Origin of the sequence: Lysinibacillus sp. FSL P4-0201, from assembly GCF_038593425.1 — a bacterium.
GTDB classification, from domain to species: Bacteria; Bacillota; Bacilli; order Bacillales_A; family Planococcaceae; genus Lysinibacillus; species Lysinibacillus capsici.
On sequence record NZ_CP151995.1, the window covers coordinates 1,728,700 to 1,844,042 of the forward strand.

The following is a 115,343-nucleotide window of genomic DNA, read 5'->3' on the forward strand; positions in this document are numbered from 1 at the left end:
ACTTGTCAGGTGCAGGCTTACTAGGGGTTGTCTTTATTATTTATCTATTACGACTTGCAAAGATGAAACCGAAAAAAATAGTGAATATATAGTAAAACAGTTGGGCCTGTCCCAACTGTTTTTATGATTATAGGCAATCATGTAGCGTGGCCGTTTTAGACCAAAATATGGTATAATAAGAGAGTAACTAGATAGAGGTTTCATGGGCGGTTGGCACAATATTAACCTATCTCATTCAACTTATGGAAGAGAAAGGAGTTGATGCCTTTGACTATTTTTGAAGCAATAATGGTTGCGATAAGTCTTTCAACACTTATTGTTTCTGTACTTGCATTGTCATTTACTTTTACACAAAAAAAGTAAACCGCCCCTGCCTCGCCAGCATGTGAGATGGTTTACTTTCATCTTTGCAAATCGCCTTTGAAGCGATTCATCTTGTTACTAGGACCATTGGTGTTCCAGCACCAATGGTCTTATTTACTTATATACATCTTCACTAAGAATTATAACATGGATAAATGGTTTTTTTCAAATAATGTAAATTTAATTGTCATTGACTACAATGATTTTTGGGAAACAAAATATATGGAACCTAAATGGCTTGAGTGGGAAAAACAGCCACAATCAATTGCACAGGCAGGACTAACTTATTCGAAGGTTATTTATGACTTGGAAAGGGTTTGAATCATTAAGAGAAATAAGCGTTGACATTATAGCACACCATACAGATATCGATAAGACAGTTATACGTGATTATTTGCTAATGAGACGGGTTATGCGACCCCCAAAATAGATATTCGGGCGGTGGTTTTTAGGGACAATAAAATATTAATGGTTAAAGAAAAAATGGATGGTGATTGGTCATTACCAGGTGGCTGGGGCGACATCGGCTTTACACCTAGTGAAGTAGCCATCAAAGAAACGAAAGAAGAATCGGGATTTGATGTAAAAGCAATCAAACTCATAAGTGTATTTGATAAGAAGTGCCACCCTCAGCCACCATCTCTCTACCATGTCTATAAAATGTTTATCCAATGTGAAATCATTGGAGGACGTGCAGAAGAAGGCATGGAAACTAACGCTGTTGCGTTCTTAGCTGAAAATGAACGCCCTCTCTATCAATGGCTAGAAATACCGAATCACAAGTAAAATTAGCTTTTCGTCATTTAAATAATCTACATTTACCTACCTATTTTGATTGAAATCTCAAGCTGAATAATATGAATTGTATATTTGACGAATAAAGGAGAGCCGCTCAAACCAGCTCTCCATTTTTTATTGTATTCGTCGATTTTTCCGAATTTGTATTTGTCATGAAGTGTGCATAAAGGAAAACACTAAGAAAATCTTAAGAATTGATGTCTGAGTTTGTTAAGATTTAATTAGTATTATATCCTTATACGAATCCTATAGGGGTGATTGACATGAACCTAAAGCGGTGGAGGAGTGAATGTAGTTGAACATTTTGATTTGTGATGATGATAAAGAAATTGTTAGGGCGATTAGCATTTATTTAGAAAATGAGGGCTATCAAGTATTCAAAGCTTACAATGGGATAGAGGCAATCGATCTTATTCGAGATCACATTATTCATCTTATTATTATGGATATTATGATGCCCAAAATGGATGGGATTACTGCGACGATGAAGATTCGGCAAGATAATATGATTCCGTTAATTATGCTTTCTGCTAAATCAGAGGATTATGATAAAATACTGGGATTAAATATCGGAGCAGATGATTATATGGCCAAGCCGTTTAATCCATTAGAACTTGTGGCTAGAGTGAAATCGCAGCTCAGAAGGTATACGACCTTTGGAAGTCTTGAGAGGAGTAGTGCTGTATTTCAAACGGGTGGTCTTGTGATTGATGATGAACAGAAAATCATTACTGTTGATAAACAAGAGGTTCATTTGACACCAGTGCAATATAAAATCTTAAAGCTTCTCACAGCCAATGCTGGAAGAGTATTCACGATTGAAGAAATTTATGAAAAGGTATGGAATGTCAGGGCTATTAATCCTGAAAATACGGTTTCGGTTCATATTCGAAAGATTCGAGAAAAAATTGAAATTAATCCAAAAGAGCCGAAGTATTTAAAAGTTGTATGGGGAGTTGGGTATAAGGTTGAGAAAGTTGAGAAGTATTAGTCATGCACTTATTACGAAAGTAGTTGTGTTTCTAATTGCTGTCGCTTGTTTAACTGGTATAGCGAGAGTAATGATTAACATGGAATTTAATGAGATTCATCTTAGTAGTATAAATCAAGATAACTATTTTGAAAGTCGAGCATTCGCAGATGAAAGTTACAGCATTATTGCTCCTTTAGCGCAATTAATCGGAAAATACAAAAGTGAAGAATATATTTTAAGTGGGAAGACACTGACAGAAGAGGATAATAGAAGAATCGAAGAGGAATTATATTATGATTTTCGCAATTCTTACAGATATAATCCTAATTTGAGTGAAGAGGAAAATAAGCACATCTATCAGGAAAAATATGCAAAAGACATTGCTAGAACAAAAGAAGAAAGTATGAAAGAACAGGTAAGAAATTTTTATCAATTACGTAGTACGCTTGAAGCCTATGAAGGAATTGTGTTTTATGCGAGTGACGGTGAACATAAGTTCTCCAATAGTGATCTCACAAAGAAAGAGCAATTTGAATCCTTTGATGCCTATATGTTATTTGAAGATTATCAACAAAAGCTTTACCCAAATGAAGTGAAAGAAAGTCAATACTTGGATTACTTTACACACGAAGTTAACATGTTGAACCCACAAACAGATGTTATTTATGTGGCCTTTAAAGATTCTTACCTACAGCAAAAAATATCGGAATGGGAAAAAGATAAAGCGGCTGTCCAAGGTTTTCGAAATGAATGGATGGTACTTCTAGCAGGGTTTATTTTATGTTTTGTGTATTTAATCATAGTTATTGGAAGAACGCCATTTGATAAAGAAGAAATTCATTTCCATGTCATAGATAAACTTTATAATGATCTTAATATTGTGCTTATCGGTTGCTTAACAGCGATGTGGATCGCCATGATTGTTGAGGTCTTCCCTGATATGTACATGTTCTTCACCGTGCCTATTTTTATCATTGGCTTACTATTGATTTTATCACTCGTAAAGCATATTAAAAATAGAACGTTATTTCAGCATACACTCCTCTATCAACTTTTCAAAAAGCTATTTATTATGGTGAAACATGTTTTTGACAGTGGCAGTACAGGCGTCAAAATTGTGCTGCTAATTATTGGCTATCCATTAGTAGTGGCGGCTACGTTTTTCATGTTTCCTATTACGATGGGGGTTGCTGCTTGGTTGGCAATGAGAAAGGTGAAGTCGTTTAACCGCATTAAAGAGGGCGTAGAGCAAATTAAAAATGGAGATCTTCATCATCGAATTGAAGTTGACGGAAAAGGGGAGTTTAATCAACTTGCAGAAAATATTAACCGTATTACAGATGGGTTAAAAAAGGCAGTGGATAGTGAAATCAAGAGTGAGCGTTTAAAAACAGAACTTATTACGAATGTTTCGCATGATATTAGAACACCTTTAACGTCAATTATTACGTATGTTGATTTATTAAAATTAGAAAACGATCCTAAAATGATTGAAGAATATGTAGATGTGTTAGATCAAAAATCGAAAAGACTCAAGCTTTTAACGGATGATTTATTTGAAGCGGCTAAAGCATCAAGTGGTAGTATACCTGTTCAGTTAGAACGGATTGATATCGTCTCATTACTAACGCAAGGAATTGGAGAAATGGATGAAAAAATTGAAGCCTCGTCATTAGATTTTAAGTTAGCCCATCCAACAGAAAAAGTGTATGTGAAGGCTGATGGTAAACTCCTATGGCGTTCCATCGAAAACTTATTCTCGAATATTTTTAAATACGCACTGCCTACATCAAGGGTATATATTGGTGTTGAAGATGTAGGGAATGAAATACTTGTGACTTTTAAAAATATTTCAGCATATGAATTAAATATTTCAGTTGATGAGTTAATGGAACGCTTTAAACGGGGCGACGAATCAAGATCAAGTCAAGGTAGCGGATTAGGGTTGTCGATTGCTGAAAGCCTTATTCACATCCAGAATGGTAAATTCTTAGTTCAAGTGGATGGTGATTTATTTAAGGTCATGATTTATCTACCGAGATTTCCAAATGAATAATGTAATAAAGGAATAGGATACATGCGAGTCCTATTCCTTTTGTGTACGTAAAGAAGATAAAAAAAGAGAGCGGCATAAGCCATCTCTCCCTTAACTTAGTTAAAATTCTTTTGTAAAAACGCCTTTGTACGGTCGTTTTGAGGGTTTGTAAAGAAGTTGTCTGGATGTTCAGATTCGATAATTTGACCACCATCCATAAAGACGACCTTGTTTGCTACCTCTCGTGCAAAGCCCATTTCGTGTGTTACCACAATCATCGTCATCTGATCCTCTGCTAGGCTTTTCATAACCTTTAATACTTCGCCTGTCAGCTCAGGATCTAAGGCAGAGGTAGGCTCATCAAATAATAAAATTTGAGGATTCATCATAAGGGCACGTGCAATTGCTACCCGCTGTTTTTGGCCGCCAGAAAGATTAGCTGGATAAGCCTTGGCCTTGTCGGCAAGACCAATTTTTTGTAGTAGATCTTGACAGCGTTTTGTAATGGCTTCTGTCGTTTCTGTTTTTAATAAGCTTGGTGCCATTTCAAGGTTTTGCTGAACGGTTAAGTGGGGGAACAGGTTAAAGTGTTGAAAGACCATTCCCATTTTAGCTGTGATTGCTTTGATGTCTTGTGGCTTTGTATATCGACCATCTTGCACTAAATAATCGCCATCTACTACAATACTGCCTCCATCGATTTCTTCTAAATGTATTAAGCTTCGAAGCATTGTACTTTTCCCAGATCCAGAGGGACCGATAACTGCAATGACATCATTCTTCTCTACTGAAAATGTAATTTGTTTCAGAACGTCTACCTGATCGAAAGATTTCTTCAAATTTGTTACTTCCATTAATGCCATATGTGTCACCTCTATTCGAATTTAAAGCGTTTTTCTAGCCATTTAAAGAACACGGTCAATACAAGGGTCATGACTAAGTAAATTGCTCCAGCAATAAAGAACGGTGTAATTGTGAAGTCACGATTGACAGCTGTTTGCGCAAAATGTAGTAATTCTGGAACAGCAACTGCATAAAGTAGGGCTGTATCCTTAATTAGTGTAACGGATTCATTTGATAATGCAGGTAAGGCGACACGAAACATTTGTGGCAAAATAACACGTGTCGTCGTTTGCCATTTGGATAAACCGAGTACCTGGGCTGCCTCATATTGTCCTTTATCGATGGCAAGAAGACCACCACGGAATATTTCTGCAAAGTAGGCAGCATAATTTAAAATAAAGCCAAGACAAGCGGCCACAAAACGATCGAGTACTAAATATTCACCGATTACTGGCAGCATAGGTAAACCAAAGCAAATTAATAATAATTGTAGTAATAGTGGTGTACCACGCATGATATAAATATACGTATGTGCAAGCCAAGCAAGTGGTTTTATCCGACTTTTTACGGCGAGTGTTAGTAAAAAGCCAAATGGAATCGATACCAGAATGGCAATGAAGAACAGTAAAACTGTCATTTTTGCCCCTTCTAGCATCGGTAATATCATAGTTTGCCAGTAATCCGCCATAACGATGTCCCTCCAAAAAGAGTAAGAGTTCCGCTAAGGAAACTCTTACAGTTGATGTATCCTGTCATTATTTTAATACTTTATCTTCACCGAACCATTTTGTTGAAATGTCAGCCGCAGTACCGTCTTCATTCATTTTGTCTAACGCGGCTTGTAGTTTTTCTAATAAGGCTTCATTTCCTGGTTTCACACCAATACCGTATTGCTCAGGTGCGAGTGATTCCTCTAATAATTTGAATGTGTCAGGCTCTTGTGTCATGTAATATTCTGCAACTACAGCATCAATTACTACAGCATCAACACGGCCTGTTTTTAAGTCTGATAATGCTAAAACATTATCCGCAAATTCTGTAATTTTTTTCACTTCTTTGTGAATTGGATTACCGTTTAATGCATCGGCTGCAGAAGAAAGGGATTGAATACCTACTTCTTGTCCAGCTAAATCACTTAGCTTCGTAATCTTTGAATCTGCCTTTGTTATTACAACTTGAGAGTTTTCAAGATAAGGCTTTGTAAATAAAACCTTTTCCTTACGTTCATCTGTAATGGTATAACCGTTCCAAATTAAATCAATACGTCCACTTAATAATTCAGCCTCTTTTGTTTTCCAATCGATTGGCTGGAATTCTGCTTCAACGCCCATATGCTCTGCTGCAGCGCGAGCTAAATCAATATCGAATCCAACGATGTCATTTTTATCATCGCGGAAGCCCATTGGTGCAAATTTATCGTCAATTCCAATAATAATTTTTTCTTGATCTGCTGCTGTTTCGTCTTTTTCTGCTGTCTTTTCTTTTGAAGTACCGCATGCTGCTAAAACGATGACAGCTGTCAGCATCATAAATAAAGTCAATACACGTTTCATTTTAGTTTCCCCCTCTAATCTAACGCTTTCGTTTGCTAAACTACTAATGTGTTAAAGGATAACATCGTACTCTAACAATGTCAATATCGTTTTGGATTAATCAGAAAATGAGTGGCGTTTTCTAGCTATTTTTTGAATATCATAAAATAATGAAATTGGGGGAAAGTAAGTAACTGAAGAATAGGGAAAAGAAAAAGGGACTGCTCCAATAGAACAGTCCTGTGAAATGAGCTAGCCATTTTTGCTTTGGATTGCTTTTCGTGCCAAGGCATCAGCCGCTTTATTTTGTGAGTCGGGCACCCATTTGATAAAGAATAAATCAAAGCTAGTAGCAAGCGCTAAAGCTTTTTCTAAATAAGGTTTAAATTCCTCATTTTTCACATATTCTTTTTCCATAGAAGCAACAACGATTTTGGAATCTGAACGCACCGAGACAAGAGGGGAGCCTAGCTTTTGTGCTTCTTCAAGACCACGAACCAATGCTGAAAACTCAGCAATATGGTTGTTTGTTTCCCCAATATACTCGCTGATTTGGATCTGGTGACCTTCACCTTTAATAAATATTCCTATACCACTTGGCCCGGGATTTCCTGCACTGGCAGCATCTATATAAACCTCTAACATATCATCCCTACTTTGCGTTTTGACTTCTCTATAATTGTACAACAAGGCTATGGGCAAAGCATCCTTGTGGGGCAATTCGTGTTTGAAAAAAATACGTTGGAAGTAAACAAAATAGTTGCTTGTTGAAATTGAACGCTTCATAATAGTAGGAAGTGAATTTTGGACGTGAAAGGAGCGAGAGTTCAACATGGATAAAGTGACGGTTATGAAGGATATTGATGAACTGCATGATACGTATTGTTCGGATTGCTTAGTGATTAAGCAATTACGTAAAGAACGTGGTAAACCAGGGGCTCATCGTTTCTGCATTGAAGCCTGTTCAGTTGGAGAAAAGCTACAGTTCCTAGGGGAAGAACTTTTAAAAGTTTATAGCAAATAAACACATGAGAAAAAGCTACATGTATTAGCAAAACGCTAGTACATGTAGCTTCTTTAATTGTCAAGATTATTTCGTTTCAGCATAGCTGCTTAGATCTTGGTAATACTTTGTAAGAGAGGAAGCCGAAATATCGAATGTCGCAGCGATTTCTTTTACCGTCATAGAAAGGGACTCAAACAGCTCCTTTTCCTGACCGTAACGAATCGCACCAGCTGCAATGGCCGCTTCTTTACGCGCAGTCGGTTGACCTTCAATTAAATAGTCTTCTAAAAGCTCAAGCATCGGTGCTGTTTCACGCTCATTTTGCTCTAGGAAGTCTTTTACTTGTGTCAGGACATTGCTCTCAAAGTTTGAAAATTCCTCACCTTTATAGCCATTTGATACTAATAACTCCCAAAATGCTAGGTGCTCTTCTTTTAAGAAGGAGCCAACCTTCTTCTCTGAAGCCTCAAAGCGCTTCTTGAATTCTTCAAAGACCTTCGCATGATCCTCTGGGAAGAAAATCAGTGTAGACACAGCTAAATAATGAGCCGATTTCTTCGTTCCATCTGGTAAAATGAAGGCAAATACATGCATACCTTCAGGAATCGGTTTGTTATTTTCACGTCGAATATAAAGCTCATCATTTGTAAGTATATGATTAGCCTTGAAATATTTTTCCTCAACAACAGACACCGTACCAATAAATAAAGTAGGCTGAGACCAATCTTCAAGTACTTTGACTGTAGAAGGTCTTACCGCTTTTTTCTTCGTTTTCTTCAAATAATTTTTCCAAATAGATGGCTCTTGATGGAAGAAAAAGTCGTCTAAAGTGATGGCTTCAATAAGCTCTCGCTGTAAAACGCTCTCTAATTTAGGCTGCCATGTGCCCACATGCTCAATATAGGCACGAACATCTTTACGTTCTGGATATTCTAAGTAAAATGTTTGTAGCACACGCTCTAATTCTTCGATTTGTACTGCTTCCACTGTTACTTGTTGTTTGCCTTCACAACATTTTTTATATTTTTTGCCGCTACCGCATGGGCATGGATCATTACGTTTTACCATAATTAGAACACTTCCTTTAATCATTGTTAATCGTATATTGCTAAATAATTTGCGTACTCTTAATAATAACGGTACTTTTGTATGAAGAAAAATGATTGTCTATTTTGAAATATCTAAAAAATATAGAGGGACGCCCTGATTCTAGTATATGTACGTATTTTTCTACTTAGAACTAAAAAAAGAAAACGATCTATACCTTGAATAGGCAGGATCGTTTTCTAGTTAAATTATTGCTGAACCGCTTCGATTTCCACTGTTAGACGTTCAAGCTCATCAATTAAATGGCCAATGTAGGCAATTGTATCACGAAGTGGTTGGTCAGTCGTAATATCAACACCAGCCATTTGCGCTAACTCCACTGGTGATTTTGTACCGCCAGCCCGAAGAACTGCTAGCCAATCTTCAACAGCTGGATCGCCCTCTTTTAAAATACGTTGAGACACTTGTGTGGAGATGGTTAACCCTGCACTATATGTGTATGGATAAAGGCCCATATAATAGTGCGGCTGACGCATCCATGTGAGTTCAGCACCTTCAGAAATAGCGACTGTATCGCCCCAGAAATCTTCCAACACGGAACGTTTTAATTGATTGAGGATGGTTGCATTAACTGCTTCTCCAGCATCAATTAATTCATATACTTTGCGTTGATAGGCAGCTTCTAGTAAATGTGTAACAAAGTTATGATAATATGTTTTCGCTACAATATTGGAAATTACCCAACGTTTAAAGCGTAGATCTTCATTATGTGTTAGTAAATAATTCGCTAACAGCATTTCATTCATTGTCGATGGCGCTTCAATAAAGTATAGAGATGGACGACTATTAAGATAAGATTGATGTTCATACGTATTTGCAAAATGCCCAGCATGACCAAGCTCATGAATAAGTGTAAAGACTTCATTCATTTGTTCATTCCAAGACATTAAAATATAAGGATGGCTACCATACGGACTTGAACAAAATGCCCCTGTAGATTTTCCTTTGTTTGGCGCATAGTCAATCCAACGTTCATTAAAGGCTCTCTCCATTAATTGATTATAGTCATTACCCATAACGGCTAAAGCCTTTTCAACATATTCTTTTGCCTCAGCCATCGATAATCTTGGATCATAATCAGGGTCAAGTGCAATTTTTAAATCTGCAAATGTCATTTGGTCGATTCCGTTCGCTTTTTGAATTAACGTTGCATAGCGACGCATATGCGGGGCAAGCTCTTTTGTAATTAAATCAATTTGACGATTATAGAGTGAACGATCGACATCCTGATCAAATAGTAAATAGTCAATGACAGAATTAAAGCCTCTTAGGTCAGCCATTGTTTTTTCTTGTTGAATATGTGTGTTATATACTTGTGCCGTTGTATGCTGGTAATCGCGTAGCTTGCTTGAAAAAGCTTGAAAGGCAGCACGGCGTACATCTGTATTTGCTTCAAACTCCCAGTCATTTTCGTACAGCACAAAGCTAAGAGGATGCTTTTCGCCATTGGCTTCAAATTCGCCAAAATCCATGTCCACTAATTTCGTCGTATTGTACGTTTTATATGGCGCGTCAAATGTGGCACTGAAGGCTGCCAGCGCTTTTTCCACTTCAGGATGGAGCTGGTGTGGTTTTTGTTTTAATAATTCCTCTAGATATCGTTTGTAAAGAGGGCTTAATGTCGCTGCTTCTTGTAAAACAGCTTCATCCAATGCTAGTAACTCGCTGCGCACGAAGGATAGTGCACTGCTGACTTTTCCGATAGCTGTACCAAACTTTGCAGCACGCATTTGTGCTACATCATTTGTGCGATCTGTCTCAAGATTCAAGCTTGCATATGTGCCAATCGGAACAAACTTTTTTTGTAGCTCTTCAAAGGCTGTTAACACGTCGATTACTTTTTGTGCATTTGTAATCGTACCTTTGTATTGTTGCTCGAAGCTAAGTGCATCTTCCACTAATTGTGCTAAGGTAGGTTCAAAATCAGCCTCATTGCTCAATAAATCTGTTAAATCCCAAGTTTCCTCTACTGCAACATCTTTTCGTAATGGTAAAACTTTCATTTATGGACACCCCTTTACATATAAGTGATTTCATTATAACGAAACTATTTCGGAAAGTGAAATAATTTCATAGAATAGTTGAAATATTCTTACTCTAAATCGTTTCTCATGAAGGATGTTTGAAATATTGTCGGTCGGGAACAATGAGTGTATAGCCAACATCTTTTATTACTCATACTAATGGCTAGAACAAGACATATTGGAGGAGAAATTGATTATGACACAAAACTTAAACAAACAATTAAATAAGCTAGTGGCGACATGGTCTGTGCTTTATACAAAGCTACACAATTATCATTGGTATGTCACAGGTCCAGCCTTCTTTACACTGCATGCAAAATTTGAAGAGCTATATAATGAAACAACATTGAATTTAGATGAAATAGCAGAGCGTATCTTATCAAAGGATGGCAAGCCAGTGGCAACATTAAAAGAGCATCTAGAGCTATCCTATGTAGATGAAGCAACAGGTGAAGAAACGACAGAGGACATGGTTGCAACGACAATCTCAGATTTCCAAAAGCTGATGAAAGCTTTAAATTCTACAATGGAGCTAGCCGCAGAAGAAGGAGACGACCGTACAGAGGATTTACTCAATGCCATGTATCAGTCTCTTGAAAAGCATACATGGATGTTAAAGGCCTTTCTTGACAAGTAAAAATTGACAATTTGCATGCTGAAGAAGAAATTCTCTCCAGCATGCTTTTTTTCTGCCCTGAACTTATTATGTCAAATCAGCAACGTAGTTTAAGGCAATTTAACAATTATTACAGTTTAGTAAAATGGGTTTGTTTGTGTGTAGTGCGGGTAATTACCTAGTAAGCCATACAACATAGGAGGAATTGAACATGATGAATGAACAAAATCCAAAAATTGAGGTGGCCCATACAAGGGATGAAATGCTTCACATTTTAGAGAATATGCGAATGGAAGGTTATCACCAAGACGATATTCATATTATTGCGAGAGATCCCCAACAGTTTGAGGATGTAAAATGGGATGCCGATGTGCAAACGCATGAGGCTGGAAATTGGGTAGATCAATTTAAATCTTGGTTTACAGGCGACTCAGCTGTTACAGAGGGTTTAAAACGATTTAATCTGTCAGAGGGACAAATCGCTTACTATGCGCATCTTGTAGAACAAGGAAGTATTGTCTTATATGCAGAACATGAGGATGATGTCGATACACTCCAAACATATCCAGAGACTGCTGAAGAGCAAGAGGAGCGTTTAAGAAATCAACAGCGTATGGCAGAAGCAGAGCAATATAGAAGATTTTTATAATGAATCAAACTAACGAGATATGACTATTCCTCGCTAGTTTGAATATAGACAAAGTCGATTGTTTCGACTTTGTCTATTATTTTATCTAGCATTTCTTGAAAAGAAGGGCTATTTTTTAAATGCCATCTTTATATTTAGAAATGTTATTTTTCGCATTTAGTATTGAGAGAATAGGATCACTTGTTTTCTTTTTAAAAGGTTGCGAAAGCAGGTCTTGTAAATTAGTAGATTCTCTCATATCAAGGCTTTGTTTGGTTTCCATGAGGAGAACCCTTTGTCCTGTTGGTTTGACAAGGTATTGACGTACATAGCCATTTTCGTATCTGACCTCAATTTTCGATTTGTTCTTTTTTTCGTCTTCCTCTTCACGGCCACCGACATGTCTCATTAAATCCAGTAGGTTTTGTGTTTGAGTTGGTTGATTATCCTTGGTTGGTAAATAATATGACGTATGTAAGGTTTGAATTTGCATGTATGAATCTCCTTTATTTTCGTCCCTGTAAAAATTATACTATTTTACATGTAATCGTGCTATAAATTCAATACATAGTAGAAAAGGAAGCTTGAGAAGTAACTCTCAGCTTCCTTTTTTATTCATATGCACTATATTATTGTATGACTTTTTCCTGTGCATCCTTTTTCATAAAACGTAATACATGGAAATGCTCTAATTGTGCTACTAAATTCCCTATAAGAATGAAGCTGCCACCAATCATTAATTTCATTGTTATGCCTTCTCCGATAAACATCATGGCAAACATAGCGGCAAAAATTGGTTCTAAGGAGAATATAAGACCTGTATGTGTAGCAGAAGTATACTGTTGTGCAACAGTTTGACCCACAAAGCAAAACGCACTACAGATGATGCCAAGCCCTAAAATTGCAATCCAGGATATTGCTGAATTTGGCATTGTCGGTGTTTCGAATAGAAAGGTTAACACAAGTGCATAAATACCAGCAAATCCAAGCTGATAAATTCCGTATGAAATGGACTCTACATTTCGTGTGAATGAGCTATTTAAAAGTAAATAAATTGAATAACATAACGCAGCAATTGCTACTAATAAATCACCTTTATGGAATGTGAATGAGCCGTGTGCTGTTAAGACGGTAATACCAATCATGGTACAAATGATTGCAAAGCTAACTGCTCGAGAAGGTAATTTTTTTTCAATAAAGCTGCTGAAAATCGGCACTAACACGACCGTTAGGCTTAAGATGAAGCCAGCATTTGAAACAGAAGTAGATTGTAAACCAAATAAACTTAACGCGAACACAATGAATAATAAAAATCCTTGAATAGCCGCATATTTTAATGTTTTACCATTTACTTTGATCATCCGTTTGTAAAAAATAAGTCCTGCTACGAAAAATGCGATGATACAACGTAATGCCACCACATTATAAACTGCCAACGTTTCTAGCCCCATGACCATAAAGGTATAAGAGAGCCCCCAAAACATTGTGACAATAACCATCAATACATTTGCTTTTCCTTGGATACTCATTATGTTCACCTACCATCTGTGTACTAAAACAGTTTTATACTAAAAATTACTATATATCTTGTGTTGTGATTAGTAAAACGAATGTTTATAATGAATAGGATTAAAAAAATTCATGTATATAGAGGGATTGCGGATGAGCTTAGTGAAATATGAGATTTTAACAAAGGTGGCAGAGGTGGCAAGCTTTACAAAAGCAGCTGATGCGCTAGGGTTAACACAATCTGCTGTGAGTCATGCCGTGTCGAGTTTAGAAAAAGAGTTTGGCTTTGCGCTCATTCATCGAAGTCGTGTGGGTGTGACATTAACGAGTGAGGGACAAACAATGCTAAGGGCAATGCGTCAGGTTTTGGATGCTCAGGAATTATTGCAACAGGAAGCAGCTCACATTCATGGCGTGACACGAGGTAAGGTTCGAATTGGTGTGATATCGAGTATTTCTTCAAATTGGATGCCAGAAATTGTTCGGATTATGGATAATCAATTTCCAGGGATACAGGTGGAGTTACGAGAGGGAGATTACTATGAAATTGAACAATGGCTTTTAAGTGGTGAAGTAGAAGCAGGATTTTTGAATGGTCAAAAGTCAGAGCAATATCAGTTCACTGAGCTCCAACAAGACCCATTATTATGTATTGTTTCGGATAAAAGTCCATTGTTTGATAAGACAGAAATTGATATCGTAGATTTAGAGGATATGCCATTTATTATGACTTCCTATAAAGGGACAAATGATGTCAAGGTGCTATTAGAGCAATATCATGTTAAGCCGAATATCCGCTTTGAGCTTTCCGAGGAGGTAGGGATTCTTTCCATGATTTCTCATCATTTAGGGATCAGTATTTTACCTCAGTTGGTTATTCAAAATTTACCGCCAACATTGAGGGCGATTCCATTAAAGCAAGGTGGCTACCGAACGATTGGTATTGCCATGAAACACCATGCTTCTCCCGTCACAAAGAAATTTGCAGAGATATTAAGTGCTTGGCTAAAAGAACAAAACAGCTCTCTAAAATAGTGGCTATTGAAGCCTATCCTTACATTACGTTAAAATAGTATTTGTATATATTTCAGAAAATAGGTGAGTGTATGGGGACATTACAGGGCAAAACCGTACTCATTACAAGTGGGGGAACACTTGAAAAATGGGATCGTGTACGAGGTCATACGAATTTATCAAAAGGCACAATGGGGTGTTATTTAGCAGAGGCGGCGCTGGCTGCTGGCGCTAACGTAGTATACATGCATGGTTACTTTGCACAGCTTCCAGAAAACCAAAATGATATGACATTGATACAATTTGAAGGCATAGAGGATTTAGGACAAAAGGTGCGTCATGCAGTTCAACAACAACATGTCGATATCGTCATTATGGCGGCTGCGGGCTCTGATTGGGTCATTGACAAAGTATATGATCAATCAGGTAATTTAATGGAGGAAACGGGGAAAATGCCTTCTGACGAACCACCTATTATTCATTTTAAAAAAGCACCAAAAGTATTAGGTCAAATTAAGGGATGGCAACCGAATGTAACGTTAGTAGGCTTTAAACTCGAAGCAACGAATGATGAGGAATTCTTGTTAGCTCGTGCCAGACTGCGTATGGAAACAGCCAATGCACAATTTATGGTAGCAAATAGCTCTCAGTCTTTATATGGGGGGGATGAACCTCATTGGATTGTACCTGCTGATGGACAGCCTCTTAAAGTAATGGGTAAGCAAAAAACAGCAGAAGCTTTAATGATGTATTTACAAAATCAATAAATGTGAACTGTGTAGAGAAATATTTCTACACAGTTTTTTCTTGTCTAAAAGGTTAGCATCCTATAATATTTACTTAACGGTCGGTAAAAAAGGAGGGTAATAATGGGAAATAAAGAACAAACTTTTCACAAAATTATAGAAATTGCTTATGGGATGTTTGCGGAAAATGGATTTGAAAAAACAAGCTTAGCAATGATTGCTACAGAGGTCGGTATTTCAAAACCAGCCATTTACTATTATTTTCAATCAAAAGATCAATTAATCGCTTTCATATTTGATGAATTGTACAAAGAAATTCAACATGATGTCGCTGTGGATTATAAAGAGCTTTCTTCTGCTAATTTTAAGGAGGAATTACTTAAGCTAGGCTATAAATCTATTGAGGCACAGGACAAGGACCCTTATTTTAATAAAATATTTAATCAATATGTACTATTAGCGGCCCGCGATGAAAACTATAAAAGACAATTAGTAGAGCTAGAAACCAGCTTTTTAACGAGCTTTGTTGCTATCCTACGATATGGCGTACAGCTAGGCGTGCTAGAGGATACTCCACATATAGAAGCGAAGGCACAGATGCTAGCCCTCGTCTATGATAATATCGGTAATTTCATGTTAACAGGCAACCAATTGAACTATAGGGCTATTTGGAAGGAGGCTGTACATAGCGCTATCCAAGGGGGCAAAGATGACAAAAAGAAATGATGATCGGCGCATTGAAGGTCTTGATTTTGCAAGAGCTCTCGCCATGCTTGGCATGTTCATTGTCAATTTTGGCGTCATAACAGGTTCTACAACGAATGGTTCAACATGGTTAATTGCCTTCCAACATCTTTTCGAGGGACGTGCTTCGGCCGTATTTGTCATGCTAGCAGGAATAGGGACAGCTTTAATGACTCGTCACGCTAGAGAGACTAAGGACCCAATGCTTCTTCGCGAGAATCGACTTACTTTGTGGAAGAGGTCATTTTTGTTATTCGTGATAGGGATAGTACTATATGCGGTCGGTTGGACAGGAGATATATTACATTATTATGGCGTGTATATGTTTGTTGCCGCATGTTTGATTGCCCAATCTCAGAAAAGGATGATGTTCATAATCGGTGTCATCCTCATCCTTTCACAATGGCTTCAAATTCAATTTAGTTACCTTGCTGGTTGGCATCCAACATATGTGCTACTAGAGTATCTTGATTTTTGGACACCAGCAGGATTTATAAGAAATTTGATGTTTAATGGCTATCATCCACTATTCCCCTGGATTTGCTTCTTTCTGATAGGTATGGTAGTGGGCACATTAGATTTAACAAATCATACATTAAGAAAAAACTTACTGGTGATAGGTTTATTGTTAGTCATCATGACTGAGACTTGTTCAACGTTATTCATTAAGATGACAACCATTCATTTATTAGATGTAGAGAGTGCATTGTATTTATTTGATACAGGACCGATTCCACCGAATATGATGTATGTCCTATCTAATTCGGCTTCGGCTATTGTCATCATTGTTGGCTCCATCTATCTTGTAGAGACATGTAAAAATAAAGTTATTCAATCTTTCATATTAACAGGACAAATGTCTTTAACGCATTATGTTGGCCATGTTTTTATAGGCATTGGAATACTAATTGTTTGCCAAAAGCTGGAGAACCAAACACTTGCTTTTTCCATGCTGTATGCCTGCTGTTACTTTTTAGGATGTGTCTTTGTTTCTGTATGGTGGAGGGCTAAACATCATCGAGGCCCACTTGAATTCATAATGAGGAAATGGAGCTCGTAATAAATTAATGGATTGCCATCTATTTCTCACTGACTAGGCATAAAATACTTTAGGTTTAGGGAGTCTTTTAATCTAAACGACATATTGCATAGTATTCAACTAGGTTTTCTAATATTTTGTATTGACATTCCTATAGCGGAATTATAGAATTATTTTCAAGAAACGCAGTACTCTTATCAAGAGAGGTGGAGGGACTTGGCCCAATGAAGCCTCGGCAACCGAAAAACAGGTGCCAAATCCAACAGATGGTGTCTGAGAGATAGGAGGGGCTATCAATCAGTTTGATGCGTTGGCCTCTTTATGAACAATAAGGAATAAGAAAGAAGGGGTGTTTCGTATGGCTCAGTCAGTAAAAGTAGATGATAAGAAACTAGAGGCAATTGCGAAGGCGATTCAAAATCTTGAATTTGGTGAAGTGCATATTACGATTCAAGATGGTGTGATTGTGCAAATTAATAGGCTTGAAAAGCAGAGATTTCCGCAGAAAAAATAACAATGATTTCAGTAGAACTTATGTCAAACGGCCACCTATAAGCATGAAGGATTTCCTGTGCTTACAAGTGGCCCTTTTTTTGTGTAAAGGCTAGCTATAAAAGCTTTTTGGTATGGGACCGATATGACGGCGATGATAAAGCAAAGGCTCTTTTTGAGCATTTGTAATGTCTACGACCTGCCCAATAAAAATGGTATGGTCGCCAGCATCGATTTGCTGAAATGTTTTACATTGTAAATTAGCTGCTGTATCATGTAAAATCGGTAGTCCTAAAGAGGAAGTTGACCATTTTGCTTGTGCAAAGCGATCAGGGATTTTACTGGCAAATAGTGTACATAAATGCTCTTGATCACTCGCTAAAATATTGACCGCAAAATTTGGCGCAGTCGTGAAATAAGGATGGAGCTGAGATTTTTTATCGAGTGACCATAAAATAAGGAGCGGGTCGATTGAAACAGATGCAAAGGAATTGACGGTTAAGCCAATCGGTTTTGTGTCATGACATGTCGTGACAACTGTTACACCTGTAGGATAATTACCTAATGCCAATTTAAAAGCAGCTACTAAATCTGTCATTCAAATCACCTCTTTATGAAATTAGTGAACGGAGTTTGTAGGTAAACGAAACTTTTTTTCATATCCTACTAGTAACTCCTTTTCTTGAGTAAATTTTAAACTAATCAAACATACAGGTAAAGGTAATGGGGAAAGAAAGGGGAATGGCCATGACTTTATATTTTGATCATTTGGTTCATCAAGTGGAATCACCAGAAAATATAAAGGTTTTCTTCAATAAACGAAATGTCCATACAGTGAATGGTGGGCAGCACACGATGTGGGGGACTTATAATACGTTAAGCTACTTTGGCTTAAGCTATATTGAACAAATTGCTATCTATGATCGTGATTTATTTGAGCAAGCGGCACAATACCCATATTCCCTACATTATACGTTTAAACGTGATCAAGAGCGCCAGGGATTTTCTCGAATTGCTCTGCGCACAAAAAATATTGAGGAAGAGGGTCGACGCTTGCGAGCATTGGGCTATGAAGTATATGGACCAGATGCATGTAGCAGAACAAGACCAGATGGCACTGTGGTAGAATGGAAGCTACTGCATTTTGGTAAGCCAGATCTGCCAATTGATTTTCCATTTTTGATTGAATGGGCGGAGGAAGATGAAGAGCGTTTGGTTCAATTAAAGGCAAGTGGTGCCATTGATGTCAAACAGGCTATAACGATGGAATCCGTCCAATTCTACGTCAAGGACATGCAGGCAACAGTTAAGCTGTGGCAAGAGGTGTTACAGCTACCAGTGCCTACGCAACATGAGCAGTATTTGTCACTACAGCTACCGAATATGCGCTTAGATTTCTATGAGGAAGAGAGCGCGATGACAATGACACTTGGTCATGTCAAAGAGGGACCATTTGGTGTGACATTAAAGGATCCTAAACGAACAAAGGAAACTTTAGTTTGCCCTGGTGCTTTTTATTGGATAAATCGATAATGAGAAAAGGCTGGGCCATAACTAACTGGGACCTTCATAAAGCTGAATAATCTTTAAATTAACAAACATGATAAAAAAACCGAACTATTCCAAAACACTTCGTAAGCGTTTTAGTGGATAGCTCGGTATTTTTATGGGCTGAAACACTGTTGCTCCAGCCTCTTTACATAAGTATTGAAAAACCATCAATAGAATTTCTGATGCTGGCTACTTGCTTTCCTGTGGATTTAGCGTTACAGAGGAGACCCTGGAGCGAAATCACCCCAACCTTGCTAAAAAAAGTTTTAGCTAGTGACATGATCTTTAATTCAACAATATGGAAAAATCCACTTCATCAGAGAAGTGGATTTTCGTTGCCAATTATTATTCAATTGTCATTTTTCTCGGTGTTTCTGTACCTGTATACCAATCAAATTCAATTTCAAATGAATGCTTGTCGCCCTTTTTTGTATAGGAGTATTCGATTTTGAGCTGTTCACTTGGGCTGACAACTGTTGGCTCTGTGTCTTGAACAAAAGTGAATTCACCATTTTCTTTAAGCTTTTTTGCAATCGTTTCCAGTGTTGCTGCAAATTCTGCTACACTTTGTCGTTCTTTATGCTTCAAAATAACTTCAGTCATGGGTTTATTTTGTTTTTGCATCGAAATCCCTCCTTACGTATTGTTACTTCTATTATAACATGGAGGGGGCATTCAGCTTATAAAACAATACAAAAAGCGGATGAAGGAAACGATGCATTTCCTAATCCGCTGCTAATCTGGAACTACACGGATAGTCCCATTACGCTTATAGTTTTACAACATTTGATGCTTGGGGTCCACGATTGCCTTCCACAACATCAAATGAAACCTTTTGACCTTCTTCAAGTGTACGGAAGCCTTCCTCCTGGATGCCCGTAAAATGAACAAATACATCTTCGCCATCATCACATTCAATAAAGCCATAACCTTTTTCATTATTGAACCACTTTACGATCCCCTGTTGCATAAGCATTCGCCTCCAATGCGCTTGAATGTAAAATAAAGTTAAATAAATGGTGCACTCATTGAGAAAATGTGAAAAAATTGCATTTTCTCTTAGAACATACAGGAATTGAACAAATAAGTCAATTGATTGACGAAATGCTTGCATATCTGGCTTTCTTTTTTTTCACAATTAAGACTATAATGGAAATGAACAACATAGAAAGTAGGATGCCAAATGACAACGAAAAATCAACCATTATCAGATTTAGAAATCGCTAGTCAAGCAGTGATCAAACCTATTACGGAAATTGCCAATGCTGCGGGTATTCCAGAGGATGCTCTTGAGCAGTATGGACGCTACAAAGCAAAGATCGACCCATTAAAAATTACTGCTCAGGGCGAGGATGCAAAGGTAGTATTAGTATCAGCTATTAGTCCAACCCCAGCTGGTGAAGGAAAGTCGACTGTGACTGTTGGACTAGCAGATGCCCTTCATCAATTAGATAAGAAGGTGATGGTCGCATTACGTGAACCATCATTAGGTCCAGTCATGGGCGTAAAAGGTGGCGCAACTGGCGGAGGTTACGCACAAGTTATACCAATGGAGGATATTAATTTACATTTTACTGGCGACCTTCATGCGATTACAACAGCTAACAATGCTTTATCCGCATTTATTGATAATCATATCCACCAAGGAAATACACTTAACATTGATCCACGACGCATTATTTGGAAGCGTGTCATGGACTTAAATGATCGTGCCCTTCGTAAGGTAGTGGTGGGATTAGGTGGTCCTGTTCAAGGCATGCCGCGCGAGGACGGCTTTGATATAACGGTTGCCTCTGAAATTATGGCGGTATTCTGTTTAGCAACAAGCATTGAGGATTTACGTGAGCGCATCGCTAGTATCGTGATTGGCTATACTTTCGAGCGTGAGCCTGTCTTTGTACGTGATTTACAGGTAGAGGGTGCCTTAACACTATTATTAAAAGATGCCTTTAAGCCAAACCTAGTTCAAACATTAGAGGGAACACCTGCTATTATCCATGGTGGTCCATTTGCGAATATTGCCCACGGCTGTAATTCCATTATGGCGACACAAACCGCTCGTAAGCTAGCTGATATTGTGGTGACAGAAGCGGGCTTCGGCTCTGATTTAGGTGCTGAAAAATTCATGAACATTAAAGCGCGTAAGGGAGGCTTTAAACCAAGCGCAGTTGTCATTGTAGCGACAATTCGTGCCTTAAAAATGCATGGTGGTGTACCGAAAACAGCGCTTGTAGGCGAAAATGTGGAAGCACTTCTACAAGGGATTGAGAATTTAGCTAAACATGTAGATACAGTTCGTACATTTGGCGTTGAACCAATTATTGCCTTAAATCGTTTTATCACGGACACAGAGGCTGAGCTAGAAGCCGTTCTGAACTGGTGTCAAGAAAATCATGTTCGCATTGCCCGTACGAATGTCTGGGAAGAGGGCGGTAAAGGTGGTCTAGCCTTAGCTGAGCAAGTACTAGCTGTGCTAGAGGAAGAAAACAACTTCTCTCCTTTATATGATGTAACAGAGTCAATTGAAGAAAAGGTACGTACGATTGTGCAAAAGGTATATGGCGGGAAAGATGTGCAATTTACAGACCAAGCCAAAAAACAAATTGCCCAAATCGAAAAATTTGGTTGGGACTCCCTTCCAATTTGTATGGCGAAAACCCAGTATTCTTTATCAGACCAACCAAGTTTACTTGGTCGTCCAGAAGGCTTTACCATCACAATTCGCGAAGTTATTCCAAAGCTTGGTGCAGGCTTCTTAGTTTGTCTAACTGGCGATATTATGACAATGCCAGGACTTCCAAAAGCACCAGCTGCGCTACGTATGAATGTCGATAACGAAGGACATGCGGTAGGATTGTTTTAACAGAATATTAAAAGCTGCCTACTTAAATGGGCAGCTTTTTTATTGATAATGGGTAAACATGGTTCGTAAGAAGTGACCCAATTCATCGTCTATCTACAATGCAAATATGGTATAAAAGTAAAATTTCGGATGATTCCTTCATCCACCTCTTGAGTAAAAATTCACAAAAATTAATTTTTTTTAAACGATTTTAAGATTCTAGTGAAAACTAGGATCTTTTTTATGTTGCACAAAAATCACGAGAACTTTCCTTATATAAATGTGTTTGGTATTTTTTATCAATAGTTCTCTGATATTGGAAAGATAGAGCGGGTTTTTACAACGAAGGACAATTGTCAAATGAATTTTTATTTAAAAAATACATTGAATTTTCTTTTTCTTTTAAATATAATTTATTTAATTCTAATTCGGAACACTGTACCGATAATAGGAACACGGAGGGATGAAGTCTTGAAAATCGCAACAGATATTGGCGGTACTTTTACTGACCTAGTTTTCACAGATGAAAAAGGAAATCTTCATTTTGATAAGGGACATACGACACCTGGTCACTTTGAGGATGGCATATTAAATGTATTAGGACGACATGTAACGGAAGATTCTTTCATTGAATCATTTATTCACGGATCGACGGTTATCATCAATACATTAACGGAAAGAAAAGGGGGTGTAGTTGGGTTAATTACAACAAAGGGTTTCCGTGATGTTATAGAAATTGCTCGTGGAAATCGACCAGACTTATATAACTTTAAATATAAAAAGCCAGAACCATTTGTAGAGCGTTATTTACGTCAAGAAATTGATGAGCGAATTGATTTTAAAGGAAATATTATGAAAGCGCTTAATACCGAGGAAGTTGACGAGATCGTTTATAAATTCAAGGAATTAGGTGTTGAGGCGATTGCCATTTCCTTAATACACGGCTATAAAAATCCAATTCATGAACAACAGTTAAAAGAAGCCATTTTAAAAATTTGGCCGGAAGTATATATTACACTTTCAAGTGAAACGATTAAAGAATACCGTGAGTATGAAAGAACAAACACGACAGTCCTAAATTCTTATGTAAAGCCAATTGCACATGCCTACTTAAAAAGCCTAAAAGAGAAATTAAGCACAATTGGGATTACAGACCATTTAAAAATTATGCAATCGAATGGCGGGACTACAAGCTTTGATAAAGCAATGGAGCTACCAATCAACCTCGTTGAATCTGGACCTGTAGCAGGGATGTTTGGGGCAGCTAAATTAGGCCAACTTTTAAATGAATCGAATATCATAGCTTTTGATGTTGGTGGGACGACAGCAAAATGTTCGCTTATTACAGATGGCAAAGTCAATGTCACAACAGATTACTATATTGAAAGAAATGAAAAATTTGCGGGCTATCCAATTAAAACACCTGTAGTAGATATTGTCGAAATCGGAAATGGTGGTGGCTCTATCGCACGTGTAGATCAGTTTGGCTCATTAAAGGTTGGACCAGATTCTGCTGGGGCAAAGCCAGGGCCTGTAGCATATGGCTTAGGGAATACACAGCCAACAATTACAGATGCCAATGTTTATTTAGGAAGATTATCCTTAGCAAACTTTGACAACCCAGTATCCATTGACAAAGTGGAGGAGGCTCTTGTTGAAGCAATTGCGAAACCATTTAATGTGTCAGCAGAAGAAGCAGCACAGGGTATTTTAGATATTGCAAACTCCAATATGTTAAATGCACTGAAGCTGATCTCTATTCGTAAAGGCTATGATCCTGAAGACTTTACAATGGTGGCATTTGGTGGCGGTGGTCCACTACATGCGATTAATTTAGCAGAAGAGCTTGGTATGAAAAAAGTCATTATTCCTTATGGCTCATCCGTCTTTTCAGCATTAGGAATGATGATGACCGAATATCGACAAGATTACATTCAAACAAGTTTAATGAACTTTGACAAAGACCATCTTGCGGCTATTCAAGAAAATATTGATCAAGTCATTGCTAATGCCTATGCAGATGCACCATTATCAAAGGATCATTATTATTTTGAAATTAATTATGATTTACGCTACAAAGGTCAAGAGCATGCCGTTAAATTAAATGCATCAGCTATTACGCTTGATGAAGAGGGGCTACTTGCATTAGCAGAAGCCTTCCATATCAAACATAAACAAGAGTTTTCTTTTGATTTACCAGCTACACCAATTGAGTTAGTCAACTTACATCTTACAATCTACGGGAAAGATGAGGCGGTTCAATTTAAAGAGCTAGACTTCTCTCATATCGACAATTCCACATGTATCAAGGCACAACGCAATTTATATGTGAAGGGAACAGGTTGGGTAGAGGTCAATGTCTATGACCAACAAAAATTAGTACCTGGCTATGTCATTACAGGTCCTGCAATAGTGGAAAATCCAACATCTACGGTCGTAATCAATAATAATCAATCAATTGAAATTGATAAATACGGCAATTTGATAGTAGAGATGGAGGGGAAATAAAACATGAAAAAAGATGTTTTTGCAGTAGAAATTATTCAAGATTCATTGCTAGCTATAGGCGATGAGATGTTTATAGCTTTAGCACGCTCTTCTATGAGTCCAGTAATCTATGAAGTATTAGACTATGCTTGTGGTTTAACAGATGCCAAGGGTAATTTAATTAGTCAAGGAAATGGTGTAACGAGCTTTATTGGGATGTTAAGTCCAATGGTACAGCGTGTAATAGAGAAGTTTGATAATGGGAAAAAACTACATGAAGGTGATGTCATTATTATCAATGACCCTTATGTTGGAGGTGGCTCGCATTTATCGGATGTGGGCTTAGTTCTCCCAATTTTCTACAACGGTGAAATTATTGCGTACTCTGCCAATAAAGCACACTGGACAGAGGTAGGGGGCATGGACCCTGGTTCGTTTACAAGTAATTCTAATGAAATCTATCAGGAAGGTTTACAGCTACCAGGTGTCAAACTTTATCATCAAGGTGAGTTGAACGATGCAGTCTATGAAATCATTTCTACGAATGTTCGTTTACCAGAGCTTTCAATCGGTGATATGTTTGCACAAGTAGCCGCCTTAAAAACAGGTGAAAAACGAATCGCAGAGCTTTGTCAGAAGTTTGGTGCGGAATCGGTGAAATTGTCCATTCAAAAATTATTGGACAAGGGTGAGAAAATTGTAGAGTATGAGCTTCAACACCTACCTAAAGGTGAATTTTATGCGGAGGACTTTATTGAAGGGGACCCATTAAAGGGTGGACCTTATCCAATAAAAGTGAAAGTCACAATTAGTGATGAGGCGTTTATTTGTGACTTCAGAGGCTCACATCCTGCAGTCAATGTGCCAATGAACTGTTCTCAGTTTGGTTTAATGGCAAGTGTGCGCGTTATGTTCCTAGCATTACTGGGCGATATTGACGTAATTAACGAAGGTGTCTTTAAACGCTTAACGATTATCACAGATGACAATTCCATTGTTTCAGCCAAACGTCCACATCCTGTGTCTATGAACTTTGAGGCACGTATTGGAGCAGCAGATCTCATTTGGAAAGCTCTTGCCCCACATTTACCAGAACGCTTATCAGCAGGGCATCTACAATCTGTTTGTACGTTTATTCTCACTGGGAAAAATCCTGAAAATGATGAGTCATTCCTAATTGTTGAGCCATCTGTTGGTGGCTGGGGAGCAGCGAATGATGAGGATGGGCAAAGCGGGCAATACTGTATGGGAGATGGTGAAACTTATAATCTTCCAGTTGAAATTGCAGAAACAAAATATGGTATTCAAATTGATGAATATAGCTTAAATTGTGACGGTGCTGGTGCTGGTCAATTTAGAGGTGGCTTAGGTGTTCGTCGCGTTTATACAGTCAATCATGATGGTCAAAAGGTTTCTGTGAACTTAGGTAGACATCAATTCGCGCCATTCGGTTTAAATGGTGGTGGAGAAGGCTCTCACAACTATTTAATCATTCATAAAAAGGATGGAACGAAAATTGGACCTGTTGGTGTACTTGCCAATTATGAATTGCAAAAAGGCGACCGTATTGAGCTTGTTACAGCAACTGGCGGTGGGTATGGTCATCCACATGAACGAAGCACAGAGGCCATTGAACGTGATCTATTAAATGAATATATTTCTGTAGATGTAGCGAAAGAGCGATACGGTTATCAAAACGCTTAAAGGGAGAAATAGATGACTGTCAAGACATTAAAAAACTCATTGGATATACTAGAATGCTTTGCAACGAAAGAAAATGCATTAGGTGTTCGTGAAATTTCACGCATGATGAAACTGTCGACAAGTGTCGTGCAAAGAACCATTAATACATTTACAGAAGCGGGTTACTTAATACAGGATGAACACACGAAAAAATATAAATTAGGTTATAAAATGTATCTTTTTTATGATGTGTTATCGAATTCCAAAGACCCTCACTCGACCATTTATGAATTGATGCAAAATCTTGCCAGTGAAATCAATGAATCAGTATTTCTTACTTATATGGACAATGAATATGGTGTCACAACGAAAATAGCCGAAAGCAATAAAAATGTAAAGTATGCGGTGTCTTTAGGAACAAAGACACCCCTTTACATCGGTGCTTCCTGTAAGGTAATGTTTGCTTATTTAGATGAGGACAGGCAGTTGGAATTAATCGCCTTCTTTCATGAGGAACAATCGAAGGAAGAGCAAATTTCTTTCCTCGCATCATTTAAGGAAGAGCTGCAACAAATTCGCCAAAACAATTGGTGTGTTACCGTCGGGGAGTATAATGAACATGCATTTGGCATCAGTGTACCATTATTTAACTATAAAAAGGAAATCACTGCGTCTCTTACAATTTCTGGGTTAGTATATGATTTAGATGATCAAAGGGAGAAAAATATGCTTGAACAGTTAGTGAAAGTAGCTCAGCAAATACAATCACACATTTCAAAATTATAACAACAATAGGGGAGCTGACACTATGAATAATAAAGTATTACATCCAAGGGCTTTAGAGCCTGTAACTCTACTAATGATCGTCTTAACATCTGTTGTGGGGGCAATTATTGGGATACAGCTAATTACGACTTTAGGGATTTCTGCCAATACATCAATCGTAGGGGCAATATTTGCGATGATTCTTGGAAGAATACCGATTGGCAAGCTAATTGCCTTTAAATCTGTACACAGACAAAATATTATTCAAACGGCGATTTCTTCTGCTACATTTAGTGCAGCAAGTAGTTTAATGTTGCCAATTGGTATTCCATATGTATTAGGCTATGAAAATTTAGTATTACCATTGTTTATCGGTGTTATTTTAGCGATGTTTGTTGATGCTTTATTATTATATAAATTTTTCGATACAAAGATTTTCCCAGCAGCAGGTACTTGGCCACCGGGAATTGCAACAGCTGAAGCCATTAAGGCGGGCGATAAAGGCGGTAAGAATGCAAAGGTATTAATTGGTGGCGTGTTAATTGGTATCGTGGGATCTGTTTTGAAAATTCCAATGTCAGCTTTTGGGGTAGCGTTCATCGGTAATATTTGGGCACTGACGATGTTTGGGATTGGGCTTTTATTAAGAGGCTATTCTGTTCAATTATTTAATGTTGACTTAAATGCTTACTATATTCCACATGGCGTTATGATTGGTGCTGGGATTGTAGCACTTTTCCAAGTAGCTTTTGCCTTATTGAATAAAAAGTCGGCTAAAAAGTCAGAAGAGTTAAGCTATTCAAAAGATGCAAAAGAAATTCGACAAGCATTTGGTGTTGGGTTTATAGCTTATTTAGCCATCGCTCTATTAATCGCTATTTTAGGCGGTATTATTTCACACATGTCTTTCGGTATGTTAATAGGATTCATCATCTTTGCAACGATTGCTGCATTTGTCCATGAGCTAATTGTAGGTATCGCAGCGATGCATGCGGGTTGGTTCCCTGCATTTGCAGTGGCATTTATTACACTGATTGTTGGTATTTTAATTGGTTTCCCAGCTCCAGCACTTGCATTACTAGCAGGGTATAGTGCTGCTACAGGGGTAGCATTTGCGGATATGGGCTATGACTTAAAAACTGGTTTCATTTTACGTGGTAATGGTAGTGATGTTGCATTAGAAAAAGAAGGTCGCAAGCAACAATTGATTGCTGGTATGCTAGCTTTTGCAATTTCCGCAGTTGTAGTATTGCTATCCTATAAATCTTATTTTGCACAGGATTTAGTAGCACCTGTTAACCATGTGTATGCAGCAACAATTCAATCAGGCGTTACAGGCGATGTAGCGAAACAATTAATGATTTGGGCGATTCCAGGTGCATTAATTCAGCTAATTGGTGGTTCAAAACGTCAAATGGGTATCTTATTTGCAACAGGTTTATTACTTGTCAATCCAATTGCTGGCTGGGCTGTCCTAGTGGGTATCATACTTCGTGTTATTTTCACATATGTGACGAAAGGTAAGAGAGAATCTGAAATGACGGTCTTTGCAGCAGGTGTCATCGCTGGAGATGCGCTATATAGCTTCTTCTCTTCCATTCTAAAAATAGGGAAATAGAAAGGAGTCATGCTGAATGGCGAAAGGATTATCGTATGAGGATGGGATTGCTGCCGTTTATGGAGGAGCAATCCTTGGCGGAGGCGGCGGTGGTCTCCTAGAGGAAGGACTCAAGCTAGTGGAGGAAATCTTTGCAGCAGGCGAACCTCAAATGGTGGATATTACCGAATTAGACCAAGAAGATTTAGTTGCCTGTGTGGCAATGGTAGGTGCGCCATCAGCGGCCGATCAATATATTTCAAATGAACAGCTTTGTTGGAGCTATCGTAGTATGAACAACTATATCAATCAACGTCTAAAGGGCATCATTACCAATGAAAATGGTGCCATCACGACGATCAATGGCTGGTTGCAGTCAGTCTTATTACATGTACCTGTTGTGGATGCCCCCTGTAATGGACGAGCACATCCAACGGGAATCATGGGTTCTTTAAATCTCCATGAACAACAAGAATATCAATCCGTACAATTTTATGCAGGAGGAAAAGATGACTTCGCCGTCCAAGGCTTTGTGGAAGGGAATTTACACAGCACTGCAAAGACAGCACGCCAAGCTTCTATTTTAGCAGGCGGGCTAGTCGGGGTCACTCGAAATCCTGTGACGATAGACTATTTACAAAAACATGGCGCACCAAATGCGATTACTATGGCCATAGAGCTTGGCTATTGCTTCTTAAATGGGCAAACCTTTGAAGAAAAGCTAGCCCATGTGTTGCAGTATTTGAATGGCGTGCACATCGTATCAGGCGCTGTCACAAATTATTCGTTAACAAAGGAAAATGGCTTCGATGTAGGGGAATTATCAGTGGGTGATTACCATCTGACGTTCTGGAATGAATATATGACATTATCGAAGGAAGGGCAGGTACAATCCAAATTTCCAGACCTCATCATGACGTTCGATACAGAGAAAATGATGCCAGTTCCAAGTGCAAGTATTGAAGAAGGAATGCATGTTGCAGTGATTCATGTAGACCAATCTAACTTAAAATTAAGTACAACCATGCAAAACGAAGCACTATTGCGGGAAATTGATGAAGTGATCAAAGGCGTTCTATAAAGTAAGAAAATAAAACAGTAAAAGCTGCCATCATCTACTTGAATGTAAGATGGGCAGCTTTTATTTGTCCTTCAGCGGGATGGTAATACATTTTATCACAATCGTTCCTACTTCCTTTTTCACTTCATACATTGATGGCTTAAATGAATTTCTTACTGATTTGCACAACTCATCGAACGTGGTATTCACAAGCTGTAAGCAATTATCGTGTACGATTTTCATTAAAGGGAGGAGCTACGTTCATACATAATCAAGGTATTGACTAGAAGAAGGTAACAACCAGTAATGAAAAAACAATGCACTTCTGCTACAACTGGCGAAATCCTTTTGGTCATGCAACAAACTAACTTGTTGTTCACATTTTCGGCATGTACATTTGGCTATGCGGGTTAAACAAAGAATTTCTAAGGGAAAGTGTTCACTTTTATTTGTTTAGATGATAGGTTTTCAATACGCACGTCATCTTTTAAACAGGTTATTCAATTGTAAGCCCGCTGAAGTTAATGTTAAATCTGTTAAACACACAGCTGTTGTACATTGCTGAAAAATATGAGGTACAGAACAAATAGCTGTTCTGTACGTTTATCATACAATATTCTGAAAAATTAGTCAATTGAAATGGATTTGATTTTTAATTTTTCTAGATTACCTCTTATGTAATAAAATACAGTATAATTTTGTAGGAAAGGAATGAGTAGACTATGAATCATTTAATGAATAAAGTACGTGAAATATATGAGCAATTTGATGCTAGTCATGATTTTCAACATATTGAACGTGTCTATCAAAATGCATTAGCTATCCTACATAGCGAGCCAACAGCAGATGAAGAAGTTGTGAAAATAGCGGTACTTTTACATGATGTCAGTGACAAAAAGTATACCGATAGCAAGGAAAAGGAAGAACAGCTTATTGCGGAATTACCTGTTAGTGAGGGTAAAAAGCAGCATATTCGAGATTGCATTGCTCAAGTGTCATTTAATGGTGGGAATGAGCTAGAAGCAACATCATTGGAAGCAAAAATCGTCCGAGATGCAGATCGTTTAGATGCGATTGGTGCTATTGGCATTGCCAGAACATTTGCTTATGGTGGCGCAAAAGGTCGCAAGCTTTATGATAAGGAAGAAGAAGCACGCACAAATATGTCAGAGTCAGAATATCGTCAGAAAAATACCTCGTCTGTTACTCATTTTTATGAGAAATTATTACTGCTAAAAGATTTAATGGTGACGGAAAAGGGCAAGCAAATGGCACTTGAACGTCATCAATTTATGGAAAGTTTTTTAAAGCAACTCCAGCACGAAATCGGTCAATAGCACATAGCACAAAAACCGCCTTTTCAATTTGAAGGGCGGTTTTTGCGCTTCATTCGGGTATGGTCTTCGTACCACCAAAAGGATGTATGGTAAGCTAGTACTTTAGTTTTGTATTGACTATCAAATAGATTGGAGACGCACAAATGAGGAATCCTTCATCATGTGTTACTCCATTACCTTTTAATAGCTTAGATGGATTCATTAAAATAGGAGGATATCGCTGTTGTTAATGCTTCCCAAATGATTGTCAGGTCTGCTTGGGAAGTACGCCAATTACTGAAAGCCGCGCGAATAGCTGGCGTACCTTTGTAGACAGTTGGCGTCATGTATACTTGGCCTTGTTGATTTAAAGTTGTTAAAAATTGTTGGTTCATTTCAGCTGTCAGTGCCTCATGATTGACGGCGAAGCACACGATATTCAGTCGAACAGGTGCTAGCAATGTAAAGTAGGGACTGTCATCTATTTTTTGACCAAGCTGTTGTGCGAGTAATACATTTTCTTCTATTAATTGTTGGTAGCCCAATTTACCATAGGCCTGTAAAGAAAACCAAGCAGGTAGCGCACGAAAACGACGTGAATTTTCAGGTGTAAGATCACAGAAATCTGGGTTTTCAAGGGAACTACCAAGATAGGCAGCATTATTTTGAAAAACGGTTGCTTGCAACGATTGATGACGGGTAAATTGCATAGCGGCATCATAAGGGACGTTCAGCCATTTATGTGCGTCAATTGTAATAGAATCTGCATAATTCATGCCCTCAACAAAGTGACGATACTTTGGTGAACAGGCTGCAAAGCCACCAAAGGCCGCATCGATATGAAGCCAGAAAGGGTATCGCTTTTTTAGCTCGCCAATTGCTTGTAAATCATCAAAGTCAACCGTATTGACAGTTCCCGCATTTGCTACAACTATACAAGGTTCATGTAGGTTTTCTTCAAGAAACTGCTGTAATTTTGTGATGTCAATGGCTTCTCGCTGTTCTAGGCATAGCATAGTATGAATGGAATTTCTTCCCATGCCAAGCATAGAGGTTGCTTTGATTATACTTGAGTGGGGCGTTCCGCTAACAATCTTTATTGGAGGGATACCATATAGACCATCCAGAGCAGTGTTTTTTCCATAGTATTGTGCAATCCATTCCCTTGCTTGAGCAAGTCCTACAAAATTAGCCATCGTAGCCCCACTGACAAATGTTCCTCGATAATCATCGCTTAATAGCAATAACTCCTTTAGCATGTCAATTGTCGCAAGCTCCATTGAACCTGCAATAGAGCCCTTAGAATGGGATAAATTTTGATCGTAAACACTTACTAACCAATCTCCGACAATTGAAGCAGGGGTAGATCCACCTGTGACAAAACCCAAGTATCTTGAGCCTACACTACTATTTAAGCCTTCAGCAAATTGCTTTGTAAAATATTGAAGTGTTGCCTGAGCACCCTCACCCACTTCTGGAAGTGTCGGAGTAGGAAGGCTAGAGGAATGGTTCGTTACAGCTCTATGCTCCAGATTAGAAAAAAAATTGGCTGCATGGTCAACTACATCCATTAAAAGCGTTTTTATTTTTTCCTGATCTTGCTTCATGTTCATCATGTATCATCATTTCCCTTCATTTTAACTTAGCTATTTCTGCCTCTACACTATATAGTGATATATATAACAGTCAAATGAAGACTATAACAGTTGGAGGTCCAATGGAAATAAAGCTGAATCGTCTGTCCGATCAATCTTTAATTGATCAAATTTCAACTATCCTTGCAGAAAAAATAAGGTCAGAATTTTTACAGGAAGGGAGCCAATTACCTTCTATTCGGAGCTTTTCAAAAGAAAATCAAGTGAGCCCTGTCACGGTCAGTAAGGCATATGCCTTATTAGAAAGAAATGGTTATATTGAAGTGATACATGGCAAGGGGGCGTTTGTTCGAAACAAAGAACAAAGAAGCACAAATGAGAGCCGTAGTGATTATAATTGGCAACTAACCATTCCTGATTACATTCAACGTTCACAATCTATGTTAAATAAAAGAATGGAATATGCGATGAAATTCTCCAGTGCGACCATCCACCCTGGATTATTACCCTCTGTTTATTTGGTGAATGAAATTGTGGCGATATTACAGGCAGATCCTCAGATTGTGGCTCGTTATGGAACGGTACAGGGGGATGAAGATGCACGAAAGGCAATCCGAGACTATGTCAAAACATATAGTAATATTGCCGCAACACCACAAGAAATTATTGTGACAAACGGTGTACAACAAGGTATAGATTTAGTGGCTAAAACATTTATTGGACCTGGAGATATTGTCATTACCGAAGCTCCTACATATACAGCAGCAATCGATGTCTTTAGAAATCGTGGGGCCCACATTATTCCCATACCAGTAGACGAGGAAGGAATGCAGACAGCTCTTCTAGCGACACTCTGCCTAAGCAAACAGCCAAAGCTTATCTATACAAATCCTACCTTCCATAATCCTACAGGCACAGTTTTAACTAAAGCAAGAAGGAGAGAATTACTGGATCTTGCCCAACAATATGGCTTTCTTATTGTAGAGGACGATTCATGGAATGAAATTTATTTTGACGATAACCCACCACCACCTCTGAAAGCTTTAGATACAAGTGGTCATGTTATTTATTTAAAAGGCTTTAGTAAGACGTTGGCCCCGAGCTGTAGAATCGGCGCTATCCTTTCAAAAGGTACCGTTCATCAACGACTTTTATCTGCCAAATCCAGTGCCGATTCGGGTAACCCCTTATTAACACAAAAGGCACTGATTCCATTTTTACGTTCAGACCGAATGCATGCCCATTTAGAAAAACTGCGCATTGCGCTTGAGATAAGAAGGGATCAAACGATTGCATTGTTGAATAAGCATGCACCAAAGGGCGTTACGTGGATCGAACCAAAAGGTGGACTTAATATTTGGGTGTCTTTACCTAGTAATGGCAATACGGATGAGCTGTTATGGAAGGCTCAACAAGACCAAATTACCTTTTTACCAAGCTCAGCTTGTTATCCAGGAGAGCCACAATATCACCATCTAAGAATTAGTTACTCTTATCCTGAACCCCACGACTTAACACAAGGAATCATCAAGCTTTGTCAGCTTATGGAATCCTATTTACAGGACATGCCACCAGTTCGTTGATAGTTTGTTGTTCTTTGTTTACCTGCGGTTTGATGTTATGATGAATAGTGGATATCAATAATCGTCTACATAAAAATCGTGTGGGCATGAACAATACCTAACATGAAAGAGATGGAATAGTGGAATGAGTCATTTAATTGTACAAAATTTAACCAAAACAGTGGGCGATAAAACGCTTTTTCAAAATATTGAATTTACCATTTATGAGGGAGAGCGGGCAGGCTTAATCGGTATAAATGGAACGGGAAAATCAACCCTGTTATCCATTTTAGCTGGGGATATGGAAGCGGATTCGATGACAGTAGATCGCCCGAATAAATACCGTGTCGCTTATTTACCACAGGAGCCTACTTTTAAGGCAGGCGAAACAGTTTTACAAGCTGTCTTTTCAGGCGATTCGCCCATTTTACAGCTGAATCGTCAATATGAGGAAACGGTTGCTGCTCTAGCAAGTAACCCAACATCCGAAAGTTTACAAAAGACGTTATTTAGTCTGCAACAGCGCATGGATGAAGAACAGGCATGGGATGTCAATGCCCTTGCAAAGACGGCCTTAACAAAGCTTGGGATTGAAACTTTTGAAAAAGAGGTACTAACGCTATCAGGCGGTCAGCAAAAACGTGTTGCATTAGCGAAGGTGTTAATTGAACCAGCGGATCTTTACTTATTGGATGAGCCCACCAACCATTTAGATGTACAATCTACAGAATGGCTTCAAGAGATGGTCTTACGATTAAAGGGTGCAGTGATTTTCATCACCCACGATCGTTATTTTTTAGATGAATTATCAACACATATTTACGAGTTAGCAAATCAAACCTTGTATCGTCATACAGGGAATTACGGTGATTATTTAGAGGCTCGAGCTATTCGTGAGGAGATGCAAGCTGCTTCTGCACAGAAGGATCGCAATCGTTATCGTTCAGAATTAAAATGGATACGTCGTGGTGCGAAGGCGCGTTCAACCAAGCAAAAGGCTCGTATTCAACGCTTTGAAAAGCTAGAAGAAAACCTAGAACGCAAAACAGAAGATGTTTCCTTGGATATGGGACTTGCGACAACACGTCTTGGACGTAAAGTGCTGGAGGCTGAGAAAATTTCGAAAGCCTTTGGCCAGCAAAAAATCCTTGAAAACTTCTCGTTTCTACTACAGCAAGGTGATCGAATTGGCATTATCGGCGCGAACGGTGTAGGAAAATCAACTTTGTTGAACATGCTAGCAGGAGAGCTGACACCCGATCAAGGTGAAATTCTTGTTGGGTCAACGGTCAAGCTGGCACATTTCAAGCAAACATTGCCGAAAATGAATGAAAATGAGCGCATGATTGAATATATACGTGAGGCTTCAAATGATATTACCGATGCAGAGGGTGTCCGTTACTCAGCTGCTCAAATGCTGGAGCGCTTTTTATTCCCGTTGCATGCTCATGGTACTCCAATTGGAAAATTATCGGGCGGTGAGCGCAAGCGTCTTCATTTATTACGTTTATTGATGGAGCAACCAAACGTCTTATTATTGGACGAGCCAACGAATGATTTAGATATTGAAACATTAGGTGTGCTAGAGGATTTCATCGAGCATTTCCCAGGCGTGGTTATCACGATTTCCCATGATCGCTTCTTCCTTGACCGTATTGCGAAAAAGCTATGGATACTAGATGGTCAGGGACAAGTAGAGGAAACACTGGATCTATACAGTGAGTATCTGGAGAAACGTGAGCAGACAGCTACTGTCAAAGTAGAAACGCCAAAAGTAGAAAAGGCCAAATCAGAAAAGCCAAAATCAGACAAAAAAAAGCTATCGTTTAAAGAGCAAAAAGAATGGGAAACGATTGCAGACGAGATAGAGAAAACAGAAACTGCTATTATGGAGACCGAAGAAGGAATCGCCAATGCAGGCTCAGATTTTACCAAGCTACAGGAATTAACAGCTAAGTTGGATGAGCTAAATGCACAGTATGAGCATCTAATTGAAAGATGGTCGTATTTAGATGAAATAGTTAACGGATAAGGAGCGATAGACATGAAGATTATTACCATTGAACCGACGCCAAGTCCCAATTCTATGAAGATTGTTGTTGATACAGAGCTACCATTCGGGAAGAGCTATAATTTTACAAAGGATAATAAAGACGAAGCAACAGGCGAGGCGGCTGCTATTTTAGCGATTGAGGGAGTAAAGGGCGTTTACCATGTAGCCGATTTCTTTGCTGTTGAGCGCAATGCCAAATATGCATGGGAAGGCATTCTAGCAAGTATTCGTCAAGTGTTAGGGGAAGATGTCCAAACACAAGAAGAAACGGTTGTGGCCAATGAATTTTATGGAGAGGTTTATGTCCATGTACAATTTTACAAGCAGGTGCCTTTACAAGTAAAAGTTTTTGATAACCAACGTGAATATCGTATTAGCTGCGGAGACCGTTTTGTCGATGCTTTTAATCAAATTATTGAGTCAGCAGTAGATGAAAACTATATTTTCCAACGTAAGTGGATTGATTATGGGGTTCGCTACGGTGAGCTGGAGGAAATTGCTGAAACAATCAAACAGGAGATTGATGTCACTTATTCTGCTGACCGTTTAGCAGAAATTGTCACAGCTATCAATAATGATGGTGAAAAAGCCGCTGTGAAAACGGACAAACTCAAAGTGACAGTAGAACAGTTCAAGCAACCTGAATGGGAGAAACGCTTCCAACTGCTTGATCAAATGGCTGATCCTGAGCTAGACGATCTACCGCTATTAGATTTAGCCTTACAGGATGAACAAATGTCTATCCGTCGACTAGCGACGGTGTACTTAGGCATGATTGAGGATGTGGCAGTTGTCCCTTATTTAGAAAGAGCCCTACAAGATAAAAGTGCAGCAGTACGTCGAACAGCAGGTGACTGCATGAGTGACCTTGGCTTTGTAGAATTTGAAGAAGCCATGCTGCAAGCCTTACAGGACAAAAACAAATTGGTTCGCTGGCGCGCAGCCATGTATTTATATGAGGTCGGCACAGAACAGTCCTTACCAGCATTGAAGGCTGCCGAAGATGACAAAGAATTCGAAGTGAAGCTACAAGTGAAAATGGCCATTGCCCGTATCGAACAAGGCGAGGAAGCAAAAGGCTCGGTTTGGAAGCAAATGACCGAATCCCGTCAACAATAATCAGGAAAAACCAGCAAATGCTGGTTTTTTTCTATTTTGTAATGGTTGGCATTCGCCCTAATAAATGGGTAAGGTGCTTCTGAATGGTGATAGGTCCTCTCCAAGAGTGAGCGAACCACTCCAAAGAAGTGTGGACCCGCTCTTAAAAAGGGTGAACCGCTCCAAAGAACCAAAAACTTCTTTCTCCAAATTAAAGAAATCCCACTCAAAAAAGTGTTCCCTCTTCCAAACTATAATTATCTAACCACCTGAAAATCAAAAACAATACTCTCTTGCATTCGATGAATTGATCGAAAAACCGTATAAAACAGAAAAAAATGTTGTTTTCTAGTAATTCATTGCTAAACAAAAAGTTAAAGGCGTTCTTTGAATCATTAACATATTGTCTAGTTTCATAGAGAAAGGACAATGTTAAAATAACATAAATTCAGAATATTCTTTAAAAATAGGGGGTCCTTTGCATGACAGTAACTAGTTTAAAGACAACAAAATCGTATGTGCGAGATCGTGAGACAGTCATCGCCTTAACACAGAAGCTCGTGCGCATTGAAAGCGTTTACCGTGAGAACGATCCGAAGGGCAATGAGCAAGAGGTGGCAACTTTTGTAGCGGCGTATTTACGAGATATTGGCATCGAGACGCATATCGAGGAGGTTGTGCCAGGGCGACCAAATGTCATTGGTATTATTGATTCGGGCAAGCCTGGGAAAACATTACTTTTCGAAGGACATACGGATGTGGTGACAGAGGGCAATCGAGAGGCTTGGGCCTATGATCCATTTGGAGCAGAAATTGTAGATGGGCGTATGTATGGCAGGGGAACGAATGATACAAAAGGGAATCTGGCTTGTATGATTACAGCTTGTCAGTCATTGCTACTAGATCAAGAGGCGTTTACGGGCAAAATTATTTTATGTATTCCATGTGATGAAGAAGGGCTTATGCTAGGCATTAAGCATTTTATTAAGAATGGTTGGGCCGATGGTGTGGATGGTGCGATTATCTGTGAGCCACAGGAAAATAATGTGTGTATTGCACAACGCGGGGCTATTCGTTTACAGGTAGATATTTTCGGTAAAATGGCGCATGGTGCGATTTCGTGGAGTGGCATCAATCCTAACTGGCGTATGGCACGTTTCATCGTAGAGCTTGAAAAATTGGAAAAAGAGGAGCAAGCACGATTAGGGCGTGATCCAATGCTGAATTGGCCATCTATTACACCAACGATTTTACGAGCGCCTGTAAAGGGAGATGCACAAATCAATGTCATTCCTGATCACTGTATGACAACACTCGATATTCGCACGGTGCCTGCGCAGGACCATGATGAACTACTGGGCAAGATTGAAGCGATTATTAAACGATTACAAGCAGATGATCCTGATTTCAAAGTAGAACTGACGGTTCTTGATAACCGACCTGCAACAGCAACAGCGAAGGAAGACCCTGTTGTACAGGCAATATATGAGGCTGTGGCAGAGGTAACAGAAAAGGAACCAAAATATAATGGTGTTCCAGGCGCGACAGATGGGACGTTTCTTCATGTGCATGGTATTCCAATTGTAACGGTTGGAGCAGGAGATCGAGAAATTCCTCATCAAATCAATGAGTATGTGGACATTGAAGAATTGGCAGAAACAACGGCCATTTACCGTTTAGCAGCATTAAAATTTTTGGCGGGTGATGCACAATGACAGCTATCAAAATAGCAGTAATACCAGGAGATGGCATAGGAAAAGAGGTTATGCAGGAAGCGTTAAAAGTTTTAAATTGTTTGCAAGAACAACATAGCTCCTTACAAATTGAAACAACCATCTTTCCTTGGAGCTCCGATTACTACGTGCAGCATGGCTGTATGATGCCTAATGATGCACTAGCAACACTTCAAACATATGATGCGATTTTATTTGGAGCTATTGGCGATGCTCGTGTACCCGATGATGTTACCGTTTGGGAATTAATTATGCCCATTCGAAAGCATTTCCAGCAATATGTGAATTTCCGTCCTATTAAATCACTACCTGGGATAGCGTCGCCCTTGGCTAACGGCAAAGAAATTGATTTTGTGATCTTCCGTGAAAATGCAGAGGGTGAATATTCGGACAGTGGTGGTCGACTGTACCAACAGCAGCCGCAGGAAATGACGATTCAAAATACAATCATGACGCGCATTGGGATTGAAAAGATTGTCCATGCTGCCTGTGAATATGCGAAGCAACACGGTAAAACCAAAATAACAAGTGCGACAAAATCGAATGCCATTATTCATTCGATGAAATTCTGGGACGAGCATACAAGCAAAGCGGTGAAGCAAAGTTCACCAGCACTACAGCTCGAATCCATTTATATCGATGCACTCGTCGCCTATTTCGTAGAACGACCACAGAATTTTGAAGTGGTGGTAGCGTCCAATTTGTTTGGCGATATTTTATCCGATTTAGGCTCTGCTATTGTCGGAGGACTTGGTCTATCACCATCAGCCAACCTGAACCCCGAAAAGGATTTTCCATCGATGTTTGAGCCTGTTCATGGCTCAGCACCAGATATTGCAGGCAAGGGCATTGCCAATCCAATCGCTCAAATTTGGTCGCTTGCCTTACTGCTTGGCCATCAAGGCAGACCAGATTTAGAACAGCTCATTGTTAAAGCCATTACAGCTGTGCTGCAGGAAGGCGTTGTGAAAACAGCAGATATTGGTGGACAAGCGACAACAGCACAAATGGGCGATGCGATTTGTCAGGAAATTATTAATAGAACTTTAACAGCAGGAGGTGTTTAGCATGGCAGTTGAGCAAAAGGTGATTGTGGTTACTGGTGCAGGAGGCGGTATGGGAAAGGCTATTATTCACGAGCAATTAAAGCAGGGCAATCGAGTTATTGGACTTGATCTATCCATAGATGCCTTATCAGATATTACACAGGATGCCCTTCAATGCTTTGAGGTCAATGTGTTACAGGAGGAACGTGTGCAAGACATCTGCCAGCAGGTTTTTGATAAGTATGGCAGAATAGATGGTCTTGTTAATGCACTGGGAATTGCCCAGTCAGCTACGCCGATTGAAGAGGTCACAATGGATGAATGGAATCGTTTAATGGATGTTAATGTGAAAAGTTTATTTATCACGACAAAGGCAGTTGTCCCTTTTATGAAAAAACAGCAAAGGGGTTCTATTATTACAATTGCCTCGATTTCAGCAGTGCGACCAAGGCCGGGCTTACAGGCTTATATTGCATCGAAGGGTGCAGCAGAGAGCTTTACGAGAGGACTAGCAATTGAACTAGCATCTAGTCAAATTCGGGTTAATACGATTCATCCAGGACCAGCAGACACACAAATGCTTGGTCAATTTGCCGCACAAGGTGCAGATGTAGAGCAGACGAAGCAAAGTGTCTTTGTGCAATCTGTGCCATTAGGACGATTAGTGAAGCCAGCAGATATAGCAGGAGCTGTTAGTTATTTACTCTCAGATGCAGCAAGCATGGTCACAGGAACGACATTACATGTAGATGGTGGCCGTGGATTATAGGAGGGGTACAATGAAAAAAATTCCTATGTTGATAGATGGTGAGTGGGTTCACGGTGATGCTCAGACATACCTCGATGTTAAGAATCCCTCAACAGGTGAAGTGATTGCACAAATTAGCAACGCGAGTAAAGAACATGTAGAAGAGGCAGTACGTGCAGCTCGTGTAGCCTTTGAACGAGAGGACTGGCGTCAATGGAAAGCCTATGAACGTGGGCAGCTATTGATCGAATTTGCTCATTATATTCGTAAGCATGCAGAGGAATGGAGTTTACTAGAATGTCGGGATGTAGGAAAGCCCTTATCACAGGCACGAGCAGATATTGAAGCAGCGGCACGCTATTTTGAATTTTATGGTGGTGCAGCGGATAAGGTGATGGGAGATACAATTCCGATTGAGGATGGGCTTTTAAATGCAGTAGTGCTAGAGCCAGTGGGCATTACGGTACATATTGTGCCATGGAATTATCCGATTCAAATTACGGCAAGAAGTGTAGCAGCCGCTATAGCAACTGGTAATGCAGTCATTGTGAAAAGTGCGGAGGATACACCGCTAACAACACATGCCATTGCAGAATGGTTCGCCGATAAGTTGCCAAAAGGGATTTTCCAGCATATTACGGGCTTGGGACGAGAAGTTGGTCCTTATTTAACTTCACATCCCGATATTAATCATATTACGTTTACAGGTTCTGTTCCCACAGGAATTGCGGTGATGAAGGCGGCTGCTGAAAATGTTGTGCCTGTGACATTAGAGCTTGGTGGTAAATCTCCTAATATTGTTTTTGCGGATGCTAACATGGAGCAGGCATTAGAGGGAGTTGTACGTGCGATTATTCAAAATGCTGGTCAAACTTGTTCAGCAGGGGCACGTTTACTCATTGAGGAACGAATAAAAGAGTCCTTCATTTCCCGATTAGCCCAAAGGTTCCAAGTAATCCAAGTAGGACCAGGTGAAGCAGATATGGAGATGGGACCGTTACTGAATGAACAACAATATACAAAAATCACTGCATTATTACAGCAAGCAAAGGTAGATGGCTATGTTGTGACGGGTGGGGAACCATTGACTTTGGCAGGCTATGAGAACGGCTTTTATGTTCAGCCAACTATACTTGATGGTGTTGATCCAAATGATCCATTAGCTCAGGAGGAAATTTTCGGTCCAGTGTTAACCGTCTTGACATTTTCGACTGTAGAGGAGGCCATCGCATTAGCCAATAGTACGGACTATGGCCTAGTGGCGGGCATTTGGTCACAAAATATCGATACGGCTCACTATGTGGCAAGTCGTGTGCAGGCGGGACAAGTATTTGTCAATAATTATGGGGCTGCTGGAGGCATTCAAATGCCATTTGGAGGCTATAAAAAAAGCGGAATTGGTCGAGAGAAGGGCTTTGTTGCACTGCGAAACTATACGCAAATGAAAAATATCGCTATACGCTATGCACCACCTAATCAACACTGAGATGGAGGGACGCATATGGAACAGCCAAAAGAAAAAGATGTGCTTTTAGAGGTCAATCACTTATCAATTAAATTCCATTTAAAAAATGGCAAAGAGGCAAAAGTTGTGGAAGATGTGAATTTTACTATTCATAAAGGAGAAACCGTTGCACTGGTTGGTGAATCGGGAAGTGGCAAAAGTATTACATCCTTAGCCATTATGCGGTTGCTGCCTATACCTCCAGGAGAAATTACGTCAGGTTCTATCACTTTAAACGGTAAAAATCTACTTACCTATAAAAATAAAGAAATGAGCCGTATACGAGGCAATGAAATTAGTATGATTTTTCAAGAGCCCATGACCTCTTTAGATCCCGTTTTTACGATTGGCAATCAAATGATTGAAGGCATACGAAGACACCAAAAGGTATCGAAAAAAGAGGCATGGAATAAAGCGCTACAGCTTTTAAAAGAAGTCGGGATTGCGAATGCAGAAAAGGTCATCGCTGAATATCCTCACCAACTCTCAGGCGGGATGCGACAACGAGTTATGATTGCCATCGCAATGTCGAATAATCCGCAGCTATTGATTGCGGATGAGCCAACTACTGCACTTGATGTCACGGTTCAGGCACAGATTTTAAAGCTGATGCTAAAAATGAAGGAAGAGCATCGATCAGCCATTTTATTCATTACCCATGATATGAGCGTTGTTGCAGAGACAGCTGACCGCGTTATGGTGATGTATGCGGGACAGATTGTTGAGGAAGCTCCAGTAAGAGAGCTCTTTTTAAATCCACAGCATCCTTATACAACAGCGCTTTTAAAGACGATGCCAAGCCTTGAAACAGATGTCAAAAGGCTACCATCGATTCCTGGTACTGTGCCACCTGCGTATGCATTACCTGACGGCTGTCGCTTTGCGCCACGCTGTCCCCATGCGCTGGCACATTGTCATCAGGAGCAACCTGCTGTTCATCACATTCAGGAGGCACATAAGGTACGCTGTCATTTATTCACGGAGAAAGGAGAGCTGGCTCATGACAGAGAAAGAAGTTTTGCTGGAAATTAATCATTTAAAAGCCTACTTTCCTGTGAAGCGTAAATCGATGAAGGAAGAGAAAAAGGTCATAAAAGCGGTTGATGATATTTCGATTGAGATTTATAGAGGGGAAACACTTGGAATTGTTGGTGAATCAGGCTCAGGAAAATCCACCTTTGGGCGAACAATTTTAAAGCTCGTTGAACCAACAGCAGGCGAAGTGCTATATAAAGGACAACCCATCCAGCATTTAAAGGGGAATAAGCTACAAAGTTACCGCAATCAAATGCAAATGATTTTTCAAGATCCCTTTGCCTCTCTCAATCCTCGGATGCGAATCGGTTCTATAATCGAAGAGCCGATGAAGCTACAATTAACCTTGACGAAGGAGCAACGCAAAGAGCGTGTGAAGGAGCTATTACAAAAGGTAGGGCTACCTGAGGATGCCATGCATAAATTTCCACATGAATTTTCTGGTGGGCAGCGGCAGCGTATTGGGATTGCACGGGCATTAGCGATTCATCCAGAATTCATTATAGCCGATGAGCCCGTTTCAGCATTGGATGTGTCGGTGCAATCACAAGTGCTCAATCTCATGATGGATTTACAGGATGAATTTCAATTAACCTATTTATTTATTTCACATGATTTAAGCGTTGTGAAGCATATTAGTGACCGTGTGGCAGTGCTGTATTTAGGTAGAGTAGTGGAGATTGGGACAAAGAAGGAGCTATATGCCAATCCGTTGCATCCCTATACACAAGCATTACTATCTGCAATACCAGTTGTTAATTTTGATGAGCCTAAGCAAGAAATACTTTTACAGGGCGAGTTACCAAGTCCGATGAATCCACCTGTTGGCTGTGTCTTTCATACACGTTGCCCGTATGTGATGGAAAGATGCCATCAGGAGAGACCGAAGCTTCACAATGAAAATGATCACCAACGAGTAGCCTGTTTTTTATATGATAAAAAATCAGAAAATTATAATTATTTAAAAAGTGAGGTGTGAAGAATGTTTGGCAATATAACGGATGTGCCAGGTGTTAAGGTAGGACATCGCGAGAACAAGGAGGGCATCACAGGCTGTACGGTGCTAGTAGTGGAAAACGGAGCAGTTTGTGGAGTGGATGTTCGAGGCTCTGCACCAGGTACTCGTGAAACAGATGCGTTAGATCCCATCAATGAAATTGACCGAGTTCATGCTATTTGTTTAGCTGGGGGTAGTGCGTTTGGGTTAGATGCTGCTACAGGCGTTATGCAGTTTTTAGAGGAACAAGGGATTGGGGTAGATGCAGGAGTAGCGAAAATACCGATTGTACCAAGTGCTGTACTCTTTGACTTGTTTATCGGTGATCCACATGCACGACCTACAGCACTAATGGGCTATGAAGCGGCACAAGCGGCACAAGTTGGCTCATTTCCAAATGGCAATGTAGGCGCAGGCTACGGAGCAACTGTAGGCAAATTAGCTGGTCCAGAATTTGCAATGAAGGGTGGGCTTGGTAGTGCTTCCTATGCGGGAAAAGATGGTCTTGTAGCAGGTGCTATCGTGGCTGTCAATGCAGTTGGAGATGTCAAGGACCCTACAACGAGGAAAATTTTAGCTGGAGCAAGAGATACGCATTCTGGTCAATGGGTGGATTGCTGTGCCTATTTAGAGCAACATGCACAATCAGAGGCTTTAGCGGGTACAAATACAACCATTGGTGTTGTAGCAATGAATGCCAAGCTAACGAAGGCTGAGGCTAAAAAGATTGCGCAGCTTACGCAAAATGCCTTAGCACGCACGATTTATCCTGTTCATACAATGCTGGATGGCGATACGATTTTTGTGCTTGGTACAGGGGATCAATCCTATGCACTTGATTATTTAGGCCAGCTAGCGACAAAGGTGATGGAGGAAGCAATTCTGGCTGGCATTAAAGCCGCTGAACGATTGGCGGATGTTGAGAGTTATACAAGCATTCAAAAGACAAGCACTTAGAAAAAGGGGGAACAGCCATGCAATGGAAAAAAAGCGGATTAATACTACTAACAGTGTTAATGGCAATCGTTATGGCAGCGTGTTCAAGTGATGGAGAGAAAACGACGACTACTTCAGGTACTACAGATGGTCAAGCGGCAACAGATGCTCCACAGGAAATTGTTGTACGTGTGAATGATGATCCAGATTTTTTAGATCCACATAAAGCGACAGCGTCCATTTCTTATCAAATGATTCTAAATATCTTTGAGGGGCTAATGGCTCCTGAAACGGATGGCTCCTTAAAGGAGGGACTTGCTGAAAGCTATGAAATTTCTGAGGACGGCTTAACCTATACGTTTAAAATTCGCCAAGGTGTGAAGTTTCATAATGGTGATGATTTAACGATGGAGGATATTCAATATTCCTTTGACCGTTTAATGGGGAAAAATGGTGGGGAAAAAATGTCCAATAGCTTTGATAATGTAGCATCTACAGAGGCGCCTGATGCAAGTACATTTGTGATTAAGCTAAAAGAGCCAAATTCAAATTTCTTGTATTCATTAACAGGCAGACAATCAGCTATTATTCCAAAGAGCAATGATGGGAAGCATAATGAAAATCCAATTGGTACAGGTCCATTTGCCTTTGTGAAATATGCACCAGGTACAAATTTAGAGCTTAAGAAAAATGAACAGTATTGGCAAGAAGGATTACCTTATTTGAATAAAGTAACCTTTGCCTTCCAATCAGATGATCAGGCAGCCATTATGAGCTTAATGGCAAACGAAGTTGATTTAACGAGTGTTCCTTGGCACCGTGTGAGCGAGGTAGAGGGAAGCTATAATTTATCACACCAAAATAATAACTCTTCTCTTATTGTTACATTTAACGAAACAAAGGCACCATTTGACAATGTGAAGGTTCGTCAAGCAATCAATTACGCAATTAGTAAAGCCGATATTATTGACTCTGTGTTTGCAGGCTATGCTGTGCCACTTGGCTCTAATATGAGTCCAGCGATGGGCGATTTCCAAAAGAAGGGCTTAGAAAGCATGTATGAGCGAGATGTGGAAAAAGCGAAGGCGTTATTAGCAGAAGCAGGATATCCGGATGGCTTTAAAACAAAAATTACAGTGTCTTCACACAATGATATTTACTCAAATATTGCACAAATTGTCGTAGCTAATCTACAAGAGATCGGAATTGATGTAGAAATTGAAGTAGTGGAATGGGGAATTTGGCTAGATCGCGTTTACTTTGGTCGTGACTATGCAATGACAACGATTGACTTAACAGGTCGTGCATCTGCTTTTGAAGTGTTGAATGATTACATTTCTACAAACGATAGTGAAAACTTCTTCTTATTTAAAAATGAAGAATACGACAAAATTATGGCTGATGTTTTAAAGGAAACCGACCAAGCCAAGCAAATAGAGTACTATCATCGTGCACAGGAAATATTAGCTGAGCAGGCAACAGCAGTGTATATTGCGGATTATCAAATCGTTTGGGGATCTGACAAACAGGTGACGGGGCTCAAGAGCTATCCATTCTGGTTCCACGATATGTCAGAGGTCAAGTTTTCAAACTAGAAAGGGATGAGTGCTTATGATGTATATCCTACGTCGAATCATCCTGTTAATAACAACCATCCTTCTAGTATCCATTATTACATTTGGTGTTTTTCAAATTTTACCTGGTGATCCAGTTCGCACAATGCTAGGAACAGAGGCGGATCCCACTCAAATTGAAAATTTACGATCTGAGCTTGGCTTGGATCGTCCTCTTTATGAACAATATGTGGATTGGATGAAGGGCTTATTGACAGGGCAATTAGGGAATTCCATTCGATTTTCCATGCCAGTAAAAGAATTACTATTTGATCGACTTCCTGTCACCATGTCATTAGCAGGACTCACCCTTATCATTGTCTTAATCATCTCATTACCTTTAGGGATGTTTGCAGCAAGAAGACAAAATAAATTAAGTGATGTGTCATTATCGACTGTAACCCAGATCGGTATGGCAGTGCCTTCCTTTTGGCTAGGGATGATGCTTATTCTTTACATTGGCCTACAGTTCAGCTTCTTTAAAATAAGTGGCTATATACCTTGGACACAAAGTGTAGCAGGGGCGCTCAGTACCCTAATACTTCCAGCCTTAACGATTGCGATTCCACAAATTGCGGTGAATTTTCGTTATGTTCGTACAGCCATTTTGGAGCAGGTCCAGCTCGATTATGTCCGTACGATACGCAGTAAAGGGATGTCTGAACAAAATGTAATGTATAAGCATGTTTTGAAAAATTCCATGATTCCGATATTGACGGTTTTTGGGTTGATTATGGCGGAGGTTGTGGCAGGAACGATTATTGTGGAGCAGGTGTTTTCATTGCCAGGGATTGGTCAGTTATTGATTACGGCTATCAGTAATCGGGATTTTCCACTCGTACAAGGGATCGTTATGTATATTACAGTAGCTGTCGTCATGATTAATTTTATCATCGATGTTTTATATTCTGTGTTGGACCCTAGAATTCGATTACGTTAAGAGGTGACTACCATGAAACAATTACAGCGCTATACTAAAAAAATCAATTTAGTCATTGGTCTCCTCGTCATTGTTGGCTTTCTGCTCGTCATGATTGTTAGCTTTTTTTATACACCCCATGATGTCAACGCGATGAATATACCTGAAAAATTGCGTGGTCCAGGTGGTGCCTATATGTTTGGAACAGATGAATTTGGGCGAGATATTTTTAGTCGCATTATGAAGGGGACACAAACAGCCTTTGCCGTGGGTCTATTAACGGTTGCGATTGGAACGATATTTGGTATTCTCATAGGCGGAATTGCAGGCTATGTTGGTGGCTGGGTCGATGAAATATTTATGCGTACGATGGACGCTTTAATGGCCTTTCCAGGAATCATCTTAGCATTAATGCTTGTAGCAGTATTCGGCCCAGGAATAACGAATACAGCGATAGCGCTGGGGATTATCGCGATACCTGCTATTGCGAGGATTGCCCGCAGTGGCTTTGTGCAACAACGTGACTCGGAATATGTGCTGGCAGCGAAATTAATTGGTGTTAAGCCTTATAGCATCATGTTTCGTCATATTTTGCCAAACATTTCGTCGCAAATTATTGTGGCAGCAACCGTGACTTTTGCGACAGCAATGTTAGCCGAGGCAGCACTGAGCTATTTAGGGCTTGGGGTACAGCCACCAAACCCTAGCTGGGGCAGAATGTTAAAAGATTCACAAGCCTATTTAATCGGTGCCCCTTGGTATACGTATGCCCCTGGAGGAGCCATTACGATTCTTGTTTTAGGCTTATATATGCTCAGTAATGCTTTACGAGATTTTATGGACCCGCGTTCAAAATCGTAATAGATCAGGTGCTGTCTTTTGCAACAGTTCATATGCCTTAACAGCCATCTCAATATTGAGGCGATGGGGAGCTTGTAAAAAATCAGCACCTAGTATACTTTCTAAGCGTTCTATTCGTTTGTAAAGTGTTTGACGGACAATAAACAGCTGTTCTGCTGTATCATTTTTAGCGCCATTACAGGACAGATAAACAGCTAATGTTTGAAATAAATCATGGCTACTTTTTTGATCTAATACTAAAATTTCCTGTAAATAATCTTTTACAAATTGTAGGAGAGCTGTTTGATCCTGCTGTAATAACAATCGATAAACACCTAAATCCTTATAATAGATGGAGCTCGTCAATTGATGATGCTGCATTTGGATGGCTGATTTGGCTTCCTTATAGCCCAGATGAACACTTTCGATCGTTTGATAGACATTGCTAATACCACAGCTAAGGGTAAGTTGCTCAAAAAATTGTGCTGCTTTTCTTGCAATGATTTGTGAAATTGCTTGATCAAAAGCGTCGCGATTGTCTTTCATATAATCTGCAGCAATGAAAAAGGCTAAAATAATTATCTCATGCTGTCTTACTGAAACAGTAGGGAAAAATCCAAGCTTTTTCAGAATCGAACGAACATACATGGCATTTTGTAGCTGGATTTCCTGCCATTCTTCTTCAGGTACAGTATTGGCTTCATCATGTAGATTGAACACGACGACTCGGTAAAATAAATTACGACTTTCGATTGGTAAATAGCTTTGGTAGTATTGAATATCTACTGGCTGACCTTGAATTAAGGCTAGTATGAATTCATCTTCCCGGCTTTGCTGTCGCTCCTGAAGCATGCGGTTACGCATTAAAATATGGGCAATCGACATAGTTGCTCGTTCAAGATTTAACAAGGTGTAATCACTCTGCTTTGGCAGTTCAGAATGCATACATAAATAGCCCCACACTTGTCCAAGTCCATTAACAGGAATAATGACAAAATGGTCTTTACCCAAGGATAGAAGGTGCAAGGGCTCTTGTAGTTCTAACTGCTGACAATGCTCCTCCATGACACGTAAATATTTTTTAGCCTCCATAGGATAATAAAAGCTTTTTGTATCTTCTGAAACAAATAGAAAGGGAGCATTTGTATCTTGATGGAGCACTTGTAATATTTTTAAAATACCATTTGGCATTAATGATAATTCCATAAAAGTTTTGGATAGTGTATCTAGCTGTGTAAGTGCCTGCTGGTGTTGATTAATTATGTACGTGTGCAAATCTTGCGTAATATCAATAAATCGTACAATTTCCTCAAAGATGATGATAGGGAAATGATGGGCATTTGCCATGGCAATCAATTCTACGGGAACATGGTCAAAATAGTCGCCAATTTCTATACAAAGACCAGCTGCCTCATTACGAATAAGGTTTTGTAAGTAGGCTATTTGTGTTTCTCGTTCTAGCTGTAAACCGACACCCGTGGTTAAAATTAATTCACCACCATTGATTAAGGTTTCAAAATCTTTAATTTCTAATATATGTGTCCACAATACTTGGCGATCTAGGCCGTGCTGCCCTGCAATAAGCTTCGCCGATTCAAAATGCTTGCGCTTGAGGACATCACGTACGAGTAGAGGATGTTTCGACATCAATTAGCACCTGCCCTTCGAATGTACAATGTCTATTTCATTATGTTAGAGAAATCAGAAAATTTCAATATTAACTAGCTTAATAGGGAAAATGGTGATAGACAAAAAGACACCGATGATACACGATTGGAGGTCATGATATGGAGCGAAACGATCAGTTTACACATACTTTACAGCAAAAAGATCATGAAAACATTTGGCATCACATGTCTATCTATAACGACAAAGCACCTCCCATTATTGAGCAGGGAGAAGGGGCATGGATTACAGATAGTTTAGGCAATCGCTTTTTAGATGGCATGTCAGGCTTATGGGCAGTGAATGTAGGGTATGGGCGTGAGCGTCTTGCTAGGGTTGCGTATGAGCAGCTAAAAAAGCTTTGCTATGCTCCTTTAACACAAAGCCATGAACCTGCCATCAGGCTCGCTGAAAAAATAAACAGCTTACTTGATGATGACTATATGATGTTTTATTCCACTAGTGGCTCAGATGCGAATGAAGTAGCATTTAAGTTAATACGTCAATACCATCAACAAAATGGGGAAGGGAACCGCTACAAAATCATTGCTCGTTATCGGGGCTATCATGGCAGTTCACTTGGGGCATTAGCAGCTACAGGTCAGGCATTACGTAAATTTAAGTACGAGCCGCTGACACCAGGCTTCTTACATGTTGCTCCACCTGATCACTATCGTCGTCCAAAAGGGCAGTCAATTGAGGCATACAGCCTAGCACTTGCCCGAGAAATGGAAGAAAAAATTATTTGGGAGCAAAAAGAAACCATTGCGGCTGTCATTATGGAGCCACTCATCACGGGTGGTGGAGTGCTTATTCCACATCCAACTTATGTCAAAGAAGTCGAGCGCATTTGTAGAAAGCATGGAGTTTTACTCATCGTGGATGAAGTCATTTGTGGCTTCGGACGGACAGGTAAGCTATTTGGCCATCAGCATTTTGATATTCGACCAGATGTCATTACCATGGCGAAAGGATTAACGAGTGCCTACCTACCACTTTCCATTACAGCTATAAGGAAAGACATTTATGAAAAATTTAAAGAGACGGACGGCTATAGTCATTTTCGCCATATCAATACGTTTGGGGGCAATCCAGCAGCGTGTGCAGTGGCCTTAGAAAATATAAAAATCATGGAGGAGGAAGGACTTGTGCAGCGAGCAAGAGATTTGGGTATTCAATTCCTACATGATTTGCAAGACCTATTAGAGCTGCCTTTCGTTGGCGATATTCGTGGGCTTGGGTTACTCATTGGCATCGAGCTGGTTGAAGATAAACAATCTCAAACACCTGCTAAGCCTGAGCTAATCGCGAAAATCATGGCTGATTGTCAAGCAAATGGCTTAATTATTGGAAGAAATGGTGATACAGTTGAAGGCTTCAATAATATCATTACGTTAAGTCCACCGCTGTGCTGTACAGACGAGGACTTTGATTTTATGGTTGCTGTATTAAAACGAGTTTTTGCAGCCAATGTCTAGCCTAAGGCGATTCCAAATGTGCGAAAAACACGAGGAATCGCCTTTAATACTGCCGTTTATGCCCTTTCTTCACCTCTTCCCAGTCAATTTCGATGTTATGCAACACACGTGTTAGTAGACTGTGAATGCTGTTAATCTCCTCATTGGAAAACCCCTCAAGCGCACGGGCATTGGAATATTCGCCCTCTCGTTTTAAAAAAGGATAGATGTCCATGCTTTTAGCTGTAGGAAAAAGTAATTTATTTTTCTTATTACCTTGTTCAATTCGTTTTTCAATAAAGCCTTTGGTCTCCAATTTTTGAATAGCTCGTGAAGCCGTTGTACGGTCTACCTTCAATAGCTCTGCGACTTTCTCTTGAATAATACCTGGATGTTCACAAATACGGATGACATATAAATATTGCCCCTTTGTCAAATCCAATTCCTTGAATTCAATATTGCTTATCGAGTCTAATGCCCGTGCTATGGCACCTATTTCACGTAAGATTTCTTTCATGTTCGATCCTCCTGAGATTTTTGTTGTAATTGCAATAAAAATCATTCTATACTAATACTATCATCTTCAAAGTGAAATTGCACCTAGAGAAGATGATAAGGCAGGAGAAACTAGGAGGAATAGTAATGACTATAAAAAAAGTGACAACTGAAGCAGAATTACAAACAGCGTTTGATTTTAGACGAAGCGTTTTTATTGAAGAGCAGCAAGTCCCTGAGGAAGAAGAATATGATGAATTTGATGCACTGGATGCTCCATGCGATCATATTTTGGTGTATTACAATGAGCAACCTGTTGGAACAGGGAGACTTCGAGTTGTAGAGGACTATGGCAAATTGGAGCGTATTTGTATATTAGAAGAATACCGCCAATATGGCCTTGGTAAGGAAGTTATTGTGGGCCTAGAGCAAATTGCTCGAGATAAAGGGCTAACAAAAGCAAAATTAAATGCTCAGTCCTATGCAGAAGGCTTTTATGAAAAATTAGGCTATCAGCGTGAAGGTGAAGAATTTATGGATTGTGGCATCCCCCATATTTTAATGAAGAAATACTGGTAGCAGACGAAATTCACCCGATTATAGAACATGCCAGACTTAGCGTCATACTTTGTAACTTTTTAATCGTAGCTTGGGTCTACTGCTGAAAGGGGGGATGTTGTTGAAGAAATGGATATGCCTTTGTTTCATGTGTTTGTTGTTACTGACTGCTTGCGGTAGTCAAGTCATCATCGAATGGGTTGATTTAATCAAATGGGATGGTGAGCAATATGAAGCTGTATATGAAGTAGCGTTAGCCGATCGTTCATTCATTGATAAGGACATAGGGGAAGTTGATTTTAAAGTGGCAGATCATATCAAAAGAACTTCCTATCGCTTTAAGGATGGCGATGCAGCCTTCCATGAGAAGGGAACAAAGCTTTATGCGATAAAGGGTCTTGACGATGCTATTGCGGTAGAGGATCAGTCGGTTATTAATGGCTATCGAATTTATATGATAAGAGCTGAAGCTCCGCCGCGACGGAATTTTGATCAGGTTCCATTAGAAGAAGTGAAGAAAATAGAATTTTACGCATCTACGGAAGAAGGCAATCGGAAAACGGCTAGCTATACAAACCAGTCTGACATGGCAGCTATAAAGGCAATTTTAGTCAATAGTAAACCAGCCCCATCCTTTGAGCCAAATGGAGATACGAACCGTTATGATGTACTCCTTTATACAGACGATGCCATTGCTTTTCAATATGGCATACAATTTGATGGTACTACTTATTTTTGGTTTCCGTCAGAAAACGCGATTTTATCGAATGATATACAGCAGTTTATTTCCAAAGATTAGCGTACTTCTCTAAAGAGAATTCCATGCTACTTTCTGTAATGGTTAGGCGATCAGGAAGATTAACACTTTAGCAAAATGCGCCAATTAAAGAAAGCTGCCCAAAAAATAAGGCAGCTTTCCTTTATTTTTTCTTTACAACCGTACCTGCAAAGCTATCATGAGGAAGACGTTGACCATGCTGCTGCTCGAAGGCTTGGCGATCTTTTAGATAATCGAACGTACTGATAGTGTCTCGATAAGCCATGCGTTTAATAATTTGACATTCTGATAATGGACGACCATCTTCATTTTCGAGTGTCAATCCCATTGCTTTGTAGCCAATCGTTTGTCCGTTTTTACGGAGTTGTGCATATTCTAGCGCCCACAATACCACAGTTGGCGTAACGAGTGCATGAACAGCCTCATTTTTTACTTTTTTTCGTAGGAAGTATTCAACCCCAAACGTGACAGCTGTTGAAACAGCTGTATCGATTAAAAATGCAGCTGTGCGTTTTTTTGTCATCGATTCCATATAAGCCCTCCTTAAATGACCTGTCACTAGTACATACGAACAATAAGGACAAAAAGTTTCGATTTATCCTAGATTCATATCTAATGAAAGTACAGGATAGGATGGAATCGCCCCATGCTTTGTTGTTGAAATGCCTGCATATCCGTTTGCAAAAGATAGCAGAGACATTGCATACTGTTCACAATGAGCTACCACTTGATCTACTGTTAGTTGATGATGAAGAAATTGACTTAAAATCGCGCCAATAAAAGCATCACCAGCCCCAGTTGTATCAACGGTTTGTACCTTGTTAGCAGGAGCCTTCACATGATGCTTTTTCGTATATAAGGCAGCCCCAGCAGCACCATGTGTAATGATGATAACTTCTACATATCCCTTAAATAACGTTTGAACAGCTTCCTGTTCATCTTCTAGAGTTGTTAAAAACAACAGTTCTTCCTCTGAAAGCTTGACAATATGGGCTTTTGGTAAAAAGGCTAAAATGGTTTCACAACACGCCGTCTTATCCTGCCATAAAGGAAGGCGCACATTCGGATCAAAGGATATAAGGCTTCCTGCTTGATGTGCCTGTTCAATAAGGGCAAGATGTGCTTGTTTCATAGGACTCTCTACAAGATTAACAGAGCAAAAGTGAACGATATCGTGCGCTGTTAATAGCTGCGAGGGGAGGTATTCCTGTTTGTATAAGAGATCTGCAGCATGTCGGCGATAAAATTGAAAATCTCGTTCGCCATGTTCATTTAATGAAACAAAGGCAAGACTTGTTTCACCATCCGTTGATTGACGAATAAACTGTGTATCTACACCTGCTTGCTGCAACGTTTTGATTAGGAAGTCACCAAAGGCATCCTGACCGACTTGTGTGAGAAGGGCCGCCTGCTGTCCTAGCTTTGCACAGACAGCGGCTACATTGGCAGGTGCCCCTCCTGCATGTTTAGTAAAATGCTCAATGTTGGCTAGGGAGCCGTGCTGCTGTGTCGGTGTAAAGTCAATTAATAATTCTCCAATTGTGAAGAGCTTGCCCATTATGAGACCTCCTGTGGTAGTCGCTTTTTCTTAGGAACATAAATGGTATAAAAAATACCAGCGAAAATGAGAAGGATCCCCATCGTTTGCGTAAAGCTTGGCATAAAATCAAGCAATAGCATATCCAGTAAAATGGCGACAACAGGGTCGACAAAAACCAATACGGAGACAAGAATCGTAGACAGGCTACGAATACTATCAAAAAATAAATAGTAAACAAATCCTGTATGAATAAAGCCTGTGCCGAGTATATAAAACCAATTGGTTGACGTTAATCCATCAAACAGCGAGAAGTCGATAAAAGGCAGTAGTATCACGATTCCAACTGTTGTTTGAATATAGGTTAACGCATACGAGCTAAGCTTCGTGATGGTTTTGCTTGTTAGCATTGTAAGGGCATAAAATACTGCTGACAGTAATGCCCAGATAAAGCCAGATTGCATAAATTCTGAGAACGACACAAAATTATTGAGACCGATGATAAAAATACTACCGATAAAGCAAGTAATTGTTGCGACAAGTGCCTGAATGGTCATTTTTTCCTTCAAAAAGATAGCGCCTAAAATTAACACAAATATGGGGGCTAAATTATAGATGGAAATGGCAATTGAAATGGACATTTCCTCAAAGGCTTTAAATAAAAATACCCAGTTTAACACAATAAAGACACCGCAAATAAGCGTTTGAAAAATTTCTTTCTTATCCCATACCTCTGTTTTATGTCCACCAGTGATGAGCCACATACCACCTAGAAAGAGGGTTGCGCAAATGCATCTAACAAAGACAAGCTCTGTAGCGGGAACACCAGTGTGAACGGTAAAAAAGCCGATGGAACCAAACAGTGCCATGGAGACTGTTAGTTTAATGATTGCTGAGATGTTCATACGAAACCTTCCTTCTATTATTTTATGAAACTATAAGAACTATTCACGAATTTGGCCGTTGCCATGAATAACATATTTTGTTGATGTTAATGCAGGCAAGCCCATTGGTCCACGGGCATGTAGCTTTTGTGTACTAATACCGATTTCTGCACCATAGCCAAATTCAAAGCCGTCTGTGAAGCGGGTGGAGGCATTATGATACACTGCTGCTGCATCAACATTGTTTAAGAACGTCTCGGCGGTTAATTGATCTTCTGTAATGATGGCCTCAGAATGATTTGTGCCAAAGTATTGAATATGCTCAATCGCTTCATAGACATTTTCCACCAATTTAACGCTTATTTTTAAATCAAGGAACTCTGTCGCATAATCTTCCGCCGTAGCTGGAAGGGCAGCTGCAAATTGCTGACATACTTGCTCATCACCGATGATGGCTACACCTGCATGATGAAGGGACGTTAAAAGCTGGACGCCATGTTCTTGAAACCAAGTAGGATGAATGAGTAAGCTTTCTGCTGCATTACAAACAGAAGGACGCTGTGTTTTAGCATTCAGACAGATTTTTTCTGCTTTTATGTAATCCGCCATTTCATCCACGTAAATGTGACAGTTGCCTGCACCTGTTTCCAGTACAGGAACAGTCGCTTCATTGACAACTAAATCGATCAGGGCTTTGCCACCGCGAGGAATGAGCACATCTAAGTACTCTTTTAAATGGAAGAGTTCTTTGGCTGTTTCGCGGCTTGTATCCTCAATTAATTGAACAGCATCTGTAGGGATGGATGTTTTAGCAAGCGCGCGATGAATACTTGCAACAAGAGCCATATTAGAAAACTTAGCAGAGGAGCTTCCACGCAAAATAACTGCATTGCCCGTTTTTAGGGAAAGTGTTGCTGCATCGATCGTGACATTTGGTCGAGCTTCATAGATCATACCAATAACACCAAGTGGAACAATTCGTTTTTCAATGCGCAGCCCATTGTCTTTTTCAATGCGTTCAACAATTGTACCTACTGGATCGTTTAAGGAGATGAGTAAATGAATGGCATCGGCCATTGCCGCAATCCGTTCTTCATTGAGCATGATGCGATCTAACGTAGACGCAGGAATACCTTGCTGCTCACCCTGTGCCAAATCCTTTGCATTTTCAGCCATGATGTCAGGTTGATCAATTAATAGCTGTTCTGCAATTTTTTTCAGTGCCTCATTTTTCTCGCAGGTTGTTTTAATATTTAACATGTAGCTTGCGGCTTTTGCGCGTTGTCCTTTTTCTTGAATTTCACTTGTCATTTGTCATTCCTCCTTAATTCGTTTGAATTTTCAGCCATTTGTCTCGGTGAATTACCTCAATAGGGCTTTTCAGCAATGTATCAGTCCGTTTTCCCATGGCAGAGATAAGCTCTTGGGATGAGTACAGTACTTCGCCGCGTCCCAGTAAGTCCTTCTCACTATAGACTTCAACAACATCACCATTTACAAAATCACCTTCTACACGATAGACGCCAGCAGGTAATAGACTTTTCCCATTATTCATTAAAGCCTGTTCAGCACCACTATCTATAAAAATCTTACCAGAAATTTCCGTAAGTGCAATCCACTGTTTATGATTTGTTAACACAGCAAGCTCGTCATGCTCCACATAAGTGCCATCACCTTGTCCTGCTAAAATATCGACGAGCTTCTGTGCACCATGACCTGTTCCGATAAATACCTTCACCCCTGCACGTAGCGCTGTTCGGGCCGCCAGAAGCTTAGAGGCCATGCCACCTGTGCCAACCTTTGATCCTGTACCATCCGCAAAGCTTAGCAGATCATCTGTAATAGCCGCTAATCGATCAATGCGCTCTGCCTGAGGGTTTTTATTGGGATTGGCATTATAAAGGCCATTGATATCTGTTAAAATGATGAGCTGATCTGCGTGGACAAGTCCACTGACGAGTGCTGAAAGCATATCGTTATCTCCAAAGGTTAATTCACTAATTGACACTGTATCGTTTTCATTAATAATCGGTAGCATGGATCGTTCTAACAATTCCTCGAAAGTCGCATAGGCATTTTTATAGCATTCTTTTTTAGAAAAATCTGTTCGCGTCAATAATATCTGTGCAGGCATGATATCGTAAATACTAAATAAGGCACTGTACGTTTGAATAAGTAGGCTCTGTCCTACAGCAGCAGCTGCCTGCTTTCCTTTCACTGTCACAGGTCGAGCAGGGTAGCCTAGTTGTTTAAAACCCGCCGCTACAGCACCTGACGAGACAAGCAACACTTCATGACCCAATTTCTTCAACTCGGCGATTGCCTGCACATGGTCCATTAAGCGAACTTTATCGATTTCACCCTTCACATTCGTTAAAGAGCTACTACCAATCTTAACAACAATTCTTTTTCTCTCCATCTCACTACCTCCATCATTGCTGAATCAAGATAAAAAAAGCCTTTTCATCCTAAAAATTAGGACGAAAAGACTTGCCTTCCGTGGTACCACCTACATTGAATATCATGCGACATTCCACTTTTCTCATAACGCTCGAGACTGCGCCTAGTTTGGCTAGGACGTTTCACGAAGTAGGTTTCATTAGTCTTTCTTGTACAATGCCTTTCAGCCGATGGGCATCGCTCTCTTTTCAAGCAGTGGCTAACTACTGGTCTTCGTTCGTTTTCTCATCTATTGACTAAAGGATGCACTACTTCTATAAGTCTGTCAAGCTGAATGGATAAATTACTTGAAAGTTTTGATAAATTAAGAAAGGGATGCGCTAAAACGCTAAAGAGGTCGCTTATTCAATTATTTAAACCACCAAATCGCAATGAAAAGGGGAAGCATAGCCAGTACAATGACAAAGAAACTCCAAATGACTTGTTTCCCCGAAGACATATTTTTGGGTTTAATGCTCATTTGTTCATACAGCTGGTTAATGGCCCTTTGCTCTTTCGCATAAAGCATTGCTTGAAATTCTTCGTAATCTTGTATATAGCTAGATGGGGCACGTGGACTGAAGCGTAAATTTCGAATGGAATCTGTAATCTCTTTGTCAGCCATCCAATACGTGATGACAGGTGCTAAGCCTGCGTTTTGTGTGGCCTTTACCTCAATGTCATGGGATTTCATTTTATAGTAAACCTGTCCATGCTCATCCTCATATTGCGTGACAATATCACTTACTGCCATTATCAATCACCTCTTATGGAAGTTATCTGGTTTATCATGAGTTTCTACTATTATAATGGATTAGGGAAGAAAAGTATCGCTTGAGCGAGCATAAATTGTGAAACCGAAATTTAAAAAAAGTTTTGGATAAAGTCATAAACTTACATCTAGTGAGAACAACGTCATGTAGTATAATGTATATAGTTTTTTAAAAGAAGTTGAAGGAAGGGAAAGTTTTGGACATCTCAACGTTATTTGCGTTTTTAGGGGCTGCGATGATTTTAACCATTATGCCAGGGCCCGATAATTTATTTGTGCTTGCCCAAAGTATTACACAAGATAAAAAAGCGGGTATTGCCACATCTCTTGGATTGTGTACAGGGCTACTTGTTCATATTAGTGCAGCAGTACTTGGTATTTCTGCGATAATTTATCAATCGACCATTATTTTTACCATCGTCAAATTTGCAGGAGCAGCGTATTTATTATATCTAGCTTGGCAATCATTTCGTGCTAAAGGAGACCCTTTTACGTTGCAACAGCAAAATACGCAAGCCTATATTAAATTATATAAAAAAGGAATATTAATGAATATTTTAAATCCTAAAGTATCGTTATTTTTCCTAGCGCTGTTACCACAGTTTGTTAATCCATCGCAAGGACATGTGGCGTTTCAAATGCTTATTTTGGGTATTGTATTTTTAATACAAGCGCTTGTATTATTTTCATTGTTTAGTATATTTGCAGGGAAAGTTAGACAAGTCATTATTGGTAAACCTGCGATTGCTAAACGACTAAATACAGTTCAAGGTATTCTATTCACATTTATCGGGATACAGATTGCCATCAGCAAACAGTAGGGAGGAATGGACATGGCTATTTTACATATTACCTTTAGCTTAGCAACGCAGGGTTCTATGAAACTTGCAATTCGTCAACATCGTTTGCAGCGAAGTGAATCAGTTCTAAGTGTCCATGATGATCTCTCGATTGGACCTCTTCAAAACTTTGAAGAACGTAAAACTTGGTTAGCCACGCATATTTTAGATGATGATGACCAGCAATTGTATGATGAGATGTATGAAAACTGGAGGAAAAAAATCGCTAATTTACCTTGTGATGTGGATGTGTGGATTTGGTATAGTCACAATACGCATGAACAGATAGGACTGCGCTATGTGATGAGTGAGTTAATTCATAAATGCAGTATGGTGTATGGTATTGATGCAACGGAGAATCTGAAGGGTATTCACCCCAATTTAGACATTCGCCATACAGGCGAGCTTTCCTCGGAAATGCTAATGAAGCTTCGCCCTAGTGCAAAACGATTCTCTGTGCAAGAATGTCAGCAACTCGCTAAGGAATGGGAAAACATTAAAGAACAGCCCAGTACATTACGGTTATGGAAAAGTGAACTATTGCATGTAGAGGAAGATGCAATGGATGTATACATTATCGCCAGTGCAAAAAATTTGCATTTACAGCAAAATGAAGAGTGGCTAATGCCTACGCATATTTTGGCACAGATATTTGAAACATTTGTCCATTATGTAGGAAATGATTTCGTAGAGTATCGCTTACTGACGCTCGTCGAACAGGGAGTATTTGCAATGAAAGGCGATACAAATGATATTTTTTCCTATCAGGTTAAATTACTGTAGCATAAAAAAGATCAGGGCTGCCAAAGCCTTGATCTTTTTTATATTATTTATTGTCATAAAAATCAAAGACAAATTGTTTAAACTGACGTGCAGATGGCGATAAATAACGATTTTCTATCCAAGCCATGCCGATAATTCGTTCACATACCATATCCTCAACATGGATTTTAACGATTTTTTTGGGGTTTAAATCATCATCATCGGGTAGTAAGGAAACGCCAAGCCCCGCACCAACAAATCCAGCGATTGTCGATACTTCATCACCTTCATAAGAAATTTTAGGCTTAATGCCCGCAGCATTTAATAAGCGATCAGCTGAGCGGCGTAATGCATAGCCTTTTTTCATTAAGACAAAACTTTCATGCTCCAATTCTTTCATTTTGATGCTTTTACGATGGGCTAATGGATGGTCAATTGGGACCATTATAAAGAGCTCATCTCGCCATAATTCCTTCCAACAAACTGGCGGCTCTGTATCGATCGCGGCTAGTAGGCACAAGTCTAACTCACCTGCCAGTAATTGTTTTAACTGTGAATGGGAGTAGTTTTGTGTGAAATGAAAACGGATATGGGGATGTTTTTGACGGAAGGCACGAATCAAGTCGGGTACAATACTCGTTCCAAGTGTATGTAAAAAACCGAGTGATACATCTCCAAGTTCTGGATTATTAAGCTCCTGTAATTCTAAAACAGCCTTTTCATATTCTTTACGCATGCGCTGGACACGATATAAAAATAGCTCTCCATATCGGTTTAGCATAATCGAGCGCCCTTGTCTGTCGAAAAGCGGTACACCTAATTCTTCCTCCAGCTTTGAAATTGAACGACTAAGTGCCGGCTGTGAAATCGCTAATGCTTCGGCAGCCCGTGTCATATGCTCTAACTTTGCAACGGTTACAAAATATTCTAATTGTTGCCACTCCATTTTTTTCACCTCTTTTCTTGTGATTTTTAAGTTATCTGCATTATAACGGGAAACAGACGGGAAGTATAGGTAACAAAAAATTTTTAAAAGGACGTTGCAATTATTTAGCAGAAAGGAAAAGTTAAGTAGCAGAAAGTGTGATAGTACAGCCGTTAAGTTGACATCATTCATGCACTATAAACATTGATTTGATAAAAACTATAAATTGTACATTATGAATAAAGGGTGATAAGATAGACACATAAAATACACAATTATTAATTTCCGTGAAGGGGATATCATAAAATGAAGTTAACAAAGCCACAACCTCTAACAATCGAGGGAGGCAAAAAAGCCGTACTATTACTGCATGGATTCACAGGTAGCACAAAAGATGTGAAAAAGCTAGGAGAATTTTTATCTCAACGAGGTTATACTGTGCATGCACCAATTTATAGTGGGCATGGCGTAGAACCAGAAGCATTATTAGAAACAAAACCAGAAGATTGGTGGAACGATGTAGTAGAAGGTTATAACTTCCTACAAAAGAAAGGCTATGAAGAAATCGCTGTTGTTGGGATTTCACTTGGAGGCGTCTTTTCGTTAAAGGTTGCAGAGACATTCCCAGTGAAAGCATGTGTAGCGATGTGTGCACCGATTACACGTGATAATTCAAAAGGCTTATTTACACGTTTGTACCACTATGCTCGTTTATATAAACACTTTGAAAATAAATCAAAAGATCAAATTATTTCAGAATTACATGAATTACGTATTTCACCGAAGGATTCATTGGACGGCGTAACACGTTTAACAACAGAAACGCGTGAAGAATTATCAACGATCAAAGCACCAACTCTTGTGTTACAAGGCTCACTAGATGATGACCTATATCAAGAAAGCGCACCTTTTATTTTAAATACTGTGGAAACAGACGACAAAGAAATCATTTGGTATGAAAACTCTGGCCACATTATTACATTGGACAAAGAACGCGATAAAGTGTATGAAGATGTTTATAAATTTTTAGATCATATTGAATGGTCAGTTGCAAACTAAGAAGGGGCTGTCAGTAGACAGCTCTTTTTTTGTTGAATCTCACTGGATAAACGAAAAAACTATTGTAATTATAATAAATGCTTGATAACATGATGAAATTGTAGTGAAAAATCATTCGATTAAAATAATTTGCTATAGTCTAAAACTTCTAAGGAGCACATCAATTATGCAACAAAAAATACCTTTTTCAACTTACGCAGTCATTGGTACCATGTTATTTGGACTGTATTTTGGAGCAGGGAACCTAATTTTTCCTATTCAAATGGGTCAATTTGCTGGGACTAATTTTTGGTTTGGATTAATCGGATTTTTAGTGACTGCTATCGGCTTACCATTCCTCGGAATTTTGGCAATTGGCTTATCAGGTAGTAATGGTTTACGTGATCTAGCCAATCGTGTTCATCCTATATTTGGTATTATTTTTTCATTGGCACTGTACTTAACAATCGGACCATTCTTTGCCATCCCACGTACAGCAACTGTACCTTTTGTAGTAGGGTTTGAGCCATATATTCAAGCACAGCATGCAACACTGCTACTTGCTGTATTTAGCTTTATATTTTTTGCCATTGTCTACTATTTTTCTTTAAATCCAGCGAAAATAATGGATTATATCGGTAAATATTTAACGCCTGCATTTTTAGTTGTTTTATTTATTTTAATTATTACAAGCATTACGAAGCCAATGGGCCATTTCCAGCAGCCAATTGGTGAATATATGGATGCCGCCTTTATGACAGGCTTTAAAGAAGGCTATAATACGATGGACGCCCTTGCCTCACTAGCCTTCGGGATTGTTGTCATTAATGCAATTAAAAGTGCAGGGATTACAGATCGTAAGGAAATTGCCAAGGCTACATGGACATCAGGTATTTTTGCGATGGCTTTAATGACGCTGATTTATGGTCTCATAACATATATGGGCGCTTCCAGTATTAATGCTGTCGGGACTTTTGATAATGGTGGTTTAATCTTTGCGGCAGTGGCCGATCATTATTTCGGCTCATTTGGAGCTATTTTATTGGCGGTCATCATCGTTCTCGCTTGCTTAAAAACAAGTATCGGCTTAATTACATCTTGTAGTGAGTTTTTCCATGAGGTATTTCCAAAAATTAGTTACAAATGGTTTGTGTTTCTGTTGTGTGCTGTATCCTTTACGATTGCGAATTTTGGTTTAAACAATATTATCAAATATGCTATTCCAGTTTTAATGTTCTTATATCCATTAGCAATCGTACTAATCTTGCTCGCTCTAAGCTCATCCTTCTTTAAGAATAAGCAAACAGTGTATGCCATAGCGATGATTTTTACATTTTTCATTAGCCTGATTGATGGCTATAAAGCTCTGGTAGAAAGTGTGCCAGATGCGAAGTTAGGTATATTGGATGCAGTAGAGAAATACTATTCTGCGATGCTTCCTTTTTATGATATTGGCTTAGGATGGATACTGCCAGCGTTAATAGGGGCAGTAATTGGAAGCATGATTCCGTCTCGAAAAGTTATATAATGAAAGAAACACGCACAGAAAATGTCTCTGTGCGTGTTTCCTTATGGATTAGTAAGCTGTCCAGCCACCATCAACAGCAATAACTTGTCCATTCACAAAGCTAGCCTCATCTGAGCCTAGGAAGATCGCTAATTGAGCGATTTCTTCTGGCTGACCAGCCCGCGGATTGATGGATAGTCCTAGTGCTTGTCGTGCAGCACCTGTTTGGCTCATATTTGTCATAGAAGAGGCGATATTGGTCATCACTGCTCCTGGCGCAATACCATTACAGCGAATATTTTTATCAGCATACATAAAGGCTGTATTTTTTGTTAAACCAACTACCGCATGTTTTGAAGCTGTATAAGCAGCCCCAGCCCGTGCACCATATAAGCCACCTGCAGAAATATTATTGACAAAGACACCGTGACCTTGTGCAAGGAAAATTTCGGTAGCCATACGCATAGAGCGCATAACAGCTGTTGTATTCACTGCAAATACTTTTTCCCATCGTTCATCAGAAATTTCTCCAACTGGCTCCATACCATCCATAATACCTGCATTGTTGACTAATATATCTAATTGACCATAGTTCGTTTTTGTTTCATCAAATAAGCGTTGTAAGTCTTCTGTTGATGCGACATTGGTTTGAATGGCAAATGCTGTTCCTCCAGCCGCTTGAATACCTTCCACAACCGCTTGGGCACCCTCTAAATTTAAGTCTGAAACGGCAACCTTAGCGCCTTCTTTTGCATATCCTTCTGCAATGGCTTTCCCCATACCTGAAGCTGCACCTGTCACAATGGCTACTTTACCTTCTAATCTCATCTCAAAGACCTCCTCATAGTAATTTCTTTACTTATTGAACATCTGTTCATTAAAATCATATAATAAGGATGAAAGCGATTTCAATATGCAAAAAAACGGGATGTGTTGAGTAATCAACACATTTGGACAATCTGTTTATTAAGGAGCTGAAAAAATTGCGTACTACGGATTTACGGATTATTAAAACGAAGCAAGCTCTCCACGATGCTTTATTGACCTTGCTTAGCCAAAAACCATTGGAGCAAATCTCCATTGCTGAAATTTGTAGAGAAGCAAAGGTCAATAGAGGAACCTTCTATTTACACTACGAGCAAAAAGAGGGGCTCTTTGAAGAATACTTTCAGGAGATAATGGAGGATTTATATCAATCCTATGAAGAACCCTATCGTGCCGTCACGACATTGGACACAAATCAATTAGATCCCAATACTATCCGTATTTTTCATCATATTGAACGCTTTAAAATGTTTTACCGTATCGTCTTTTCTAAAAATGTCCCGCTGACCTACTATTACATGCTATTTGATGGGATTTATTCCCTGCTAAAACGCGATATTACCACACAACACATACATCAAATGGAGGATCATATCTCGATCGACTATTATAGTGCCTATCAAGCAAACGCCATCATCGGGCTTATCATCCAATGGTATCGCGGCGATTTCAGCGATAGCGTGACCATGTTAAATCAACAGTTAGCAGCTATTTTAAAGAATGTGAGGAGTGGGGGATAGAACGCTTGAATTGAAGGATAGAAGAGAAAAAGTGGCGGATAGAACGCTCAATTTGAAGGATAGAGTAAGAAGCAGTGGATAGGACGCCCGATTTGAAGGATAGTATAGGAAAAGTAGCGGATAGCCAGCTCAAAGTGAAGGATAGAAGAGAAAAAGTAGCGGATAACCACTCAAAGAGAAGGTCTACATCAACTTGTAGACCTTCTCTTTTCTATTAAATCATCGGGCTGGAGCTGGCTTAAATGTGACGATCAACGTAGCGATGGCTAGTGTCACGAAGATGATGATGCCTAAGGAGCTACTGTTTTGCAGGAGATTATCAGAACTACCACCAAAGATGATTGTGTAGTAGCCATCTGCTCCATACGTGGCAGGTAGCATAGCAGCGACCTGCTTGTATCCTTCAGATAGCATGGTTTTTGGAACAAGTACACCTGATGTTACTAATTGGAGTGAGAGAGCACAAATATTAAATATCATCCCCATATTCCCAAAGGCAATCACAAATACTTGGGCCAAGCTAAGGAAAGCAAGGTACATTACAGATTGGAAGAGATAAATCGACAGCAGGCTTTCTTGACTATCGATATTAAAAAGGTGCATCAAGCCAATTGTTATGAATGGCAATGTAAAGGCTACGCCCACATTGAGTAGCTGTCGTGCGAGAAACAATTGCCATTTTGATAGGCTGTCTTGAACGAGCTGTGCTGCTTGCTGGTGTTGCATAATCATAACCATCGCTCCCACAAAGGAGGAGATGATGACCATAAGTGGGACAAAGTTTGCAGCAAATCCCTTTACATCATTGGTTTTTACAATCGTACCATCGACGGGGTGGTCTTTGACATTCATTACAGTCGTTTTGACAGAAGTGGTAATTTGTTGGGCAGTGTGTTGCTCGAAGGGAAGCTGAGCAAATTGTTGAGCAAAGACTTCAACGGCTTGATTTTGTTGCATTGGATAGAGGGCTTGATTGATTTCTACTGTTAATTGCTTTGCTACACCCTCCATCATATTTTTCGCTACACTTGCATTGGCTTGATTAATCGCATAAATAATTTCAGCCTCTTTCCCTGCTTGAATTTGATTTGTAAAATCGGCTGGAATTTGCATAATCATATTAATTTGTCGTTCGTTTAATGCGCTCTCAGCTTCCTCCATCGAAGAATAGTCCTCCATTGCAAAGGGGATGGAGCCTTTGATGTTCTGTGCTACCTGTTGACCCATTACAGAATCTTCCACAACAATACCAATGCTTAACTGTTCCGCTCTTTCATTGACACCATCATAGGCAGTCATCCAAATTGTAAAGAATATTAATTGGAAGGCAATGGTTGCAACAATGCCGATATAGGTTTCACGAACTCGCAATAGTGCTTGTAAACCTGTCATTTTTTATTCCCCCTAAAATTAAGTAAGTACTTACTTGCATTGATTAGAAAAATTTTTTCTAGGAAACGAGTCCCCTAGAAAAAATAGCAACACTAGTTTGTAAAAGTTCTTCAGTTGGTAAGTCAGACACGATAGTTCCAAGGCGAGCACGTGACATAAAATGACCAAAATTCAAAGCTATAAGCGATAACGCTGCTGCTTCAAAATCAACTTCTCTTATTTTTCCTTGTTGATGCATCTCTTGAAAATAGTGAATGAGCTCCTTTTTTATGAGGAGCGGGAGATTGGCGATTTCCTCACTAATTTCAGGAAATTGAATAGATTCCTTAAAGCCGATCATGACAAAATCTTTAATCGACATTAAAAAATGAAAATGCTTCAGTGAGAAATTCAATAAATCCTTTTCTAATTCCCACGTTACATTTTGATTGATCTCCTGCTGTAGAAGAGGATAATAAGAAAATTGCTCAATAATGGCTTTTAATAAACCACGTTTGTTGCCAAAGTGACGAAAAAGAGTGACCTCATTGACACCTGCTAATTCTGCAATGGTTTTGGTAGTTGCAGCTGTATAGCCTTTTTCACTAATCAATTGTAGAGCAGCTTCGATAATTCGTTGCGCAGTTCCTTTCGTTGTCAAGAACATACTTCCTTCCATGCAAGTAATTACTTACATCCTAGCATAGTGTGCAAGGATCTGCAACACTGTGAATGAGCGTTGACAATTATATCGACTGCTGATATATTTTGAATATATCGACTGGCGATATATTGATGGACGATATAAAGGAGGATTTGTATGACACAGGAGCATCCGCCATTAACAGAGGGCGTTTATTATATTTTATTAGCATTATATGAGGCGAGGCATGGCTATGGCATTATGCAATTGGTGGAAGAAATGAGCAATGGAAGAGTGCGCTTAGGGGCCGGAACCATATATGGTGCGATTAAAACATTGTTGGAACGAGGATGGATAGAGGCACTTGATGGAGATGGCAGAAAGAAAGAATATATTATTACTGAAACTGGAAAAACAGTGGTGGAATATGAAATTTTACGATTAAGGGAACTTTTTGACAATGGTATCCGTATAACGAGAGGAGTTGAATAATATGCATAAATATCGATTGATGATTAATCCCTATGCAATAGAGAAGTGGGTCAATGACATGGCTAGTCAGGGCTGGCACTTAAAAAAATTTACATGGATTCGTTTTACGTTTGAGCGTGGAGAACCAAATAGCTATATTTATCGCCATGATGAATTAGAGCGATTCGGTACGCACTATGAAGAGGAATTTCTCGAATTTCTCAAATCCTCTGACATTGAACAAGTAGACCGCTCTGGAAATTTTGTATTTTTTAGAAAAGCAGCACAGGAAGGTCCATTTGAGCTGTATACAGATAAAAAAACGAAAATTGGTAACCTGTCAAAAAAGATGAGGATCCTGCTTTCTCTTATTCTACTTAATTTGTTCATTGGACTAATCGGTTTAATTGGCGATTTTTCGGAGCAAACAACAGACTGGGTTGGTTTTGCGTTAAATACGCTGAATCTTGTGGTTGTTGTATTATTTGCCCTCCCATTCTATAAGCTTATGCGTATACGTAATCGATTAAAGAGAGAATTAAATGTATTTTCGGATTAACGAAGCGTCTATTATTTTCCGGGAAATCAGAAAATAATGAAAAAGGAAGCATGAATTTATAGTAGGAGTGATGCAAAATGAAAAAAAGAATGTATCGTTTTTTTATTGATTACGAAAAGGAAGAGCGATGGGTCAATGACATGGCAGATCGGGGGTGGAATCTTAAAAAGACGGTAGTAGGCTACTTTGTTTTTGAAAAAGGGACACCAGGTCAATATATTTATCGAAATGAATTTATCAATAGAAAGTCGAAGGATTATTTTGAGTTTCTAGACGAAATGCATATCGAGTGTGTGTCTAAGTTTGGTGGGTGGGCCTATTATCGAAAATCAAAATCGGAGGGCCCTTTTGAGATATTTTCAGATGCTTCCTCGAAAATAAACTATATTAAATCCATGAATCGCATTTTTATATTCGTGCTACTGTTAAATTTAATCATTGGTATTTATAATCTATCCCTTGGTTTACGGGAATTCGTTGTAGGATCTATGAATACAAGTGTGGGGTGCATGAATTTGATTGTCGCCTTACTGCTATTCATTCCTATAGTAAAAAATGAAAATCGTAAAAAGGGCTTGAAACAAGACTTACATATATTTGAAGGATAAGGAGGAAGACAACATGACATTACAGTTACAGCATGTCACAAAGAAGTACAAGGATTTTACAGCTGTAGATGATTTAAATTTTACCATTGAAAAAGGGGAAATTTTCGGTCTAATTGGTCAAAATGGTGCAGGAAAAACAACGACATTCCGAATGATTTTAGATTTACAGGAGACGACAGCGGGGACGATTACTTGGGATGGGCAGCCAGTTAATGCCATTAACCGAGATGTCCTTGGTTATTTACCAGAGGAGCGTGGTATTTTCCCAACAATGAAGGTAGAGGAGCAGCTTTACTTTTTTGGTGAGCTACGTGGCATGAAACGAGCAGAGCTGAAAAAGGAAATAGATTTTTGGATTCAACGTTTTGAACTGGAGGAAAAACGCAAGGATAAGGCAGAAACACTGTCAAAGGGGAATCAGCAAAAGGTACAGCTAATTGCAAGCTTTATCCATAAACCTGCGTTTTTAATTTTAGATGAGCCGTTCAGTGGGCTAGATCCCGTCAATAAAGATTTACTAAAGGATGCTATTTTACTATTGAAAGAGCAAGGCACGACGATTTTGTTCTCCAGTCACCAAATGGACAATGTCGAGGAGCTTTGTGATCATTTGTGTTTATTAAAACGAGGTGTTTCTTTATTTTCTGGAAGCTTACTAGATTTAAAGAAACAATATGGTAAAACAAAGCTTGCTGTCCGTACGGATTGGTCAACAACACAATTATTGGCACTTGATGGTGTCAAGGATGTGCGTGTAGAGAAGGAGCAAACAGTGCTTACATTAGTGGACGAAAGCTTTGCTCAAGGTATCTTTGAGCAGCTATCCAATGGGAAGTATATTGAAAAATTCAGCTTAGATTATTTATCGTTAGATGAAATCTTTAAAGATAAGGTAGGTGGCCATGTTGTCGAAGTTTAGTTTATTAATGAAGCAATTATATAAAGCTAAAATTAAATCAAAATCCTTTATCTTAATGACTAGTTTATATGTAATTGTCATGTCAGTGGCTGTCTTCTGGTCAGAAATTAAGGAATTATTCACAGGTGATGATGAAGCACAGCAAATCGCGATTATTAATAAAACCTCTGCTGATCTAAGTGGTATTTTTGTCTCGAATGGAGATATGAACTTTATTCAGGATGAGCAAGATGTAACGACCCTTGAAAAAAGAGTAAAGGACGGCAAGCTGGATGCGATTGTGACGATTAACGACCAAAATGGTCAATTACATGCGGAAATTGCTACGTTTACACCACTGAAATTAAACGATCAATCTACATTATCATCCTTATTACAGTATGCAGGACAACACTATGCTGTACAACAATTATCGCTTTCACCTGAGCAAGCGGCACAAATTATGGCAGCTCAAACAACAATTTCAACGAAAAACTTAAATGAGGCATCAACAGGTGGAAAAAGTGAAGAAGAAAAGCAATCAGGGCTAGTAGTTTCCTATGCGGTAGGAATTTTAATCTATTTCTTCATTTCTACATTCCTATCGATGATTACGACTGAAATAGCCTCTGAAAAAGGCTCACGCGCAATGGAAATGCTGTTAGTTAGTGTCAAACCTGGGACACATTTTAAAGCAAAAATCGCTGGAGTTTTATTGCTCGCTTTAACACAGATGGGTATTATTGCGATCGTGTTCCTTATCTATGCGAAGTTTATCAAAGGTGGAATGGTTTGGGATGCAGCTGCTAGCATTGTCAAGGAATTGTCCGTTGGCTATGTCATCTATGCTATCGTATTCCTACTGTTAACAGTTATCCTTTATCTTATTATCGGTGCATTATTTGGCTCTTTAGTATCGAAAGTAGAAGAGGCGGGTCAAGTATTAATGCCTGCGATGATTATTACGATTATTGGCTTCTATGTTATGCTGACAGGCATGGGGAATCCAGATACAATTATCATTAAAATATTCTCTTATATCCCACTAACTTCTGGAATGATCATGCCAATGCGTATTGGCGCTACAGATATCGGTGGCATTGTACCATTACTTTCTTTAGGAATTTTAGTCGTAACGATTGTTGTCGTATACCTATTCAGTTTATCGTTCTATAAACGTAGTGTATTGACATATAGCTCTGGCGGCGTCATTCAAAAAATTAAAACGGTATTAAAGGTAACAACATAACATAATGGCAGCTACATGGATAATGTAGCTGCTTTTTTGGTGTCATGGTGCCATTGTTAGCAAACAATGTAAAGGAATTTACGGAATCAGTCGAATTTTGGCTAGAAAGAAGCTATAATTTATAAAAGGGGATGAGATGATGTTAGCTAAATCAGAGGTGGAGGCAATTCTTGACCGATCATCAAATCAGCGTTTAGCAACAATCGAAGAAAAAGCGCAGCTCTTTCAAAAGCTTCAACAGCTGTGCCCTACTAGTAAAGAAATAGCAGAAATTCTTCACTATTGCACTGAAGTGGAAATTTTTGTTGATAATGCTCACCCTAATCAATATAGTTTGCAATATAAGGTACACCAGAATGACTATTGTATAGCAGATTCGTATTTTTTCATCCTATAGAAAATGAAACTTTTTTACATGGTAATCGTAAGTAATTAGTAGAGATAAATTGCAGGGGGTAAAACATATGTCTGAATTCAACAATGATCTTTTAAAATCCAAGGACCCATTCGCTTCAGAAAATCCTTTATTACAGCCAAATCCACTTTTACAGCAAACAGCTGAGCAAAAGCCAGTACTTGTATCTGAGCAGGAACTATCACAAATCGCTCAAAACCAGCTAATGTTAAAGCAGGATCCAGAGGTTCATACACTTGCACAAAAAATTGATGTCAAAGATCAAATTGCCATGCTAGAGCTCGGTAAAGAAACGGCAAGTGGCATTTCAACCTTTTCTGATAAAATGCTCGCAACGATGAAAGCTAGTAAGCTGGAAGAATCGAGTGTGCTTTTAAATAACCTGAATAAAATTATGGATAAATTTGATCCACAGGATTTTGCGGAAGAGAAAAAGGGCGGTTTCATCTCCAAGCTCTTTAACAAAGGAAAAGAACAATTGGAAAGGTTCTTATCTAAGTATGACAGCATGAATAAAGAAGTGGATGTCATTTACCGTGAAATCCAAAAATATGAAGGGGAAATGAAGCGTAATACCATTGACCTTGAAAATTTGTATGATCAAAACTTAAACTACTTCCAATCATTAAGTAAATTTGTTGCAGCTATTGAAGTGAAAACAGAAGAGGTTCGTGCGTCTTTACCAGCACTTGAACAAAAGGCTCAAAGTGGTGATCAATTGGCAGCTATGGAATATGAAACAATGCTTCGCGCTGTGGAATTATTAGAGCAACGTCGCTATGATTTAGAAATGGCACAACAAGTATCATTCCAATCAGCACCACAAATTCGCTTAATGCAGCAAGGGAACAATCATCTAATTGCCAAGATTAATTCTGCCTTTGTCACAACGATTCCGATCTTTAAGCAGGGGCTTATTCACGCAGTGACATTGAAGCGTCAAAAGTTGATTTCTGATTCTATGGTGGAACTAGATCGTCGTACGAATGAAATGCTTGTGCGTAATGCAGAAAATATTAGTAAGAACAGTGTGAATATCGCTCGTCAAGCTGGTAGCCCAAGCATTAAAATCGAAACCATTGAAACAACATGGCAAACAATTATGGCTGGTATTCAAGAAACAAAGCAAATTCAAGCAGAAACAGCAAGAAACCGTGAAGAAGGTCGTAAACGTATTGAGCGTTTGCAATTGGAGTATGAGAAACTGAAAAAAATGTAAGGCTAAAGCTTCTTGCAGCTATTGTTGCAAGAGGCTTTTTTTATGGAAAGGGTAGGCAGATAGAGGCTCCTTCCACACAAGTGAAATGATCTTTGACAAAAAGTAAAATAGTGATTATGATAATGTTAAATGAGAATGATTATCAAGTGGAAAAGGAAGCGGAAAGATGCTACACAAAGTTATTCGATTACATGTAATTATTCGTGGAGGAGTGAAAAAATAAATGGCAAATAAAATAAATCCCTCTACATTGTCGTATGAGCCGTTTAAAGATGGGACGCTTGCTCTATACACGACAGATAGCTTAATGATTGTACCACAAAGTCGCTATCTAGAGCTTTTGCATATGGAAGAGTTATATAATGCTATGTATAAGGATTTAGATAACAAGCAAAATGGTTTAGAACGAGAACGAAAAATGCTAAAAAAACAAAATGCACAGCTAACAGAGGATCTACAAAAGTTAAAGCAGCAAAACACGGTCTTGCAGAAAAAGGTCACTGAATATAATTGTTTGGTGGAGGAGATGAAGGTGCTCCGTCAACAAAATACAGATCTTCTCATTGAACTAAGTAAATATACAGCGATGTCAAGAGAGTCATTGACGGGGCCTTTGAAGTCGATGATTCGAGATATGCGTGAGCAAGGGGTTGGAATTAAAGAAATCCATATTCGCATCAAGCGCCAAATCAATCCAGAGATTAGCTATAGTACTGTACGCAAGTATATTTCTGAGCTAGAGTCGGAACAAAAAGGTTAACAGCTTTTAAAAGGAACTAGAAATTTGGCATTTACAGCAGCTACTCAAAGTCCTATAATGAGTCTATTCTTTAACTAGTTTAAGATTATAGGAAATCGTTAACCGATTTCAGTAAGAGTAGGAGCGTTAATATCATGTCAAATGAGAAAAAAGGAGTTTTGGCAGCCTTTTTTGCCTATGCCTTTTGGGGAGCATTCCCTCTATATTGGAAATTACTTGAGCATGTACCAAGTATGGAGATTTTATTATCCCGTGTCATTTGGTCCTTTGTCTTTACGGTGCTGGCAGTGCTCGTATTTCGAATGCGTCAGGATCTCGTAGCAGATTTAAAATATTTATGGTCACATCAAAAGCATTTCTGGCAGCTTGCGGGTGCATCCTTTGTCATTTCAATGAACTGGTATTTATATATTTGGGCAGTGACGCATAATCATCTCATTGAAACGAGCTTAGGTTATTATATTAATCCGCTATTGTCTGTAATTTTCGGGGTGATTTTCTTTAAAGAATCGCTGAGTCGTGCACAATGGGTAGCAACAGGAATTGCTTTTATTGCGGTGATTATTTTGACGATCAATTACGGCTCAGTACCTTGGGTAGCTTTATTGATTGCGCTATCTTTTGCTATTTATGGTGTGCTGAAAAAGAAAATTACACTGGATGCTACAAGAGGCCTAGCCATTGAAACGTTATTGATTTTACCCTTTGCTTTAGGCTATTATGTCTATCTTTTTGCTACACATCAAGCCTCGTTTTTACATGTCGATGTTAAAACAGATATTTTGATGATCTTTAGTGGTTTAGTAACAGCCGTCCCGCTTATTTTATTTGCGAAGGGGGCACAAAATATTCCTTTATATTTACTAGGGTTTATCCAATATGTATCGCCAACGATTGTCTTGATTTTAGGCATCGTGCTATACAAAGAGCCATTTAGTCAGGTTGAGCTCCTTGCATTCAGCATTATTTGGGCAGCTTTACTTTTATTTTCTGGTTCGAAAATTATAGAAACAAGAAAAGCCCATCATAAATCAGTTTCGTAAAAGACTTGTAGATTTTTCTACAGGTCTTTTTTTGTAACTTTTACCACTTCGCTTTGTAATGCACAAAACTTTTTTATTCCTTATCGGATTGGGCTGCTAGATTGTCTGCTATTTTGTTTAAACGTATCCGAAAAATCGATAAAATTCCTCCACTAACATGGTGAAAAATATAGGTAGCTTATAGAGATGAAGTGACTGTTTGAGCACTATTAAAATCGCTAGAGCGAATGGCAGAACGATTACAACACTGCGGGGTTTTTCAGCTCATGCTTTTGCCTTCTAAAAAATAACCAACAAATAATGGTAGCCATTATGAGTGCACTGAGTAGTATGAGGCTAACAATGAATAACTCATTCACCGCTGCTTTATATTGCGCTAAATGCAAGACTGCATAATGAAAGCCCATAGCGTTTATTTCACCAATCACAGTGGCAGAGGCTGTAGGGATTATAAAAATAAATAAGAAAATGAAGGTAAACAGGCAATGGGTAGTCTTTTGTTGTATTTGGGTACTCCCTTCAAATAGAGTCTTTTTGATAGATTCGACAAAATAGGAGAAAACCTTTTGAAGGTAGGTACCTTTACTTTCCTGTTAGCATATAGTAAAATGTCAATAATTAGATAACAATGATCAATTAATGAGAGGTGCTTTTTGTGAGTGCGGTAGGTTCTAACTAGGTAAAAATTGAATGAAATAGTGGCGATGACGACAGCAGGGGATACATGTTATAAACACCCCTTATTTTGTCATGGATCTATTTCAACAACCTATGTAGATACCTACAATACTTTATTAAGCGTGGCAGATAGGATAGAAACTTCAATTAGCTGAAGTTTTATTTGTGATGCCAGGAAAACGCGCCTTTTAAAGATAGAGCTGTGGGGATTCCTCACAGCTTTTTTATTTTGTTTAAACCATCATTGCTATCTATTATTGGGTAGGTATCTTCATGTATGATAAAACATTACAATGAGGAGCAAAAAGAAATGAATAATACTACACTTGAAAAATTACAATATCATGAATTAAAGGACATCGTTAAATCCTATTGTGTCAGCGGGTTAGGCAAACAGCTTTTAGATAAATTAATGCCAAGCTCAAACTTAGCAGTGGTAAAAAATCGGTTGAATGAAACAACAGAAGCTCGTGCAATATTGGATGCAGAGGGGCATGTTCCGTTTTTAGGGGTATCGAATATTGAGCATATTATGACAAAGCTTGAAAAGGGAATGCTTCTAGATCCCAGTGAGCTAGTGAGTATCTCTGATTTTTTAAGAGGCTGCCGCAACATCAAAAAATTTATGTTAGATAAGGCATTTTTTGCGCCTGTTCTTTCCTCTTACGCTCATTCTATGGCTGAATTTAAAAGCGTGGAGGAGGAAATTAATTTTGCGATCAAAGCCAATCGTGTAGATTCGGCCGCTAGTCGTGAATTAAAACGCATCCGACATCATATGGAAACGACAGAGGAAAAAATTAAAGAACGTTTAACGAAATTTTTAAATAACAGTGCTAATAAACCGTATATTCAGGAATTTTTTATTAGTCAAAAGGATGATCGCTATACGATTCCGATTAAAGCGACCTATAAAAATCATGTACAGGGTACGGTCGTTGAAATTTCCTCAAAAGGGGCAACCGTTTTTATGGAGCCAAGTGTTGTCGCTAAATTAAATGTAGAATTAGCTACCTTAAAGGCAGAGGAAGCCGTGGAGGAATACCAGATTTTAGCGTCTTTATCAGGGCTATTGATGGAACATCTTCATGCCATCACCATTAACATGGAGTTGATTAGTCAATACGATATGGTTTTTGCCAAAGCGAAGTTCAGTAGACAAATTGGTGGTAGGGAGCCACGTATAAATGATTACGGTTATATTCAACTAATCAATGGTAAGCATCCATTACTACCAGGAAATGCGGTACCTCTTCAATTTTCCATCGCGAAAGACTACCGTAGCTTAATTATTACAGGTCCAAACGCTGGTGGGAAAACAGTTGTGTTGAAAACCATTGGCCTTTTAACATTAGCTACGATGTCGGGCTTCCATATTGTAGCGGACGAAGGAACGGAAATGGCTGTATTTGATCATATCTTTGTTGATATTGGCGATAATCAAAGTATAGAGAATGCACTTAGTACGTTTTCTTCTCATATGAAAAATCTTTCCGATATTATGAGAGCTGCTAATAATCATACACTCTTACTGTTTGATGAAATTGGCAGTGGAACAGAGCCAAATGAAGGAGCTGCACTAGCCATTGCGATATTAGAAGAATTTTATCAAATGGGCTGTATAACTGTGGCAACTACACATTATGGTGAAATTAAACGATTTTCTGAAATGCATCCTGATTTTATGAATGCGGCAATGCGCTTCCATGCTGAAACATTAGAGCCTTTGTACCAATTACTCATCGGCACCTCTGGAGAAAGCAATGCCTTATGGATTTCTAAAAAAATGAATGTCCGAGAAGCTGTTTTACAAAGAGCAAAGGATTATATAAATAATAAACAATATCAACTGACGATCGTTCAGGACAGTAAAATTCGAAAGCCTAAAGAAGAGAAAAAAAGCTTGGCAGCGGCTTATACATTTGCAAAGGGGGATCGTGTGAAATTATTGGACTATGATGATGTGGGATTGGTATATGAAGAAATGAATCCGTACAATAATGTCAGCGTATTCTATCAGGGGCAAATACTAGAGGTGAATGTAAAGCGGCTTGCCCTTGAATTACCTGCAACAGAGTTATACCCTGAAGGCTATGATTTAGAGACATTATTTGTAGACTATCAGGATCGGAAGCTTCAGCACGATATCGAACGTGGGTCGAAAAAAGCGTTACGCAAGATCCATAAACAAATAAAGAGTGATCGTCAGCAATAAAAACAAGGGATTGCACAGCCTCGTGCAATCCCTTTACTAATTAAGTTATGGAATCAATCTGTGCCTTAATCGTTCGATAGACTTCCTCAATTTTTCGTTTATAGGGCAAATCCACTAAATCCAGTGAATCTGTATAGGCCATTTTCGCAATTTCATAGGCTGTTGTTAGCTCACCAAAATGTGCATAGCAAAGGGCTTTATAGGAAAAGCATTCATTTAAGCTTAAAATATCATATGGATGATTAATATAGATCGGTCTGTGTTTATACTGTTCGAATGCAGCCTTCGCCTCCTCATATTGTCCAAGTAAATATAAGGATTTTCCTTTTTCAGCATAGTAAAAGTTTGGATCTAGCTTGTCTAAATAATCATCGTGTCTAAGCTGATAAAAACGTTCTATTTCAATCAGAGCCTGCTCATAATTATTGCTGTAATTATTACAATAATGTGCCTTCAATACAAAAATAAAAGCATCAACCTCAACACGTTCAGCAAATGCCTGATATTGCTCCAGTTTCATAAACATATGATTGGTTTGTTCAAAATCACGATCAATCATGGCACAATAGGCACCAATTCTGTACATATTATCAATCTGATAGAACAGTTGGTTTTTATGAGCATTGGCAATCGTCTCTTGAATTAATTTTTTCCCTTCCTCATGCTCACCAATTGCAAGTTGGAAAATACTTGTATAATAAGTCATTAATAAGGCATCACGAGAATCGAGCTGATAGTCCTCTTGTTCGATAATTTCCTTTGCCTGTAAGATACGATCGTACGCCAATGTATATTGACGTTTTGCAGCTAAAATAGCCATCTCGAGGATAAAGGTTTTGAACCAATGGCTGAGTAAATTAATTTCCTTAAAAATAGTGCGGGCTTGCTGAAGCGGGACTTCCCATGTTGTTAATCCAGCTTCATACTGGGCATCTGCGTAAATATACAATAAACGGCCAGCTTCATAACTTTGAGGCAGGCCCTCCACAGACGGCTTAATTAAATCGACAATTTCTTGATGATGATGAGCATCACCACGTTTTACTTCTGCAAATAAACTTTCCACCTGCTCTAATAGCTGGCGTATGGAGGATGGAGTTACTTCTTCCAGTAATTCACTAGCTTTTACACCTAAACGTTCAGCAATATAGTCAAGGCTTTCCATAGAAGGCTTAGCCTTATCATTTTCTATTTGGCTTAACATTCCTTTAGTTAGACGATCACCGGCAAGTGCCTCTAATGTTAATTTTTGTTCTTTCCTTAATTTGCGAATTCGTGTGCCTAAAGAGTCCACTGCCTCGCCTCCTTTTGTTTAATTATATTAAACTTTCGCTTGCATGAAAAGAGGAAGCTGTGGTATATTTTGTTTAACATAATTAAACTTTTTAATTTAGTTAAATAATGGAGGGATTTAAATGAATGAAGCGGAAAAATTAAAAAAGGCGACCTATCACTTATGGACGTTCACGGCGAGTAAAATGATTGCCATGTTGGGTGCAAACGTCATGGCATTCGGTATTAGCTTGTATATTTTAGCGATGACTGGGTCGGCAATGAGCTTCGCTACCAATATGATTTGTTCAGTATTACCCCGCGCACTTGTGGCACCCTTAGCAGGCTATGTCGCAGATAATTTTTCAAAAAAACGCACAATATTAATAGCACAGGCAGGAACTATTTTGACAGTAGGGGGATTACTGCTTTATACAGAAACAGTAGGAATGTCCGTTTATGCTATATACATAGCTACTGTTTTTAATACTATTTGCTCAGCCTTTTCTGGTGTAACGTTTTCATCAGCAATTGCCACACTTGTCAATCCAGAGAGATTACAACGTGCGATGTCATTTAACCAAATGTCAATGTCCGTAGCTGCAATTGGAGGACCAGTCATTGGCGGTATGATGTATGGATTTTTTAATATGGATGTATTTTTAATGGTGAATATGGTGGCCTATGCGATTGCCTTTTGTTTAGAGGCAACAATGGATTTTAACCTTTATAGTACAAGAGGGGAAGATACGAAAAAAGAAAAGATGTGGGAAGGGCTGAAAAGTGGTTTTCATTATATCAAGCAACGTAACGTCATTAAGACCATTATGTGGGTGGCATTGTGGATCAACCTATTCTTTTCTGCCATCGCTGTTGGAGGAACGTACATCATTATTGAATTGCTAAAAGTAGAATCCACACACTTTGGCTTTATTGAAGCGTCTGGTGCATTAGGTATGCTCTTAGCATCCCTTTATTTCGCAACAAGATCTGAAGTAAAGGTACCTTTACGCTTTTCGAAAATCAGCTTATTACTATTGGCGGGAAGTGTTGGCTTAGCAGTCATCCCTTTAGTTACTGATTTTACCTATATAGCTATTGTGATCTTCTATCTCATCATTTACTTTATTTTCGCAATTTTCGAAATGGGGATTAATATGCCCATCGGGGTGTATATGCAAAAAATCATTGCGGAAGAGTACCGTGGGCGTGTTTTTGGGCTAATGGAGACGATGGCGATGTCCATGATGCCGATTGGTATGGTAGTCTATGGCATGTTATATGATACATTACCAGCAACTATTATTTTACCAGTAACGAGTGTCATTATTATTATCATTTCACTTGTGATGCTGCGCTCATCTATTTTAAAAGAGGCACATCCAGAGTATTATGAAAAAGCAGCTCTCCCAGAAGGTGTTGCGAACACAACAACTTAAAAGAACAGGCATGCGGTGAAATGCATGCCTGTTCTTTTACTGATCATCAATAACAATATAGGTTGCTTGAATAGGGCCATGGACACCAACGATAAGAATCATTTCGATATCGGCTGAGTTACTTGGTCCCGTAACAAAGTTGATACAGGAAGCAATTTTTTCACCCTGACGGATTTTTTCACTAATCCAACGAGCTGCCTGTGTCATACGAGGCACAATTGTACTTTTAGGAATGATAATGATCGACTTTTCAGGTAAAAAGCTAATGCTTCTCCCTCTATCTTTGCTACTAAAAAGCACGGCAGTTCCCGATTCTGCTAACGTCATTTCACTAATTGTCACGCCAATATTTGCTTTTTCAGCTTGACGGATATTTTCCTCAGGTTGCTGTGAATCCCATTCATAAAGCTGAATATTGGCTTGTGGCCATTGTTCGTTCATAAGTGCGGATAATCCGTAGTCCTGGAACCGTTTATCCTTCCATGTAATAACAGACTGACCTCCATACTTGTCAACAACGTCCTGTAAATCCTCTGGAAGTGTGGCAGTATTAGAAATGACAATATTGGTATGGATGTTGGCACACTGTTTAATTAATATTTCCACCAATTCATCCTTTGTCGCATCTTTGAGCACACGATCTTGTGGCTGATACTGCCAAGTTGGTCGTGGTAGTTCTGTCTTAGGCGAACGTCCGAGCTGCTTCGCAATATTTGCTAAAAAGGTTTCTCGACGCTGAATCATACCAGTCATTATTGCCCGCCTCCTTTTGGACGATGCTTCATCCAGTCTCTAAAGCTGTCTTTACTTGGTGCAGGGAAATCCCTTGCCTCAGTCCATGCTTTTAATGGGCCTGGCCCATTAGAAATAGTTTTGTTTTTGGTAAATGGAGACATGGCAGGTGCAGCCATTTTTGTCGCCATTTTATAAAGGGTAGGGGAGGAAGCCCCTAGTCCAAATGCCTTCATTAAAAGCTTTTCAGAGATAGGGGCCTTGCCCTCATTTTCAACAATGACCTGACGTTGGCGGTGAATGAGCTGATGTAATGGAATTTTAACAGGGCATGCATCTGTACAAGCACCGCACAATGTAGAAGCATAGGGCAGTTCTTTAAAATCATCGTAGCCTCCTAAAAGTGGAGAGAGCACAACACCTACAGGTCCAGAGTAGATAGAGCCATACGTATGCCCACCAACATGACGATAGACAGGGCAAGCATTAACACAGGCAGCACAGCGAATGCATTGTAAAATAGGCTGGAATTCACTACCTAAAATAGCCGAGCGTCCATTATCAACAATAACTAAATGAAATTCCTCTGGTCCATCCGTATCCTCTTCGTCCTTTACGCCTGTTAATGTTGTAATATAGCTCGTTAGCTTTTGACCGACAGCACTTCTTGTTAATAAACTAACAAGGACCTCCATTTCTTCAAATGTAGGAACTATTCTTTCCATTCCCATAACTGTAATTTGTGTTTTTGGTAGCGCTGTTACTAAATCAGCATTGCCCTCATTCGTAACGAGTGTAATCGATCCACTTTCAGCAATAGCAAAATTACAGCCTGTAATACCAATATCGGCTGTTAAATATTCCTGTCTTAATTTTTCACGTACATAAAGGGCAAGTTCCTCTGGCTTTTCTGTTTGACTGTAGCCTTGTTTTTCCTTAAAAACATCTCGAATTTGCTCCTTATTTTTATGCAAGGCTGGCGCCACAATATGCGAAGGGGGCTCGTGATCTGCCACCTGCAAAATATATTCACCTAGGTCTGTCTCAATCACTTCACAACCAAGCGCTTCTAAAGCCGTATTTAAGTTAATTTCTTCTGTCACCATTGATTTGGATTTCACAATTTTTGCCGCATTTTTCTTTTTAGCAATGCTTTGAATATAGTCGGTTGCTTCCTGTGCAGTTTGCGCAAAGAACACATGCCCACCTCGTTTGGCAACATTTTCACTTAATTGATAAAGGTAATAATCAAGATTTGCTAAAACATGCTTGCGAATTTCCTCTCCATGAGAACGCCATTCTTCCCAATGTCCTAATTCCTCTGCTTGTTGAAGGCGACGTGTTTGAAAACGTTCTTGGGCACTCGAAACCGCACGACGCATAAACTGATTATCTAGCTCTTTCGTGACACGTTGTTGAAACCGATCATCACTTGTTTTCATGGCCATGTTTATTTCCCCCTTTTATCGGCAATTTAACACTTCTGCAATATGCATCACTTTAATTGGCTTACCCTGACGTTGAATGCGGCCACCGATATTCAATAAGCAGCCTGCGTCAGCTCCTATCAAAATGTCAGCGCCTGTTTCTTCCACATTCAGTACTTTTTCATTGACCATTTCTCCAGAAATATTGCCCATTTTAACTGAAAATGTGCCACCAAATCCGCAGCATCGATCCTTACCAGGGAGATCCACATAATGCAAGCCCTTGACGTTCTTTAATAATTGGTAGGGTGCCTCTGTTACACCAAGTAATCTTGTCATATGGCATGACGTATGATAAGTAGCTTTACCTTCTAGATACGCTCCAACATCTTCTATCTTTAATACGTTGACAATAAACTCTGTGAATTCATAGGTTTTACCTGCTAATGCTTGCGCTTTTGGCTCCCATAGGGGGTCTCCTTTAAAAACTTCTGGATATTCCTTCAACATATAAGCGCAGGAACCAGAGGGAGAGACTACATATTCAGCATGCTCAAAGGCTGTGATCATTTTTTTCATCGCATTTTTCGATTCTTCGACATAGCCGCTATTGTAAGCAGGCTGTCCACAGCAAATTTGATCCTCTGGAAAGTCGATGTCACAGCCAAGTCTTTCTAATACTTCAACAACTGCTTTTCCCACATCCCCTTGAAACATATCCACTAAGCAAGTGGCGAATAGTGTGACTTTCATATTTCATCGCTCCTTTTGTAAACAACTGGTCATCAGATGACTTTTCGATAATTTAATCTTACAACAAATTTGAAAAAGTGAAAACGTTTTTTTATGAATTTTCAGAAAAGAAAAACTACCTAGCTTGTACTAGGTAGTTTTTAGTGTGAATTGGATTCTGTTGTTTCGAAATATTGTAATAGCACTTTTTCAACGTTGCTTAAATGAGATGCCATTGCATGTTTGGCTAGCTCTTCGTTTTGCTGTTTAATCGCGAGGAAAATCTGCATATGTTCATCATATAATTGTTCGCTCGTTGTTTTTTGTGAATACAACCAAATTCGCCGTGTCTCTTTCATCGTTTCGATCATTAAACCAGAAATTTGATCTAAAATTGTAGTGAGTAGGGGGTTTTGAGAGGCATTGGAAATAGCTGCATGAAATTGATAATCTGCTTTTTCACCAAGCTCGCCATCACCATGTGCCTGCTTCATATCCTCTAAAATTTGTACCATTGCCTGAATATCCTGATCTGTACGTTGGAGGGCTGCACGTCCTGCCGCTCCCACTTCAATAATTTTGCGCACTTCTAGTAAATGAGCAATATCCTGTTTATTCGTTAACATAGCGGTGGATAAAGGAAAGTCAAGCTGATGGGCTGGCACACTTTTGACAAACGTTCCAGAGCCTTGTTTGATTTCAATCAATCCCATTGCTTTTAATGCAGATAATGCCTCCCGTACAGCAGAACGACTCACTTGTAATTGCTCCGCAAGCTGCTCAACTGAGTCAAGCCGATCACCTGGCTTTAGGACACCAGCTCGTATTTTTTCATGTAAGATTTCGGATACTTCTTCATAGATCTTTTTTGGTCTAATCTTTCTTAATTCCAAGGGCTACACCTCTTTTTTCGCTCATTTGCTATCATCATTATACATGAAAATAAGTCATTTACTCATGGTTTACCATGAACACTTTGTGTAGAGTAGAGGACTGTCGAAATTTAAAGAAATAATAATGAAACATATAATAAGGTCATCTGATGACTGTATATCCAGATGATTTAAAAGATGAGTGTAAAATAAATAGTTTCTTACTATAACATGGGCGTGATAGTGTCTATGAAAAACAGAAGCTTCTTTCAACATTAATGACAAGTAATCGACACTGTCAAGAAAAAGGTAGAAAAATTAGCTATACTCTTTTTGAAAAAGGGGGAAGATTGGCGGATTTTGTTGACAGAAAATCAACAGGAGCGCATAATGCAGAAGTAGCTTGGTGGGACTTCTCAAAAATCTCATCATTTTGCCATGAAACGTTCACAAACTAGAAGGGCGCTTTTTATTTTATTTTTTGGTACGATGGATGCAGTAACTGTAAGGAGCGAATAAAAAATATGGGATCTGATATTAACGTATTTTTAGCTTTTGGTGCAGGGTTCTTAAGTTTTATTTCACCATGTACTCTTCCACTATATCCAGCATTTTTATCGTACATAACGGGTATGACATTAGATGAGCTAAAATCAGAAAAAGGTATGCTACAAAAACGTGCCATTTTCCACACACTATTCTTTTTACTAGGCTTTTCCATTATCTTTATCATTATTGGACTAAGTGCTTCATATGCAGCAGAATTCTTCCTAAATTATCAAACATTATTACGACAGGTTGGGGCTATTTTAATCGTCGTATTCGGTTTAATGATTGTGGGATTATTGCAGATAGACTTCTTAATGAAGGATCGAAAGTTCCAATTTAAAAATAGACCATCTGGCTATTTTGGGTCTGTCTTAATTGGTATTGCCTTTGCGGCAGGCTGGACACCATGTACAGGACCAATCCTTGCTTCGATTATCATGTTAGCAAGTACAAACCCAGGTGCGGGCTTTAGCTATATGTTTGCGTATTATTTAGGATTCGCCATTCCATTCTTCGTGCTATCTTTCTTCATTTCACGAATGACTTGGATTCGTACACACAGCCAGAAAATTGTAAAAATCGGCGGTTACATCATGATTGCCGTTGGGATTTTATTATTTTTTGATGGCTTAACGTATATTACACGCGTTTTACAGCCTATTTTCGGTGGATTTACAGGGTTTTAATTTGTTAAACTAAAGAGGCATACCGAACTTTAACGTGGAGGGAGATGAACATGTGCCTACAGTTTTAGTAGTAGATGATACGCTATTTATGCGTGTTGCAATCAGTAATATGTTTACAGAATGGGGCTATGAGGTAGTCGGTAAGGCAGTAAATGGTAAGGAAGCTGTGGCGATGTATCGTGAGTTACAACCAGATTTAGTCACAATGGATGTAACGATGCCCGTTATGACAGGTATTGCAGCCGTAAAAAAAATCATCCCAGAATTTCCAGATGCAAAAATCATTATGGTAACAGCATTAGGGCAGCAAAAATTAATCGTAGAAGCGATTGAGAGTGGGGCAAAGGATTTTATTACAAAGCCTTTCGAGCCAGAACGATTAAAGGCTGTTGCTGATCAATTACTTGGACAAAATTGTTAATTAGACATTAGAGGAGGATTTTTTTATGTTAAGCAGCATCCCTTCTCACTATTATGTTATAGGGTCGACCATTATGGCCATTCTTATGGGGAGCTTTGTGATGGTCATACGAATGAGAGCTTCCAAAATGCCGACAAATGAGAAGAAAATTATTATTCCACCAATAGCGATGTCCTCAGGTGCACTGATGTTTTTATTCGAGCAATTCCGTGTACCACCGATGCAAATCTTAGAGGCGGCAGCTGTAGGAATGGTATTCTCGACAATATTAATTGCTACTTCTAAATTTGAAGTAAAGGGTCGAGATATTTATTTAAAACGTTCAAAAGCATTCGCTTTTATATTAATCGGATTGTTAATATTCCGAGTGGTGGCGAAAATGATTTTAAGTAGCTCCATCGATGTCGGTGAATTAGCAGGTATGTTCTGGATATTAGCCTTTGCCATGTTAGTACCTTGGCGTATCGCAATGCTTATCCAGTTTAAACGCGTCAAAAAAACAATTCCAAAACTACACTAGTGCTGAAGCTAGTGTAGTTTTTTTATGCATTTAAGCGCTGGAGGAACTGGATAGTCTCATAAAAGTGGCGGATAGAATCTCAAAAGTAGAGGATAGAGCAGCAAAGCATGGATAGAAGTCCAAATAAAGAGGATAAAGCTAGGAAAGTGCAGGATAGGTTCATAAAAGTGGCGGATAAAAACTCAAAAGTAGAGGATAGAGCAGCAAAGCATGGATAGAAGTCCAACTAAAGAGGATAAGGCTAGGAAAGTGCAGGATAGCCTCATAAAAGTGGCGGATAGAACCTCAAAAGTAGAGGATAGAGCAGCAATGCGCGGTTAGAAGTCCAAATAAAGAGGATAGAGCTAGGAAAGTGCAGGATAGCTTCTTAGGACAATAATCCCATAGCTAAGTAAAAACGCTGCACAAATTTTTGTGCAGCATTTACTCATTCGAATAGATGTTCATAGGGGGAGATGTCAATTTGCATTTGCTCTAATTTTTTGCGTAAAAATTTGTGATCGCGTTTTGGTGTTGCTTGGATATAGCCGCGAATAATGAGGTCATTGTTAATGGCAGCTGCTTTTTCTTCTAATGCGAGCTCGCCAATTTTTCCTGCAATTTTTTCCTTCGCCACTTGTCTAAAAAGCTCAGGGACGGGGCTTACGAGTTCATAGAGTAATTCTTTTTCAGCTTGTCCCCACAAGTGAACAGTTTTATCTAAATAATATTCTTGCCAATCTAAATCAGATTTTCCATCCTGCTTTGGGAGTGCCTTTAAAAATTTGCGGAACATGAAGAATCCGCCAATAGCCATCAATGAAATGAGGACGACAACCCAAAATAAAATAAACCATAAAAACCAACCTTGTAACAAATCGTTCACCTCTTTGCCTTCTCTCACTCTATTATAAAAGCTTCCGAAAAAAAATTCATCCTTAATGTCCCTTTTTTAGCAATTCGCCTTTATATAGTGTGCAGAAGGGAGGTGATGCTACATGGCTAATGTTAACTTTGTAAATGCTACACTGCGTCTCAAGTATGTGGATGGCTACGATGAGAACAATGAACCTACGTTCACCACGAAATCGTATCGAAATATTAACAACACACATAGCGCGGACGATTTGTTAGCTGTTGCTTATGCTATTGCTAGTCTTTCATCACAATCACTGGCTGGCATTGCGAAACAGGAAACACACGATTTATCTTAAGGAGGGATCACAGAATGACACAAGTTCTAGAATTGCAATTTGCCACAACTGATGGAAAAACGACAACCCTTTCCATTGATGCACCAAAGCCGAATATCACGGTGACTGACATTCAGCAGGCAATGGCAACGATTATGGCTAAAAATGTTTTTACTGGGCAAGGTGGTGCACTGTCAGCCATCAAGGGAGCTCGTATTGTAGATCGTCAAGTCAAAGAATTTGAAGTAGTAACAGAATAATTCAACAATGGTCTTTGCTACGAGAAGTGCAAAGACCATTTTTAACGTGAGAGAGGAGGAGAAGGATGGAACAGTGGTTGAACATGATATCCGATATCGGTTTTCCGATTTTAGTGTCATTTTATTTATTGCACCGCGTCGAAGTAAAGCTTGATGCGATTCATGCTGCACTCGTTTCATTAAAATGAAATGGATTTCACAAAGATGTACGAAAGCTGTCACTTAGAAGTTCTTGTCAACGCTTACAACCTACGTTAGGATGGGGATAGTGTAGGTTAGGGAGAGTGTTGACATGAAACGTAAAATAATAGGGCTAGTGCTGCTGTTAGCCTGTGCATCTGTGCTAGGCGCATGTGGAAACTCAAAATTTAAAGCAGATTATAGTCTAGAAATACCCGATTTTGAACATGTTAATCAACGTGGTGAAACGGTTTCGCTTGAAAGCTTAAAAGGTAAGCCTTGGATTGGTATGTATATTTTCACAAACTGTGTGTCCATCTGCCCGCCCATGTCATTAAACATGGCACAAGTCCAAGAAAAGCTTCAGAAAAAAGGAGTAGAGGACTATAACATCGTTGCCTTTTCAGTAGATCCAGATGTTGATCAACCAGATGTGTTAGCGGATTATCTTAGTAAATACAATGTTCCAGATGAATCTAAATGGAACCTTCTTACAGGGTATTCACAGAAATATATCGAACAATTTGCGGTGAAAAATACAAAGATTTTAGTGAAAAACGACCCTAACAGTGACCAAGTCATTCATGGCAATCAATTTTTCTTAGTCGATAAAGATGGTGTCCTCGTCAAAATGTATAATGGTTATGCTGAAAACATTGAAGATGTACCGATTGATACGATAGCTTCTGATATCGAAACATATATTGATGAAAATTTATAAAGTAACAGTAAACCGTCTCAAATGGTTGAGGCGGTTTTTTTTATGTATTTTTCTATCTGGAAAAATAATCTTTTTCTGGTTGTGAGTCGTTTATAGTGTAGAAGGAGGATGATGGCGTGTCTGATCATGAAAATTTCGAGCAGTTAATGGCTATACATACGGAGCAATTGTTTCGAATTGCTTATTACTATACAAAGGATTTACAAATAGCCGAGGATATTGTACAGGATGTGTTTATTAAGTTCTATCATCAAAAACAATATGAGGAACGAGGAGAGATGAAGGCATACTTAGCTCGCATGACAATCAATAAATGCAAAGATTATTTAAAAAGCTGGGCATACAGAAAAATAACATTTCAGCATAAACTTTTTACCAAACAAAACTCAACATTGCCGGACACACTGATTCGTCAAGATGAACAAGCGCTGTTAGATGATGCCATTTTAAGCTTACCTCTCAAACCACGAGAAGCAATTGTCTATTTTTACTTGGAGGAGATGACGATTAAAGAGATTGCGGAGCTACTTGCGATTCCTGAAGGTACTGTGAAATCACGTTTAAAGAAAGGAAAGGAGCTATTAAAAATAGAGTTACAACATATTGAATGGGAGGTGCTTTTCCATGGATAAGCATACAATGCAGGTACTACAAGATGTTTCAGCACATAAGGAAGCCATTATTCATAAGGTTCGACAACAAATTCAGCAAGAGCCTGTTATGCCCAAGCCAAGATGGACATATCGTGCCGTTACGATAATGATTACCTGCTCTATTTTATTATTCATTGCCTGGCAAGCTGCAAAACCGATGGGCGAGTTGGCTACACAGGATGAAGGAGAAACACCTACATTCACGGATTTATTTCAAACAGAAGTGGAGGGAAAAGCCACAGCATACAGTAATTTTCTTCCACTTGCTAATTATTTAAGTCAGGCAAAAAATATCCAATATTTTGCACCACTTCAAGGTTTAGAGGCGATGCAATCAGTAGCAACATCACTGGAGGATGTCGTTCATCTCACTGATCCTGAAAATTTACCATTTCAACCAAATATACATGAGGTCTATGCAATTTCAGCAAAAATGGAGGATGGTAGCCAACAAACGCAATTTCAATTTAGCTATAAAGAAAAATCCTCCACTGGGGTGGATTTACAATTTATTAATTTTACCGTGACAAATGTAAAGTATAATCCCTTAGCGAGCTATGTGAAGTCGAAAAATATGGAAGAAACTTTAGGGATGAAAGTCTCAAATATAGGCTTAAATTTTATGAATCCCCTGTTTTATCGGGAGATGTCACCAGAACGAGGTTATGTATATACTTATTATAATTATGATGAGACGGATAAGCGAATCTTTCAAATGACTACTAGAGCCAATGAGTTTTATTCTTACTATAACGGCTATGTCTATCATATCGGGTATCAACTTGATGGAGAACCACAGGAGGTTCAAGAAAAAATGGCGATCCTTGCAAGAGATTTTATTCTTGGCGAATAAGTCATGAGACATTTCAATTGAGCTATAATAGAATGATAGAAAAGAGGGGATGGAGGTTCGACTATGACAATTGCACAAACCTATTTACAAGTTGTTCAGAAAAGATTTCAAAGTGTGAAAGAGCTAGGGGATAAAACACTTGCCCAAATGGAAGAGGCACAATTGCACTGGGCATACAATGAAGAATCCAATAGTATTGCAGTGATTGTAAAGCATATAAGTGGAAATATGGTTTCCCGCTGGACAGATTTTTTAACGACAGATGGAGAAAAGCCAACGAGAAATCGAGATGATGAGTTTGAGGATAGTCTTCACACCAAAGAAGCAATCATCTCAGCTTGGGACAAGGGGTGGCAAGTGTTTTTAGAGGCCTTGGCGAGTTTAACAGAATCCGATTTACAGGGACATGTCACGATTAGAGGGGAGCGGCTAGCAGTCATTGATGCTATTGAAAGACAAATGGCACACTATGCACAGCACGTCGGTCAAATCATTTATATCGCCAAACAGGTAAAGGGCTCTGATTGGCAAACACTCAGTATTCCTAAAGGACAGTCACAAGCTTTTACTGAAGCCATGCTAGATAAACATCAACGCTAAAGAAGAAAGATCGTAGCCAAGTAGTAGGTGCTACGATCTTTTTTCTGCTAAATAGAGCTTGTAAAAGGCTGTTTCTAGGTCGGTCGCTTGAGCGAGTTCAAATGCCTCCTGCTGACTTCTATGATTTGTGATTATCTCATAGAAAAAGTGAATTAGAAACATGAGATTAGCATTACCCTCAATATAATCATCAGGAGCTAGGTAGGAATGACAGCCACTCTCTAAAAAGGCTGTCGCTAGCTGCTGCCAGCCTAATGTACAGCCTGCCGCAATGACCTTGACACCCTGTAGCTGACAATAGGTTAAGACATCTTGAGGGTCAAAATAGATACTCCTTGGTTCATTTTCTTCATATACCTCTTCTCCTAGCTCAGGCAGACAAAATCGCCCCTCATCGCCGTGAAAGTTTAATAGCAAATAATCCATTTTGTGAGGAAGATCATTTCCAGATAAAATATCAATTAAATCATTTGGTCTGCCAATTAAATCGAGTGTCACTCCTGCACCAAAAGATTCCAGTGCTGCTCGAATGGCCATGGATTCAAAATCACAGTCAGGACCAACTACTAAATGTACGTATAATTCTGGTCTACTCATACATCATCACCTCTATTTAAGTATAGCTGAAACTTATTAGAGTAGTAAATCGTATATGACAATAATTACTATAAATGTAAAGTGGTAAAGGAGGTGATAAAGTGTACAAGATTGGTTATATTCATACACTTATTCTGGGCATTGTTCTAAGTATAAGCACACTACTACTCTTCATTTACAATGAAAGGCAGCGGGAGGAGCTAGTGCCGCTGCATACTCCCATTCAATCAATTAAAGAGGCTTGGTATTTGTCTGGAAGTAATGGCAAAGAGCAATATTTATATCCATTAAAGCAAGTATTCTACGTCGACCGCTATGAGGTGAAAGATACAGATCGCCTTCAGCAAGTTTTACAAACTAAAAAGGACCTTAGCAGTCGACCAGCAGACCATGAAGCAGTAAGTGATTTATACATACACTTCCATAATGGCAAGGAAACGGCCTTGAAAGTAATAGTCGAGGATGAACGATTCTTCCTAATGGATCAAAAAACAGGATTGTATTATGTACTGCAAGCACAAGAAGCTGAGGATTATTTTCATTTGTTAAATGAGAAAAGCAAAATGTCGTGGCTATTATTTATTGTTTATACAATTTTATTTTTTGGTCTTGTCTATATGCTTGTAAAGAAACTAATAGCCGCTAAATCCACAGAGAAAGAAAGCATTCCCTCCGATACGAGGGAAAAAAGATCACTAGCAGATTCTATTTATCCAGCCATCCTGCCCTTGGTCATCACATTCTCTATGCAGATTTATGGGGCTCAACATAGCTTACTATTACTGAGTGCGATGATGCTAACTTCAGGCATTCGAGAGTTTTTAGAAAAAAGAGGTCATTTTCTGAAAATGCTCCTACTTCTTCCGCTCTTTTGGTGTTATCTCTATGGTTTCCAAATGATTACTTCCTATTTCAACTAGTAAAATAGTGGATATTATTGTCAATAGATTAGATGCGAAATTCTCATTATTGTTAAATTTTAGCGATAGTTTAGGAGGAGGAGCATAGATTTTATAGGCTAATAGGTTTAGGTAGGCTATACTCAAGTGGATTATAGAAGAATAGAGGGAATCATATGAGACTAACTGTGGAACGGAAATTGCAATTTGCTTTTGGTATTGTCCTCATCTTTTTACTGCTTATATCAGGGATTGCTATGTACTACTTGAATAATAATAATCAGACATTAGCAGAAATCGAAGACAATACGGAATTAATCCATTTATATCAAGATATCTCGTTCCAAACCGTACGAGCGAATGCGGCTATTCGTGGGTATATGTTATATGGCAAGGAAGAAATGCTCAACAATCATCATGAAATCCGAAATACCTTACATACGTCGATTAATCGACTTCAAGAAGTAGGCGATAGTAATCAAGATTTTGATCAATTTTTATCGCAGCTTGACGACTGGGAAAAGGCTATAGATGGGCAGATTGTGCCTCTTTATCAGCGAGGGGATCATCAGCAAGCACAACAAATGGCTTTACCGATTTTAGGTGAGGGCTCTCAGAAATTGGTTGTCTTTGGAAAAACGATGGCAACAGCTCAGCAAGAAGATATGCAGGCTCATATTGAGGCTACCAAGCAAAAAGGAGAAAGAAGTGGCCTGGAAATTATGATTCTAGTGGCTATTTCTCTACTTATAAGCATTATCATTGCAACACTATTTGGTAGACGAATCGCAAAAAATATTCAACAAACAGTAGTTGAAATGGATAAGTTTTCGGAAGGGAATTTGCATACGCATTTACAATTTAAAACCAAGGATGAGTTTGCGCACTTAGCCGATTCCTTCAATAGTATGTCAGAAAAGCTTCGACTGATGATGAAACAAGTCGGAAACTCCTCTGAGCAAGTTGCCGCAACATCCGAACAGCTAACAGCAAGTAGCATGGAGGTTACACAGGCGACAGAGGTGGTAACAGAATCTATTCATGATATTGCACAAGGTATTGATCAGCAGGATACATTAACAAGTGATGTACGAAATTTATCTGCCCATATCTTGAAGAAAATAAATGATATTTCTACAAGCATACAAAGCGTGAATCAAGCAACAGTCAACACGAAAAATATGGCACAAACAGGTCGTTCTTCGGTACATGATGTTACAGCGCAAATGAATGAAATCTCTACTAACACAAGTGAGCTAAATACACGTGTGCAAGATTTAGATGACAATACAGCGGCGATTGTATCAGCAGTAAATGTCATTAAGAGTATAGCGACACAGACCAATTTACTAGCAATCAATGCCTCTATTGAAGCCGCAAGGAGCGGGGAGCATGGGAAAGGCTTTGCAGTAGTGGCAGAGGAAGTCCGCAAGCTAGCAGATGAGTCAAATCTTGCTGCAGTCGATATTGAAAAAGTAGTGGCCCAAATTACAGATAGCACGAGGATTATCGAGGAAGATATGGTTAATAGTAATGATTCTGTCCATGTAGGTCGTGAAAAGGTTAATGTGGCAAGGGATAACTTTATACAAATAGATGATGCCATTAATGATGTTCAAGCACAGACCGAGCTAGTAACGGCAGCCATTCAAGCAATTCATCAAGATATTGAAAAGTTAGTGCAGGAAATGGACTATATGAGTGAAGTGTCGATAAAATCAAGCCATCATGTGCAAAGTGTTGCAGCCTCTTCAGAGGAACAAAATGCAGCTATGGAGGAGGTAGCAGCAGCCTCTACCCATCTAGCAAAGATGGCAATAGACCTGCAAGAATCCATTCAATCGTTTAAATACTAAATTCAATTGACCCCTGTCTAGTTACAGGGGTTTTATTTGTCGGTAAAGCCTGAATAATATGAAAATCGTAAAAATGTTAGAAAAAATTTTTTTCGTCCGATAAAAGCTTTGGGAGAAATGTTAAGCAGATAAAGAGAGGGAGAGGTTTAGAAAAAATCAAAAGGAGATTGATATATGAAGAAACTATTTAGCAGTTTTAAGGGCAAGCTTTATACGCTATTCGCGCTAGTATTACTTATCCCTGTCATATCTGTTGGGAGTTTGTCTTATTTATCTGCAAAAGACTCGATTGAAGAAGAAATTTTATTTAGTGCCAATGAAAGTGTAGGCATTTTAAATAAGCTCATCGACAAAACGATTAGTGAGAAAATGAGTGACATCAATGTATTTAGTAGTGAAATAGATGCGCGTCAATATGAAGAAGCACAAGCTTCGATTGTGGCTAAATTTCAGCAATATACAAAGCTTAATGCAGATGTATTGAGTGTTTATATTGGCATGAATGACGGTCGATTTACACAGGAGCCAAAATTGAATGGTGCAGACTATAATCCATTAGATCGAGATTGGTATAAAGAGGCGACAGCTTTAAAAGGTGAAACCTTAATCACCAACCCTTACAAGGATGCGGGGACGGGTGATATGGTGGTAACAGTTGCTAAGCAGACGAAGGATCATGCTGGAGTTGTGGCAATCGATATTAAATTAACCGATCTTCAAAAAATTGCTGATTCAATTCGAATCGGAAAAAATGGGTATCCTTCAATTTTTGGAGAAGACAAGATGGTCATTTCACATCCTACACTTGAAGCGGGAGGGGAGCTGAAAGAAAGTTTCCTTGATAAAATGTACGAAAGTCCATCAGGTACTTATGAATATGTCTTTAATGGTGATGATCGTCTATTATTCTATACGACAAATGAACTGACAAATTGGAAAATAACAGGAACGATTTTTGCTGAAGAAATTGATGAGTCTGCTTCCTCGATTTTATACCATACGATTCTAGTCCTCATAGCAGCAATTATCATCAGTTCCATCATTTTTTATTTTGTAATGAGGGCTGTCATTAAACCAATTAAAGCCTTAAAGGATAGTGCGGTTACGATCAGCAAAGGGGATCTCACGGAAATGGTAACGATTACGTCAAAAGATGAGATTGGCCAATTAGGACAAGCCTTTAATGATATGCAAGAAAGCTTACGGACACTAATACAAAAAATTGAACAAAATGCAGAGGAGGTTGCTTCTTCAGCAGAAGAGCTAACTGCCAATGCCAATCAGACAAGCATTGCAACAGAAAAAGTGGCGATTTCCATTCAGGATGTTGCAACAAGTGCTGATTCTCAAACGATTAGTGCCAATAAAAATGCAGCTTCTTTACATGAGCTTTCTACTGCCATTCTGCATATTGCTGAAATCTCCTCCGCTGTGACGGACCTTTCGCAGCATGCGACATTACAGGCGGATGAAGGCGGACAAGCTGTTCAAAATACAAAGAATCAAATGCAATCCATTCATTTATCCGTAGCAGACTCCAATGCGAAAATCCAGACATTGCATGAACGCTCTCAGCAAATTACATCCATTTTAGATGTGATTACAAGCATTGCAGATCAAACAAATTTACTAGCTTTAAATGCAGCTATCGAAGCAGCGAGAGCAGGAGAGCATGGGAAAGGCTTTGCAGTCGTAGCAGACGAAGTGCGTAAGCTTGCAGAGCAATCACAGGAATCAGCTAAACAAATATTTGAGCTTATCCGAGGGATTCAGCAAGAAACGGAGCAATCTGTCAGTATTATGGCGAAGGTTACAGAGGATGTGCAAAGTGGATTGCATATTTCCGATGAAGCCATTGCAAAATTCCAAGTCATTATGACAAGTATGAATGAGATTACCCCTAAAATGGAGGAGGTCTCCTCAGCCTCTGAACAGATGTCTGCAGGTGTTCAAGAGGTAGCGGCAGTAACAGAAGATTTGGCATTCTCCGCGAAAGGCAATGCAGCGGCGTCTGAGGATGTAGCGGCATCAACAGAGGAGCAATTAGCCTCAATGGAGGAAATCAATGCCTCTGCGCAAGCACTCGCACATATGGCGGATGAATTAAAGCTACTGATTAGTCAGTTTAAATATTAAAGCACAACGCCACTCCAAAATTTTGGGGTGGCGTTAAGTGTTGATTACTAGTAGAGCAAAGTAACCGTTTTTTATAAAATTACCATTTATTTAAATATCGAAAAAACGCCACTCTAATTTTAGAAGTGGCGTTCAGTATTTTATCGATCTTCTTCTTCCCAACAGTCTGTATTTTTTAAGGTTGGGATTGATTTTGCATAGAAGACAGGATTTTTTCCTGCTCTACGTTGCTCAGTAAAGTCGTCTAGCACAAGGAAGGCAATTTTACCGAGCATCATAATGATGGCGATATTGATAAGTGCCATCAGCCCCATAAAGAGGTCAGCGAGATTCCATACAAGCTGTACCTGTGCGATGGAGCCGAACATGACCATAACTAACACTAAAATTCGATAGCAAAACATCCAAGCTTTATGGGCATCCATAAATTCAATATTGGATTCACCATAATAATAATTACCAATAATCGAACTAAAAGCGAAGAAAATGATGGAGATGGCAATAAAATAAGGAGCCCAATCACCAACATGAACAGCTAAAGAATTTTGCGTCAAAATAATACCATCACTCTCACCTTTATCATATAAGCCCGCTAAAATAATGATAAAGGCAGTGGCTGTACAAATCATAATCGTATCAAAAAAGACACCTAAGCTTTGTACAAGTCCTTGCTTAGCAGGATGCGAAGTATTAGCAGTCGCAGCAGCATTCGGTACACTTCCCATCCCTGCTTCATTGGAAAATAAACCGCGACGTACGCCCTGCATGATTGCTGCCCCAATTGCGCCACCAGCAGCTTCCTGTAGGCCAAATGCATGAGTGAAAATTAATGAAAAAACATGTGGGATTTCCGATAAATTAGTCACCACTACAAAAAGAGCTACAAGTAAATAGAAGATGGCCATAACTGGAACAAGAACTTGTGTCACCTTTACAATTCGATGGACACCACCAAAAATAATTAATCCAGTTAAAATGACAAGTATAGCCCCGATTATCTTTGGATTTACATCGAAGGCTTCGCCGACTGAAGTGGCAATTGTGTTGGATTGCACAGCATTAAAAATAAAGCCAAAGCTTAATGTTAATAGAATACTAAAAATAATGCCAAGCTTTCGCTGACCTAATGTTTTCTCCATATAGTAGGCGGGCCCACCACGGAATGTATCGCCATCCTTCACTTTATAGACCTGTGCTAAGGTACTTTCAATGAAGGCAGTGGCCATCCCTAAAATCGCGATTATCCACATCCAAAATACTGCACCAGGACCGCCTACACCAATGGCTAAGGCTACCCCTGTAATATTTCCTGTGCCGACACGTGAAGCAGCACTAATGGTAAAGGCTTGGAACGGAGAAACCCCCGAATCGCCCTCTCTTTTTTCTACAATTAAACGAAACATTTCTGGAAAAAGACGAATTTGTACAAACTTCGTACCGAATGAAAAATATAGTCCTGCTGCTAAAAGTAAGATAATGAGGATATATGTCCATAAAATATTATTTCCACTGTCAACTATTGTTGAGATCCATTCCATAAGTTGTCCTCCTTTCACAATACGCTTTAGTCTACACTGTTTTTTTATTAAAAATCAACTTTTCTAAAATAATGAATTATACTAAAATTTTGATATTTATAATTTATTAATTGAGAAAACTCATTTTATCTACTATTTTCCAATCCTTATATATTATTTTTGGAAAATTCTCTTATTTTTGTGTGAGGGAGGCGTATAATAATAGAAAAAGGAGTGATGTAGACATGAAAACAATCGGCTTAATCGGTGGGATGAGCTGGGAGTCATCTGCTGAATATTACAGACTTATCAATGAACAGGTTAAACATAGGCTAGGGGGCCTACACTCTGCGAAATCTATTTTGTATAGTGTAGATTTCCAGCAAATTGAGCATTTTCAAGCTAGCGGGGAGTGGGACAAAGCAGGTGAGGTTCTAGCTCAAGCTGCACAAGCACTTGAGCGGGCAGGCGCAGACCTAGTCATCATTTGTACCAATACAATGCATAAGGTCATTGATGTTATCGAGTCTGCTATAACCATCCCTATTTTACATATTGCGGATGCCACAGCTAAGCAAATCAAAGAAGCGGGGTTACAGAAAATAGCGCTTCTTGGCACAAAGTACACAATGGAGCAAGCGTTTTATAAGGCAAGGGTAGAAAGCTTTGCCATAGAGGTGATTGTGCCTGACAGCAACGACCGAATGGAAGTAAACCGAATTATTTACGATGAATTGTGTCTTGGTACCATTGTACCAGCATCTAAAACGTACTATAGCCAAGTGATCGAGGAGCTTGTACATGCGGGGGCGCAAGGGGTAATTTTGGGCTGTACGGAAATAGGCTTACTGATTCAGCAGGAGGATGTCAGCATTCCCGTGTTTGATACAACGGCTATCCATGCACAGGCTGCTGTGTTAATGGCGATTCAGGAGGATGCATAATATGCAGGGAAAAGTAAGACAATTGGGTATTGAAATTGGTGTGTTACCAGTTGGTCAGAAAAACTGCATCACCGATGTAGAAGGAGTTCAAGTGGGGCATGTGACATTGGATGAGCCATTAGATCAGAATGGGGCCTATGCGTGTACAGGCGTTACAGCTATTTTACCGCATGGAGGCAATGTATTTCAGCAAAAGGTAACAGCGGCAAGCTATGTACTAAATGGCTTTGGGAAAACAACGGGACTTGTGCAAGTGAATGAACTAGGTGTACTGGAATCGCCCATTATGTTAACCAATACTTTTGGCGTACCCGCTGTGACACAAGGTACATTAAGCTATATGCTTGATAGGAATGAAGACATTGGACTGACAACAGGAACCATTAATCTCGTTGTGGGCGAGTGTAATGATAGTTATCTTAATTCGATTCGAGCTTGTCCAGTGACACCTGCGCATGCCATAGAAGCCATTCGTCAAGCCTCTACAAAGACGGCACAGGAAGGCGCTGTTGGTGCAGGAAAAGGGATGATGTGTTTCGGCTACAAAGGAGGAATTGGTTCTTCCTCTCGCATCGTCAAAGTAGAATCAAATGAAGTGAACTATACAGTAGGCTGCCTAGTTCTTAGTAACTTTGGACAAGACAGGGAGTTTTTAGCTGAGCATTACAAAGTCTCAACTATGCAAAACCAATCTACTCTATCACAAACGGATGGCTCCATTATCATTGTCCTTGCGACAGATGCCCCGCTAAGTAGTCGACAATTAACACGTGTCATTAAACGCTGTGGTATCGGTTTAGGACGGACAGGCAGTCATTTTTCACATGGTAGTGGCGATATTGTAATTGGCTTCACGACGGCACATTGTATTCCTCATACCGCTGATCAGCTTATTGAGACTAGAACTCAGCTTCGTGAGGATCATCCCATCATGAATCAACTGTTTACAGCCGCAGCGGAAGCGACAGAGGAAGCAATACTAAATTCGTTATCTCAAGCTAAGACAACAACTGGCCGCAATGGTCATACAGTGCAAGCTTATTCCTTTCAACAGGCATAAAAGAAAAGGCTATTGAAACAGCAATTGTGTTTCAATGGCTTTTTTTGAGAACAGGTTTCGTTAATTTTTTAGCATGAGCGAGCTATAAGATGAATAAAATCCTTAATTAGAGGATATAAGTGGTTTTTCGACCCGTCAATTGCTGAAATATGTATCATTGTAAGAATATATCCATTATTTTGTAATTATTCTTTTTTTATCTAGTCAATGGTAGAGAGATATGATAACATTCAACTTAAAAAACTGAATTATCTAACTATTTAAAGGAGGGTTCCATTATTATAAACCTTTTTCAACCGATAGCACCCTCTCTAAATGGAAGCCCCTCGCCATCACCAGTTGTCTGTGAAAACAATGAGCCGCTTATCCAGCTTACAGGTGCTCATCCTAGGATATTTATGGAACCCATCTACTATCAGCAACAGATTTCTAATAGTTTACGAGTTATTCATGTAAGAGAAGGAGTCTATGAGCGTTTGCAACAGGTGTTAACATTATTACCTCAAGAGTATTGCTTATTACTTTATGATGGCTATCGCCCATTTCAAGTACAGCAGCATTTGTTTAGCCATTTTTCTCAGCAATTAGCAAAAAGGATGCCGCAGTTAACATCACAAGAGATTGTGCAGGCGACCAAAAAATATGTAGCATTTCCAAGTAAAGATGCAGCCCATTTAGCCCCCCATTTAACAGGGGGTGCCATCGATGTAACACTGGCTGATGTTCATGGTAAAGCCCTCGATCTTGGGACAGCGTTTGATGAAATGAATGGAAAATCCGCGACCCGTTATTTTGAACAACATACGCATGAAAATCCGCTTGCCTGTCAGTACCGACGTTTGCTGTATAACTGTATGACACTTGCTGGATTTACGAACTATGCGGAGGAATGGTGGCATTATGATTATGGCAATGTGGCATGGGCTAGACGTGTTCAAGCACAGGCAGCGCATTACGGAGCAGTACACGCAACAATTCAAAATCACCATGTAAAGGAGTTTCGATTTCTATGAAAGTTTATATTAGTGCAGATATTGAAGGGATTACAGGTACAACTTCGTGGAGTGAGACCGAGTTAAACGCACCTGACTATCAGTTTTTCCAAAGACAAATGACACGTGAAGTAGAAGCTGCCATTGAAGGAGCGATAGCGGGGGGCGCAACCGAAATTTTAGTAAAGGACGCACATGATTCAGCCCGCAATCTAGACATTTCCAATTTACCAATCAACTGTAAAGTTATCCGTGGCTGGACATACGACCCTATGTGTATGGTAGCGGGTCTCGATAAAAGCTTCGATCGTGCTATTTTTATCGGCTATCACAGCAAGGGTGGCAGTGAGCGTAACCCACTAGCCCATACACTTTGCACATACGCGGATGTCAAAATCAATGGCGAATATGCGAGTGAATTTCTGATCAATACGTATGCAGCAGCCTTACACGGTGTTCCTGTGTCCTTTGTGAGTGGGGATGTGGGGTTAACAGAAGAGATTCAGGCCGTAAACGAACACATTGTCACATTTGCTACTAAGGAAGGAATCGGCAATGCGACGATTAGTGTCAGTCCACAACTAACTATCATGGAAACCAAGCGACTGGTAGAGTCTTCTATGAAGGTTCCTCGTACCGCATTACAGGTAACGTTGCCAGAACACTTTAGGGTAGAGCTTATTTATCGTGATCATACACGAGCCTATCGTAATTCATTTTATCCAAATGCCAAATTCAAACCGCATAATACCGTGGAGTTCATGACCCATGATTTTTATGAGGTGCTGCGTGTCCTGCAATTTTTAACATGATGGAAAGGTTTAGTGGGAGCTTTTACATCAAGTGAGGATTCTAATTCATGAAAGGTGAGAAGTGATCAAAAAAGTGGTGGACCCGCTCAAAAAGCAGTGGGACACGCTGTCTGAGTGGTTTGATAGTTGATAGAACCGACAATTTAATCTCATAACTGTGACAATGAGTATGTACCGTTGTTCATTTCATCGATAGATGGTCAATTTAGACAGACCTAGCTTATGTTTGAATGATCCTATTGAAGATGCAATCCATCCTACCAATAGGATTTTCATTATAAAAAGATGACTAGGGGGATGCTTGTGAGAAAATATTGGTTGCTGTTCGTATGTCTGGTCGTATTATTTTGTGTAGCCTGTAATGACAAATCAGCGAGTGAAAAAGCATCGGAATATCGAGTGGTGTATTCAGGGGAAATTAAAACGTTAAATTATTTAAAGACGTCAGAAACAAATGAATTTGCGGTAGCTGCGAATATGGTGGATGGGCTCATTGAATATGACAACTATGGGGTGGTCCAGCCAGGATTAGCGAAAGAGTGGTCTGCGAATGAGGATGCTACGGTGTGGACATTCAAATTGCGTGATGACGCAAAATGGGTGACACATGAGGGCAAGGAATATGCAGATGTTGTGGCACAAGACTTTGTGGATGGCTTACACTATGTGCTTGATGCTAAAAATGAATCGTCGACAGCTTGGATTGCGACGGTGGTGAAAAATGGGGAAGCCTTCTATAATGGCGAGATGAACGATTTCAAGGAAGTAGGCATAAAGGCGCTAGATGAACATACAGTAGAATATACTTTAGAGGCGCCGACACCCTATTTTCTTTCTATGTTGAATTATGTTTGTTTCTTCCCTGTGAATGGCAAGTTCATTGCGGAAAAGGGAGAGGATTTTGGCACAACACGTGAAAACTTCCTCTATAACGGTGCCTATATTTTAGATAAATTTGAGCCACAAAATGAACGCGTTCTTGTGAAAAATGAAACGTACTGGGATAAAGACAAGGTACTGATTGACCGTATTCGCTATAAATACAATAAAGAAGCGGCAACTGTGGCGCCTGAGCTCTTTTTACGTGGCGAAATCGATTCGGCTAGTATCCCGACCTCCATCATTGATGAATGGTTTAAAGATGAAAAGAAAAAATCTCAGGTTCGTCAAACACAAAATAACTTCTATACCTACTTTTATGCACTCAACTTCAACCCACAATTTGACGCACAATACGAGCCTGATAACTGGAAAATCGCCGTCAATAATAAAGATTTCCGCAAATCCTTATTCCATGCGCTTGACCGTGTCTCCGCGATGCTAACGGTTGAGCCATATAATCCAGCAGATTTGCTGAGCAATACCATTACACCGAAAAACTTTGTTGATGTGGAAGGAGTGGATTATACACAACTAGCACCCCTTACATCCATTTCCAATGAGGATTCCTTCAATAAAGAGCTGGCCCTAGAGTATAAAGAAAAGGCAAAAACAGCGTTAGCAGGTAAGGCCACATTCCCTGTAAAGGTTTTAATGCCTTATAACGCTGGTATGCCAGATTGGGCTAATCGCTCTCAAGTAGTCGAGCAGCAAATGGAAAAACTACTAGGGACAGATTATGTCGACATTATTGTAGAGGCTGGTCCATCGACAGGCTTCTTATCAGAGGTACGTCGTCCAGGTAAATTTGCACTCTTAGAGGCGAACTGGGGTCCTGATTTTGCAGATCCATCTACGTATACAGATCCTTTCACAGTAGATGGTACTTACAATAAACCAGAATTAGCAGAGGGCTATAAAGAGGCGAATGGTAAAACAACTTATCAAAATCTTGTGGATCAAGCGAAAGAAACAATTGACACAGCCAAACGCTATGAGCTATTTGCGAAGGCAGAAGCGTTTTTAATTGAGGAAGCCTTTGTTATTCCATATTCAGTTGGTGGTAGTGGCTATATGGCATCTAAATTAAATCCATTCGAGGCGCAATATTCGCCATTTGGTGTAACGGCAGAGAAATTTAAAGGCCAGCAAGTGCTAGAAAAGCCAATGAGTAATGAAGAATTTAAAAAAGCGCTTGCTGAGTGGGAGGAAGAACGTGCGGAAGCACTAGCCAATGCTGAAAAGTAGTAGAATTTCGTAGATGAAAAGGAGATACCGAAAAGAATAGTCGGCATCTCCTTTCGTCTTTTTGACAAAGGAGGATGGCGCGCGATGTTGCGGTATATAGGAAAACGACTCTTACAATCCGTTTTAACCCTTTTTATTATCATCACCATTGTCTTTTCATTATTACGGCTAATGCCAGAGGAAGGCTATTTAGGAGCAGCAGCTGATAAAATGTCACCTGCTCAGCAGGAAGTTTACTTAACAAGTCTCGGCTTGCGAGACCCAATCCTTGTCCAACTGGGGAATTTTTACAAGAATTTACTTCAGGGGGATTTGGGTAAATCAGTGACTTATCGTACCGATGTCCCAGTAGTGACGATTATTGCAGATAAAATCACGTATTCTCTGCTCTTTGGTTTAGGAGCAGTCGCTTTATCACTCCTGATTGGTGTGCCGTTAGGAATAATGATGGCCTATCGTAAGGGACGTTGGCTGGATCGACTTGGGACAGGCTATATCGTATTTGTTGTTGCAGTCCCTGCGGCCGTTTATTACTTAGTTATTCAAATGTATATTACAGAACTCTTTCAATTACCGATGCTGTTTGATGAATACAGGCCGATTACTTGGATTCTTCCACTTACGTCAATGGCATTGGCGCCAACTGCCTCCTACGCGATGTGGATGCGACGCTATATGGTGGATGAACTGAACAAGGACTATATTAAGCTGGCTAGGGCAAAGGGCGTAAAGGAGCGGACACTGATGTTCAAACATGTATTACGTAATGCCTTTATTCCCATGGCACAATATTTACCTGCAACGATTCTGTTTACGATTACAGGCTCGATTTATATAGAGTCGTTGTATTCCATTCCAGGGATGGGGGGCTTACTTGTGGATGCTATTCAGCGACAGGATAATACAATTGTGCAAGGCCTAGTGTTAGTGTTCTCTTCCCTTGGTATCATTGGCCTTATTTTAGGGGATATTGCCATGGCACTTGTCGACCCTCGTATTAAATTAGGCAAGGGAGGGGGTGTACGTTAATGGGGATGTATACAGATGAAATCAATAATATTTCAAATAAATCACGTGAAACCCTATTTGAATTTGCCGAAGTGGACGCAAAACAGGCGGAGGAAACGGGCTATTCAAATTATTCTTATTGGCGATCTACATGGCAATCCTTTTTGAAAAATCGACTAGCCGTTTTTTTATTAGTTGGGGTGATCATCATTGTTGGCTTTACGATTCTACAGCCCTATTTACCTGCGCAAAAATCACCAACTGAAATTTACTTGGATGAACAAACAGGGATGCAGGCACGTAATATTGCACCTAGTGCAGAATTTTGGTTTGGCACGAATTCAATCGGTCAGGATTTATGGTCTCGAATTTGGGCGGGGACGAGAACCTCACTCTTTATTGGCTGTGTTGTCGCCTTAGTGGAGGCAGTGGTGGGCATTACAATTGGCACGCTATGGGGCTTTTCACGGAAATTAGAAGCGCCCATAACACAGCTTTATAATGTTGTCGATAATATCCCCACAACCATTGTGCTCATTTTAATGTCCTATATCTTACGGCCAAGTATTTCAACCATTATTATTGCCATGTGTATTACGGGGTGGGTGGAAATGGCGAGGTTTATCCGCAATCAAATTGTTATTTTGCGTGACCGCGAATACAATCTAGCCTCGAAGTGCTTAGGCACACCTGATTATCGTATTATCCTAAAAAATCTATTACCTTATTTAATTTCTGTCATTATGCTACGCATGAGCTTAGCGATACCCTTTGCAATTGGGGCCGAAGTCTTTTTGACGTATATTGGCTTAGGGCTTCCGATCAGTGAGCCATCCTTAGGAAATTTAATTAATGAAGGACGTGTCCTTATGATGTCACCAGATCTACGGTATCAGCTTATTTTCCCGAGTATTGTGCTAAGCGTTATTACGATCGCATTTTATATTATTGGTAATTCCTTTGCAGATGCAGCAGATCCAAAAAACCATGTATAAGGAGGGGAAGCGAGTGACATTGAAAAAATCAAGCATATTAGGCATCCAAAATTTAGTGATTCAGTTTACGCTACGTGGTCGAATTTTAACAGCGATTCGCGGTATTTCACTCGACCTTTACAAGGGAGAGAGCTTAGCCATTGTGGGTGAATCAGGTTCGGGTAAATCCGTGCTGATGAAATCCATTATGGGCTTGCTCGATAAAAATGGTCGTATTAAGCAGGGGCAAATTATCTACAATGCACAGGATTTAGGAAAGTTCACAACAGAGCAAGAATGGCTAGGGATTCGTGGTAAGGAAATAGCGATGGTGACACAGGATCCGATGACATCGTTAAACCCGCTCAAAACCATTGGAAAGCAAATTGAAGAATGTGTGGTTATGCATCAAGGCTTAAGAGGTAAGGAAGCCTATGCAGAAACACTAAAACTGTTAACAGATGTCGGCATTACCGATGTGCAAAAGCGCTATAAGCAATACCCGCATGAATTTTCAGGAGGGATGCGCCAACGCATCGTTATTGCGATTGCCATTGCGTGTAAGCCGAATATTTTAATATGTGATGAGCCCACGACAGCTTTGGATGTAACCATTCAGGCACAAATTTTACAGCTCTTGAAAAGTCTTCAGCAAAAATACGGCTTAACAATCGTCTATATTACACACGATTTAGGCGTAGTCGCAAAAGTGGCTGACCGTATTGCCGTGATGTACGCGGGCGATGTCATCGAAGTTGGGGAAACACATGAAATTTTCTTTCATAGTAAGCATCCTTATACGTGGGCGCTTATTTCCTCCTTACCACAGCTTGGCTCAAAAGGGGAACAATTGTATTCCATCAAGGGCACACCTCCGAATCTTTTTCAGGAAATAAAGGGAGATGCCTTTGCCCCACGCAATCCATATGCATTGAAAATTGACTTTATCGAGCGGCCACCTTTTTTTCAGGTCAGTGATACCCACTATGCTCGTACATGGTTATTAGACCCACTTGCACCAAAGGTAGAGCCTCCAGCAGCCTTACAAGCATTTTTTGCAGAGGGGAGGCAGTATGCGAATGACTGATAAAGAGGTGCTTGTAGAAGTAAAAAATTTATCTGTTGTTTTTGGCAAAGGGAAAAATAAGTTTACAGCCATTGATGATGTCAGCTTTCAAATTTTTAAAGGCGAAACATTTGGCATTGTAGGTGAGTCAGGCTCAGGGAAGACAACGATTGGTCGAGCGATTATGCGCATCAATGAGGTCACAGAGGGACAAATTTTGTACCATGGCAAAAGTATTCAGGGGAAAATCCCTAAAGATTGGGATAGAGAAATTACGCAAAAAATCCAAATGATATTCCAGGACCCTATGGCATCTCTAAATGAACGAGCAAAAGTAGATTATATTGTCTCAGAGGGCTTATACCCTTCGAAAAAATATAAAGATGAGGCAGATCGACAACAAAAGGTGCGCGATGCGTTATTGAACGTTGGGCTACTTCCAGAGTTCTCAAGCCGCTTTCCGCATGAGTTTTCAGGAGGTCAACGCCAACGTATTGGCATTGCTCGTGCGTTAGTGATGGAGCCAGAGTTTATCATTGCAGATGAGCCAATATCCGCCTTAGACGTATCCATTCGAGCGCAAGTATTAAATTTATTAGCAAGCCTTCAACAGCGAAATCATTTAACGTATTTATTTATTGCCCATGATTTATCGATTGTCCGTTTTATTACGGATCGTACGGCGGTCATTTATAAGGGGAAGATTGTGGAGCTAGCGGAAACAGAAAAGCTTTTTGCTCATCCGCTGCATCCATATACAAGGGCTTTGTTATCAGCAGTACCAGAGCCGAATCCCTATAAAGAGCGGGAGAAAGTTGTAGAAGTGTATGATCCGTCACAGCATCGCTATGAGGAAAATCCCCCCTCATTTGTTGAAATAGAGGAAGGTCATTTTATTTTAGCCAATGAAGAGGAACTGGCCCATTATCGTACTTCACTGAAAAGGGAGGAAAAGATATGATTTGTCCAAAGGCATTGAAAAAGGGTGACACAATTGGTCTTATTAGTGCTTCTGGAGCAACGCCACCCGAAAAGCTGCAACCTGCTATTGCTAGTATCGAAAAGCTAGGGCTCAATGTGGTCGTTGGGGAGACCTGTCACGCAAGACATGGCTATTTAGCAGGCACAGATGAATTACGGGTAGCAGATGTTCATCGTATGTTTGATGATCCAATGATTGATGGTATTTTTTGTATACGTGGGGGCTATGGTGCGACGAAAATTTTAGCCCAATTAGACTTTGACTTGATAAGTGCCAATCCCAAAGTATTTGCTGGCTATAGTGATGTGACCGCTCTACATATAGCTTTTAATCAGCTATGTGGCTTTGCAACCTATCATACGCCGATGCCATCCACAGAATTTATTAGACAGGAGATGGATGACTATACTTGGCAGTCGTTCATTCAGCTGATTATGGAGAATGAAAGAAAGGCGTATTACTTAAAAAATCCCTCTCACCAGCCCATGTCTACACTGGTTCCTGGGAGCGCTTCAGGTCAACTCATCGGTGGCAATTTAACATTAGTGACAGCTTCACTTGGCACACCCTATGAAATTGATACACGAGGTAAAATTCTGTTTTTAGAAGATATCGATGAAACGGAGCAACGGGTGGATCGTATGCTGACACAATTAAAACTGGCAGGAAAGCTAGATGACGTGGCAGGCATTTTATTGGGCGCTTGGACAAATTGCGAACCTGAAAATCCCGAAAAGCCAGCTCATAGCTTATCATTACAAACTATTTTTCAAGAAATTCTAGTGCCTTTAGGGAAGCCTATGATTGCAGATTTGGCATGTGGTCATTGTTTACCAACGATGTCGCTTCCTTTAGGAAGAAGCGTCAAGATGGATGCGGACAATCAGCGTATCCATGTAGTTGGATAGGTGGTCTATGGAGCAGAGAATTACTACACTTATTCAAGAATCGCCCTACAACGTACATTTGTTTATTAAAAATCTAACAACGAATCAGTTGCTCATCAGTCATCAGCTAGAGACTTCATTTTCAAGTGCAAGTTTAATCAAAGTGCCGATTCTGTTAGCCTTGCTCTCATATATAGAGAAAAACAAATTATCACTTAATTCTACGCTCACGATTTCACCAACTGACTGGGTGGATTTTAGTGTGATTAGTGAACAAAGACTTACACAAAGCACTTTCTATGATCTGCTATTGTGGATGATTATTACTAGCGATAATACAGCTACGAACGTCTTAATCGATGTAGTTGGCATGGAATATTTGAATGTCTATTTTCAGCATATCGGTTTACAGGACACACTGCTACAGCGAAAAATGATGGATGTGGAGCGGCTAGCAAAGGGCATAGATAATCGCACATCAGCAAGGGATATGGCACATCTTTATACGCAAATCTATCAGCAAGAGCTTTTATCGCCTCCCTACAATAAACTAGTCATTGATATTTTAAGCCGTCAGCGTATACATGACTCCCTAAAGCGCTATCTAGTAGAGGATGTGAGGCTGGCACATAAAACAGGCGGACTGGATACAGTCGATCATGATGTGGGGATATTTTACACGAATGCAGTCGATTATAGTATGGGTGTTTTTATAACAAATGTAACGGACAATGATCAGGCACGCCAACTCATTGGTCGTCTATCAAAAGTTGTCTATGACCAGCTGGTGAAGCGGAAGGGGGAGAAGGATGAAGGCTATCGTTACAGCCATGATTGCTAGCTTGCATGCCATGCCAGATAAAGCTTCTGAACTAGTCGATGAAGTGCTTTATGGGATGACCGTAGAGATCATCAGGGATGTCAATGAAGATTGGGTTTCTATTCAAACGGCCTATCGTTACGAGGGTTATTGTCAGAAGGCAGACTTACTGCAAGAGGAAGCACTTGCATTTACATGGCAACAAGATGCACAGTATGTAGTGTGTCAAAGCTTTGCAGATGTTTTGCAGCAGCCACGTATTCAAAGTACAAAGCTGCTAACGCTTGTTAGAGGCTCTTCCATTCGTGTCATGTCAGACGATGCAGTACCTGAAGAATGGTCAGCCGTACAGCTAGTGGCAGGGCAAATAGGGTACGTTCGAACAAAATGGCTACAGCCTAAAATAACAGTACAGTCATTATCAGAGCAGCAGTTCCGAGAAAATGTGGTGGACACAGCGCTCAGCTACTTAACGGCCCCTTATCGCTGGGGTGGCAAATCGCCACTAGGTATTGATTGCTCTGGTTTATGTTCAATGGCTTATATGTTAAACGGTGTCTATATTTATCGTGATGCCCGAATAGTAGAGGGCTTCCCTATCGTTAACATAGAGCAAGCCCGAATGCAGAAGGGTGATTTAATCTATTTTCCAGGTCATATTGCTCTATACATGGGTGATGATTTGTATGTCCATTCATCGTTAGGTGGTAATGAAGTAACGATTAATAGTCTAGATGCCAAACATCCCCTCTATCGACAGGATTTAGCCACGACCATACTAACAGTAGGTACTTTATATAACTCACAGAAGACTAGTTAAGCTTTTTTAAAGGTCAGTCCCATCTTGAGGATGATAAACGTACTGAGATGGATCAGTGCTAACACGATAAACTGCCAGAGCCCAATTAAAAATGTACTCATGCATAAATCAAACACTGCTTCACCTGGGGGCATATCTGGATAGGGCTCTAGTTGCCCATAATGCCACACAAAATAACAGGCGATAGAGGTGCCTTGTCCCACATAGACAAAGGTCCAATGGATAGAAGCTGCTACTCTTTGCCGACTACAACATAGTAAGAGGTTCGATAAAATAATAAGAGCAGGGAAAATAATAAGATAAAAGGAACCCTCTGCTATTTTTGTTGTGAAATATAGGTTGTAGCTAAGCTGAATCAATGGCAATAGCATAAGGTTAACGGCGAGAAGACTGAGCAATTGTGTACGCTTCACTGTGTTCCTATCCTTTCCGTATTTTTACACTAAGACGTTTAGACAAACGAATTAGTTTCATGAGAAAAAACGTCCATACTCTTTGATGAGTCATGGACGTTTTATGTTAATAATGATAAATATTTAGTTGCTGGCCTGCTTCAAGACGTTCTGTTCGAAGCTGATTCCACTGCTTAAGTGATGTCACTTTCACATTATAGGCTTCGGCAATCTTCATAAGTGAATCTCCATCAGCCACCGTGATGGTTTTCTTATCTTTTACAGGGCTATCATATTGCTGAAGGTCATATTTTGCGATCAATGTATTTAATTTTTCATTGTAAGCCGAATCAGTTGCATAGGAGCCTGTTAAAAACTTGGTCGCATCTGTATAGGTAGTTGTGTTGCTTTTGAAAACGCCTGCGTAAAAATCTTTATTCCATGATACGCCATTACGCATTAATTTTACATAATCCTGCATGGATGCTTCATAGGAAGGGTATTTGCGGAAGTCAGCCATGATGGTAGAAAGGTTGCCTGACCCATCATCCTCTGTGGTTTCGAGTGTGACGGAATTATTTTGGTAGCTGCCTTTCATTCCAAAAAGATTATAATTAGGGGCAGAGCCAAGTCCACTTTGCCCATGCTCACTTTCTAGAATCGCCTGAGCAATCATCACGGATGCATATAAGTCATTGTCAGCACCAAGATCTCGTGCGGTCTCTGCAATCTCACCGATAAACTCTTCCACACTTGGACGATCATCAATAACCACAGACTCTTCTCTTTCAGTCGTATTAAATAATTGTGTCACCATATAAAACGAAATACAAATAACAACAACGGCAATCATAAGTCCTTTAAAAAAGTTTAGCACGTATTTCATTGTAGCTGGATGTTGGTCGTGACCACATCTCCCTCCCTTCTATTAAAAGTTTAGCTATCTCTCATTATTACAGAGAGTGAAAGAGATGTATAGTTGAATAGACTTCATCATTAATAGAACGTCTCTTGTCTTAAGTTAGTTCCTAAATCTATCTTAAAATTCTGAGACATAAATTGAATCTCTCAAAATCCCCTTTTTCACTAAAATCCTTGTAAAACTTTGCCCCCCAAGAGTCTGCTGGAAATGTTGTGAAATTGCCATAAGCTGAAAGCCATTATGCATAGGTCACAACCTCTCTACTACAATTTTTATTATTTTCTCACAGCTAGTAATTGGCAGTCAATTTCATAGAATGGTAGAGACAAGAATAATTTCATAGAAAATGGTATTATTAACCTTTAAAACAATTAGTTGAAAGGGCGTTTTGATTGAATACAATTTTTAATGTGACACAAAAACAGCTATATGATTTTCTACTGAATGTAGCGACAATAAGACCAGTCTTTATATGGGGAGCACCTGGCATTGGGAAATCAGCGATTGTTGAAAATTTTGCTAGTGAATTAGGGCTACATTGTGTGTCGTTATTGGGCAGTCAGCTAGCACCTGAGGATATTATCGGTGTTCCGCAGATTAAGGATGGCTACAGTGTTTTTTGTCCACCTAAAATGATTGCACGCGATGAACCTTATTGCCTTTTTTTAGATGAATTAAATGCTTGCTCACAGGAAGTACAAAAAGCGTTTTATAGTCTTATTCATGAACGCAGAATTGGAGAGTTTACATTGCCAGAGGGTACGATTGTTATTGGTGCAGGCAATCGGGCTCAGGATAACGCGATTGTTAAGCCGATGTCCTCCGCATTAATCAATCGGATGGTTCATGTTCAGCTTAGGGCATCGCATAAAGATTGGCTTGAATGGGCCTATGCACATGAAATACATCCATATGTGATTGAGTATATTCAAATGCGTCCCGATCATTTATGGAACGAACCACCGAAAACAGAAGAACCCTTCTCCACGCCTCGTTCATGGCATATGTTAAGTGATTGTTTGTATGCATATGGCAATAGCTTACAAGAACAAACAATTGATCTATTAGCAAGTAGCTGCCTATCCGCGCATACTGCCAGTCAATTTAAAGCCTTTATCAAGCAAGTGCAAAGTAAATATGATCTCGCTAAAATTATTCAAGGAGAATTACGTTGGCCCGATCAACCTGATGAAAGAGATTTGCTTTATTTCATGGCACAATCCTTCCGGGCTCAGTTACTGAAGGAGCTTCCGAACGAGCATACCACATTGAAGGGCAATCAACGGCAATTAGCCTTTCGTGCCAAAGACTTGATCAAGGACCTATCATCCATCAGCTTAGAAATTGCACAGATGGTTGTGTCAGAGCAAAAGGGTGAAGCCTTACCTGCCTGGTTTATGTTGGAGGTTATCCGAGATTTACCGCGTTTAGTAGCCAAAAAGGAAGGGTAGCTTATGGCCAAAAAGAGGAAAGCATCACAGCAGGAGCATAAAAATGAGAAAGCCATCGCACGTGGGCATGACATTGTCTGTACACATCCCCTGTTCGAGGCGTTGTGTCATGCTGTTTACATGCAATACGAAAGCATGCCCCAAAAGGATTGGGCTTACATTACAAGCGCAGGTGTTATTTATGTGAATCAGGATAAAAAAGGTCAGCCAAATGAATGGGCTTATGTGATAGCGCATTGCTTGCTACACCTAGGCTTACATCATCATCAACCAAAAGAGCAGCAGGAGCTGTGGAATATTGCCTGTGACTGCTATATAACAAAATTTTTAGCCGAGCTAAAATTTGGTCAAGCACCAAAGGAAATGAGTAATCCTCTTTTTGAGGCCATTAGCTCTGAGGAAAAATTATATGAAAGATTTTTACGCGAAGGTGTGCCAGATGATTTGAAAGGTTATAGTACAATGCCAGGTCAAGTGGACTTTGTTATATCACAAAATCAAACAGGCTATCTTTATCGAGGAAATAGTAATTTCGCTGCATTATTTGCACAAGGTTTATCGAAAGCCGTGCAAAGTGCCATACGAGTAGCGGGAGGGGTAGAAAATACATTGGGAGGCACAACGAGGGTAACACAAGCACAGCGCGCAAAGGCTTGGTTTATGAGCTCCTATCCCTTATTTGGTGCTTTGGCAGCAGATTTTACGATCATTGAAGACCCACTTATTTGCACAAGAATGGATATTTCGGTCGCAGCCATTGCAGTCGAAACAAAGGAGATTTATTTGAATACAGCAGTGGGAATGACCGATGAGGAAATGCGGTTTCTCATGGCACACGAATTGCTTCATGCAGGTTTAAGCCATGCGACCCGCAGACAAGGACGTGATCCCTACTTATGGAATGTTGCTTGTGATTATGTTATCAATGGCTGGCTCATCGATATGCAAATCGGCGAGATGCCAGCATTTGGCGGGCTATATGATCCAGCATTAAAGGGACTTTCAGCCGAATCTATTTATGATCGTATAGTTACAGATATTAGGATGTATCGCAAATTAAGAACCTTTCGAGGGCAGGGCATCGGAGATATGATCGAAACGAATCCACCAGATTTTTGGGAAGGCAAGGTTGGCGTGGATTTAGATGCTTTTTATAGAAGGGCATTGAGTCAAGGGTTAAGCTATCATATGACCCAAGAGAGAGGATATTTGCCACAAGGGCTCATTGAGGAAATTCGTAGCCTAGCACAGCCTCCTATTGCCTGGGATGTGGCATTAGCCAAATGGTTTGATCGGATGTTTCAACCGATAGAGAAAGTGAGAACGTATACCCGCCCCAGTAGAAGGCAAGCATCGACACCTGATATAGCTAGACCAAGATGGATTCATCAAAGCGGTGAGGAAGATGGACGTACTTTCGCAGTCCTTATTGATACATCAGGCTCCATGGACCGTCTCTTACTAGGAAAAGCACTCGGTACAATAGCGAGCTATAGCATCGCTAGAGATGTCCCCTTTGTTCGCGTTATATTTTGTGATGCTGTTGCCTATGACGCGGGCTATCTAGCCCCTGAAGAACTATTAACGAAAGTGAAGGTAAGAGGTAGAGGAGGCACAGTGTTACAGCCTGGTATACAGCTACTTGAAGCCGCACAGGATTTTCCAAAGGATGGTCCTATCCTGATTATTACAGATGGACAATGTGATCGTTTAGCCATTAAAAGACAGCATGCCTTCGTACTACCACAGGGGGCCAAGCTACCGTTTGTGCCCAAAGGCGAGGTATTTAGAATGAAATAGTTGCATCTATCTACAAATGTTTGAAATGATTTTTGTTGGTGAAATATAAAAAGTGAACGCATTTCATGAGCACATTTTAAAGGAGATGACAGATGATTACATTTGACAATGTCTCAAAACAATATGATAACAACCAAATAGCTGTCAAAGCGCTAAATGTAGAAATTAAAAAGGGTGAATTCTTTGTTATTATTGGCCCTAGTGGATGCGGCAAAACTACTTTGTTGAAGATGATTAATCGATTAATACCCTTAACAGCAGGCACCATCTGGATCAATGATAAAAGAATTAGCGATTATAATATCCATGAGCTGCGTTGGAGTATTGGCTATGTACTACAGCAAATCGCCCTATTTCCGCATATGACAATAGAGGAAAATATTGCGGTTGTAC

The 115,343-nt window shown here is 39.5% G+C and carries 113 protein-coding genes, 1 pseudogene and 1 riboswitch (2 of these 115 only partly in view); of the genes and pseudogenes, 80 read left to right on the forward strand and 34 right to left on the reverse strand.

Features of this window, described 5'->3' with window-relative positions; all coding sequences use genetic code 11:
- The 4 genes and pseudogenes from MKY76_RS08410 to MKY76_RS08425 form a co-directional block, all read left to right on the forward strand.
- On the forward strand, positions 1 to 92 hold the end of the coding sequence (locus MKY76_RS08410) for an MFS transporter (protein ID WP_342557649.1). It extends 1,105 nt beyond the left edge of the window; 92 of the gene's 1,197 nt are visible here — the last part of the coding sequence; the start codon falls outside the window, past its left edge; the stop codon is at positions 90 to 92.
- A gap of 493 nt (positions 93 to 585) precedes the next feature.
- A pseudogene (locus MKY76_RS08415) lies at positions 586 to 1,202 on the forward strand (NUDIX hydrolase).
- A gap of 254 nt (positions 1,203 to 1,456) precedes the next feature.
- Positions 1,457 to 2,152: a response regulator transcription factor gene (locus MKY76_RS08420; RefSeq protein WP_048390068.1), complete on the forward strand. Its 696-nt coding sequence runs from the start codon at positions 1,457 to 1,459 to the stop codon at positions 2,150 to 2,152.
- Positions 2,130 to 4,190 (forward strand): HAMP domain-containing sensor histidine kinase, encoded by a 2,061-nt coding sequence (locus MKY76_RS08425; RefSeq protein ID WP_342557650.1) that lies wholly within the window; start codon positions 2,130 to 2,132, stop codon positions 4,188 to 4,190. The genes MKY76_RS08420 and MKY76_RS08425 overlap by 23 nt, the downstream gene beginning before the upstream one ends.
- Positions 4,191 to 4,285: 95 nt before the next feature.
- Here MKY76_RS08425 and MKY76_RS08430 read toward each other — a convergent pair whose 3' ends face one another.
- From MKY76_RS08430 to MKY76_RS08445, 4 genes are all read right to left on the reverse strand, one after another.
- The gene (locus MKY76_RS08430) at positions 4,286 to 5,032 is read right to left on the reverse strand and encodes an amino acid ABC transporter ATP-binding protein (protein ID WP_342557651.1); all 747 of its coding nucleotides are present in this window, start codon (positions 5,030 to 5,032) and stop codon (positions 4,286 to 4,288) included.
- A gap of 11 nt (positions 5,033 to 5,043) precedes the next feature.
- Positions 5,044 to 5,700: an amino acid ABC transporter permease gene (locus tag MKY76_RS08435; protein WP_004269380.1), complete on the reverse strand. Its 657-nt coding sequence runs from the start codon at positions 5,698 to 5,700 to the stop codon at positions 5,044 to 5,046.
- A 67-nt stretch (positions 5,701 to 5,767) separates the two neighbouring features.
- Positions 5,768 to 6,565 (reverse strand): amino acid ABC transporter substrate-binding protein, encoded by a 798-nt coding sequence (locus MKY76_RS08440; RefSeq protein ID WP_054550807.1) that lies wholly within the window; start codon positions 6,563 to 6,565, stop codon positions 5,768 to 5,770.
- 231 nt (positions 6,566 to 6,796) lie between these two features.
- Positions 6,797 to 7,189 carry a ribonuclease HI family protein gene (locus MKY76_RS08445; RefSeq protein ID WP_066037704.1) on the reverse strand — a complete coding sequence of 131 codons (393 nt, stop codon included), beginning with the start codon at positions 7,187 to 7,189 and terminating at the stop codon, positions 6,797 to 6,799.
- Between the two features lie 187 nt (positions 7,190 to 7,376).
- Here MKY76_RS08445 and MKY76_RS08450 point away from each other — a divergent pair, with 187 nt between their 5' ends.
- Positions 7,377 to 7,568, forward strand: a complete 192-nt coding sequence (locus tag MKY76_RS08450) for a zinc-finger domain-containing protein (protein ID WP_004269383.1) — start codon at positions 7,377 to 7,379, stop codon at positions 7,566 to 7,568.
- A gap of 66 nt (positions 7,569 to 7,634) precedes the next feature.
- On the opposite strand, the gene MKY76_RS08455 is transcribed toward MKY76_RS08450, so the two are convergent.
- Complete coding sequence (locus MKY76_RS08455) at positions 7,635 to 8,618, reverse strand: SEC-C domain-containing protein (protein WP_342557652.1); 984 nt, start codon at positions 8,616 to 8,618, stop codon at positions 7,635 to 7,637.
- A 227-nt stretch (positions 8,619 to 8,845) separates the two neighbouring features.
- Positions 8,846 to 10,660 (reverse strand): oligoendopeptidase F, encoded by a 1,815-nt coding sequence (gene pepF / locus MKY76_RS08460; RefSeq protein WP_257961359.1) that lies wholly within the window; start codon positions 10,658 to 10,660, stop codon positions 8,846 to 8,848.
- Between the two features lie 217 nt (positions 10,661 to 10,877).
- Here pepF and MKY76_RS08465 point away from each other — a divergent pair, with 217 nt between their 5' ends.
- The gene (locus tag MKY76_RS08465; protein ID WP_054550810.1) at positions 10,878 to 11,318 is read left to right on the forward strand and encodes a DNA starvation/stationary phase protection protein; all 441 of its coding nucleotides are present in this window, start codon (positions 10,878 to 10,880) and stop codon (positions 11,316 to 11,318) included.
- A 190-nt stretch (positions 11,319 to 11,508) separates the two neighbouring features.
- A complete protein-coding gene (locus MKY76_RS08470; RefSeq protein WP_048390084.1) occupies positions 11,509 to 11,946 on the forward strand; it encodes a general stress protein in 438 nt (145 codons plus the stop codon).
- A gap of 115 nt (positions 11,947 to 12,061) precedes the next feature.
- On the opposite strand, the gene MKY76_RS08475 is transcribed toward MKY76_RS08470, so the two are convergent.
- The gene (locus tag MKY76_RS08475) at positions 12,062 to 12,418 is read right to left on the reverse strand and encodes a hypothetical protein (protein WP_342557653.1); all 357 of its coding nucleotides are present in this window, start codon (positions 12,416 to 12,418) and stop codon (positions 12,062 to 12,064) included.
- 136 nt (positions 12,419 to 12,554) lie between these two features.
- On the reverse strand, positions 12,555 to 13,454 hold the full coding sequence (locus MKY76_RS08480) for a DMT family transporter (RefSeq protein ID WP_004269389.1): 900 nt from the start codon (positions 13,452 to 13,454) through the stop codon (positions 12,555 to 12,557).
- A 133-nt stretch (positions 13,455 to 13,587) separates the two neighbouring features.
- On the opposite strand from MKY76_RS08480, the gene MKY76_RS08485 reads away from it, so the two are divergent.
- From MKY76_RS08485 to MKY76_RS08505, 5 genes are all read left to right on the forward strand, one after another.
- A complete protein-coding gene (locus tag MKY76_RS08485) occupies positions 13,588 to 14,469 on the forward strand; it encodes a LysR family transcriptional regulator (protein WP_048390089.1) in 882 nt (293 codons plus the stop codon).
- A gap of 71 nt (positions 14,470 to 14,540) precedes the next feature.
- Positions 14,541 to 15,215 carry a phosphopantothenoylcysteine decarboxylase gene (locus MKY76_RS08490; protein ID WP_048390090.1) on the forward strand — a complete coding sequence of 225 codons (675 nt, stop codon included), beginning with the start codon at positions 14,541 to 14,543 and terminating at the stop codon, positions 15,213 to 15,215.
- 102 nt (positions 15,216 to 15,317) lie between these two features.
- A complete protein-coding gene (locus tag MKY76_RS08495; protein WP_319840175.1) occupies positions 15,318 to 15,920 on the forward strand; it encodes a TetR/AcrR family transcriptional regulator in 603 nt (200 codons plus the stop codon).
- Positions 15,904 to 16,998, forward strand: a complete 1,095-nt coding sequence (locus tag MKY76_RS08500) for a heparan-alpha-glucosaminide N-acetyltransferase domain-containing protein (protein ID WP_342557654.1) — start codon at positions 15,904 to 15,906, stop codon at positions 16,996 to 16,998. The genes MKY76_RS08495 and MKY76_RS08500 overlap by 17 nt, the downstream gene beginning before the upstream one ends.
- A 170-nt stretch (positions 16,999 to 17,168) precedes the next feature.
- Positions 17,169 to 17,264, forward strand: a riboswitch (SAM riboswitch).
- 71 nt (positions 17,265 to 17,335) lie between these two features.
- Complete coding sequence (locus MKY76_RS08505) at positions 17,336 to 17,491, forward strand: YezD family protein (protein WP_004269393.1); 156 nt, start codon at positions 17,336 to 17,338, stop codon at positions 17,489 to 17,491.
- 90 nt (positions 17,492 to 17,581) lie between these two features.
- Here MKY76_RS08505 and MKY76_RS08510 read toward each other — a convergent pair whose 3' ends face one another.
- A complete protein-coding gene (locus MKY76_RS08510) occupies positions 17,582 to 18,067 on the reverse strand; it encodes a flavin reductase family protein (RefSeq protein WP_048390098.1) in 486 nt (161 codons plus the stop codon).
- A gap of 149 nt (positions 18,068 to 18,216) precedes the next feature.
- Between MKY76_RS08510 and MKY76_RS08515 the strand changes: the two genes are divergently transcribed.
- Positions 18,217 to 19,002 (forward strand): VOC family protein, encoded by a 786-nt coding sequence (locus tag MKY76_RS08515; protein ID WP_342557655.1) that lies wholly within the window; start codon positions 18,217 to 18,219, stop codon positions 19,000 to 19,002.
- A 363-nt stretch (positions 19,003 to 19,365) separates the two neighbouring features.
- Here MKY76_RS08515 and MKY76_RS08520 read toward each other — a convergent pair whose 3' ends face one another.
- Positions 19,366 to 19,644 carry an amphi-Trp domain-containing protein gene (locus MKY76_RS08520; RefSeq protein ID WP_112117762.1) on the reverse strand — a complete coding sequence of 93 codons (279 nt, stop codon included), beginning with the start codon at positions 19,642 to 19,644 and terminating at the stop codon, positions 19,366 to 19,368.
- Between the two features lie 145 nt (positions 19,645 to 19,789).
- Positions 19,790 to 19,990, reverse strand: a complete 201-nt coding sequence (locus MKY76_RS08525) for a cold-shock protein (protein ID WP_004269397.1) — start codon at positions 19,988 to 19,990, stop codon at positions 19,790 to 19,792.
- 213 nt (positions 19,991 to 20,203) lie between these two features.
- Here MKY76_RS08525 and MKY76_RS08530 point away from each other — a divergent pair, with 213 nt between their 5' ends.
- The 7 genes from MKY76_RS08530 (at position 20,204) to MKY76_RS08560 (ending at position 30,791) form a co-directional block, all read left to right on the forward strand.
- Complete coding sequence (locus MKY76_RS08530; protein ID WP_048390103.1) at positions 20,204 to 21,883, forward strand: formate--tetrahydrofolate ligase; 1,680 nt, start codon at positions 20,204 to 20,206, stop codon at positions 21,881 to 21,883.
- Positions 21,884 to 22,333: 450 nt separating this feature from the next.
- Positions 22,334 to 24,370 (forward strand): hydantoinase/oxoprolinase family protein, encoded by a 2,037-nt coding sequence (locus MKY76_RS08535; protein ID WP_054550816.1) that lies wholly within the window; start codon positions 22,334 to 22,336, stop codon positions 24,368 to 24,370.
- Positions 24,371 to 24,373: 3 nt separating this feature from the next.
- Complete coding sequence (locus tag MKY76_RS08540; protein WP_342557656.1) at positions 24,374 to 26,053, forward strand: hydantoinase B/oxoprolinase family protein; 1,680 nt, start codon at positions 24,374 to 24,376, stop codon at positions 26,051 to 26,053.
- Between the two features lie 12 nt (positions 26,054 to 26,065).
- Positions 26,066 to 26,818 (forward strand): IclR family transcriptional regulator, encoded by a 753-nt coding sequence (locus tag MKY76_RS08545; RefSeq protein ID WP_342557657.1) that lies wholly within the window; start codon positions 26,066 to 26,068, stop codon positions 26,816 to 26,818.
- Positions 26,819 to 26,840: 22 nt separating this feature from the next.
- Positions 26,841 to 28,415, forward strand: a complete 1,575-nt coding sequence (locus MKY76_RS08550; RefSeq protein ID WP_342546286.1) for an OPT/YSL family transporter — start codon at positions 26,841 to 26,843, stop codon at positions 28,413 to 28,415.
- A 16-nt stretch (positions 28,416 to 28,431) separates the two neighbouring features.
- Positions 28,432 to 29,475 (forward strand): DUF917 family protein, encoded by a 1,044-nt coding sequence (locus MKY76_RS08555; protein ID WP_319840179.1) that lies wholly within the window; start codon positions 28,432 to 28,434, stop codon positions 29,473 to 29,475.
- Between the two features lie 701 nt (positions 29,476 to 30,176).
- A complete protein-coding gene (locus MKY76_RS08560; protein WP_288582728.1) occupies positions 30,177 to 30,791 on the forward strand; it encodes an HD domain-containing protein in 615 nt (204 codons plus the stop codon).
- 188 nt (positions 30,792 to 30,979) lie between these two features.
- Here the strand turns inward: MKY76_RS08560 and MKY76_RS08565 are convergent, their stop codons facing one another.
- Entirely contained in the window at positions 30,980 to 32,386 is a 1,407-nt protein-coding gene (locus tag MKY76_RS08565; RefSeq protein ID WP_342557658.1) for a pyridoxal-dependent decarboxylase, read from the reverse strand.
- A gap of 101 nt (positions 32,387 to 32,487) precedes the next feature.
- Here MKY76_RS08565 and MKY76_RS08570 point away from each other — a divergent pair, with 101 nt between their 5' ends.
- The 13 genes from MKY76_RS08570 to MKY76_RS08630 all read left to right on the forward strand — a co-directional run bounded on the left by MKY76_RS08570 (position 32,488) and on the right by MKY76_RS08630 (position 48,470).
- Positions 32,488 to 33,948, forward strand: coding sequence for a PLP-dependent aminotransferase family protein (locus MKY76_RS08570; RefSeq protein ID WP_342557659.1), 1,461 nt, complete (start codon positions 32,488 to 32,490; stop codon positions 33,946 to 33,948).
- Between the two features lie 124 nt (positions 33,949 to 34,072).
- A complete protein-coding gene (locus MKY76_RS08575; RefSeq protein ID WP_009374238.1) occupies positions 34,073 to 35,959 on the forward strand; it encodes an ABC-F family ATP-binding cassette domain-containing protein in 1,887 nt (628 codons plus the stop codon).
- Positions 35,960 to 35,971: 12 nt separating this feature from the next.
- Complete coding sequence (locus MKY76_RS08580) at positions 35,972 to 37,099, forward strand: conserved virulence factor C family protein (protein WP_048390119.1); 1,128 nt, start codon at positions 35,972 to 35,974, stop codon at positions 37,097 to 37,099.
- 461 nt (positions 37,100 to 37,560) lie between these two features.
- Positions 37,561 to 38,793 (forward strand): M20 family metallopeptidase, encoded by a 1,233-nt coding sequence (locus MKY76_RS08585; protein ID WP_009374236.1) that lies wholly within the window; start codon positions 37,561 to 37,563, stop codon positions 38,791 to 38,793.
- On the forward strand, positions 38,790 to 39,878 hold the full coding sequence (locus tag MKY76_RS08590; protein ID WP_004229600.1) for a tartrate dehydrogenase: 1,089 nt from the start codon (positions 38,790 to 38,792) through the stop codon (positions 39,876 to 39,878). The genes MKY76_RS08585 and MKY76_RS08590 overlap by 4 nt, the downstream gene beginning before the upstream one ends.
- 1 nt (position 39,879) lies before the next feature.
- Positions 39,880 to 40,626 (forward strand): glucose 1-dehydrogenase, encoded by a 747-nt coding sequence (locus tag MKY76_RS08595; protein ID WP_221680754.1) that lies wholly within the window; start codon positions 39,880 to 39,882, stop codon positions 40,624 to 40,626.
- A 10-nt stretch (positions 40,627 to 40,636) separates the two neighbouring features.
- Positions 40,637 to 42,091 (forward strand): aldehyde dehydrogenase family protein, encoded by a 1,455-nt coding sequence (locus tag MKY76_RS08600; protein ID WP_048390125.1) that lies wholly within the window; start codon positions 40,637 to 40,639, stop codon positions 42,089 to 42,091.
- A 15-nt stretch (positions 42,092 to 42,106) separates the two neighbouring features.
- Complete coding sequence (locus MKY76_RS08605) at positions 42,107 to 43,141, forward strand: ABC transporter ATP-binding protein (RefSeq protein WP_004229594.1); 1,035 nt, start codon at positions 42,107 to 42,109, stop codon at positions 43,139 to 43,141.
- Positions 43,110 to 44,123, forward strand: coding sequence for a dipeptide ABC transporter ATP-binding protein (locus tag MKY76_RS08610; RefSeq protein WP_315057436.1), 1,014 nt, complete (start codon positions 43,110 to 43,112; stop codon positions 44,121 to 44,123). The genes MKY76_RS08605 and MKY76_RS08610 overlap by 32 nt, the downstream gene beginning before the upstream one ends.
- Before the next feature lie 3 nt (positions 44,124 to 44,126).
- On the forward strand, positions 44,127 to 45,098 hold the full coding sequence (locus tag MKY76_RS08615) for a P1 family peptidase (RefSeq protein WP_054550828.1): 972 nt from the start codon (positions 44,127 to 44,129) through the stop codon (positions 45,096 to 45,098).
- Between the two features lie 17 nt (positions 45,099 to 45,115).
- Positions 45,116 to 46,672 carry an ABC transporter substrate-binding protein gene (locus MKY76_RS08620; RefSeq protein WP_009374229.1) on the forward strand — a complete coding sequence of 519 codons (1,557 nt, stop codon included), beginning with the start codon at positions 45,116 to 45,118 and terminating at the stop codon, positions 46,670 to 46,672.
- A 16-nt stretch (positions 46,673 to 46,688) separates the two neighbouring features.
- The gene (locus MKY76_RS08625) at positions 46,689 to 47,630 is read left to right on the forward strand and encodes an ABC transporter permease (RefSeq protein ID WP_342557660.1); all 942 of its coding nucleotides are present in this window, start codon (positions 46,689 to 46,691) and stop codon (positions 47,628 to 47,630) included.
- 12 nt (positions 47,631 to 47,642) lie between these two features.
- A complete protein-coding gene (locus MKY76_RS08630; RefSeq protein WP_004229583.1) occupies positions 47,643 to 48,470 on the forward strand; it encodes an ABC transporter permease in 828 nt (275 codons plus the stop codon).
- Here MKY76_RS08630 and MKY76_RS08635 read toward each other — a convergent pair.
- Complete coding sequence (locus tag MKY76_RS08635; protein ID WP_004229580.1) at positions 48,459 to 50,096, reverse strand: PucR family transcriptional regulator; 1,638 nt, start codon at positions 50,094 to 50,096, stop codon at positions 48,459 to 48,461. The genes MKY76_RS08630 and MKY76_RS08635 overlap by 12 nt on opposite strands.
- 140 nt (positions 50,097 to 50,236) lie before the next feature.
- On the opposite strand from MKY76_RS08635, the gene MKY76_RS08640 reads away from it, so the two are divergent.
- Positions 50,237 to 51,592 carry an aspartate aminotransferase family protein gene (locus MKY76_RS08640; RefSeq protein ID WP_342557661.1) on the forward strand — a complete coding sequence of 452 codons (1,356 nt, stop codon included), beginning with the start codon at positions 50,237 to 50,239 and terminating at the stop codon, positions 51,590 to 51,592.
- A 43-nt stretch (positions 51,593 to 51,635) separates the two neighbouring features.
- Here MKY76_RS08640 and MKY76_RS08645 read toward each other — a convergent pair whose 3' ends face one another.
- Positions 51,636 to 52,088 (reverse strand): MarR family transcriptional regulator, encoded by a 453-nt coding sequence (locus tag MKY76_RS08645; RefSeq protein ID WP_237900219.1) that lies wholly within the window; start codon positions 52,086 to 52,088, stop codon positions 51,636 to 51,638.
- 125 nt (positions 52,089 to 52,213) lie between these two features.
- Between MKY76_RS08645 and MKY76_RS08650 the strand changes: the two genes are divergently transcribed.
- Both MKY76_RS08650 and MKY76_RS08655 read left to right on the forward strand, forming a co-directional pair.
- Positions 52,214 to 52,645, forward strand: a complete 432-nt coding sequence (locus MKY76_RS08650) for a GNAT family N-acetyltransferase (protein ID WP_054550830.1) — start codon at positions 52,214 to 52,216, stop codon at positions 52,643 to 52,645.
- A gap of 94 nt (positions 52,646 to 52,739) precedes the next feature.
- Positions 52,740 to 53,423 carry a hypothetical protein gene (locus MKY76_RS08655; protein WP_342557662.1) on the forward strand — a complete coding sequence of 228 codons (684 nt, stop codon included), beginning with the start codon at positions 52,740 to 52,742 and terminating at the stop codon, positions 53,421 to 53,423.
- 121 nt (positions 53,424 to 53,544) lie between these two features.
- Here MKY76_RS08655 and MKY76_RS08660 read toward each other — a convergent pair whose 3' ends face one another.
- The 6 genes from MKY76_RS08660 to MKY76_RS08685 all read right to left on the reverse strand — a co-directional run bounded on the left by MKY76_RS08660 (position 53,545) and on the right by MKY76_RS08685 (position 59,016).
- Positions 53,545 to 53,934 carry an RDD family protein gene (locus MKY76_RS08660; RefSeq protein WP_048390139.1) on the reverse strand — a complete coding sequence of 130 codons (390 nt, stop codon included), beginning with the start codon at positions 53,932 to 53,934 and terminating at the stop codon, positions 53,545 to 53,547.
- Between the two features lie 63 nt (positions 53,935 to 53,997).
- Positions 53,998 to 54,960, reverse strand: coding sequence for a carbohydrate kinase (locus MKY76_RS08665; RefSeq protein WP_257961338.1), 963 nt, complete (start codon positions 54,958 to 54,960; stop codon positions 53,998 to 54,000).
- Positions 54,960 to 55,844, reverse strand: coding sequence for a DMT family transporter (locus MKY76_RS08670; RefSeq protein WP_004229564.1), 885 nt, complete (start codon positions 55,842 to 55,844; stop codon positions 54,960 to 54,962). The genes MKY76_RS08665 and MKY76_RS08670 overlap by 1 nt, the downstream gene beginning before the upstream one ends.
- Before the next feature lie 39 nt (positions 55,845 to 55,883).
- On the reverse strand, positions 55,884 to 57,134 hold the full coding sequence (locus MKY76_RS08675) for a glutamate-5-semialdehyde dehydrogenase (RefSeq protein WP_054550833.1): 1,251 nt from the start codon (positions 57,132 to 57,134) through the stop codon (positions 55,884 to 55,886).
- Positions 57,135 to 57,147: 13 nt separating this feature from the next.
- Complete coding sequence (proB, locus tag MKY76_RS08680) at positions 57,148 to 58,242, reverse strand: glutamate 5-kinase (protein WP_054550834.1); 1,095 nt, start codon at positions 58,240 to 58,242, stop codon at positions 57,148 to 57,150.
- A gap of 390 nt (positions 58,243 to 58,632) precedes the next feature.
- Positions 58,633 to 59,016, reverse strand: coding sequence for a hypothetical protein (locus MKY76_RS08685; RefSeq protein ID WP_004229554.1), 384 nt, complete (start codon positions 59,014 to 59,016; stop codon positions 58,633 to 58,635).
- Between the two features lie 215 nt (positions 59,017 to 59,231).
- On the opposite strand from MKY76_RS08685, the gene MKY76_RS08690 reads away from it, so the two are divergent.
- A complete protein-coding gene (locus tag MKY76_RS08690) occupies positions 59,232 to 59,855 on the forward strand; it encodes a LysE family translocator (protein WP_048390149.1) in 624 nt (207 codons plus the stop codon).
- Between the two features lie 12 nt (positions 59,856 to 59,867).
- Positions 59,868 to 60,656, forward strand: coding sequence for a DUF1835 domain-containing protein (locus MKY76_RS08695; protein WP_342557663.1), 789 nt, complete (start codon positions 59,868 to 59,870; stop codon positions 60,654 to 60,656).
- Between the two features lie 43 nt (positions 60,657 to 60,699).
- On the opposite strand, the gene MKY76_RS08700 is transcribed toward MKY76_RS08695, so the two are convergent.
- On the reverse strand, positions 60,700 to 61,581 hold the full coding sequence (locus tag MKY76_RS08700; protein ID WP_342557664.1) for a LysR family transcriptional regulator: 882 nt from the start codon (positions 61,579 to 61,581) through the stop codon (positions 60,700 to 60,702).
- 285 nt (positions 61,582 to 61,866) lie between these two features.
- Here MKY76_RS08700 and MKY76_RS08705 point away from each other — a divergent pair, with 285 nt between their 5' ends.
- On the forward strand, positions 61,867 to 62,619 hold the full coding sequence (locus MKY76_RS08705) for an alpha/beta fold hydrolase (RefSeq protein ID WP_048390156.1): 753 nt from the start codon (positions 61,867 to 61,869) through the stop codon (positions 62,617 to 62,619).
- A gap of 166 nt (positions 62,620 to 62,785) precedes the next feature.
- Positions 62,786 to 64,126 carry a branched-chain amino acid transport system II carrier protein gene (gene brnQ / locus MKY76_RS08710; RefSeq protein WP_054550837.1) on the forward strand — a complete coding sequence of 447 codons (1,341 nt, stop codon included), beginning with the start codon at positions 62,786 to 62,788 and terminating at the stop codon, positions 64,124 to 64,126.
- A 48-nt stretch (positions 64,127 to 64,174) separates the two neighbouring features.
- On the opposite strand, the gene MKY76_RS08715 is transcribed toward brnQ, so the two are convergent.
- Positions 64,175 to 64,933 carry an SDR family oxidoreductase gene (locus MKY76_RS08715; RefSeq protein ID WP_048390161.1) on the reverse strand — a complete coding sequence of 253 codons (759 nt, stop codon included), beginning with the start codon at positions 64,931 to 64,933 and terminating at the stop codon, positions 64,175 to 64,177.
- Between the two features lie 155 nt (positions 64,934 to 65,088).
- Between MKY76_RS08715 and MKY76_RS08720 the strand changes: the two genes are divergently transcribed.
- Entirely contained in the window at positions 65,089 to 65,670 is a 582-nt protein-coding gene (locus MKY76_RS08720) for a TetR/AcrR family transcriptional regulator (RefSeq protein ID WP_048390162.1), read from the forward strand.
- A 219-nt stretch (positions 65,671 to 65,889) separates the two neighbouring features.
- On the opposite strand, the gene MKY76_RS08725 is transcribed toward MKY76_RS08720, so the two are convergent.
- Both MKY76_RS08725 and MKY76_RS08730 read right to left on the reverse strand, forming a co-directional pair.
- On the reverse strand, positions 65,890 to 67,062 hold the full coding sequence (locus tag MKY76_RS08725) for an ABC transporter permease (protein WP_342557665.1): 1,173 nt from the start codon (positions 67,060 to 67,062) through the stop codon (positions 65,890 to 65,892).
- A gap of 58 nt (positions 67,063 to 67,120) precedes the next feature.
- Complete coding sequence (locus MKY76_RS08730) at positions 67,121 to 67,708, reverse strand: TetR/AcrR family transcriptional regulator (RefSeq protein ID WP_227744833.1); 588 nt, start codon at positions 67,706 to 67,708, stop codon at positions 67,121 to 67,123.
- A gap of 153 nt (positions 67,709 to 67,861) precedes the next feature.
- On the opposite strand from MKY76_RS08730, the gene MKY76_RS08735 reads away from it, so the two are divergent.
- From MKY76_RS08735 to MKY76_RS08780, 10 genes are all read left to right on the forward strand, one after another.
- Positions 67,862 to 68,176 carry a PadR family transcriptional regulator gene (locus MKY76_RS08735; protein WP_009374222.1) on the forward strand — a complete coding sequence of 105 codons (315 nt, stop codon included), beginning with the start codon at positions 67,862 to 67,864 and terminating at the stop codon, positions 68,174 to 68,176.
- Position 68,177: 1 nt separating this feature from the next.
- On the forward strand, positions 68,178 to 68,714 hold the full coding sequence (locus MKY76_RS08740) for a DUF2812 domain-containing protein (protein ID WP_319840187.1): 537 nt from the start codon (positions 68,178 to 68,180) through the stop codon (positions 68,712 to 68,714).
- Between the two features lie 77 nt (positions 68,715 to 68,791).
- Positions 68,792 to 69,322: a DUF2812 domain-containing protein gene (locus MKY76_RS08745; RefSeq protein ID WP_257961330.1), complete on the forward strand. Its 531-nt coding sequence runs from the start codon at positions 68,792 to 68,794 to the stop codon at positions 69,320 to 69,322.
- 13 nt (positions 69,323 to 69,335) lie between these two features.
- Positions 69,336 to 70,241: an ABC transporter ATP-binding protein gene (locus MKY76_RS08750; RefSeq protein ID WP_054550841.1), complete on the forward strand. Its 906-nt coding sequence runs from the start codon at positions 69,336 to 69,338 to the stop codon at positions 70,239 to 70,241.
- On the forward strand, positions 70,225 to 71,469 hold the full coding sequence (locus MKY76_RS08755; RefSeq protein WP_342557666.1) for an ABC transporter permease: 1,245 nt from the start codon (positions 70,225 to 70,227) through the stop codon (positions 71,467 to 71,469). The genes MKY76_RS08750 and MKY76_RS08755 overlap by 17 nt, the downstream gene beginning before the upstream one ends.
- A 136-nt stretch (positions 71,470 to 71,605) precedes the next feature.
- Positions 71,606 to 71,866 carry a hypothetical protein gene (locus tag MKY76_RS08760; RefSeq protein WP_342557667.1) on the forward strand — a complete coding sequence of 87 codons (261 nt, stop codon included), beginning with the start codon at positions 71,606 to 71,608 and terminating at the stop codon, positions 71,864 to 71,866.
- Positions 71,867 to 71,933: 67 nt separating this feature from the next.
- Entirely contained in the window at positions 71,934 to 73,103 is a 1,170-nt protein-coding gene (locus tag MKY76_RS08765; RefSeq protein ID WP_048390185.1) for a toxic anion resistance protein, read from the forward strand.
- 223 nt (positions 73,104 to 73,326) lie between these two features.
- Entirely contained in the window at positions 73,327 to 73,863 is a 537-nt protein-coding gene (locus tag MKY76_RS08770; protein ID WP_342557668.1) for a hypothetical protein, read from the forward strand.
- Positions 73,864 to 73,997: 134 nt separating this feature from the next.
- Positions 73,998 to 74,906, forward strand: coding sequence for an EamA family transporter RarD (rarD, locus tag MKY76_RS08775; protein WP_048390187.1), 909 nt, complete (start codon positions 73,998 to 74,000; stop codon positions 74,904 to 74,906).
- A 988-nt stretch (positions 74,907 to 75,894) separates the two neighbouring features.
- Positions 75,895 to 77,799, forward strand: a complete 1,905-nt coding sequence (locus MKY76_RS08780) for an endonuclease MutS2 (RefSeq protein ID WP_257961326.1) — start codon at positions 75,895 to 75,897, stop codon at positions 77,797 to 77,799.
- 40 nt (positions 77,800 to 77,839) lie between these two features.
- Here MKY76_RS08780 and MKY76_RS08785 read toward each other — a convergent pair whose 3' ends face one another.
- Positions 77,840 to 79,093, reverse strand: coding sequence for a helix-turn-helix transcriptional regulator (locus MKY76_RS08785; protein WP_048390189.1), 1,254 nt, complete (start codon positions 79,091 to 79,093; stop codon positions 77,840 to 77,842).
- Between the two features lie 121 nt (positions 79,094 to 79,214).
- Between MKY76_RS08785 and MKY76_RS08790 the strand changes: the two genes are divergently transcribed.
- Complete coding sequence (locus tag MKY76_RS08790; RefSeq protein WP_112117793.1) at positions 79,215 to 80,510, forward strand: MFS transporter; 1,296 nt, start codon at positions 79,215 to 79,217, stop codon at positions 80,508 to 80,510.
- Between the two features lie 36 nt (positions 80,511 to 80,546).
- On the opposite strand, the gene MKY76_RS08795 is transcribed toward MKY76_RS08790, so the two are convergent.
- The 4 genes from MKY76_RS08795 to MKY76_RS08810 form a co-directional block, all read right to left on the reverse strand.
- Positions 80,547 to 81,263: a lactate utilization protein C gene (locus MKY76_RS08795; protein WP_066038257.1), complete on the reverse strand. Its 717-nt coding sequence runs from the start codon at positions 81,261 to 81,263 to the stop codon at positions 80,547 to 80,549.
- The gene (locus tag MKY76_RS08800) at positions 81,263 to 82,690 is read right to left on the reverse strand and encodes a LutB/LldF family L-lactate oxidation iron-sulfur protein (RefSeq protein ID WP_342557669.1); all 1,428 of its coding nucleotides are present in this window, start codon (positions 82,688 to 82,690) and stop codon (positions 81,263 to 81,265) included. Before MKY76_RS08800 ends, MKY76_RS08795 begins: the two co-directional genes overlap by 1 nt.
- Before the next feature lie 15 nt (positions 82,691 to 82,705).
- A complete protein-coding gene (locus MKY76_RS08805) occupies positions 82,706 to 83,422 on the reverse strand; it encodes a (Fe-S)-binding protein (protein ID WP_342557670.1) in 717 nt (238 codons plus the stop codon).
- A 140-nt stretch (positions 83,423 to 83,562) separates the two neighbouring features.
- Positions 83,563 to 84,294, reverse strand: a complete 732-nt coding sequence (locus MKY76_RS08810; RefSeq protein ID WP_048390198.1) for a FadR/GntR family transcriptional regulator — start codon at positions 84,292 to 84,294, stop codon at positions 83,563 to 83,565.
- A gap of 503 nt (positions 84,295 to 84,797) precedes the next feature.
- Here MKY76_RS08810 and MKY76_RS08815 point away from each other — a divergent pair.
- Genes MKY76_RS08815 through MKY76_RS08825 form a run of 3 tightly spaced genes read left to right on the forward strand, consistent with a single transcriptional unit; the run spans position 84,798 to position 86,449 of the window.
- Positions 84,798 to 85,508, forward strand: coding sequence for a cytochrome c biogenesis protein CcdA (locus MKY76_RS08815; RefSeq protein WP_016995208.1), 711 nt, complete (start codon positions 84,798 to 84,800; stop codon positions 85,506 to 85,508).
- A gap of 34 nt (positions 85,509 to 85,542) precedes the next feature.
- The gene (locus MKY76_RS08820) at positions 85,543 to 85,929 is read left to right on the forward strand and encodes a response regulator (protein WP_004229473.1); all 387 of its coding nucleotides are present in this window, start codon (positions 85,543 to 85,545) and stop codon (positions 85,927 to 85,929) included.
- A 25-nt stretch (positions 85,930 to 85,954) separates the two neighbouring features.
- Positions 85,955 to 86,449 carry a cytochrome c biogenesis protein CcdC gene (locus MKY76_RS08825; RefSeq protein WP_004229470.1) on the forward strand — a complete coding sequence of 165 codons (495 nt, stop codon included), beginning with the start codon at positions 85,955 to 85,957 and terminating at the stop codon, positions 86,447 to 86,449.
- 427 nt (positions 86,450 to 86,876) lie between these two features.
- Here MKY76_RS08825 and MKY76_RS08830 read toward each other — a convergent pair whose 3' ends face one another.
- Positions 86,877 to 87,305 (reverse strand): DUF2621 domain-containing protein, encoded by a 429-nt coding sequence (locus tag MKY76_RS08830; protein ID WP_004229468.1) that lies wholly within the window; start codon positions 87,303 to 87,305, stop codon positions 86,877 to 86,879.
- 121 nt (positions 87,306 to 87,426) lie between these two features.
- On the opposite strand from MKY76_RS08830, the gene MKY76_RS08835 reads away from it, so the two are divergent.
- From MKY76_RS08835 to MKY76_RS08865, 7 genes are all read left to right on the forward strand, one after another.
- Complete coding sequence (locus tag MKY76_RS08835) at positions 87,427 to 87,642, forward strand: DUF1659 domain-containing protein (protein WP_004229465.1); 216 nt, start codon at positions 87,427 to 87,429, stop codon at positions 87,640 to 87,642.
- A gap of 14 nt (positions 87,643 to 87,656) precedes the next feature.
- Complete coding sequence (locus MKY76_RS08840; RefSeq protein WP_281216653.1) at positions 87,657 to 87,881, forward strand: DUF2922 domain-containing protein; 225 nt, start codon at positions 87,657 to 87,659, stop codon at positions 87,879 to 87,881.
- A gap of 65 nt (positions 87,882 to 87,946) precedes the next feature.
- Entirely contained in the window at positions 87,947 to 88,069 is a 123-nt protein-coding gene (locus MKY76_RS08845; protein ID WP_004229459.1) for a YvrJ family protein, read from the forward strand.
- Positions 88,070 to 88,173: 104 nt separating this feature from the next.
- A complete protein-coding gene (locus tag MKY76_RS08850; protein ID WP_048390205.1) occupies positions 88,174 to 88,782 on the forward strand; it encodes an SCO family protein in 609 nt (202 codons plus the stop codon).
- Between the two features lie 116 nt (positions 88,783 to 88,898).
- A complete protein-coding gene (locus MKY76_RS08855; protein WP_342557671.1) occupies positions 88,899 to 89,414 on the forward strand; it encodes a sigma-70 family RNA polymerase sigma factor in 516 nt (171 codons plus the stop codon).
- A complete protein-coding gene (locus MKY76_RS08860) occupies positions 89,407 to 90,288 on the forward strand; it encodes a hypothetical protein (protein ID WP_342557672.1) in 882 nt (293 codons plus the stop codon). The genes MKY76_RS08855 and MKY76_RS08860 overlap by 8 nt, the downstream gene beginning before the upstream one ends.
- Before the next feature lie 63 nt (positions 90,289 to 90,351).
- Complete coding sequence (locus tag MKY76_RS08865) at positions 90,352 to 90,888, forward strand: DUF1572 family protein (RefSeq protein ID WP_342557673.1); 537 nt, start codon at positions 90,352 to 90,354, stop codon at positions 90,886 to 90,888.
- 30 nt (positions 90,889 to 90,918) lie between these two features.
- Here the strand turns inward: MKY76_RS08865 and MKY76_RS08870 are convergent, their stop codons facing one another.
- Positions 90,919 to 91,485 carry a delta-aminolevulinic acid dehydratase gene (locus MKY76_RS08870; RefSeq protein WP_342557674.1) on the reverse strand — a complete coding sequence of 189 codons (567 nt, stop codon included), beginning with the start codon at positions 91,483 to 91,485 and terminating at the stop codon, positions 90,919 to 90,921.
- Between the two features lie 101 nt (positions 91,486 to 91,586).
- On the opposite strand from MKY76_RS08870, the gene MKY76_RS08875 reads away from it, so the two are divergent.
- From MKY76_RS08875 to MKY76_RS08885, 3 genes are all read left to right on the forward strand, one after another.
- Positions 91,587 to 92,405, forward strand: a complete 819-nt coding sequence (locus tag MKY76_RS08875) for a hypothetical protein (RefSeq protein WP_342557675.1) — start codon at positions 91,587 to 91,589, stop codon at positions 92,403 to 92,405.
- A gap of 155 nt (positions 92,406 to 92,560) precedes the next feature.
- Positions 92,561 to 94,240 (forward strand): methyl-accepting chemotaxis protein, encoded by a 1,680-nt coding sequence (locus MKY76_RS08880; RefSeq protein ID WP_342557676.1) that lies wholly within the window; start codon positions 92,561 to 92,563, stop codon positions 94,238 to 94,240.
- A gap of 174 nt (positions 94,241 to 94,414) precedes the next feature.
- A complete protein-coding gene (locus tag MKY76_RS08885) occupies positions 94,415 to 96,376 on the forward strand; it encodes a methyl-accepting chemotaxis protein (RefSeq protein WP_048390218.1) in 1,962 nt (653 codons plus the stop codon).
- Between the two features lie 140 nt (positions 96,377 to 96,516).
- On the opposite strand, the gene MKY76_RS08890 is transcribed toward MKY76_RS08885, so the two are convergent.
- Complete coding sequence (locus MKY76_RS08890; RefSeq protein WP_342557677.1) at positions 96,517 to 97,914, reverse strand: alanine/glycine:cation symporter family protein; 1,398 nt, start codon at positions 97,912 to 97,914, stop codon at positions 96,517 to 96,519.
- A 224-nt stretch (positions 97,915 to 98,138) separates the two neighbouring features.
- Between MKY76_RS08890 and MKY76_RS08895 the strand changes: the two genes are divergently transcribed.
- The 12 genes from MKY76_RS08895 (at position 98,139) to MKY76_RS08950 (ending at position 110,385) form a co-directional block, all read left to right on the forward strand.
- Positions 98,139 to 98,837: an amino acid racemase gene (locus MKY76_RS08895; RefSeq protein ID WP_342557678.1), complete on the forward strand. Its 699-nt coding sequence runs from the start codon at positions 98,139 to 98,141 to the stop codon at positions 98,835 to 98,837.
- 1 nt (position 98,838) lies between these two features.
- Positions 98,839 to 99,897: a P1 family peptidase gene (locus MKY76_RS08900; protein WP_112117803.1), complete on the forward strand. Its 1,059-nt coding sequence runs from the start codon at positions 98,839 to 98,841 to the stop codon at positions 99,895 to 99,897.
- A gap of 485 nt (positions 99,898 to 100,382) precedes the next feature.
- Entirely contained in the window at positions 100,383 to 100,910 is a 528-nt protein-coding gene (locus MKY76_RS08905; protein WP_342557895.1) for a M15 family metallopeptidase, read from the forward strand.
- Complete coding sequence (locus tag MKY76_RS08910) at positions 100,907 to 101,701, forward strand: M55 family metallopeptidase (RefSeq protein WP_112117805.1); 795 nt, start codon at positions 100,907 to 100,909, stop codon at positions 101,699 to 101,701. The genes MKY76_RS08905 and MKY76_RS08910 overlap by 4 nt, the downstream gene beginning before the upstream one ends.
- 303 nt (positions 101,702 to 102,004) lie before the next feature.
- Entirely contained in the window at positions 102,005 to 103,828 is a 1,824-nt protein-coding gene (locus MKY76_RS08915) for a peptide ABC transporter substrate-binding protein (protein WP_115673943.1), read from the forward strand.
- 84 nt (positions 103,829 to 103,912) lie between these two features.
- Complete coding sequence (locus MKY76_RS08920; RefSeq protein WP_342557679.1) at positions 103,913 to 104,857, forward strand: ABC transporter permease; 945 nt, start codon at positions 103,913 to 103,915, stop codon at positions 104,855 to 104,857.
- Positions 104,857 to 105,831: an ABC transporter permease gene (locus MKY76_RS08925; RefSeq protein WP_066037407.1), complete on the forward strand. Its 975-nt coding sequence runs from the start codon at positions 104,857 to 104,859 to the stop codon at positions 105,829 to 105,831. Before MKY76_RS08920 ends, MKY76_RS08925 begins: the two co-directional genes overlap by 1 nt.
- Complete coding sequence (locus MKY76_RS08930; protein ID WP_054550858.1) at positions 105,824 to 106,897, forward strand: ABC transporter ATP-binding protein; 1,074 nt, start codon at positions 105,824 to 105,826, stop codon at positions 106,895 to 106,897. The genes MKY76_RS08925 and MKY76_RS08930 overlap by 8 nt, the downstream gene beginning before the upstream one ends.
- Positions 106,890 to 107,837, forward strand: coding sequence for an ATP-binding cassette domain-containing protein (locus MKY76_RS08935; RefSeq protein ID WP_112117807.1), 948 nt, complete (start codon positions 106,890 to 106,892; stop codon positions 107,835 to 107,837). The genes MKY76_RS08930 and MKY76_RS08935 overlap by 8 nt, the downstream gene beginning before the upstream one ends.
- Positions 107,834 to 108,766 (forward strand): LD-carboxypeptidase, encoded by a 933-nt coding sequence (locus MKY76_RS08940; RefSeq protein WP_342557680.1) that lies wholly within the window; start codon positions 107,834 to 107,836, stop codon positions 108,764 to 108,766. The genes MKY76_RS08935 and MKY76_RS08940 overlap by 4 nt, the downstream gene beginning before the upstream one ends.
- Positions 108,767 to 108,773: 7 nt before the next feature.
- Positions 108,774 to 109,586: a serine hydrolase gene (locus MKY76_RS08945; protein WP_048390242.1), complete on the forward strand. Its 813-nt coding sequence runs from the start codon at positions 108,774 to 108,776 to the stop codon at positions 109,584 to 109,586.
- Positions 109,555 to 110,385 carry an SH3 domain-containing C40 family peptidase gene (locus MKY76_RS08950; protein WP_342557681.1) on the forward strand — a complete coding sequence of 277 codons (831 nt, stop codon included), beginning with the start codon at positions 109,555 to 109,557 and terminating at the stop codon, positions 110,383 to 110,385. Before MKY76_RS08945 ends, MKY76_RS08950 begins: the two co-directional genes overlap by 32 nt.
- Here MKY76_RS08950 and MKY76_RS08955 read toward each other — a convergent pair.
- Together MKY76_RS08955 and MKY76_RS08960 are read right to left on the reverse strand one after the other, a co-directional pair.
- Positions 110,382 to 110,798 (reverse strand): hypothetical protein, encoded by a 417-nt coding sequence (locus MKY76_RS08955; RefSeq protein ID WP_103117827.1) that lies wholly within the window; start codon positions 110,796 to 110,798, stop codon positions 110,382 to 110,384. The genes MKY76_RS08950 and MKY76_RS08955 overlap by 4 nt on opposite strands.
- Before the next feature lie 106 nt (positions 110,799 to 110,904).
- Positions 110,905 to 111,663: a glucosaminidase domain-containing protein gene (locus MKY76_RS08960; protein WP_048390248.1), complete on the reverse strand. Its 759-nt coding sequence runs from the start codon at positions 111,661 to 111,663 to the stop codon at positions 110,905 to 110,907.
- Positions 111,664 to 112,091: 428 nt separating this feature from the next.
- Here MKY76_RS08960 and MKY76_RS08965 point away from each other — a divergent pair, with 428 nt between their 5' ends.
- The 3 genes from MKY76_RS08965 to MKY76_RS08975 all read left to right on the forward strand — a co-directional run.
- The gene (locus MKY76_RS08965; RefSeq protein WP_048390252.1) at positions 112,092 to 113,150 is read left to right on the forward strand and encodes a MoxR family ATPase; all 1,059 of its coding nucleotides are present in this window, start codon (positions 112,092 to 112,094) and stop codon (positions 113,148 to 113,150) included.
- Between the two features lie 3 nt (positions 113,151 to 113,153).
- Complete coding sequence (locus MKY76_RS08970; protein ID WP_342557682.1) at positions 113,154 to 114,950, forward strand: VWA-like domain-containing protein; 1,797 nt, start codon at positions 113,154 to 113,156, stop codon at positions 114,948 to 114,950.
- 92 nt (positions 114,951 to 115,042) lie between these two features.
- Positions 115,043 to 115,343, forward strand: the 5' end (the start) of a protein-coding gene (locus MKY76_RS08975) for an ABC transporter ATP-binding protein (RefSeq protein WP_048390257.1). 656 nt of this gene lie beyond the right edge of the window; the window shows 301 of its 957 coding nt (coding positions 1–301); its start codon is at positions 115,043 to 115,045; its stop codon lies off the right edge, out of view.

Coding starts and splice junctions, on each gene's coding strand:
- MKY76_RS08430 (WP_342557651.1), bottom strand. CDS start 5,032: ATGGCATTAATGGAAGTAACAAATTTGAAGAAATCTTTCGATCAGGTA.
- MKY76_RS08435 (WP_004269380.1), bottom strand. CDS start 5,700: ATGGCGGATTACTGGCAAACTATGATATTACCGATGCTAGAAGGGGCA.
- MKY76_RS08440 (WP_054550807.1), bottom strand. CDS start 6,565: ATGAAACGTGTATTGACTTTATTTATGATGCTGACAGCTGTCATCGTT.
- MKY76_RS08445 (WP_066037704.1), bottom strand. CDS start 7,189: ATGTTAGAGGTTTATATAGATGCTGCCAGTGCAGGAAATCCCGGGCCA.
- MKY76_RS08450 (WP_004269383.1), top strand. CDS start 7,377: ATGGATAAAGTGACGGTTATGAAGGATATTGATGAACTGCATGATACG.
- MKY76_RS08455 (WP_342557652.1), bottom strand. CDS start 8,618: ATGGTAAAACGTAATGATCCATGCCCATGCGGTAGCGGCAAAAAATAT.
- pepF (WP_257961359.1), bottom strand. CDS start 10,660: ATGAAAGTTTTACCATTACGAAAAGATGTTGCAGTAGAGGAAACTTGG.
- MKY76_RS08465 (WP_054550810.1), top strand. CDS start 10,878: ATGACACAAAACTTAAACAAACAATTAAATAAGCTAGTGGCGACATGG.
- MKY76_RS08470 (WP_048390084.1), top strand. CDS start 11,509: ATGATGAATGAACAAAATCCAAAAATTGAGGTGGCCCATACAAGGGAT.
- MKY76_RS08475 (WP_342557653.1), bottom strand. CDS start 12,418: ATGCAAATTCAAACCTTACATACGTCATATTATTTACCAACCAAGGAT.
- MKY76_RS08480 (WP_004269389.1), bottom strand. CDS start 13,454: ATGAGTATCCAAGGAAAAGCAAATGTATTGATGGTTATTGTCACAATG.
- MKY76_RS08485 (WP_048390089.1), top strand. CDS start 13,588: ATGAGCTTAGTGAAATATGAGATTTTAACAAAGGTGGCAGAGGTGGCA.
- MKY76_RS08490 (WP_048390090.1), top strand. CDS start 14,541: ATGGGGACATTACAGGGCAAAACCGTACTCATTACAAGTGGGGGAACA.
- MKY76_RS08495 (WP_319840175.1), top strand. CDS start 15,318: ATGGGAAATAAAGAACAAACTTTTCACAAAATTATAGAAATTGCTTAT.
- MKY76_RS08500 (WP_342557654.1), top strand. CDS start 15,904: ATGACAAAAAGAAATGATGATCGGCGCATTGAAGGTCTTGATTTTGCA.
- MKY76_RS08505 (WP_004269393.1), top strand. CDS start 17,336: ATGGCTCAGTCAGTAAAAGTAGATGATAAGAAACTAGAGGCAATTGCG.
- MKY76_RS08510 (WP_048390098.1), bottom strand. CDS start 18,067: ATGACAGATTTAGTAGCTGCTTTTAAATTGGCATTAGGTAATTATCCT.
- MKY76_RS08515 (WP_342557655.1), top strand. CDS start 18,217: ATGACTTTATATTTTGATCATTTGGTTCATCAAGTGGAATCACCAGAA.
- MKY76_RS08520 (WP_112117762.1), bottom strand. CDS start 19,644: ATGCAAAAACAAAATAAACCCATGACTGAAGTTATTTTGAAGCATAAA.
- MKY76_RS08525 (WP_004269397.1), bottom strand. CDS start 19,990: ATGCAACAGGGGATCGTAAAGTGGTTCAATAATGAAAAAGGTTATGGC.
- MKY76_RS08530 (WP_048390103.1), top strand. CDS start 20,204: ATGACAACGAAAAATCAACCATTATCAGATTTAGAAATCGCTAGTCAA.
- MKY76_RS08540 (WP_342557656.1), top strand. CDS start 24,374: ATGAAAAAAGATGTTTTTGCAGTAGAAATTATTCAAGATTCATTGCTA.
- MKY76_RS08545 (WP_342557657.1), top strand. CDS start 26,066: ATGACTGTCAAGACATTAAAAAACTCATTGGATATACTAGAATGCTTT.
- MKY76_RS08550 (WP_342546286.1), top strand. CDS start 26,841: ATGAATAATAAAGTATTACATCCAAGGGCTTTAGAGCCTGTAACTCTA.
- MKY76_RS08555 (WP_319840179.1), top strand. CDS start 28,432: ATGGCGAAAGGATTATCGTATGAGGATGGGATTGCTGCCGTTTATGGA.
- MKY76_RS08560 (WP_288582728.1), top strand. CDS start 30,177: ATGAATCATTTAATGAATAAAGTACGTGAAATATATGAGCAATTTGAT.
- MKY76_RS08565 (WP_342557658.1), bottom strand. CDS start 32,386: ATGATGAACATGAAGCAAGATCAGGAAAAAATAAAAACGCTTTTAATG.
- MKY76_RS08570 (WP_342557659.1), top strand. CDS start 32,488: ATGGAAATAAAGCTGAATCGTCTGTCCGATCAATCTTTAATTGATCAA.
- MKY76_RS08575 (WP_009374238.1), top strand. CDS start 34,073: ATGAGTCATTTAATTGTACAAAATTTAACCAAAACAGTGGGCGATAAA.
- MKY76_RS08580 (WP_048390119.1), top strand. CDS start 35,972: ATGAAGATTATTACCATTGAACCGACGCCAAGTCCCAATTCTATGAAG.
- MKY76_RS08585 (WP_009374236.1), top strand. CDS start 37,561: ATGACAGTAACTAGTTTAAAGACAACAAAATCGTATGTGCGAGATCGT.
- MKY76_RS08590 (WP_004229600.1), top strand. CDS start 38,790: ATGACAGCTATCAAAATAGCAGTAATACCAGGAGATGGCATAGGAAAA.
- MKY76_RS08595 (WP_221680754.1), top strand. CDS start 39,880: ATGGCAGTTGAGCAAAAGGTGATTGTGGTTACTGGTGCAGGAGGCGGT.
- MKY76_RS08600 (WP_048390125.1), top strand. CDS start 40,637: ATGAAAAAAATTCCTATGTTGATAGATGGTGAGTGGGTTCACGGTGAT.
- MKY76_RS08605 (WP_004229594.1), top strand. CDS start 42,107: ATGGAACAGCCAAAAGAAAAAGATGTGCTTTTAGAGGTCAATCACTTA.
- MKY76_RS08610 (WP_315057436.1), top strand. CDS start 43,110: ATGACAGAGAAAGAAGTTTTGCTGGAAATTAATCATTTAAAAGCCTAC.
- MKY76_RS08615 (WP_054550828.1), top strand. CDS start 44,127: ATGTTTGGCAATATAACGGATGTGCCAGGTGTTAAGGTAGGACATCGC.
- MKY76_RS08620 (WP_009374229.1), top strand. CDS start 45,116: ATGCAATGGAAAAAAAGCGGATTAATACTACTAACAGTGTTAATGGCA.
- MKY76_RS08625 (WP_342557660.1), top strand. CDS start 46,689: ATGATGTATATCCTACGTCGAATCATCCTGTTAATAACAACCATCCTT.
- MKY76_RS08630 (WP_004229583.1), top strand. CDS start 47,643: ATGAAACAATTACAGCGCTATACTAAAAAAATCAATTTAGTCATTGGT.
- MKY76_RS08635 (WP_004229580.1), bottom strand. CDS start 50,096: ATGTCGAAACATCCTCTACTCGTACGTGATGTCCTCAAGCGCAAGCAT.
- MKY76_RS08640 (WP_342557661.1), top strand. CDS start 50,237: ATGGAGCGAAACGATCAGTTTACACATACTTTACAGCAAAAAGATCAT.
- MKY76_RS08645 (WP_237900219.1), bottom strand. CDS start 52,088: ATGAAAGAAATCTTACGTGAAATAGGTGCCATAGCACGGGCATTAGAC.
- MKY76_RS08650 (WP_054550830.1), top strand. CDS start 52,214: ATGACTATAAAAAAAGTGACAACTGAAGCAGAATTACAAACAGCGTTT.
- MKY76_RS08655 (WP_342557662.1), top strand. CDS start 52,740: ATGTTGTTGAAGAAATGGATATGCCTTTGTTTCATGTGTTTGTTGTTA.
- MKY76_RS08660 (WP_048390139.1), bottom strand. CDS start 53,934: ATGGAATCGATGACAAAAAAACGCACAGCTGCATTTTTAATCGATACA.
- MKY76_RS08665 (WP_257961338.1), bottom strand. CDS start 54,960: ATGGGCAAGCTCTTCACAATTGGAGAATTATTAATTGACTTTACACCG.
- MKY76_RS08670 (WP_004229564.1), bottom strand. CDS start 55,844: ATGAACATCTCAGCAATCATTAAACTAACAGTCTCCATGGCACTGTTT.
- MKY76_RS08675 (WP_054550833.1), bottom strand. CDS start 57,134: ATGACAAGTGAAATTCAAGAAAAAGGACAACGCGCAAAAGCCGCAAGC.
- proB (WP_054550834.1), bottom strand. CDS start 58,242: ATGGAGAGAAAAAGAATTGTTGTTAAGATTGGTAGTAGCTCTTTAACG.
- MKY76_RS08685 (WP_004229554.1), bottom strand. CDS start 59,016: ATGGCAGTAAGTGATATTGTCACGCAATATGAGGATGAGCATGGACAG.
- MKY76_RS08695 (WP_342557663.1), top strand. CDS start 59,868: ATGGCTATTTTACATATTACCTTTAGCTTAGCAACGCAGGGTTCTATG.
- MKY76_RS08700 (WP_342557664.1), bottom strand. CDS start 61,581: ATGGAGTGGCAACAATTAGAATATTTTGTAACCGTTGCAAAGTTAGAG.
- MKY76_RS08705 (WP_048390156.1), top strand. CDS start 61,867: ATGAAGTTAACAAAGCCACAACCTCTAACAATCGAGGGAGGCAAAAAA.
- brnQ (WP_054550837.1), top strand. CDS start 62,786: ATGCAACAAAAAATACCTTTTTCAACTTACGCAGTCATTGGTACCATG.
- MKY76_RS08715 (WP_048390161.1), bottom strand. CDS start 64,933: ATGAGATTAGAAGGTAAAGTAGCCATTGTGACAGGTGCAGCTTCAGGT.
- MKY76_RS08725 (WP_342557665.1), bottom strand. CDS start 67,062: ATGACAGGTTTACAAGCACTATTGCGAGTTCGTGAAACCTATATCGGC.
- MKY76_RS08730 (WP_227744833.1), bottom strand. CDS start 67,708: ATGTTCTTGACAACGAAAGGAACTGCGCAACGAATTATCGAAGCTGCT.
- MKY76_RS08735 (WP_009374222.1), top strand. CDS start 67,862: ATGACACAGGAGCATCCGCCATTAACAGAGGGCGTTTATTATATTTTA.
- MKY76_RS08740 (WP_319840187.1), top strand. CDS start 68,178: ATGCATAAATATCGATTGATGATTAATCCCTATGCAATAGAGAAGTGG.
- MKY76_RS08745 (WP_257961330.1), top strand. CDS start 68,792: ATGAAAAAAAGAATGTATCGTTTTTTTATTGATTACGAAAAGGAAGAG.
- MKY76_RS08750 (WP_054550841.1), top strand. CDS start 69,336: ATGACATTACAGTTACAGCATGTCACAAAGAAGTACAAGGATTTTACA.
- MKY76_RS08755 (WP_342557666.1), top strand. CDS start 70,225: ATGTTGTCGAAGTTTAGTTTATTAATGAAGCAATTATATAAAGCTAAA.
- MKY76_RS08760 (WP_342557667.1), top strand. CDS start 71,606: ATGATGTTAGCTAAATCAGAGGTGGAGGCAATTCTTGACCGATCATCA.
- MKY76_RS08765 (WP_048390185.1), top strand. CDS start 71,934: ATGTCTGAATTCAACAATGATCTTTTAAAATCCAAGGACCCATTCGCT.
- MKY76_RS08770 (WP_342557668.1), top strand. CDS start 73,327: ATGGCAAATAAAATAAATCCCTCTACATTGTCGTATGAGCCGTTTAAA.
- rarD (WP_048390187.1), top strand. CDS start 73,998: ATGTCAAATGAGAAAAAAGGAGTTTTGGCAGCCTTTTTTGCCTATGCC.
- MKY76_RS08780 (WP_257961326.1), top strand. CDS start 75,895: ATGAATAATACTACACTTGAAAAATTACAATATCATGAATTAAAGGAC.
- MKY76_RS08790 (WP_112117793.1), top strand. CDS start 79,215: ATGAATGAAGCGGAAAAATTAAAAAAGGCGACCTATCACTTATGGACG.
- MKY76_RS08795 (WP_066038257.1), bottom strand. CDS start 81,263: ATGACTGGTATGATTCAGCGTCGAGAAACCTTTTTAGCAAATATTGCG.
- MKY76_RS08800 (WP_342557669.1), bottom strand. CDS start 82,690: ATGGCCATGAAAACAAGTGATGATCGGTTTCAACAACGTGTCACGAAA.
- MKY76_RS08805 (WP_342557670.1), bottom strand. CDS start 83,422: ATGAAAGTCACACTATTCGCCACTTGCTTAGTGGATATGTTTCAAGGG.
- MKY76_RS08815 (WP_016995208.1), top strand. CDS start 84,798: ATGGGATCTGATATTAACGTATTTTTAGCTTTTGGTGCAGGGTTCTTA.
- MKY76_RS08825 (WP_004229470.1), top strand. CDS start 85,955: ATGTTAAGCAGCATCCCTTCTCACTATTATGTTATAGGGTCGACCATT.
- MKY76_RS08835 (WP_004229465.1), top strand. CDS start 87,427: ATGGCTAATGTTAACTTTGTAAATGCTACACTGCGTCTCAAGTATGTG.
- MKY76_RS08840 (WP_281216653.1), top strand. CDS start 87,657: ATGACACAAGTTCTAGAATTGCAATTTGCCACAACTGATGGAAAAACG.
- MKY76_RS08845 (WP_004229459.1), top strand. CDS start 87,947: ATGGAACAGTGGTTGAACATGATATCCGATATCGGTTTTCCGATTTTA.
- MKY76_RS08850 (WP_048390205.1), top strand. CDS start 88,174: ATGAAACGTAAAATAATAGGGCTAGTGCTGCTGTTAGCCTGTGCATCT.
- MKY76_RS08860 (WP_342557672.1), top strand. CDS start 89,407: ATGGATAAGCATACAATGCAGGTACTACAAGATGTTTCAGCACATAAG.
- MKY76_RS08865 (WP_342557673.1), top strand. CDS start 90,352: ATGACAATTGCACAAACCTATTTACAAGTTGTTCAGAAAAGATTTCAA.
- MKY76_RS08870 (WP_342557674.1), bottom strand. CDS start 91,485: ATGAGTAGACCAGAATTATACGTACATTTAGTAGTTGGTCCTGACTGT.
- MKY76_RS08880 (WP_342557676.1), top strand. CDS start 92,561: ATGAGACTAACTGTGGAACGGAAATTGCAATTTGCTTTTGGTATTGTC.
- MKY76_RS08885 (WP_048390218.1), top strand. CDS start 94,415: ATGAAGAAACTATTTAGCAGTTTTAAGGGCAAGCTTTATACGCTATTC.
- MKY76_RS08890 (WP_342557677.1), bottom strand. CDS start 97,914: ATGGAATGGATCTCAACAATAGTTGACAGTGGAAATAATATTTTATGG.
- MKY76_RS08895 (WP_342557678.1), top strand. CDS start 98,139: ATGAAAACAATCGGCTTAATCGGTGGGATGAGCTGGGAGTCATCTGCT.
- MKY76_RS08900 (WP_112117803.1), top strand. CDS start 98,839: ATGCAGGGAAAAGTAAGACAATTGGGTATTGAAATTGGTGTGTTACCA.
- MKY76_RS08910 (WP_112117805.1), top strand. CDS start 100,907: ATGAAAGTTTATATTAGTGCAGATATTGAAGGGATTACAGGTACAACT.
- MKY76_RS08920 (WP_342557679.1), top strand. CDS start 103,913: ATGTTGCGGTATATAGGAAAACGACTCTTACAATCCGTTTTAACCCTT.
- MKY76_RS08925 (WP_066037407.1), top strand. CDS start 104,857: ATGGGGATGTATACAGATGAAATCAATAATATTTCAAATAAATCACGT.
- MKY76_RS08930 (WP_054550858.1), top strand. CDS start 105,824: ATGTATAAGGAGGGGAAGCGAGTGACATTGAAAAAATCAAGCATATTA.
- MKY76_RS08935 (WP_112117807.1), top strand. CDS start 106,890: ATGACTGATAAAGAGGTGCTTGTAGAAGTAAAAAATTTATCTGTTGTT.
- MKY76_RS08940 (WP_342557680.1), top strand. CDS start 107,834: ATGATTTGTCCAAAGGCATTGAAAAAGGGTGACACAATTGGTCTTATT.
- MKY76_RS08945 (WP_048390242.1), top strand. CDS start 108,774: ATGGAGCAGAGAATTACTACACTTATTCAAGAATCGCCCTACAACGTA.
- MKY76_RS08950 (WP_342557681.1), top strand. CDS start 109,555: ATGAAGGCTATCGTTACAGCCATGATTGCTAGCTTGCATGCCATGCCA.
- MKY76_RS08960 (WP_048390248.1), bottom strand. CDS start 111,663: ATGAAATACGTGCTAAACTTTTTTAAAGGACTTATGATTGCCGTTGTT.
- MKY76_RS08970 (WP_342557682.1), top strand. CDS start 113,154: ATGGCCAAAAAGAGGAAAGCATCACAGCAGGAGCATAAAAATGAGAAA.